At 61.3% G+C, this 115343-nt stretch carries 93 protein-coding genes, 1 tRNA gene and 11 pseudogenes (2 of these 105 only partly in view); 55 read left to right on the forward strand and 50 right to left on the reverse strand.

Going from position 1 to position 115343, the window contains the following annotated elements; genetic code table 11:
* Positions 1–1006, forward strand: the 3' end of a protein-coding gene (locus OKW29_RS39430; RefSeq protein ID WP_429294684.1) for a DNA translocase FtsK. The gene continues 1304 nt to the left of window position 1, outside the view; only the last 1006 of its 2310 coding nucleotides appear in the window; its start codon lies beyond the left edge, outside the window; it ends in the stop codon at positions 1004–1006.
* Between the two features lie 151 nt (positions 1007–1157).
* Positions 1158–1901, forward strand: a complete 744-nt coding sequence (lolA, locus tag OKW29_RS39435; protein ID WP_429294685.1) for an outer membrane lipoprotein chaperone LolA — start codon at positions 1158–1160, stop codon at positions 1899–1901.
* A 358-nt stretch (positions 1902–2259) separates the two neighbouring features.
* Here lolA and OKW29_RS39440 read toward each other — a convergent pair whose 3' ends face one another.
* Complete coding sequence (locus OKW29_RS39440; protein WP_429294686.1) at positions 2260–2529, reverse strand: hypothetical protein; 270 nt, start codon at positions 2527–2529, stop codon at positions 2260–2262.
* A gap of 141 nt (positions 2530–2670) precedes the next feature.
* Between OKW29_RS39440 and OKW29_RS39445 the strand changes: the two genes are divergently transcribed.
* Positions 2671–2859, forward strand: a complete 189-nt coding sequence (locus tag OKW29_RS39445; protein ID WP_429294687.1) for a hypothetical protein — start codon at positions 2671–2673, stop codon at positions 2857–2859.
* A 120-nt stretch (positions 2860–2979) separates the two neighbouring features.
* Here OKW29_RS39445 and cytX read toward each other — a convergent pair whose 3' ends face one another.
* Positions 2980–4296 (reverse strand): putative hydroxymethylpyrimidine transporter CytX, encoded by a 1317-nt coding sequence (gene cytX, locus OKW29_RS39450; protein WP_187616012.1) that lies wholly within the window; start codon positions 4294–4296, stop codon positions 2980–2982.
* Between the two features lie 212 nt (positions 4297–4508).
* On the opposite strand from cytX, the gene OKW29_RS39455 reads away from it, so the two are divergent.
* From OKW29_RS39455 to OKW29_RS39470, 4 genes are all read left to right on the forward strand, one after another.
* Positions 4509–5822 carry a replication-associated recombination protein A gene (locus OKW29_RS39455; protein ID WP_184021180.1) on the forward strand — a complete coding sequence of 438 codons (1314 nt, stop codon included), beginning with the start codon at positions 4509–4511 and terminating at the stop codon, positions 5820–5822.
* 64 nt (positions 5823–5886) lie between these two features.
* Positions 5887–7182 (forward strand): serine--tRNA ligase, encoded by a 1296-nt coding sequence (gene serS / locus OKW29_RS39460; RefSeq protein ID WP_429294688.1) that lies wholly within the window; start codon positions 5887–5889, stop codon positions 7180–7182.
* A gap of 202 nt (positions 7183–7384) precedes the next feature.
* A tRNA-Ser gene (locus tag OKW29_RS39465) sits at positions 7385–7475 on the forward strand.
* A gap of 74 nt (positions 7476–7549) precedes the next feature.
* On the forward strand, positions 7550–8785 hold the full coding sequence (locus OKW29_RS39470) for a hypothetical protein (RefSeq protein WP_429295011.1): 1236 nt from the start codon (positions 7550–7552) through the stop codon (positions 8783–8785).
* Between the two features lie 134 nt (positions 8786–8919).
* On the opposite strand, the pseudogene OKW29_RS39475 reads toward OKW29_RS39470, so the two are convergent.
* Positions 8920–9632: pseudogene (locus OKW29_RS39475) on the reverse strand (methyl-accepting chemotaxis protein); the annotation flags it as partial.
* A gap of 612 nt (positions 9633–10244) precedes the next feature.
* Between OKW29_RS39475 and map the strand changes: the two are divergent.
* The 5 genes from map to minE all read left to right on the forward strand — a co-directional run bounded on the left by map (position 10245) and on the right by minE (position 13905).
* The gene (gene map, locus OKW29_RS39480) at positions 10245–11030 is read left to right on the forward strand and encodes a type I methionyl aminopeptidase (protein ID WP_184045630.1); all 786 of its coding nucleotides are present in this window, start codon (positions 10245–10247) and stop codon (positions 11028–11030) included.
* A gap of 91 nt (positions 11031–11121) precedes the next feature.
* The gene (locus OKW29_RS39485; RefSeq protein WP_429294689.1) at positions 11122–11655 is read left to right on the forward strand and encodes a GNAT family N-acetyltransferase; all 534 of its coding nucleotides are present in this window, start codon (positions 11122–11124) and stop codon (positions 11653–11655) included.
* 210 nt (positions 11656–11865) lie between these two features.
* Positions 11866–12714 carry a septum site-determining protein MinC gene (minC, locus tag OKW29_RS39490; protein WP_184065407.1) on the forward strand — a complete coding sequence of 283 codons (849 nt, stop codon included), beginning with the start codon at positions 11866–11868 and terminating at the stop codon, positions 12712–12714.
* A 106-nt stretch (positions 12715–12820) separates the two neighbouring features.
* Entirely contained in the window at positions 12821–13636 is an 816-nt protein-coding gene (gene minD / locus OKW29_RS39495; protein WP_184065409.1) for a septum site-determining protein MinD, read from the forward strand.
* Between the two features lie 14 nt (positions 13637–13650).
* Positions 13651–13905, forward strand: a complete 255-nt coding sequence (gene minE, locus OKW29_RS39500; protein ID WP_008922443.1) for a cell division topological specificity factor MinE — start codon at positions 13651–13653, stop codon at positions 13903–13905.
* A 225-nt stretch (positions 13906–14130) separates the two neighbouring features.
* Here the strand turns inward: minE and OKW29_RS39505 are convergent, their stop codons facing one another.
* Positions 14131–15567, reverse strand: coding sequence for a chloride channel protein (locus OKW29_RS39505; RefSeq protein WP_429294690.1), 1437 nt, complete (start codon positions 15565–15567; stop codon positions 14131–14133).
* Positions 15568–15787: 220 nt separating this feature from the next.
* Between OKW29_RS39505 and waaC the strand changes: the two genes are divergently transcribed.
* Together waaC and OKW29_RS39515 are read left to right on the forward strand one after the other, a co-directional pair.
* A complete protein-coding gene (gene waaC, locus OKW29_RS39510; protein ID WP_429294691.1) occupies positions 15788–16792 on the forward strand; it encodes a lipopolysaccharide heptosyltransferase I in 1005 nt (334 codons plus the stop codon).
* Between the two features lie 519 nt (positions 16793–17311).
* A complete protein-coding gene (locus OKW29_RS39515; protein WP_260321106.1) occupies positions 17312–17446 on the forward strand; it encodes a hypothetical protein in 135 nt (44 codons plus the stop codon).
* A gap of 34 nt (positions 17447–17480) precedes the next feature.
* On the opposite strand, the gene OKW29_RS39520 is transcribed toward OKW29_RS39515, so the two are convergent.
* From OKW29_RS39520 to ppc, 6 genes are all read right to left on the reverse strand, one after another.
* Positions 17481–17660: a hypothetical protein gene (locus tag OKW29_RS39520; protein ID WP_429294692.1), complete on the reverse strand. Its 180-nt coding sequence runs from the start codon at positions 17658–17660 to the stop codon at positions 17481–17483.
* A 221-nt stretch (positions 17661–17881) separates the two neighbouring features.
* Positions 17882–19189 (reverse strand): MFS transporter, encoded by a 1308-nt coding sequence (locus OKW29_RS39525; RefSeq protein WP_187616021.1) that lies wholly within the window; start codon positions 19187–19189, stop codon positions 17882–17884.
* A gap of 369 nt (positions 19190–19558) precedes the next feature.
* A complete protein-coding gene (locus tag OKW29_RS39530) occupies positions 19559–20092 on the reverse strand; it encodes a TonB C-terminal domain-containing protein (RefSeq protein ID WP_429294693.1) in 534 nt (177 codons plus the stop codon).
* Positions 20093–20455: 363 nt separating this feature from the next.
* Positions 20456–21862, reverse strand: coding sequence for an argininosuccinate lyase (gene argH / locus OKW29_RS39535; protein ID WP_429294694.1), 1407 nt, complete (start codon positions 21860–21862; stop codon positions 20456–20458).
* 140 nt (positions 21863–22002) lie between these two features.
* The gene (locus tag OKW29_RS39540) at positions 22003–22815 is read right to left on the reverse strand and encodes a helix-turn-helix transcriptional regulator (protein WP_090803503.1); all 813 of its coding nucleotides are present in this window, start codon (positions 22813–22815) and stop codon (positions 22003–22005) included.
* A 164-nt stretch (positions 22816–22979) separates the two neighbouring features.
* Positions 22980–26225 (reverse strand): phosphoenolpyruvate carboxylase, encoded by a 3246-nt coding sequence (ppc, locus tag OKW29_RS39545; protein WP_429294695.1) that lies wholly within the window; start codon positions 26223–26225, stop codon positions 22980–22982.
* 544 nt (positions 26226–26769) lie between these two features.
* On the opposite strand from ppc, the gene hemC reads away from it, so the two are divergent.
* The 6 genes and pseudogenes from hemC to OKW29_RS39575 all read left to right on the forward strand — a co-directional run.
* Positions 26770–27768 carry a hydroxymethylbilane synthase gene (hemC, locus tag OKW29_RS39550; protein WP_429294696.1) on the forward strand — a complete coding sequence of 333 codons (999 nt, stop codon included), beginning with the start codon at positions 26770–26772 and terminating at the stop codon, positions 27766–27768.
* Entirely contained in the window at positions 27768–29759 is a 1992-nt protein-coding gene (hemDX, locus tag OKW29_RS39555; RefSeq protein WP_429294697.1) for a fused uroporphyrinogen-III synthase HemD/membrane protein HemX, read from the forward strand. Before hemC ends, hemDX begins: the two co-directional genes overlap by 1 nt.
* A gap of 2 nt (positions 29760–29761) precedes the next feature.
* Complete coding sequence (locus OKW29_RS39560; protein ID WP_429294698.1) at positions 29762–30952, forward strand: heme biosynthesis protein HemY; 1191 nt, start codon at positions 29762–29764, stop codon at positions 30950–30952.
* 257 nt (positions 30953–31209) lie between these two features.
* Positions 31210–32238, forward strand: a complete 1029-nt coding sequence (locus OKW29_RS39565) for an SDR family oxidoreductase (protein WP_429295012.1) — start codon at positions 31210–31212, stop codon at positions 32236–32238.
* Positions 32239–32352: 114 nt separating this feature from the next.
* Positions 32353–34092, forward strand: coding sequence for a SulP family inorganic anion transporter (locus tag OKW29_RS39570; protein WP_429294699.1), 1740 nt, complete (start codon positions 32353–32355; stop codon positions 34090–34092).
* A 379-nt stretch (positions 34093–34471) separates the two neighbouring features.
* Positions 34472–34666: pseudogene (locus OKW29_RS39575) on the forward strand (diguanylate cyclase domain-containing protein); the annotation flags it as partial.
* 174 nt (positions 34667–34840) lie between these two features.
* Here the strand turns inward: OKW29_RS39575 and OKW29_RS39580 are convergent.
* From OKW29_RS39580 to OKW29_RS39595, 4 genes are all read right to left on the reverse strand, one after another.
* The gene (locus tag OKW29_RS39580) at positions 34841–35443 is read right to left on the reverse strand and encodes a hypothetical protein (RefSeq protein WP_429294700.1); all 603 of its coding nucleotides are present in this window, start codon (positions 35441–35443) and stop codon (positions 34841–34843) included.
* Position 35444: 1 nt separating this feature from the next.
* Positions 35445–39293 (reverse strand): type VI secretion system Vgr family protein, encoded by a 3849-nt coding sequence (locus OKW29_RS39585; RefSeq protein ID WP_429294701.1) that lies wholly within the window; start codon positions 39291–39293, stop codon positions 35445–35447.
* Between the two features lie 41 nt (positions 39294–39334).
* Positions 39335–39586, reverse strand: a complete 252-nt coding sequence (locus tag OKW29_RS39590; protein WP_090803518.1) for a PAAR domain-containing protein — start codon at positions 39584–39586, stop codon at positions 39335–39337.
* Positions 39587–39958: 372 nt separating this feature from the next.
* A complete protein-coding gene (locus OKW29_RS39595) occupies positions 39959–41485 on the reverse strand; it encodes an aldehyde dehydrogenase family protein (RefSeq protein WP_429294702.1) in 1527 nt (508 codons plus the stop codon).
* A gap of 310 nt (positions 41486–41795) precedes the next feature.
* Here OKW29_RS39595 and OKW29_RS39600 point away from each other — a divergent pair, with 310 nt between their 5' ends.
* Positions 41796–43850, forward strand: coding sequence for a sigma-54-dependent Fis family transcriptional regulator (locus tag OKW29_RS39600; protein WP_429294703.1), 2055 nt, complete (start codon positions 41796–41798; stop codon positions 43848–43850).
* Between the two features lie 155 nt (positions 43851–44005).
* Here the strand turns inward: OKW29_RS39600 and OKW29_RS39605 are convergent, their stop codons facing one another.
* The 4 genes and pseudogenes from OKW29_RS39605 to OKW29_RS39620 all read right to left on the reverse strand — a co-directional run bounded on the left by OKW29_RS39605 (position 44006) and on the right by OKW29_RS39620 (position 47469).
* The gene (locus tag OKW29_RS39605; protein ID WP_429295013.1) at positions 44006–44299 is read right to left on the reverse strand and encodes an AMP-binding enzyme; all 294 of its coding nucleotides are present in this window, start codon (positions 44297–44299) and stop codon (positions 44006–44008) included.
* A gap of 343 nt (positions 44300–44642) precedes the next feature.
* Positions 44643–45236, reverse strand: a pseudogene (locus tag OKW29_RS39610) (AMP-binding protein); the annotation flags it as partial.
* Positions 45226–45825: an acetate uptake transporter gene (locus OKW29_RS39615; protein WP_429294704.1), complete on the reverse strand. Its 600-nt coding sequence runs from the start codon at positions 45823–45825 to the stop codon at positions 45226–45228. The pseudogene OKW29_RS39610 and the gene OKW29_RS39615, both read right to left, overlap by 11 nt.
* Positions 45826–46341: 516 nt before the next feature.
* On the reverse strand, positions 46342–47469 hold the full coding sequence (locus OKW29_RS39620) for a lactonase family protein (protein WP_429294705.1): 1128 nt from the start codon (positions 47467–47469) through the stop codon (positions 46342–46344).
* Positions 47470–48210: 741 nt separating this feature from the next.
* Here OKW29_RS39620 and OKW29_RS39625 point away from each other — a divergent pair.
* Positions 48211–49173, forward strand: a complete 963-nt coding sequence (locus tag OKW29_RS39625; RefSeq protein ID WP_090803531.1) for a LysR family transcriptional regulator — start codon at positions 48211–48213, stop codon at positions 49171–49173.
* On the opposite strand, the gene OKW29_RS39630 is transcribed toward OKW29_RS39625, so the two are convergent.
* Positions 49170–50114, reverse strand: a complete 945-nt coding sequence (locus OKW29_RS39630; protein WP_429295014.1) for a cupin domain-containing protein — start codon at positions 50112–50114, stop codon at positions 49170–49172. The genes OKW29_RS39625 and OKW29_RS39630 overlap by 4 nt on opposite strands.
* A gap of 1066 nt (positions 50115–51180) precedes the next feature.
* Here OKW29_RS39630 and OKW29_RS39635 point away from each other — a divergent pair.
* Positions 51181–51801 carry a phosphatase PAP2 family protein gene (locus OKW29_RS39635; RefSeq protein WP_221307659.1) on the forward strand — a complete coding sequence of 207 codons (621 nt, stop codon included), beginning with the start codon at positions 51181–51183 and terminating at the stop codon, positions 51799–51801.
* A 697-nt stretch (positions 51802–52498) separates the two neighbouring features.
* Here the strand turns inward: OKW29_RS39635 and OKW29_RS39640 are convergent.
* The 3 genes from OKW29_RS39640 to OKW29_RS39650 all read right to left on the reverse strand — a co-directional run bounded on the left by OKW29_RS39640 (position 52499) and on the right by OKW29_RS39650 (position 56248).
* Positions 52499–53818, reverse strand: coding sequence for an MFS transporter (locus OKW29_RS39640; RefSeq protein WP_184065461.1), 1320 nt, complete (start codon positions 53816–53818; stop codon positions 52499–52501).
* 140 nt (positions 53819–53958) lie between these two features.
* A complete protein-coding gene (locus OKW29_RS39645; RefSeq protein WP_090803537.1) occupies positions 53959–54717 on the reverse strand; it encodes an SDR family oxidoreductase in 759 nt (252 codons plus the stop codon).
* Between the two features lie 91 nt (positions 54718–54808).
* The gene (locus OKW29_RS39650; RefSeq protein ID WP_429294706.1) at positions 54809–56248 is read right to left on the reverse strand and encodes an aldehyde dehydrogenase family protein; all 1440 of its coding nucleotides are present in this window, start codon (positions 56246–56248) and stop codon (positions 54809–54811) included.
* Between the two features lie 297 nt (positions 56249–56545).
* Here OKW29_RS39650 and ppa point away from each other — a divergent pair, with 297 nt between their 5' ends.
* Together ppa and OKW29_RS39660 are read left to right on the forward strand one after the other, a co-directional pair.
* Positions 56546–57073 carry an inorganic diphosphatase gene (gene ppa / locus OKW29_RS39655; protein ID WP_429294707.1) on the forward strand — a complete coding sequence of 176 codons (528 nt, stop codon included), beginning with the start codon at positions 56546–56548 and terminating at the stop codon, positions 57071–57073.
* 287 nt (positions 57074–57360) lie between these two features.
* On the forward strand, positions 57361–59457 hold the full coding sequence (locus tag OKW29_RS39660) for an FUSC family protein (protein ID WP_429294708.1): 2097 nt from the start codon (positions 57361–57363) through the stop codon (positions 59455–59457).
* Positions 59458–59463: 6 nt separating this feature from the next.
* Here the strand turns inward: OKW29_RS39660 and OKW29_RS39665 are convergent, their stop codons facing one another.
* Both OKW29_RS39665 and OKW29_RS39670 read right to left on the reverse strand, forming a co-directional pair.
* Positions 59464–59781 (reverse strand): GIY-YIG nuclease family protein, encoded by a 318-nt coding sequence (locus tag OKW29_RS39665; RefSeq protein WP_090803545.1) that lies wholly within the window; start codon positions 59779–59781, stop codon positions 59464–59466.
* A gap of 10 nt (positions 59782–59791) precedes the next feature.
* Positions 59792–60697: pseudogene (locus tag OKW29_RS39670) on the reverse strand (GNAT family N-acetyltransferase); the annotation flags it as partial.
* A 449-nt stretch (positions 60698–61146) separates the two neighbouring features.
* Here OKW29_RS39670 and OKW29_RS39675 point away from each other — a divergent pair.
* Positions 61147–62952 carry a reverse transcriptase domain-containing protein gene (locus OKW29_RS39675; protein ID WP_429294709.1) on the forward strand — a complete coding sequence of 602 codons (1806 nt, stop codon included), beginning with the start codon at positions 61147–61149 and terminating at the stop codon, positions 62950–62952.
* 155 nt (positions 62953–63107) lie between these two features.
* On the opposite strand, the gene OKW29_RS39680 is transcribed toward OKW29_RS39675, so the two are convergent.
* The 4 genes from OKW29_RS39680 to OKW29_RS39695 form a co-directional block, all read right to left on the reverse strand.
* A complete protein-coding gene (locus tag OKW29_RS39680; protein WP_429294710.1) occupies positions 63108–65084 on the reverse strand; it encodes a DUF3732 domain-containing protein in 1977 nt (658 codons plus the stop codon).
* 2 nt (positions 65085–65086) lie between these two features.
* Positions 65087–65572 (reverse strand): three component ABC system middle component, encoded by a 486-nt coding sequence (locus OKW29_RS39685; protein ID WP_429294711.1) that lies wholly within the window; start codon positions 65570–65572, stop codon positions 65087–65089.
* The gene (locus OKW29_RS39690) at positions 65562–66692 is read right to left on the reverse strand and encodes an ABC-three component system protein (protein WP_429294712.1); all 1131 of its coding nucleotides are present in this window, start codon (positions 66690–66692) and stop codon (positions 65562–65564) included. Before OKW29_RS39690 ends, OKW29_RS39685 begins: the two co-directional genes overlap by 11 nt.
* Positions 66693–67229: 537 nt before the next feature.
* Entirely contained in the window at positions 67230–67703 is a 474-nt protein-coding gene (locus tag OKW29_RS39695) for a helix-turn-helix domain-containing protein (RefSeq protein WP_429294713.1), read from the reverse strand.
* A gap of 160 nt (positions 67704–67863) precedes the next feature.
* On the opposite strand from OKW29_RS39695, the gene OKW29_RS39700 reads away from it, so the two are divergent.
* The 11 genes from OKW29_RS39700 to OKW29_RS39750 all read left to right on the forward strand — a co-directional run bounded on the left by OKW29_RS39700 (position 67864) and on the right by OKW29_RS39750 (position 76319).
* A complete protein-coding gene (locus OKW29_RS39700) occupies positions 67864–69534 on the forward strand; it encodes a hypothetical protein (protein ID WP_429294714.1) in 1671 nt (556 codons plus the stop codon).
* A 42-nt stretch (positions 69535–69576) separates the two neighbouring features.
* A complete protein-coding gene (locus OKW29_RS39705; RefSeq protein ID WP_429294715.1) occupies positions 69577–69912 on the forward strand; it encodes a hypothetical protein in 336 nt (111 codons plus the stop codon).
* Between the two features lie 473 nt (positions 69913–70385).
* Positions 70386–70826 carry a DUF6088 family protein gene (locus OKW29_RS39710; protein WP_429294716.1) on the forward strand — a complete coding sequence of 147 codons (441 nt, stop codon included), beginning with the start codon at positions 70386–70388 and terminating at the stop codon, positions 70824–70826.
* Between the two features lie 18 nt (positions 70827–70844).
* Positions 70845–71252, forward strand: coding sequence for a hypothetical protein (locus OKW29_RS39715; RefSeq protein WP_429294717.1), 408 nt, complete (start codon positions 70845–70847; stop codon positions 71250–71252).
* Between the two features lie 105 nt (positions 71253–71357).
* Positions 71358–71840: a hypothetical protein gene (locus tag OKW29_RS39720; protein WP_429294718.1), complete on the forward strand. Its 483-nt coding sequence runs from the start codon at positions 71358–71360 to the stop codon at positions 71838–71840.
* 20 nt (positions 71841–71860) lie between these two features.
* Complete coding sequence (locus tag OKW29_RS39725) at positions 71861–72394, forward strand: HAD domain-containing protein (protein WP_429294719.1); 534 nt, start codon at positions 71861–71863, stop codon at positions 72392–72394.
* Complete coding sequence (locus tag OKW29_RS39730) at positions 72391–73392, forward strand: hypothetical protein (protein ID WP_429294720.1); 1002 nt, start codon at positions 72391–72393, stop codon at positions 73390–73392. Before OKW29_RS39725 ends, OKW29_RS39730 begins: the two co-directional genes overlap by 4 nt.
* Positions 73393–73440: 48 nt before the next feature.
* On the forward strand, positions 73441–73722 hold the full coding sequence (locus OKW29_RS39735; RefSeq protein ID WP_429294721.1) for a hypothetical protein: 282 nt from the start codon (positions 73441–73443) through the stop codon (positions 73720–73722).
* A gap of 170 nt (positions 73723–73892) precedes the next feature.
* Positions 73893–74441 (forward strand): DUF2442 domain-containing protein, encoded by a 549-nt coding sequence (locus tag OKW29_RS39740; protein ID WP_429295015.1) that lies wholly within the window; start codon positions 73893–73895, stop codon positions 74439–74441.
* A gap of 197 nt (positions 74442–74638) precedes the next feature.
* Positions 74639–75955 carry an IS701 family transposase gene (locus OKW29_RS39745; RefSeq protein WP_429291470.1) on the forward strand — a complete coding sequence of 439 codons (1317 nt, stop codon included), beginning with the start codon at positions 74639–74641 and terminating at the stop codon, positions 75953–75955.
* 151 nt (positions 75956–76106) lie between these two features.
* Positions 76107–76319 (forward strand): helix-turn-helix domain-containing protein, encoded by a 213-nt coding sequence (locus OKW29_RS39750; protein WP_429294722.1) that lies wholly within the window; start codon positions 76107–76109, stop codon positions 76317–76319.
* Positions 76320–76420: 101 nt separating this feature from the next.
* On the opposite strand, the pseudogene OKW29_RS39755 reads toward OKW29_RS39750, so the two are convergent.
* Positions 76421–76734: pseudogene (locus OKW29_RS39755) on the reverse strand (GlxA family transcriptional regulator); the annotation flags it as partial.
* 130 nt (positions 76735–76864) lie between these two features.
* Positions 76865–77611, reverse strand: a complete 747-nt coding sequence (locus OKW29_RS39760; protein WP_429294723.1) for an SDR family oxidoreductase — start codon at positions 77609–77611, stop codon at positions 76865–76867.
* 104 nt (positions 77612–77715) lie between these two features.
* On the opposite strand from OKW29_RS39760, the gene OKW29_RS39765 reads away from it, so the two are divergent.
* The 3 genes from OKW29_RS39765 (at position 77716) to OKW29_RS39775 (ending at position 80560) form a co-directional block, all read left to right on the forward strand.
* The gene (locus tag OKW29_RS39765) at positions 77716–78672 is read left to right on the forward strand and encodes a LysR family transcriptional regulator (RefSeq protein WP_429294724.1); all 957 of its coding nucleotides are present in this window, start codon (positions 77716–77718) and stop codon (positions 78670–78672) included.
* 367 nt (positions 78673–79039) lie between these two features.
* The gene (locus OKW29_RS39770) at positions 79040–79402 is read left to right on the forward strand and encodes a hypothetical protein (protein ID WP_429294725.1); all 363 of its coding nucleotides are present in this window, start codon (positions 79040–79042) and stop codon (positions 79400–79402) included.
* A 903-nt stretch (positions 79403–80305) separates the two neighbouring features.
* Complete coding sequence (locus tag OKW29_RS39775; RefSeq protein WP_429294726.1) at positions 80306–80560, forward strand: hypothetical protein; 255 nt, start codon at positions 80306–80308, stop codon at positions 80558–80560.
* Between the two features lie 203 nt (positions 80561–80763).
* Here OKW29_RS39775 and OKW29_RS39780 read toward each other — a convergent pair whose 3' ends face one another.
* Together OKW29_RS39780 and OKW29_RS39785 are read right to left on the reverse strand one after the other, a co-directional pair.
* The gene (locus OKW29_RS39780) at positions 80764–81048 is read right to left on the reverse strand and encodes a hypothetical protein (RefSeq protein ID WP_429294727.1); all 285 of its coding nucleotides are present in this window, start codon (positions 81046–81048) and stop codon (positions 80764–80766) included.
* 205 nt (positions 81049–81253) lie between these two features.
* Positions 81254–81493: pseudogene (locus tag OKW29_RS39785) on the reverse strand (fasciclin domain-containing protein); the annotation flags it as partial.
* Positions 81494–82524: 1031 nt separating this feature from the next.
* On the opposite strand from OKW29_RS39785, the gene OKW29_RS39790 reads away from it, so the two are divergent.
* Positions 82525–82893, forward strand: a complete 369-nt coding sequence (locus OKW29_RS39790; protein WP_429295031.1) for a hypothetical protein — start codon at positions 82525–82527, stop codon at positions 82891–82893.
* A 66-nt stretch (positions 82894–82959) separates the two neighbouring features.
* On the opposite strand, the pseudogene OKW29_RS39795 reads toward OKW29_RS39790, so the two are convergent.
* The 3 genes and pseudogenes from OKW29_RS39795 to OKW29_RS39805 form a co-directional block, all read right to left on the reverse strand.
* Positions 82960–83241: pseudogene (locus OKW29_RS39795) on the reverse strand (acylphosphatase); the annotation flags it as partial.
* A 105-nt stretch (positions 83242–83346) separates the two neighbouring features.
* Positions 83347–84045 carry an SDR family NAD(P)-dependent oxidoreductase gene (locus OKW29_RS39800; protein WP_429294728.1) on the reverse strand — a complete coding sequence of 233 codons (699 nt, stop codon included), beginning with the start codon at positions 84043–84045 and terminating at the stop codon, positions 83347–83349.
* 77 nt (positions 84046–84122) lie between these two features.
* The gene (locus tag OKW29_RS39805) at positions 84123–85007 is read right to left on the reverse strand and encodes an SDR family oxidoreductase (protein WP_429294729.1); all 885 of its coding nucleotides are present in this window, start codon (positions 85005–85007) and stop codon (positions 84123–84125) included.
* A 139-nt stretch (positions 85008–85146) separates the two neighbouring features.
* Between OKW29_RS39805 and OKW29_RS39810 the strand changes: the two genes are divergently transcribed.
* A complete protein-coding gene (locus tag OKW29_RS39810; protein ID WP_429294730.1) occupies positions 85147–85470 on the forward strand; it encodes a hypothetical protein in 324 nt (107 codons plus the stop codon).
* A gap of 1530 nt (positions 85471–87000) precedes the next feature.
* Here the strand turns inward: OKW29_RS39810 and OKW29_RS39815 are convergent.
* The gene (locus OKW29_RS39815) at positions 87001–87372 is read right to left on the reverse strand and encodes a hypothetical protein (RefSeq protein ID WP_429294731.1); all 372 of its coding nucleotides are present in this window, start codon (positions 87370–87372) and stop codon (positions 87001–87003) included.
* 350 nt (positions 87373–87722) lie between these two features.
* Positions 87723–88193 (reverse strand): annotated as a pseudogene (locus OKW29_RS39820) (PRC-barrel domain-containing protein).
* A 1129-nt stretch (positions 88194–89322) separates the two neighbouring features.
* Here OKW29_RS39820 and phaP (OKW29_RS39825) point away from each other — a divergent pair.
* Together phaP (OKW29_RS39825) and OKW29_RS39830 are read left to right on the forward strand one after the other, a co-directional pair.
* Positions 89323–89745, forward strand: coding sequence for a TIGR01841 family phasin (gene phaP / locus OKW29_RS39825; RefSeq protein WP_429294732.1), 423 nt, complete (start codon positions 89323–89325; stop codon positions 89743–89745).
* 462 nt (positions 89746–90207) lie between these two features.
* Complete coding sequence (locus OKW29_RS39830) at positions 90208–90474, forward strand: hypothetical protein (RefSeq protein ID WP_429294733.1); 267 nt, start codon at positions 90208–90210, stop codon at positions 90472–90474.
* 902 nt (positions 90475–91376) lie between these two features.
* On the opposite strand, the pseudogene OKW29_RS39835 reads toward OKW29_RS39830, so the two are convergent.
* A pseudogene (locus OKW29_RS39835) lies at positions 91377–91883 on the reverse strand (hypothetical protein).
* A 246-nt stretch (positions 91884–92129) separates the two neighbouring features.
* Entirely contained in the window at positions 92130–92489 is a 360-nt protein-coding gene (locus tag OKW29_RS39840) for a hypothetical protein (protein WP_429294734.1), read from the reverse strand.
* Positions 92490–92649: 160 nt separating this feature from the next.
* On the opposite strand from OKW29_RS39840, the gene OKW29_RS39845 reads away from it, so the two are divergent.
* The 3 genes from OKW29_RS39845 (at position 92650) to OKW29_RS39855 (ending at position 94720) form a co-directional block, all read left to right on the forward strand.
* Complete coding sequence (locus OKW29_RS39845) at positions 92650–92802, forward strand: hypothetical protein (RefSeq protein WP_429294735.1); 153 nt, start codon at positions 92650–92652, stop codon at positions 92800–92802.
* A 490-nt stretch (positions 92803–93292) separates the two neighbouring features.
* A complete protein-coding gene (locus OKW29_RS39850; RefSeq protein ID WP_429294736.1) occupies positions 93293–93502 on the forward strand; it encodes a hypothetical protein in 210 nt (69 codons plus the stop codon).
* A 1029-nt stretch (positions 93503–94531) separates the two neighbouring features.
* Positions 94532–94720, forward strand: coding sequence for an RNA chaperone Hfq (locus tag OKW29_RS39855; RefSeq protein WP_429295016.1), 189 nt, complete (start codon positions 94532–94534; stop codon positions 94718–94720).
* Positions 94721–94743: 23 nt separating this feature from the next.
* Here OKW29_RS39855 and OKW29_RS39860 read toward each other — a convergent pair whose 3' ends face one another.
* The gene (locus tag OKW29_RS39860) at positions 94744–95007 is read right to left on the reverse strand and encodes an XRE family transcriptional regulator (RefSeq protein ID WP_429294737.1); all 264 of its coding nucleotides are present in this window, start codon (positions 95005–95007) and stop codon (positions 94744–94746) included.
* 817 nt (positions 95008–95824) lie between these two features.
* Here OKW29_RS39860 and phaP (OKW29_RS39865) point away from each other — a divergent pair.
* Positions 95825–96397: a TIGR01841 family phasin gene (phaP, locus tag OKW29_RS39865; RefSeq protein ID WP_429294738.1), complete on the forward strand. Its 573-nt coding sequence runs from the start codon at positions 95825–95827 to the stop codon at positions 96395–96397.
* A 273-nt stretch (positions 96398–96670) separates the two neighbouring features.
* On the opposite strand, the pseudogene OKW29_RS39870 reads toward phaP (OKW29_RS39865), so the two are convergent.
* Together OKW29_RS39870 and OKW29_RS39875 are read right to left on the reverse strand one after the other, a co-directional pair.
* A pseudogene (locus OKW29_RS39870) lies at positions 96671–97818 on the reverse strand (IS3 family transposase); the annotation flags it as partial.
* Positions 97819–98037: 219 nt separating this feature from the next.
* Positions 98038–99744 carry a hybrid sensor histidine kinase/response regulator gene (locus tag OKW29_RS39875; RefSeq protein ID WP_429294739.1) on the reverse strand — a complete coding sequence of 569 codons (1707 nt, stop codon included), beginning with the start codon at positions 99742–99744 and terminating at the stop codon, positions 98038–98040.
* Positions 99745–100469: 725 nt separating this feature from the next.
* On the opposite strand from OKW29_RS39875, the gene OKW29_RS39880 reads away from it, so the two are divergent.
* On the forward strand, positions 100470–101423 hold the full coding sequence (locus tag OKW29_RS39880; RefSeq protein ID WP_429294740.1) for a Ku protein: 954 nt from the start codon (positions 100470–100472) through the stop codon (positions 101421–101423).
* Entirely contained in the window at positions 101420–102262 is an 843-nt protein-coding gene (locus OKW29_RS39885; protein WP_429294741.1) for a tetratricopeptide repeat protein, read from the forward strand. The genes OKW29_RS39880 and OKW29_RS39885 overlap by 4 nt, the downstream gene beginning before the upstream one ends.
* Positions 102263–103140: 878 nt before the next feature.
* Here the strand turns inward: OKW29_RS39885 and OKW29_RS39890 are convergent.
* Positions 103141–103278 carry a hypothetical protein gene (locus OKW29_RS39890; protein WP_429294742.1) on the reverse strand — a complete coding sequence of 46 codons (138 nt, stop codon included), beginning with the start codon at positions 103276–103278 and terminating at the stop codon, positions 103141–103143.
* Between the two features lie 55 nt (positions 103279–103333).
* A complete protein-coding gene (locus tag OKW29_RS39895; protein ID WP_429294743.1) occupies positions 103334–103657 on the reverse strand; it encodes an SDR family NAD(P)-dependent oxidoreductase in 324 nt (107 codons plus the stop codon).
* Positions 103658–103929: 272 nt separating this feature from the next.
* On the opposite strand from OKW29_RS39895, the gene OKW29_RS39900 reads away from it, so the two are divergent.
* The gene (locus OKW29_RS39900; RefSeq protein WP_429294744.1) at positions 103930–104205 is read left to right on the forward strand and encodes a hypothetical protein; all 276 of its coding nucleotides are present in this window, start codon (positions 103930–103932) and stop codon (positions 104203–104205) included.
* Between the two features lie 137 nt (positions 104206–104342).
* Here OKW29_RS39900 and OKW29_RS39905 read toward each other — a convergent pair whose 3' ends face one another.
* Positions 104343–105983, reverse strand: a complete 1641-nt coding sequence (locus OKW29_RS39905) for a phospholipase D-like domain-containing protein (protein ID WP_429294745.1) — start codon at positions 105981–105983, stop codon at positions 104343–104345.
* Positions 105984–107518: 1535 nt separating this feature from the next.
* On the opposite strand from OKW29_RS39905, the gene OKW29_RS39910 reads away from it, so the two are divergent.
* A protein-coding gene (locus OKW29_RS39910) for an IS3 family transposase (protein ID WP_429292102.1) occupies positions 107519–108741 on the forward strand; the annotation gives its coding sequence in 2 pieces (ribosomal slippage) (positions 107519–107852 and positions 107852–108741; 1224 coding nt in all).
* 56 nt (positions 108742–108797) lie between these two features.
* Here the strand turns inward: OKW29_RS39910 and OKW29_RS39915 are convergent.
* Positions 108798–109007 (reverse strand): hypothetical protein, encoded by a 210-nt coding sequence (locus tag OKW29_RS39915; protein WP_429294746.1) that lies wholly within the window; start codon positions 109005–109007, stop codon positions 108798–108800.
* Positions 109008–109548: 541 nt separating this feature from the next.
* Between OKW29_RS39915 and OKW29_RS39920 the strand changes: the two genes are divergently transcribed.
* Both OKW29_RS39920 and OKW29_RS39925 read left to right on the forward strand, forming a co-directional pair.
* Complete coding sequence (locus tag OKW29_RS39920) at positions 109549–110238, forward strand: Uma2 family endonuclease (protein ID WP_429294747.1); 690 nt, start codon at positions 109549–109551, stop codon at positions 110236–110238.
* Positions 110239–111023: 785 nt separating this feature from the next.
* Positions 111024–111248, forward strand: coding sequence for a dodecin family protein (locus OKW29_RS39925; protein WP_018419043.1), 225 nt, complete (start codon positions 111024–111026; stop codon positions 111246–111248).
* 535 nt (positions 111249–111783) lie between these two features.
* Here OKW29_RS39925 and phaP (OKW29_RS39930) read toward each other — a convergent pair.
* Positions 111784–112311: a TIGR01841 family phasin gene (phaP, locus tag OKW29_RS39930; protein ID WP_429294748.1), complete on the reverse strand. Its 528-nt coding sequence runs from the start codon at positions 112309–112311 to the stop codon at positions 111784–111786.
* A 753-nt stretch (positions 112312–113064) separates the two neighbouring features.
* The gene (locus tag OKW29_RS39935) at positions 113065–113268 is read right to left on the reverse strand and encodes a cold-shock protein (RefSeq protein WP_429294749.1); all 204 of its coding nucleotides are present in this window, start codon (positions 113266–113268) and stop codon (positions 113065–113067) included.
* Positions 113269–113521: 253 nt separating this feature from the next.
* On the opposite strand from OKW29_RS39935, the pseudogene OKW29_RS39940 reads away from it, so the two are divergent.
* A pseudogene (locus tag OKW29_RS39940) lies at positions 113522–113668 on the forward strand (tetratricopeptide repeat protein); the annotation flags it as partial.
* A gap of 190 nt (positions 113669–113858) precedes the next feature.
* On the opposite strand, the gene OKW29_RS39945 reads toward OKW29_RS39940, so the two are convergent.
* Together OKW29_RS39945 and OKW29_RS39950 are read right to left on the reverse strand one after the other, a co-directional pair.
* Entirely contained in the window at positions 113859–115010 is a 1152-nt protein-coding gene (locus OKW29_RS39945) for a branched-chain amino acid ABC transporter substrate-binding protein (RefSeq protein WP_429294750.1), read from the reverse strand.
* A 145-nt stretch (positions 115011–115155) separates the two neighbouring features.
* Positions 115156–115343 carry the end of a CoA-acylating methylmalonate-semialdehyde dehydrogenase gene (locus tag OKW29_RS39950; RefSeq protein WP_429294751.1) on the reverse strand. Its footprint extends 1336 nt past the window's final position, so only the last 188 of its 1524 coding nucleotides appear in the window; its start codon lies beyond the right edge, outside the window; the stop codon is at positions 115156–115158.

Here is a 115343-nt window from a genome sequence, read left to right on the forward strand (position 1 = left end):
CAAGTCCGTGGGTATCAACGCGATGATCCTGTCGCTGCTGTACAAGGCGAGCGCCGAGCAGGTGCGCATGATCCTGATCGATCCGAAGATGCTCGAAATGAGCGTCTACGAAGGCATTCCGCACCTGCTGTGTCCGGTCGTCACCGATATGCGCCAGGCGGGCCACGCGCTGAACTGGGCGGTCGCCGAAATGGAGCGCCGCTACAAGCTGATGAGCAAGGTCGGCGTGCGTAACCTCGCCGGTTACAACAACAAGATCGACGAAGCGGCCAAGCGCGAAGAGAAGCTGCCGAATCCGTTCAGCCTGACGCCGGACGATCCGGAACCGCTGACGCGTTTGCCGAACATCGTGATCGTCATCGACGAACTGGCCGACCTGATGATGGTCGTCGGCAAGAAGGTCGAAGAGCTGATCGCGCGGATCGCGCAGAAGGCGCGCGCGGCCGGCATCCATCTGATTCTCGCTACGCAGCGTCCGTCGGTCGACGTGATCACCGGCCTGATCAAGGCCAACGTGCCGACCCGTATGGCGTTCCAGGTGTCGTCGAAGATCGACTCGCGCACGATTCTCGACCAGCAGGGCGCCGAGTCGCTGCTCGGCATGGGCGACATGCTCTATCTGCCGCCAGGCAGCGGTTTGCCGGTGCGCGTGCACGGCGCGTTCGTGTCGGATGATGAAGTGCATCGCGTCGTCGACAAGCTCAAGGAGCAGGGCGAGCCGAACTATATCGAGGGCATTCTCGAAGGCGGCGTGAGCGGCGAGGGCGACGAAGGCTCGGCGGGAACCGCGTCCACCGAAGGCGAGTCGGACCCGTTATACGATCAGGCGGTCGACGTCGTGCTGAAGAATCGCCGCGCGTCGATTTCACTCGTGCAGCGGCATCTGCGCATCGGCTACAACCGGGCGGCGCGTCTACTCGAACAGATGGAGAATTCGGGCGTGGTGTCGGCGATGTCGTCGAACGGCAATCGCGAGATCCTGGCGCCGGCGCGCGAGGCGGAATAGCCGCAACGAGCCATTGCGGCCATCGCGAGCGACGCCGCGTGCACCGTCCGGTGCGCCATTGCGGCTCGACGCCGGGCCAGTCACTCTGTGTTCAGCGAGTGCATCGAGCCGGCGCAGCCCATCACCGAATTCATTCAAGGGAGAAAAACCTATGCAAGCAATCGCGCAGCAGGATGCCCGACAGCGTCGAGCGGGGCGCCTCGGCGAGCGCGTGTCCCGCGGCATGCGCAAGATCGCGCGCGCCGTGGGCCGTGTCGCGATCGGTACGTCGCTGTTCGTCGCCTCGCACGCGTTCGCGAGCGGCACCGAGCAACTGAAGGCATTCATCGCGCAGGTCCATTCGGCGCGCGGCGCCTTCGTGCAGCAGGAAGTGCGCGCGCCGAGCAAGGCGCAGGGCGCGAGCGGCGCGCTGTCCACCGCGAACCCGGCCAAGCCGACCACGTCGAGCGGCACGTTCATGTTCGCGCGGCCCGGCAAGTTCATCTGGCAATACGAGAAGCCCTACTCGCAATTGCTGCAGGCGGACGGCGACAAGCTCTACGTCTACGACAAGGATCTGAACCAGGTGACGGTGCGCCCGCTCGGCAACGCGCTCGGCGCAAGCCCGGCGGCGATCCTGTTCGGCAGCAACGATCTGGACAAGAACTTCTCGCTGCGCGACGCAGGCGTGAAGGCCGGCATCGACTGGCTCGAACTGACGCCGAAGGCGAAGGACACGCAGTTCGAGCGCGTCGGCATCGGCTTCAAGGACGGCAATCTCGAAGCGATGGAATTGCACGACGTGTTCGGTAACGTGACGCTGCTCACGTTCTCGAACATCCAGAAAAATCCGCAACTGCCGCCCGATGCATTCAAGTTCACGGTGCCGAAGGGCGCGGATGTGATCAACGGATAAACCGCGCGGTAGGCGCCGACACTGGCGCCTTTGCAAACGCCCGCGAAGCCGCGCTTATCGAGCGCGGCTTTTTATTTCGCGCGGTGCGTGGATTGCGTAGGGATGCGCGTCCGGCGCCGCGACGATCATTAAATCGTCGTACAGGCAGACGTAATGATTTAGTGCAAGACTGGAAAGAGCGGCATTGCTCATGGGCTGGAGTTGGCGCGTCCGATCATTTTCCGGGATTGGGTACGCAATCTCTAACAATTTTTTGCTGCAACGCAACAAAATAACGCCTAAACTGATCGAATCTGGGTTGTCGCTTCAGATGTCTGGAAAGGTGAGGCATGTCATGAGATTGTCTTCTTCACACGATTCACGCTTGTCCCCATCCCTCCATGTGTTCCAGCAGGAGGGCGGGTGGCATTGGGGAATAACGGTTCCGCGCGCGGCCGGAAGTGGTTTCAAGGTCGTTGCATATAGTGAAAAAACCTTTATCGATGAGGCCGAAGCCCATCGGGAAGGCAATCGCGCGCTTGAGCGTTTCGCCGATACACGGGCGGTTCCGCTTGAACGGCAGTGAGGCAGTCAGGTTATCTAACGTATCCGGCAGCCCGTTATTTGGGTTTTCGAGCGGGAAACGCAAGAATTACCGCTGGTGATAATTTAATATGCAACCAATTGCATATTTTTTTGACTTCCGAAAAATCGTAGCGATAATGTCTCGTTTCGAGATATCGCATTTATTTTGACTTTCGCGGAATATGAAACCACCCACGCGCTAAGCGTGGAACTGGACGGCGTAAACTACGCCGGAACTTATCGCATCATGACGGGCAGCGTCGTCGTCCATTTCGCGAACGAGAGCAAATTCGCCTCGTACGCGCCGAATCGGCCGGAGACCGTCGCCCGTTGGCTGCTCACGGATCTGTGTCGCAAGGCCGAATCGCGTCGGCGCAAAGCGGCGAAAAAATAGCCCGCGGCGCGCCCTGTGATTGGCCGTTCGACGGTCACAAAAAAAGACCTGCATTTGGATTGCAGGTCTTTTTTATTTTGTGACAGCTGCGTCTAATGCAACGCGCTGAGGGTGACGCGCTCACGCATACGCGGTCTTGCGCGCCGATACGAACGCGTAATAGCACACCGCGCCGATCGCAAGCGACGGCAGCGTCGCGCCGACATTCGGTAGCCATTGATTGATCACCTGGTACGAGGCGATGCCGATCGCCCAAGCGACGAACGCGCTCAGGTGCCAGCCGCCCGAGAAGCCGTAGCGGCCGCGCACATCGGCGAGCACCGCGGCGTCGACGCGACGCTTGCGCACGATGAAGTGATCCATCAGCACGACGCCGAACAGCGGCGCGAATACCGAGCCGATCAGCAGCAGGAAGTTCTGGTACTTCGCCATCGGCACGAGCAGCGCGATCAGCGTGCACAGCGCACCGAACGCGGCCGACAGCAACGGCACGCTCGCGCGTGTCCAGAACGTGCCGGTCGATACCGCGGCCGAGTGGATGTCGGCGAACGCATTGTCGATTTCGTCGATCAGAATCAGCAGCAGCGCAAACCCGCCGCCCGCTTGCGCGAGCGCGCCGGTCAGCAATGCATCGCCGCCGCCGGCCGCGAGCCCGTAGACCGCGCCGAGCGCATAGAACCAGATGTTCGCGATGCCATAGCCGTATAGCGTGCCGCGGAACGTCTCGCCGGCGCGGCGGCTGAAGCGCGTGTAGTCGGCGATCAGCGGCAGCCATGACAGCGGCATCGCGACCACGAGGTCGACCGCGCCGCCGAACGACATCTCGCCGGTGCCGGGACGACGCATCAGGTCCGCGAGATTGTGGCGCGCGAGCAGGTTCCACGTGAGCCACGCGGCGCCCGCGAGCAGCAGCCAGATCCCCCACTTGCGCAGAAAGCGCCGCACGAACGACAGCGGGCCGCTGATCGCGAGCAGCGTCGCGAGCACGCCGAAGATCACGGTCCACACGAGCGGCATCGACAGGCCGAACGCCTGTTTCGCGAGCGCATCGGCAGAATCGCGCATCACGATCACCTCGAACGAGCCCCAGCCGACCAGTTGCACCATGTTCAGCACGGCCGGCACCGACGCGCCGCGCACGCCGAGCGTCGGACGCAGCGACGACATCGCCGCGAGCCCGGTGTCGGTGCCGATCACGCCCACGAGCGCGAGCAGCACGACACCGATCACGCTGCCGAGCACGATCGCGACGAGCGCATGCGGCAGCGACAGCCCCGGCACCAGCAGCGCGCCCGCCTGGGCGACGAGCAGGCCGATGCCGAGCGAGAACCACAGCGCGAACGCGTCGCCGGTGCGAAACGCGCGGCGCGCGTCGGGCACCGGCGTGAGCGGCGCGTAGGTGGAGCCGGCGTCGCCGGCGACGGAATCTTGAGCCATCTGATGTTCGTTCCTGTTGGTGGTGCTGTGATTCTTTGCGTTGCCGGCGCTCCGGGTCGGCCATCGCTTGGCCGCCGTCACTGTCATAATGCAGGACGTTGCCCGCGTTCGTGCCTGTGTTTCCGGCCGGACGCGGGCTTTGCGCTGGTCCCGCGTGGCGCTGCTCCGAAGCGGTGCGTGCCCCGGAAAGCCGAGATTATCCCCAAAACGTCATGTTTGAAGAAACCCGTGCCAATGTTCCGCTTGCCGAACGCCTGCGGCCACGCAATATCGACGAAGTGATCGGCCAGTCGCATCTGCTCGGTCCGAACAAGCCGCTCAGGGTCGCGTTCGAATCGGGCGAGGCCCATTCGATGATCCTGTGGGGCCCGCCGGGCGTCGGCAAGACCACGCTTGCGCGGCTGATGGCCGATGCGTTTCACGCGCAGTTCATCGCGTTGTCGGCGGTGCTGTCGGGCGTGAAGGATATCCGCGAGGCGGTCGAAACCGCGCAGATCCATCGCGCGAACGGCCATCAGACGCTGGTGTTCGTCGACGAAGTGCATCGCTTCAACAAGAGCCAGCAAGACGCGTTCTTGCCGCACGTCGAGTCGGGCCTGTTCGTGTTCGTCGGCGCGACGACCGAGAATCCGTCGTTCGAGGTCAATAGCGCGTTGCTGTCGCGCGCCGCTGTCTACGTGCTGAAGAGCCTGACGGACGACGAACAGCGCGAACTGCTCGAGCGCGCGCGGAAGGAACTGGGCGGCCTCACGTTCACCGACGAAGCGCGCGCCGCGCTGATCGGATCCGCCGACGGCGACGGCCGCAAGCTGCTGAACAACCTCGAGATCGTCGCGCGCGCGGCCGCCCGGCAGAAGACCACCGAAATCGACGGCGCGTTATTGGGCAGCGCGCTCGCGGAGAATCTGCGACGCTTCGACAAGGGCGGCGACGCCTTCTACGACCAGATCAGCGCGCTGCATAAATCCGTGCGCGGCAGCAACCCGGACGGCGCGCTGTACTGGTTTTGCCGCATGCTCGACGGCGGCGCGGACCCGCGCTATCTTGCGCGTCGCATCGTGCGCATGGCGTGGGAAGACATCGGCCTCGCGGACCCGCGCGCCGCGCGCATCACGCTCGACGCCGCCGAAACCTACGAGCGTCTCGGTTCGCCCGAAGGTGAACTCGCGCTTGCGCAGGCGATCATCTATCTGGCGGTCGCGCCGAAATCGAATGCCGGGTACAACGCGTACAACGAGGCGCGGCGCTTCGTCGGCAAGGACCAGTCGCGCGCGGTGCCGGTGCATCTGCGCAACGCGCCGACGAAGCTGATGAAGGAACTCGGCTACGGCCACGACTACCGCTACGCGCACGACGAACCCGATGCGTACGCGGCGGGCGAAACCTATCTGCCCGACGGCATGCGCGAGCCGCATTGGTACGAGCCGACACCGCGTGGTCTCGAAGGCAAGATCGGCGAGAAGCTCGCGCGCCTTGGCGAGCTCGATGCGCGGTGGCGCGCCGAGAACAAGCCGAAGAAGGCTTGAGGCGTTTCACCTTTGCCGGTGCGTTAAAATCGCGTTTTCATACAACGAACATCCGTCCCATCCCATGCTCGACATCCAGCTTCTGCGCAAAGACCTCGACGGCGTCGCAAAGCGCCTCGCCGACCGCGGCTATACCCTCGACGTCGCGGCCTTCACCGCGCTCGAAGCGGAACGCCGCGATACCCAGACCCGTACCGAAGAACTGCAGGCGCGCCGCAACAGCCTGTCGAAGCAGATCGGCGCGATGAAAGGACGCGGCGAAGACACGTCGGCGGTGATGGCCGAAGTCGGCGGCATCGGCGACGAGATGAAGGCGTCGGCGGTCAAGCTCGAAGACATCCAGAAGCGTCTGTCCGATCTGCTGCTCGACGTGCCGAATCTCGCGCACGAAAGCGTGCCGGTCGGCAACGACGAAGCCGGCAACGTCGAAGTGCGCCGCTGGGGCACGCCGCGCCAGTTCGACTTCGAGGTCAAGGATCACGTTGACGTCGGCACGCCGCTCGGCCTCGACTTCGAGACCGGCGCGAAGCTGTCGGGCGCGCGCTTCACGATGCTGCGCGGCCAGATTGCGCGGCTGCATCGCGCGCTCGCGCAGTTCATGATCGACACGCACACACAGCAGCACGGCTATACCGAGATCTACACGCCGTACATCGTCAATCCCGACATCCTGTACGGCACGGGCCAGCTGCCGAAGTTCGCGGACGATATGTTCCGCGTCGAAAAGGGCGGCGGTGAACACACGGTCACGCAGTACCTGATCTCGACCTCGGAAATTTCGCTGACGAACACGGTGCGTGAGAGCATCGTCGAAGCGGACGCGCTGCCGATCAGGCTGACCGCGCACTCGCCGTGCTTCCGCTCGGAAGCGGGCTCGTATGGCCGCGACACGCGCGGCATGATCCGCCAGCATCAGTTCGACAAGGTCGAGATGGTGCAGGTCGTAGCGCCAGGCGCATCGTACGCCGCGCTCGAGCAAATGGTCGGCCATGCGGAGGCGATTCTGCAAAAGCTCGAACTGCCGTATCGCGTGATCACGCTGTGCACCGGCGACATGGGCTTTTCCGCAGCGAAGACCTACGACCTGGAAGTGTGGCTGCCCGCGCAGAACACCTATCGTGAGATTTCGAGTTGCTCGAATACCGAGTCGTTCCAGGCGCGACGCATGCAGGCACGCTTCCGCAACGCGCAGGGCAAGCCGGAGCTCGTGCATACGCTCAACGGCTCGGGTCTCGCGGTGGGCCGCACGCTCGTCGCGGTGCTCGAGAACTTCCAGAACGCCGATGGCTCGGTGACGGTGCCCACGGCACTGCGGCCCTACCTCGGCGGCGTCGAGCGGCTGCAAGTGCCGGCGGCGTGAGCGTCGCCGATGCGCGCGCAGGCGCGGTGTCGTCGCGTGTCTGACGATGGATGCCGCGAACGGCATCGAGGTCCCGCGAAAATTTTTTAGAAATTTTTTGGACGAGGGGGCTTGGAAAACTGATTCGAGCTGTTCTATAATCTTTTTCTCCCAAGCAACGGCCCGCTTGGATCCGACGACGCAGTAGCGAGTTGGAATACCCGGAAAGGTGGCAGAGTGGTCGAATGTACCTGACTCGAAATCAGGCGTACGGTTTCCCCGTACCGTGGGTTCGAATCCCACCCTTTCCGCCAAATTCTGAAACCCCTTGATTTCACCGAGATCAAGGGGTTTTTGCTTTGAGTTCTCGAATGGCTTTGCCAAGGCAATTACCTCCAGCACCGCGGACAATACGTCGCCGGTCGCGAAGGCGAGTGTCCCGAACATGTCGCCCGATGGCACCTCACTGCCTTCCGCGCCGTACATCATCGACCAGTTCGGCGCGACGTGGACGCTCTCCAACGGCGTCATCTACCGCAACGGCGCGACGGTCGGCGATACGTACAACGTGTCGCTCGTGTTGTTCTACGGCGGCAAGATCTGGCATTGCGGCACGGGGGGCGAGTTCTACGTCACTGCGGACGTCCCCAACCTATGGCTGCATTGCAACGATCCGCGCATCGCGATCACACCGCAGGCCGGCATGTTCTATGGCATGAACGGCCACTTCGACTACACGTACACGCCCCAGCAGATCGTCTCGATCCTGAAGGCCATGGGCTGCACGAGCTATCGCGTCGGCGTCACCAACAATGCGACCCAGCTGAACGCGGCGATCGGGCTCGCACAGGCTTTCCAGGCGGCGGGCATGACGTTGGTCGCGCTGATCGACCAGGGCGTCTACGACTCCAACGGCAACCTGCTGGCTGGCGAGAATGCCGCTTACAGCCAGGGTTACGCGGTAGCGCAGTCGGTCGCGAACGCACTGAAACCTTATGGCGTGACCATTTACGAATGCGGCAACGAGTTGACGCGCACGAACGCCACCGTGCTCGACTTCAACGCTGCGGGCACGAAGGCAGCGGACTTCAACAACGCGAACTGGCCGGTGATGCGCGGCGTGATGCGCGGGATGATCGACGGCGTGAAAGCGGTTCAGTCGAACGCGAAGTGCGGCATCAATTTCTGCGTGAACGATGTCGGCGCGGCGGACGCGCTGTGGGACGGTAATCAGCCGGATGGCAGCGGCGGTCACCCGACCGTGCGCTGGGACATCACCACGTGGCACAACTACGAGGTGTATGGCGATGTGTTCTCCCTCGGTGCGGACGGCGCCCAACCTGGCTTCGATCTGCCGATCTATTGCAAGGCCCGGTATGGCGTGCCGTTCATCATCACCGAGTGGAACACGGGACCGGAGCAAAACGAGTCCTATCGTGGGAACTACATCACGACGAAGCTCGGCGAGTTCTATCAGAACCGCAAGACGCACAATATCCAGGCCGTCATGTATTACGTGCTCGACAGCGGCGACCAGAGCTTCGGCATCGTGATGAACGGCTCGCCGTTGAATCCGTCGTACAGTGCGTTCCAAAGCTTCACGGCGGCCCATCCCGACAACTAAGCCGCGGATATCGACGTAAGCAGGCCCGCACGTCTGTGGTCGATGCTGCCCGGTGTCAAGGGCAGCACGTCGCCGGGCCTGACAGCGGCGCCCAACCCTTGCCTTCAGCGTATCGAGGCGAGGGGACGGGCGTCTCATCCCACCCGAAACCCTTCCATCATCTCCCTCAACGCCCGCGCCTGTTCCGCGAGCGACGCGGCGGCCGCCGCGCTTTCCGCGACGAGCGCCGAATTCTGCTGCGTGACCTCGTCCATCTGCGTGATCGCGATGCCCACCTGCTGAATCCCATCGCTCTGCTCACGCGACGCCTGCGCAATGTCACCGACGATGCTGGTCACGCGCGCGATCGCCGCTTCGATCTGCTGCATCGTGCCGCCCGCGTCTTCGACGAGTCCCGCGCCGCGTTCGACGCTTGACGTCGAATCGGCGATCAGCGCGCCAATCTCGCGCGCGGCCGCGGCCGCGGCCGCGCGTTGCGCGAGGCTGCGCACCTCGCCGGCGACGACCGCGAAGCCGCGACCTCGTCGCCGGCACGCGCGGCTTCGACCGCTGCGTTGAGCGCGAGGATGTTGGTCTGAAATGCGATGCTCTCGATCGTGCTGATGATGCCCGTCATCTGCGCCGAGTCCGTGTGGATCGCGCGCATCGTTCCGATCTTGCTGCCGACCGCGTCGCGGCCATGCGCGGCGAGGCTCGACGCGCCGCGCGCGAGTTCGCTCGCCTGTTCGGCATTGCTCGCATTGAGCTGCACGGTCGCGGTCAGCTGCTCCATCGCGGAGGCCGTCTCGCCGAGCGAGGCAGCCTGCTTCACGGTGCGTTGCGACAGATCCTGGTTGCCCGCGGCGATCGGATTCCGCGAGCAAACCGTTCGCGCGATCGAGCTGTATCGCGAGTTGCGGCGAGTGCGGATTGGCCATCGCCCAATCGAGCCCGAAGCGCGCCCGCGACATCGCGGTGCCCGACTTGCCGAGCGCGACGACCGACGCATAGTGCACCGATGCGTCGGAGAAGGCATTCATTCGCGCGTTCCGGCGCTGGTCGGGAATGGCGCCGAAGCAGTACGCCCGCAGTCAGCGTGATCCGTACGATATGGCGAAGGGCGGAACGCAGCGGGCGGCATGACGGGACGCCCGAATTTTAGTTCGGGAAACTGAACGATCACGATGTCCGGCTCGATGATCGTTCGAGTCCCTTTGCCGCCAGTCCATCTGAACGAGCAGGCCCGCAAGCTGGCCGAGCAAAAGCCCGTCATTATGATTCGGGCGCGCGCCACGGCATAGCTCCGCTAGCGCCACCGCCTCCTGCCGCGCACCGCTTCAGCCGATTTGCGCGGGGTCCATCCGCGATCCTCTGTACAATTGCCCGAAATCGCCCAATCGAGCGGCGGTTGCGGGCCGCCGGGCTTTCGGGCGCGGCGGGTCGTCTCACGCTTGACCCGCGACTCACATCGACTGAATTCATGGCCATTACCTACAAGACTCCCGACGATATCGCGAAGCTGCGCATTGCGGGCCGCCTCGCGGCCGATGTGCTGGCAATGATCGGCGAGCACGTCAAGGCAGGCGTCTCCACCGACGACCTCGACGCGCTGTGCAACGACTACATCGTCCACACGCAGAAAGCGATTCCGGCCAATGTCGGCTATCTGGGCTTTCCGAAGACCGTCTGCACGTCGGTCAATCATGTCGTGTGTCACGGCATCCCGAATCGCAACGAGATCCTGAAGGACGGCGACATCATCAACATCGACGTCGCGATCATCAAGGACGGCTATTTCGGCGACACGAGCCGCATGTACTGCGTCGGCCAGTCGAGCACGGTCGCGCGTGCGCTGATCGACACGACCTACGAGGCGATGGTGGCCGGCATCCGCGAGGTGAAGCCGGGCGCGACGCTCGGCGACGTCGGCCACGCGATCCAGAAGGTCGCGCAGCGCGAGGGCTTCTCGATCGTGCGCGACTACTGCGGGCACGGCATCGGCAAGGTCTATCACGAGGACCCGCAGGTGCTGCACTATGGGCAGCCGGGGCAGGGGGTGCGCCTGAAGCCGGGCATGGTCTTCACGATCGAGCCGATGATCAACGCGGGCCGCGCCGGCACGTCGGTACAGCGCGACGGCTGGACCGTGATCACGAAGGACCGCTCGCTATCGGCGCAATGGGAGCACATGGTCGCCGTGACCGACGACGGCTATGAACTGCTGACGCCGTGGCCGGACGGCACGGGCGACTACGACGCGCCGTGAGCGGGACCGCATATTCTGGTCAATAATAAATTTGACTCGCCGGCCGGTTCGGTTAAAGCTACGCGTTAGGGTTTCCAGGGGTTTCGTCTGCATGAGTCCGTCATTGACCGTTCGCCGCATCACTGCTGATCAGGGCGCCGTTTTTCGCGAACTCCGCACGGCCTCGCTGCGGGAGGCGCCGTACGCCTTCGGCGCGACGCTCGAGGACGCGTTGTCGGCCGACGCCGCCAGTTTCGACGCGACCGCGGCGAATCACGCGGTTTCGCAGTTCGTCGGTGCATTCCTGCTCTATACCGAGGGTCATCCGGCTGGGCTGATCGAGGCGCATTTCGACGACACCGCGGCGCGTCGCGCGTTCGTCTGCGAGTTGTGGGTGGCGCCGGCCGTGCGCCATCTGCGCGGCGGCGAGCTGCTCGTCGATACCGCGAGCAGCTGGCTCGCGAATGCGGGCGCCACGGAAATCTACGCGTGGGTGGCCGACGCGAACCGCAACGCGATGCGCTTTTACGAAGCGCTCGGCTTTGGCCCGACCGGCGAGCACCGGCGCGTCGAGCGCGCACCCGAGCAGGTCGAAAGTCTGCTGGTGCGGCACGTGCCGACTACTTCGCAGGTGTTACAGCAGTGATCGCCCAAGCGGCGCGTCGCGCGCGCCGCTCGTCTTCGCCGTCCCTTCATCACGGTCTTTTTCCCGCCAGCGTTTCTTTCGCACCGTCGCGCGTCGATCGCATCGACGACACGCGTTGCGCTCGCGCGCGCGAGCACCGATTCTCCCGGGAAAAATAGTGGCCGCGCGCTTGTACGCCTGTAAAATACGCAAAATTTTTCGCCGAACGCTATGTCGCCCAAGAAATCGCCCTTTTTCGAACTGCGCAGCGGCTCTGTCGACACGCTGATGTTCGTGGTCAAAACGACCGACCTCGATGCGATGCGTGCCGAGCTGACGCGACGCTTCGAGGCGACCCCCGAATTCTTCGCTAACGACGTCGTCGCGATCGACGTGCGGCGTCTCGCCGGCAACGAACGCGTGCCGCTCGCCGACATCGCGCAACTGCTCGACAGCGTGCGCATGCGTCCGGTCGGCGTGGTCGCGAATGCGGAGCAACAGTGGGCGACGGAGTCGGGATTGCCGTTGCTCGAAGCGCGCGATCGCCGCGGCGCGCCGGCGAAGCAGGCCGATGAGGACAGCACGGCGAGCGCGGCAAACGCGGCAGCAGGCACCGAGGCAAGCGCGGGCACGAGCGCGTCCGCCAGCTCTGCATCCGCAGCCGCCAGCGCGGCCACGGGCACGGCCGCTGCCGCCGCCGTCGAACCCACGCCCGCCGCCGAGCCGGTGCGTCTTGCCACGTCGCCGCAAACGATGGTGGTCGACAAGCCGTTGCGCTCGGGTCAGCGTATTTACGCAAAAGGCGATCTGGTCGTGCTCGGTCTGGTCAGCTATGGCGCCGAGGTGATCGCGGAAGGCAACATCCACATTTACGCGCCGCTGCGCGGCCGGGCGTTGGCCGGCGTGCAGGGCAATCACGACGCGCGCATCTTCTGCACGTGTCTCGAACCGGAACTGATCTCGATCGCGGGCATCTATCGAACGACCGAGAACCCGCTGCCGGCCGACGTGCTCGGCAAGCCGGTGCAGATCTGGCTCGAAGAAGAAAAACTGATGATCGAACCGCTGCGGCTCACGTAAAGCGCCGCGAAACGCGCGCTGCCCCGAGCGATTGCGGCACGCGGCGTTTCACGGCGAGGCGGGCCGCGCACCAATTGACGCATTTGACGAACACAAGGTAAGGGTAATGGCAAAAATCATTGTGGTGACTTCGGGCAAGGGTGGCGTGGGCAAGACGACCACGAGCGCGAGCTTTGCGTCGGCCCTCGCGTTGCGCGGCAGCAAGACCGCCGTGATCGACTTCGACGTCGGCCTGCGCAACCTCGACCTCATCATGGGCTGCGAGCGCCGCGTCGTGTACGACCTGATCAACGTGATCCAGGGCGAAGCGAATCTGAATCAGGCGCTGATCAAAGACAAGAAATGCGAGAACCTGTTCATCCTCCCGGCCTCGCAAACGCGCGATAAAGACGCGCTGACGATGGAAGGTGTCGAGAAGGTCATCAACGATCTGATCGCGATGGACTTCGAATACATCGTCTGCGATTCGCCGGCCGGTATCGAGTCGGGCGCGCTGCTTGCGATGCACTTCGCCGACGAAGCGCTGATCGTGACGAACCCGGAAGTGTCGTCGGTGCGCGACTCCGATCGCATTCTCGGCATCCTGTCGTCGAAGACCAAGCGCGCGATCGAAAGCAAGGAGCCGATCAAGGAGCACCTGCTGATCACCCGCTACAACCCGAAGCGCGTCAGCGAAGGCGAAATGCTGTCGCTGACCGACATCCAGGAAATTCTGCGCATCGATCTGATCGGCGTGATTCCGGAATCGGAAGCGGTGCTGCACGCGTCGAACCAGGGTCTGCCGGCCGTGCATCTGGACGGCACCGATGTGGCCGAAGCCTATAAGGACGTCGTGTCGCGTTTCCTCGGCGAGCAGAAATCGCTTCGCTTTGTCGATTACCAGAAGCCCGGGCTGCTGCAGCGCCTCTTCGGCACCAAGTAAGGGGAGCGCACGTAATGTCGATTCTTTCGTTTTTGCTGGGCGAGAAAAAGAAGTCCGCGTCGGTAGCGAAGGAACGCCTGCAGTTGATCATCGCGCACGAGCGCGCCGGCGGCCATGCGCCCGCCGATTATCTGCCTGCGTTGCAACGCGAACTGGTGGCCGTGATCTCGAAGTACGTGAAGATTTCCGACGACGACATACGCGTGAGTCTCGAGCGTCAGGACGATCTCGAAGTGCTCGAAGTCAAGATCGAAATACCCCAGGCCTGAGCTTCGGATGGACCGCGGTCCATCTCGCATCATGTGCAGGACGTCGCATGGCGTCGCGTCGCAGCGACGTGATGCGGTGCGGCGTTCGGCTCGTCCTCTGGCTTCTGTCTGAAGCCGTCTCTTCGCATCTCCACGGCGCTCGCCATTTCCCGGTCGAAACGGAACCGTTGCACTCCAGCGGTGCCGTTACCCGCGCAACGTCAGCCTCGCGTCGCCCTCGCGCATCTACTGACGCGGCGAGTCGGCGGTATCCGTCGTGATGTCGTCTGCGGCATCGTCGGCGCTCGGCTCGCCGTCCTCGCTTTCCGCTTCCGGCACCTCGACCTCGGGCACTTCCGGCACCGGCGCAGGCGTGGGCTGCGGCAGCGGCGCCACGTAGCGCTCGGCGAGCGACTCATAGAGCGGCGGCGCGAACAGGCGGGACACTCGGCTCGCGATCAACGCGGTGGCCATCAGCGAAATCACGAGAGCGTGGCCGTCGATCATCTCCATCACGATTACGAACGAAGTGATCGGCGACTGCGTGACCGCGGCCAGATAGCCGACCATCGCGAGCGCGATCAGCATCGGCAATTGCATCGAATCGAACACCATGTGCAGCAGATTGCCGAAGCCCGCGCCGATCGACAGCGACGGCGCGAAGATGCCGCCCGGAATGCCCGGCAGGTATGAGCCGACCATCGCGATCATCTTCAGGAACGGATAGAACACCGACAGCTGCTCGTGTCCCTCGAGCAGGCCGCGCGCTTCCGTATAGCCGCTGCCGAACGTCGTGCCGCCCGAGATCACGCCGACCACCGCGATCGCGAAGCCGCACAGCGCGGCGAACGCAACCGGCCGCTCGCCGTGCAACTGACGCAGCGGCTCCGGAATCCAGCGCGCGGTATTGAGCAGCAGCCAGCCGAAGATACCGCCTGCGATTCCCGTGACGATCGCGGTGAGCACCACCGCGACGGCGAGCAGATCAGGGAAATGCGCGCCGATCTGGATCGTGCCGAAATACGTGTAGTTGCCGTTCAGGCCCAGTGCGACGACACCCGCAATGATGATCGCCGTGATCAGCACGCCACTCGTGCGCGCCTCGAAGCTGCGCGTCAATTCCTCGATTGCGAATACGACGCCCGCGAGCGGTGTATTGAACGCCGCCGACAAACCCGCTGCCGCGCCCGCCAACGCGAGCTGCCGTTCGATCTGCGCATTCGAGCGCGGATAGAACCGGCGCAGATTGAACATCAGCGCGGCGCCGACCTGCACGGTCGGTCCTTCACGGCCGATCGTAAAGCCGCCGAGAATCGCGAGAAACGACACGCCGATTTTGCCGAGCAGAATTCGCAGCGACAGCAGCCGCGTGCCGTATCCGCGCTGTTTCGTGTGCAGCGTTGCGATGACCTGCGGGATGCCGCTGCCCTCGGAGCCGCGAAAGAACTTGCGCGTGAGCCAGACCGCGAGTGCGGCAACCGCGGGCGTGATCACGAGCGGCGCCCACACATGCCGCTGCCGGACATCGAGAAACGCGTCATACCCCCAGTCGATCAGGCGCGCGTACAGCACCGCGACCAGGCCGACGGCGATTGCACCGAGCCAGAAGATGCCGTATTGCCGCCACAGGCGTTTTGCGCGACGCATGACAGCGGGCGAACGGGAAGGGAAGGGCCGGGACATGAATGAGATTCGTGCAAAGGGCCAAGTATAAAGCGTGCGGGACCGACCAGAATACGTGAAAGATGTTTGAAATAATGAAGTGAAGTGAATCATCAGGCGGATATTTTTTGCTGTAACGTGCCGTATTGAGAATCGGACCGCGCGCGCAATGGCCATTTGGCGGGATCGGTAAAAACGTCAGCTAGAATAGTTTCAACTTGGAACAACGAACAGACCCTCAATGAAGCGAATACTTATTGTCAAGGTCACTTCACTAGGCGATATCGTGCAGGCGTTGCCAGTCGTCGCCGACATCAAACGCGCATTTCCTGGCGTTCAGGTGGATTGGGCGGCGGACGAAGCATTCGCGCAAGTCGTGCATTGGAGCCAGGGCGTCGATCGCGTGCTGTGCGCGCCGCTGCGCCGCTTCAAGAAGGCGCGTCGCTGGAGTGATCTGAAGGCGATCTGGGCATCCATCGCCGAGCTGCGCGCGTATCGCTACGACTACATCATCGACATTCATGGCGTCTACAAGAGCGCGATCATCGCCTTCCTCGCGCGCTCGTCGCGGCGCATCGGCTATCAATCCCTGGATCTGGGCGAGCGTGGCGCGGCGTTCGCCTACACCGGGCGTTTCGGCCCACGTCCGCAAGGAAACGCGTGGCACGGCATGCGCATCAGCGCCAGCGAGGCGCTCGGCTACGAAGTGGAAGGGCCGCCCATCTACGACCTGCAGCTACCCGAAACCGTCCCGCAGCCGTTCGCGACGCCAGACGCGCCTGTCGCGGCGCTCTTTCACGCCACCTCGAAAGCCGACAAGAAATGGCCGCTCACGCACTGGGCGGCGCTTGGACGCGAGTTGAGCGAGCGCGGTTTCCGTGTGGTGCTGCCGTGGGGTTCGGACGGTGAGCTTGCCGAAGCCCGGCAGATCGCCGCGCAGGTGCCAGGCGCGACCGTGCTGCCGCCATTGAGTGTGACCGAAGTTGCGCAGATGATCGACGCGTGCGCGCTCGTGGTCGGTACCGATACGGGTTTCGTGCACCTCGCGCATGCGCTGCAGAAGCGCACCGTGATGATCTTCGTCGCGACGTCGCCATCGCATTGCGGCGTCGAGGCGCCGTATCGCTCGACCTCGATCGGCGACGGCGACTCGGTGCCCCCCATCAGCGCGGCGCTCGAAGCGATCGACTACGTGTACGCGGCAGAGCCGGTGCTCGCGATGCAGCAAGCATCAGCCGCCGCCTGAGTTCGTTCGCGCGCTCGCGCAATCGTTTGCGCAAAAGAAAAGAGGCGCGATGCGTAGTCCACCCTTGCTGGCGGGGACTGCATCGTCGCGCCTCAAAGAACGCCCGTGTCGGGGAACAGCGGGCGGAGAGGAATCGATTACACGTCTGTTAAAACTGTCGCTTTTCGTTGGACGCCGAAGCGTCCGATGCGCGGACGCAGGGCGGCAAACTGATACGCCGCGGTGCGTCGAGGCTCGCACGGCGCGCGTCGAACCGCTCGATTGCGGCGACGCCGGCGCGGCCAGCAAGGCTGCTATCGCGACAGTGCGCTCAACGGAGTATAGGCGGTGTTTTCCGCCATGGTGGCGCGATCTGGCGGCAGCGGGGCGGTCGATCGAACGCGCCGATCCAGCGCGCCGGTCCTGTAACAGCTCGGTGATGTTCCCTTACAAATGGCAACGTTCGCTGCGGCGCGCATCGTGTCCAATCGGGTCATTCGGGGTTTGCGCTCGAATCAATCTGACTCGATGGAGAACAACATGAAACGCTTGATCCTGACTCTCGTGGCCGGCACGCTGCTCGCATCGGCACTCGGCGGCTGCGTGATCGCGCCGGCGCCGGGCTATTACTACGGCGGCGGTGGCTACTACCATCACGGCTACTACTACCGCTAAGCCGCGCGCCGTGCTCAGGCCCGGAGCACCAGCCTCAGGCGACCAGCATTTCGAACGCGACCACCGCGGCAATGGCCGCGGCGTTCGCGGCCATCGCCTCGACGACAATGGATTTCCATGTCGTCGGACGGAAGCGCAGCGCGAGCAGCAGCGAGCCGAGCAAGGCCAGCGCGATGATCGTCACGATATCGGCATTGTGAAGATGGACGTTCATGCGGATCTCCCCGTTTTTTATAGGGTTATGTCAGGGGAGTATAGGCAAGTCAAAAGGACGCGCAAGGCGGGGGTTTTACCCGTGCCGGGCCGCGGAAACAGCGAGGAAATAATGCTCTCTGCATGCTGCCGCAGACGCGTAAAAACTGCGCGGGTGCAGCATCGATCGAACCTCGGCAAACGCGCATCGACGAAAGCGTTGTTCCGTCGATGCGCCTTGCATCATTTCATCAAACTCTCATCACGCGTCTCGCGCATGCACAGCACGCCGACAAGGCTCACGGCCGCGGCGACCGACACGTACGCGCCGACCCACGCCAAGCCGCCGTGCGCGGCGAGCACCTGCGCGATATACGGTGCCACCGACGCGCCGAGAATCCCGCCGAGGTTGTACGCGACGCCGGCGCCCGTATAGCGCACGTTGGTCGGAAACAGTTCCGGCAGCAGCGCGCCCATCGGCGCGAAGGTCACGCCCATCAGGAACAGCTGGATCACGAGAAACAGCAGCACGAGCAACGGCTCGCCGCTGCCGAGCAGCGGCGCCATCGTGAAGCCCGACAGGATCGCCGCGATGATGCCGACGATCAGCACCGGCTTGCGCCCGAAGCGATCGCTCGCACGGGCCGACAGCGGCGTCGCGATTGCCATGAACACGACCGCGATGCATAGCAGGCCGAGGAACGTCTGCCGCGGAATATGCAGCGACCCCACGCCGTACGACAGCGAGAACGTCGTCGCGTTGTAGAACAGCGTGTAGCAGACCACCATCGCGAGCGCGCCGAGCACGGTCGGCCGCCAGTGCTGCGAGAACAGCGTCGCGATCGGCACGCGCACGCGCTCCTTGCGCTCGATCGCTACCTGGAACGCGGGCGTTTCGGCAATCTTCAGCCGCACGTACAGCCCGAGCGCGACGAGCACCGAGCTGACGATGAACGGCACGCGCCAGCCCCAGCTGCGGAACTGCTCGTCGGAGAGCGACATTGCGAGCGCGAAGAACAGGCCGTTGGCCGCGAGAAAGCCGATCGAGGGCCCGAGCTGCGGGAACATGCCGAACCAGCCGCGTTTGCCGGCCGGCGCGTTTTCGGTGGCGAGCAGCGCGGCGCCGCCCCATTCGCCGCCGAGGCCGATACCCTGGCCGAAACGCAGCACGCACAGCAGGATCGGCGCGAGGCTGCCGATCGCGTCGTAGCCCGGCACGAAGCCGATCAGCGTGGTCGACAGGCCCATCACGAGCAGCGACGCGACCAGAGTCGATTTGCGGCCGATGCGGTCGCCGAAGTGGCCGAACAGGAACGAGCCGATCGGTCGCGCGACGAACGCGATGCCAAACGTGACGAACGCCGACAGCGCCTGCGCGGTTGCCGAGCCATGCGGGAAGAATACCGGTCCGATCACGAGCGCCGCGGCGGTCGCGTAGACATAGAAATCGTAGAACTCGATCGCGGTGCCGATGAAGCTCGCGAAGATGATCCGCGCCCTACTGTTTTGCCCGCTTGCGGGCTGAGCGGCGGAAATCGGCGAAGTGGACATGCAGGGTCTCCAATTGTATGAGGCCGCGGCGCGCTGAGCCGTGCGTCGCAGACGGGCGGCGCGCAAGGGCGGCATCCTCGTTGAGGTATAGGTTTGGGCGCCGCACGCGGGGTGGCGGCGCGGCACTGCAGTCGGCTCATGCGCCGCGCCGGCGGGTGTGCGGACGGCGTGAGCCATGCCGGAAGGCTCCGGCGCGGGGAATCGGAAAATTATAGCGAGCGCGCTCGTCGCGCAGCAATGGCGGCGTAAGTTTGCGCGGCAACGAGGGCGGCTTTATGAGTTATGCGCGATGACTCGAGTAGCTCGCGCGTGGCCGACCCATGCGCGGATGCGCTGGGCGGTGCGTGTCAGCGCACGCGCCAACCGCGCTCAGTCGTACGTTTCCGCTTGCGGCGAGGCGAGTTCGCGCAACTGGAATTTGCCGTTGTCGTTGAACAGCCAGTCTTCGAACAGCTCGAGCTGGCCGCGGCCGTTCAGTAGCTTGCCGGGCGGTAGCGGCAGCGGCGCCGAGCGGCGCAGCGTCGCGAGCGCGGTGCTTTCGGCTTCGTCGTCGCCGTTCGTGCGATACACGGACGACTCGACGATGTGTCCATAACGATCGACCGTGAACGACACCACCACCAGCGAGCGCAGCATCGGCTGAGGCCTGCCCTGGAGCACATACGACGGATTGCGCTCGACGATCCGTCGTGCGACCGCGTCGCGATATTGATCGAGCGTCGCGCTGTTGATCGCGGCCACCGGTGTGCTGACGGTTTCGTGCGGCGTCAGCGGTGTGATCGTGCAACCGGCCACGGCGACAACACCGAGCGCGGCGAGCGATAGCCGATGCATGCGAGCGGCCGTGAAGGAGCGCAGAGTCACACGGCGAGAAACAGGAGGGGGAGAAGTGCGAGAGAGCATCGTCGACGAACCGCGAGGAGAACCTGATTGAATGGTAGTCAAAAACCGCCGGGATTCAATTGGCGTTCGCCCGCCGGATGTCATTGTGCGTGTCCCGCTGAGGCGCTTTGCTTTCCGCTGTAATGGCCGGAAATGTTGCGCGCATTGGTCGGCGAGCGAAACCCGCCTACACTCTGATGGCCTCTTGCTGAGGTATCGGTGGAAGTCTTTTCAGCCCGCTTCTGGCGGGCTTTCTTTTGCCTTCGATTCGCCATTCACACGCGGCAATAAAAAAGGCGAACCCGCCAAGCGGGTTCGCCTTTTCGATCCCGGTTCAACCAGCTACGCCGCAAGCTCAGGCTCACGGCGCTGCCCAGGCGTCGATTACTTCAACGTCGCACGCGCCGCTTTCACCGCGGCCAGCACCTGCTCGGGCGCGGTGCCGCCCGGATGATTGCGGCTCGCCACCGAGCCCTCGAGCGTCAGATACGAGAACACGTCGTCGCCGATCAGATGCGCGACGTTCGGCAGTTCGCCGCGCATTTCGTCGAGCGTCAGGTCCGCGAGATCGCAGCCGCGATCGGCGCACACGCGCACCGCGAGCGCAACTGCTTCGTGCGCGTCGCGGAACGGCAGGCCGCGCTTGACGAGATAGTCGGCGAGGTCCGTCGCGGTCGAGAAGCCTTGCAGCGCGGCGTCGCGCATCGCCTGCGGTTTGACCGTGATGCCGGCGACCATTTCAGCGAAGATGCGCAGCGTGTCGGCGACCGTATCGACGGTGTCGAACAGCGGCTCCTTGTCTTCCTGGTTGTCCTTGTTATACGCGAGCGGCTGGCCCTTCATCAGCGTGAGCAGCGCCATCAGATGGCCGTTCACGCGGCCGGTCTTGCCGCGCGCGAGTTCGGGCACGTCCGGGTTCTTCTTCTGCGGCATGATCGACGAGCCGGTGCAGAAACGGTCGGCCAGATCGATGAAGCCGACGCGCGGGCTCATCCACAGCACCAGCTCTTCGGAGAAGCGCGACACGTGCGTCATCACGAGCGCGGAGGCGGCCGTGAATTCGATCGCGAAGTCGCGGTCGGAGACTGCGTCGAGCGAGTTCGCGCAGATGCCGTCGAAGCCGAGCGTCTTCGCCACGGCGTGACGGTCGATCGGATAGCTGGTGCCGGCGAGCGCGGCCGCGCCGAGCGGCAGACGGTTCACGCGCTTGCGGCAGTCGATCATGCGCTCGGCGTCGCGCGAGAACATTTCGACGTACGCGAGAAGATGGTGGCCGAACGTGACGGGCTGCGCGACCTGCAGGTGCGTGAAGCCCGGCATGATGGTCGCGGCGTTCTTCTCCGCGATCTCGAGCAGCGCCACGCGCAGTTCGGCGAGCAGCTCGCCGATGCGGTCGATCTCGCCGCGCAGCCACAGGCGGATGTCGGTCGCGACCTGGTCGTTGCGTGAGCGGCCGGTGTGCAGGCGCTTGCCGGCGTCGCCGATCAGCGCGGTCAGGCGCGCTTCGATGTTCAGGTGCACGTCTTCGAGATCGAGCTGCCATTCGAACTCGCCGCGCTCGATTTCACCTTTGATCTGCGCCATGCCGCGCTGGATCGCGGCGAGGTCGTCGGCGGAAATGATCTTCTGCGCGGCGAGCATCGACGCGTGCGCGAGCGACCCTTCGATGTCGACGAACGCCAGACGCTTGTCGAAGAAAACCGACGACGTGTAGCGTTTGACGAGTTCCGACATCGGCTCCGAGAAGCGGGCCGACCAGGCTTCGCCTTTTTTGTGCAATTGGGACGTCATGGTGTTGGGCGGTAAAAACGAGCGGTGAAGAGGCTGGCAACGCGAGCGCGCGAATCGTGCAGAAGCGCCGCCGCAGCGAAGAAAGACGAAGATTTTAACACCGGGTGAGGGCGGCCAAAGCGCTGCCGCCCATCGCGGGCCTATTCGCGCACCAGCACCACGAGCTTCAGATCCTCGCGATGCGCGGGCTTGAACGTGATCTGGTCACACACGATGCGCCCGTCGCGCGGATGGTTGAACTCGCGCCTGCCACCTTCGCGCCCGCCGACGTCCTGGGAGGCCCAGTAGCGTGCGAACTCGTCGCTCGCCGCCGACAGCGAATCGATCAGCCCACGTGTGGGCGCATCGTTCAGATGGCGGATCGAGTCGGCGCGGAATTCGGCGGCGAGCCGCCGCGCGCGCGTTTCCCAATCGACGATCAACGCGCGCGCGGCCGGCTCGGTGAACGTGTAGCGCAGCAGGTTGCGGTCGTGCGCGCCGTCGAGCCAGCCGACGAACAGATCGGCCGCGCGCTCGTTCCACGCAAGCGCATTCCACTGCCGGTCGAGCACGTAGGCGGGCGTGTCGATGAGCTGCACGGTTTGCAGCAGCGTGGCGGGCGCATCGGCGGCGGCCGGGTCGGGCTCGGCCGGATCGCGTTGCGCGGCCAGTTCGAACAGATACGCGCGCTCGGCGCGCGACAGCTGCAACGCGACCGCGATGCGCGCGAGCGCATCGGCGGAAGCGGACACTGGCCGGCCCTGCTCGATCCACGTGTACCAGGTCGGGCTCACGCCGCACAGCTGCGCGACTTCCTCGCGCCGCAGACCGGGCGTGCGGCGACGCGGTCCCGGCGGCAGCCCGACCGCCTGCGGCGACAACCGCTCGCGATGGGCGCGGATGAAGTCGCCGAGCGCGCGGGCCGGGGTGGCGTCGAGCGGCGGCGGGTGATCGGCGGAAGACGGCGTCGTCATGCTATCGGCTGCGCGTGGAGGGGGTAATAGAGATACCAGAATAATTGCCGAACTTGTACTGGTACATGGCGGGCTCTATTGTAGCGGCAGGGTTCGCGCAATGAGAAAAGCCGGGTGTGACCTGCGTCGGCCACACCCGGCTTTTGTCCGCCAATGCGGCAACCTCAACCGGTATTGCGCAACCCCGCCGCGATCCCGTTGATGCTCAAATGAATGCCGCGCCGCACGCGCGCATTCGTGTCGCCCGCGCGATAGCGTTTGAGCAGTTCGACCTGCAGGTGATTGAGCGGATCGAGGTACGGGAAGCGATTCTTGATCGAGCGCGCGAGCAGCGGATTTTCGGCGAGCCGCTCGCTCTTGCCGGTGATCTCCGACAACGCCTTCGACGTGCGTTCCCACTCGGCGACGATGCGCTCGAACACATGCTTGCGCAGCTTCTTGTCGGTCACGAGCGCGGCATAACGCGACGCGACCGCGAGGTCGGTCTTCGCGATAACCATGTCCATGTTCGACATCAGGTTCGAAAAGAACGGCCAGCTCTTGTGCATCTTCTGCAGCAGCGCGAGACGGCGCGCGCGTTCGGCGTCGGACGGCGCGCTGTCGAGGTGCTCGGCGACCGCGCTGCCGAAGCCGTACCAGCCGGTCAGCAGCAGCCGGCATTGACCCCACGAGAAGCCCCACGGAATCGCGCGCAGATCCTCGATCTTGCGTTGCTTCGGATCCTGCAGCTTGCGCGACGCGGGGCGGCTGCCGATGTTCAGCTCGGCGATCTCCGCGATCGGTGTGGACTCGAAGAAATACTCCTTGAAGCCCGGCGTTTCGTAGACGAGCGCGCGATACGCGGCCATCGCCGTATCGGACAGCTGCTGCATCGTTTCCTCGTACACCGGCAGCTCGGCCAACGTGTGGTCGTGCGGCAGCAGCGACGCTTCGAGCGTCGCGGCCACGACGGTTTCCAGATTGCGCCGGCCGATTTCCGGATTTGCGAACTTGCTCGCGATCACTTCGCCCTGCTCGGTCAAACGGATCTGACCGTCGACGGTGCCCGGCGGCTGCGACAGGATCGCCTGGTAGGTCGGGCCGCCGCCGCGCCCGACGGTGCCGCCGCGCCCATGGAACAGACGCAGCGTCACGCCGCGTTCGTTGAACAGCGACACGAGCGCAAGCTCCGCGCGATACAGCTCCCAGTTCGACGTCAGGAAGCCGCCGTCCTTGTTGCTGTCCGAGTAGCCGAGCATCACTTCCTGCTCGTTGCCCTGATGTTCGATCAGCGCGCTAATGCCCGGCAGCGCGATCAGATCGCGCATGATGTGCGGCGCGTTGCGCAGGTCGGGGATCGTCTCGAACAGCGGGATCACCATCAGGCCGGCGCGCGCGGGGTCGTGCTCGTCGCCGAGGCGTCCGCGCAACAGGCCGGTTTCCTTCTGCAGCAGCATCACCTCGACCAGGTCGGTAACGGTCTCCGTGTGCGAAATGATGTAGTTGCGCACCGCGCGCGCGCCGAACTTCTCGCGCGTCATGCGCGCTTCCTCGAGCACCGCGAGTTCGCTTTTCACGAGCTCGGAGTAGTCGGCGGAGGGCACGCGCAGCGCGCGCGGCTGCGCGAGTTCGGCGAGCAGCACGTTCAGCTTGTCGGCTTCCGGCAACGCCGCGTAATCGTCCTCGACACCGGCGCGCTTGAGCAGCTCGGCGATCACCGCTTCGTGGATGTCGGAGCTTTGCCGCAGATCGATGCTCGCGAGATGGAAGCCGAACACTTCGGCCGCGCGCGCGAGCGGCGCGAGACGCGGCGCGGCGAGCGGCGCGCCGTGATGCTCGGCGAGCGAATCCATCAGCACGTGGAGGTCGCGCACGAAGTCGGCGGCGTCGTCGTAGGGAATCGCGCGGACCGGCGCGACGCCGCGGCCGGCGCTGCGCAGCGGCACGCTGCCTTCGCCGAGGCGCACGCGCGCGCTTGCCGCGAGCCGCGTGTAGATGCCGATCAGCGCGCGACGATACGGCTCGTCGGTGCGATGCGGCGAATGGTCGGGCGAGATGGCCGCGAGCTCATTCAGCGCATCGCTCGCGCCGACGAGCACATTCGACATCGATAGCTCCTCGCCGAGCTTGTGCACCTGCTCCAGGTAGTGCTCGAAGATCACCGCGGCCTGACGCGTGATCGCGTTTTCGAGCGTTTCGGCGGTGACGTTTGGATTGCCGTCGCGATCGCCGCCGATCCAGCTGCCCATCTGGAAGAACGGCGGCAGGCGCGCTTCGAGGCCATGTTCCTTCAGCGCCTCCTCGATGTCGGCGTACAGCGCCGGCAGTTCTTCGAGGAAGGTGCTGCGGTAGTACGACAGCGCGTTTTCGATTTCGTCGGCGACCGTCAGACGCGAGTCGCGCAGCATGCGCGTTTGCCACAGCGACGTGACGCGCGCGCGCAGCATCGCTTCGTTGTGCGCGCGCTCGCGGTTCGTCAGCGGCTGGTCGCGCTCGGCGAGCAGACGCGCGATGTCGTGCTGCGCGTCGAGAATGCTCTTGCGCTGCACTTCGGTCGGGTGCGCGGTCAGCACCGGCATGATCAGCGCGTCGTCGAAAAACCGCTGCAGCACCGGTGTCGCGGCGGCACCAGCCGCGGCGAGCCGCTCGAGCGCATGGGCGATCGTGCCCGGCTGCGAGGCCGAGCCCGCGAGCGCGTGAATTCGGTGACGGCGGTTGCGGTGACGGTCCTCGGCGATGTTCGCGAGATGCGAAAAGTAGCTGAACGCGCGCACGACGCTGACGGTCTGCTCGGGCGTCAGCGTGCGCAGCTTCTTGTCGAGCGTCTGCGCGGCGGCGCTGTCGTCCTCGCGACGGAAACGCACTGCCGTCTGCCGGATCGTCTCGACGATGTCGAACACCGCCTCGCCTTCCTGCTCGCGCAGCACGTCGCCGAGCAGACGCCCGAGATAGCGGATGTCCTGGAACAGCGGGTGGTCCTTGTCCTCGCGCGTGCGGCCGCCGCTCTTCGCGGTGGTCGCGGCGGCGGACTCAGCCGGCGGCACGTCCTTCGGTTTCGACGGTTTCGCGGCGCGCGGGGGTGTTGCGTCGCCATCGACCTTGGCCTTGGCCTTGGCCGGCTTGCGCGCGGTGGCCGACGTCGCGGCCTGTTCAGCCTTGCTGGCCTTGCCGGCTTCCGACGCCTTTTGCGCCTTGTCCTGCTTGACGGGCACCGAGGTCTGCGCGGCCTTCGGGGCTTTGGTGGCGCGAGCGGCGAGGGCGCGGCGCCTGGCGCGCTGGTCGGCGCGCGTGTCGCCATGTTGACCGACGCTCGACGATATGGCGTGCGCGGCAACGTCGGACAGGGCGTCAGGCGCCGCGGCGTCGGCCGGGCGAGCGGTGGGCGAGGCAGTGTTGCGGCGGGCGGGGCGCGCCGATCCGGAAGACGTCACGATGAGTTTCCTCGGGAAAGCCAGGGTCTGTTGATTGATGAACTGCGACTGCGGAACTGCCACCAGCAAGTGCAACGTGAACTGCGTGCAACAGGGACTACGCAACGGACTACAAGACGGACTGCTAGTGCAACTGCAACGGAGACTTGAAACGGCGACTGTACACGGCGATTGCTCGACCCACTAGAAGCGGGGCCCGCGCGTGCCGCACCGCGTACGTGGTACGACACGAGCGCTGCCGAATCGCGCGACGCCGACGAGGGAGAGAGGAGCCACGGGCTGCCAGCCCGCGCTGGGACCGAACACGCGTCAGGCATCGCCTCAGCATGTTCGCCGCATTGCATCATCCCGCATGCCGCCGCGCAGTGCGAACGACCGTACGTGACAACGCAGAATGGGGGCCTTCGCGCATGGCGCGAAGCCCGTCTCCTCCGTCGATGCCGCTTGCGCACGTCGCTTCGCCGTGCCTTGGAACCAAGGGGCGCGAACGAGGGCGCGTGCTAACATTGATTGTTATTCCATCCCGACATCCAGCAGCAAGCTAATGAACACCGAGACGTTTTCCACGCCACCCCACACGCTTGTGATTGCGTCGCGAGAGAGCCGCCTTGCCATGTGGCAAGCCGAGCATGTGCGATGTGCGCTGCACAAATTATATCCATCTTGTGACGTAAAAATCCTCGGAATGACGACACGCGGTGATCAGATTCTCGATCGCACGCTGTCGAAGGTGGGCGGCAAGGGGCTCTTCGTGAAGGAGCTCGAAGCCGCGCTCGCCGATGGCCGAGCCGACCTCGCGGTGCATTCGCTGAAAGACGTGCCGATGGAGTTGCCCGCCGGTTTCGCGCTGTCCACCATCATGGAGCGCGAGGACCCACGCGACGCGCTCGTGTCCAATCAGTACGACTCGCTCGCCGCGCTGCCGGCCGGTGCCGTGGTCGGCACCTCGAGTCTGCGGCGTGAGGCGATGCTGCGCATGCGCTATGCGCATCTCGACGTGCGGCCGTTGCGCGGCAATCTCGATACCCGACTCGCCAAGCTCGATCGCGGCGATTACGCGGCGATCATTCTGGCCGCGGCCGGGCTGAAGCGGCTGGGTCTCGCCGATCGCATCCGCGCGCTGCTCGATCCCGAGGACAGTCTGCCTGCGGCGGGCCAGGGCGCGCTCGGCATCGAGATTCGCGCCGATCGCGCGGACCTCGCCGCATGGCTCGCGCCGCTGCATCATCCGCACACGGCGGCGGCCGTCGAAGCGGAGCGCATGGTATCGCGCGCGCTCGGCGGCAGCTGCGAGGTGCCGCTCGCCGCCTACGCAACCTGGGGCGATGGCGCGCTGCATCTGCGCGGCATCGTCGCGACGCCGGACGGCCAGCGCGTGCTGAGCGCGCAGGCGTCAGCGCCGGCGCCCACCGTCGAGCGCGCGCTCGCGCTCGGCGAGGAAGTGGCGCACTCGCTCGTGCAGCAGGGCGCCCTCGACATCGTCCGCGCGCTCAGTACGGCGAGCGGTCCCGCGGCCGCGCCCGGCGCGGCGGCCAGCGAGTGATGGCCGCCGTCTCGCCCGAGAAGGCGCCCTTCACGGTCGTGATCACGCGGCCGGCCGGCCAGTCGAGCGAACTCGTCGAACGGCTCGAAGCAGCCGGACTCGCGTCGCTCGACTTCCCGCTGATCGACATCGCGCCCGTCATCGACGACGCGCCGTTGTGCGCCGCGCTCGCGTCGCTCGAACGCTACGCGCTCGTCGTGTTCGTGTCGCCGAACGCAGTCGATCACGCGTTCGCGCGCCAGCACGATATCTGGCCGCATGCGCTGCCGATCGGCGTGGTCGGCCCGGGCAGCGTGCAAGCGCTCGCGCGCCACGGCGTCAGCGCGCCCGAGCATCGCGTGATCAGCCCCGCGGCGGGCGCCGACGACGAATCGACGAGCTTCGACTCCGAGAGCCTGTTTGCCGCGCTCGAGGCGCAACTCGGTGCCGCGGGCCTCGAAGGCAAGCGCGTGCTGATCGTGCGCGGCGACGGCGGCCGCGAATGGCTGAGCGAGCGCCTGCGTGAAGCCGGCGCCGAAGTCGACGCGGTGGCCGCTTACCGGCGCATCGTGCCGGAGCCGTCGATCGGCGCATGGGCGCGCGTGCACGAACTGCTCGCGGGCACGCCGCACGCATGGCTTCTGACCAGCTCCGAAGGCGTACGCAATCTGCACGAACTCGCGCACGAGCATCTGACCGCCGGCGAGATCGAGCAGCTCAAACACGCGCCGCTCGTCACGCCGCATCCGCGCATCGCGCAGACCGCGCGGGCATTGGGTTTTGATAGGATTACGGTGTCCGGCGCGGGCGACGAGCGCATAGTCCGAGCCCTCGTTGCCGCAGCCGCCGTGCCTCCCGTCGTCCAACCGGTATCGTCCAACCCGGCTCAACCACGCATGACTGAAACGAACGCATCCACGAACGCCTCACCCCAGCCGCCCGCAAGCGCCGCCTTGCCGCCGAACCCACCCTTCACGCCGTACGAAGCGCAAAAGCGCCGCAGCGCGAGCGGACCGCTGCTGTGGTTGGTCATCGTGGTCATCGCGTGCGCGGCGGGCGTGGGCGGCTTCGCGATGAACCGCAAGCTGGTGCGCACCGAGCAGGAACTCGCGCAGCGTCAGCAGGCCAACGACACCCAGACCAACGAGCTGCGCATCAAGATCGACCAGGCGCTCGCCACCGTGCATCAATCGGACTCGCAGGTCGCGCAGCTCGAAGGCAAGCTCGCCGATGCGCAGGCCGCGCAGCAGGCACTGCAACAGCAATACGCGGATCTCGCGCGCAATCGCGACGACTGGACGCTCGCCGAAGTCGGGCAGATGCTGTCGGCGGCGAGCCAGCAGTTGCAGCTGACCGGCAATACGCAGCTCGCGCTGTTCGCGTTGCAAAGCGCCGATACGCGCCTCGCGGCGTCGGACAGTCCGCAGGCGGTCGCGGTGCGCAAGGCGATCGCGCTGGACATCGACAAGCTGAAGGCCGCGCCGTCCACCGATCTGACCGGCCTCGCGATCAAGCTCGACAACGCGATCGATCACGTGAACGGCCTGCCGCTGTCGGGTGAAGCACCGATTCCGCGTGCCACGCCGCATGCGGCCACGTGGGCCGACACCGCGAAGGTGGCCGCGGCCACCGGCAAGCCGCGCTGGGAAGTGTGGATCGACGAGGTCACGCACGGCATCGGCGAACAGCTGACGAGCCTCGTGCAGGTGCGCCGTATCGACAACGCCGACGCGATGCTGGTCACGCCGGATCAAGGCTACTTCGTGCGCGAGAACCTGAAGCTGCGTCTGCTGTCGGCGCGTCTCGCGCTGCTGTCGCGCAACCAGACCACGCTGAAGTCCGACCTGCAGGCGGCGCAGTCCGCGTTGACGCGCTACTTCGACGCGTCGTCGAAAGACACGCAGACGGTCCTCGATCTGGTCAAGCAGGTGGATGCCGGTTCGGCCGCGGTCGCGCTGCCGAACCTCGATACGAGCCTGCAGGCCGTCAATCAATACCGGAACCGGGGTTAATCATGGCGATCCGGGGACTCCTATGGCTCGCGGGGCTGTTCGCCGTCGCGGTCGTGCTCGCGGTGGGCGGGCGCTTCGACGCTGGGCAAGTGCTGCTGATCTATCCGCCGTACCGCGTCGACATGTCGCTGAACCTGTTCGTCGTCGGGCTGGTGGTGCTGTTCATCCTGCTCTATGCGCTGTTGCGCATCATCCGCAATATCTGGCGCATGCCGCAGCGCGTCGCCGCGTACCGCGCACGCGCGCGTGTCGCGAAGGCGCACGCGGCGTTGCGCGATGCGATCGGCAACCTGTACGCGGGGCGTTTCTCGCGCGCGGAAAAGGCCGCCAAGGACGCGCTCACGAATGGCGACAACAAGGGCGCGGCCGGTTTGATCGCGGCGACCGCAGCGCATCGCATGCATGAGTACGCGCGGCGCGACGAATGGCTCGCGCAGATCGACGAAGCCGACTGGCAGGACGCGCGCCTGATGGCCACCGCCGACATGCGCGCCGACGGCCGCGACGCCGACGGCGCGCTCAGTGCGCTGACCGAGATGCAATCGCAGGGCGCGCGGCGCATTCACGCGCAGCAAATCATGCTGCGCGCGCAGCAGCAGCTGAAGAACTGGGGCGAAGTGCTGAAGCTCGTGAAGACGCTGGAGAAGCGCGAGGCGATCCATCCGGCGGTCGCGGTGCGGCTGCGTCAACTGGCGGCGGAAAATCTGCTGCGCGATCGTCGCCACAATGCGGACGCGCTGCTCGAACTGTGGAACTCGCTGTCGGCGACCGAGCGTCATTCGCCGCGCCTCGCCGACACCGCCGCCGAACTGCTGGTCGCGCTAAACCGTCCGCAGGAGGCGCGCAAGATCGTCGAGGAGGCGCTCGCGCAGAACTGGGATGCGCGCCTGTTGCGACGCTATCCGGACACGGCTGGCGGCGATGCGTTGCCGCTGATCCAGAAGGCCGAGGCGTGGCAGAAGGATCGGCCGGAAGACGCGGACCTGATGTTCGCGCTGGGGCGCCTGTGCCTGCATCAGCAGTTGTGGGGCAAGGCGCAGTCGTTCCTCGAACGCGCGCTGAAGCTTGCCGACAACGAGACGCTGAAGATCCGCTCGCATCGCGCGCTCGCGCGTCTACACGAGCAACTGGGCGATACCGACAAGGCGAGCCAGCACTATCGCGAGAGTGCGTTGGCGATGAACGTGACGTGAGTTCGGCGTTTTCGGCCATGCGCTGAAGCGCGCAAGCCTCGGAAACCGCTACCTGATGGCCGCAGCCCCGCGCTGCGGCCATTTGTTTTTCCGGCGGCCGGCGTTCCGGCGGCCGGCGTCCCGGCGGCCGAGCGTGCGCTGGACTCGCGCGCAATTCGCAGATCCCCAGCTCGAATCGTCGGGACTGCGCTTTGCTTCACCACCTCACTGGATGTGCAACCTCGGAGGTGTTCAAAGTGGCCAGCGACGCTGTGACGGTGCAAACCGAGACCCGCAGCGGCGACGTCGAGCGCAAGGGCGTCGTCGTCATTACAGGGGCAAGTGCCGGCGTGGGGCGCGCCACCGCGTCCGAATTCGCGCGGCAGGGCTATGACGTTGGGCTCATCGCGCGCGAGCCGCGACGGCTCGCGCGTGCCGCCGAGGAGATCGCCGCGACCTATGGCGTGCGCGCACTCGCCATTCCGGCCGATGTCGCCGATGCCGACGCGATCGAGCGCGCGGCGCAGCGTGTGAAGCGCGAGTGGGGCGGCATCGACGTCTGGGTCAACGTCGCGATGGCGACCGCGTTTGCGCCGGTGTCGGCGCTCAGCGCGCGCGATGTCGAACGCGGCACGCAGGTGACCTACCTGGGGCAGGTCAACGGCATGCTGGCGGCGCTCCCCGTGATGCGCGCGCGCGGGCACGGGACGATCGTCAATGTCGGCTCGGCGCTCGGGTACCGGTCGGTGCCGTTGCAGGCGATCTATTGCGGCGCGAAGTTCGCCGTGCGCGGCTTCACCGATTCGTTGCGTTCCGAGTTGCTGCACGACGGAGTCGATATCCATCTGACGATGGTCGATCTGCCCGCGGTCAATACGCCGCAATTCGACTGGGCGCTCAATCGCACGGGGCGCAGGGCACGGCCGGTGGCGCCGGTGTTTCAGCCGGAAGTGGCGGCACGGGCGATCTACTTTGCGGCCACCCATCGGCGGCGGCAGGTGTGGGTCGGGTGGTCGACGGTCAAGGCGATCCTCGCGAACCGGATCGCGCCGGCGCTGCTCGACCGCTATCTCGCGCGGGCGGGTTACGACGGTCAATTGACCGATGAACCGTTGCCCGCCGATGCGCCCGCGAATCTCTACGAGCCGGTGCCGGGCCACTACACTTCGCATGGTCGCTTCGATGACGAAGCGCGTGCGTACTGCTGGCAGATGTTCACCGATCGGCATCGCAATGCGGTGTACGGCGCGGCAGTGATGGCGCTGGCGGGGGGCGTCGCGTGGCTGCTGAGGCGCCAGCGGCCCTGATGCGCGGCCGGTCGGCCTCATCCCTGTCGCCGACGGAATGTCTGGACTATCCTTCGAATGACGGTACCGCCCACAAACCGTGGTGCGGCGTCCTCGACTACGAACATTCCAAAAATGGACGCGGACAGGCCAGTTCCTCACAAAGAACAGACTGCTGTAAGCAGCGCGCGCCGCTGGATGCGCTGGCTGCCGGGACTGACGGTGCTCAAGGCGTACCGGCTGAGCTGGTTGCCGAACGATCTGACGGCGGGACTGGTACTGACCACGATGCTGGTGCCGGTTGGGATCGCTTATGCGGAGGCATCCGGCGTCCCTGGCGTGTACGGCCTCTACGCGACGATCGTTCCGCTGTTGGCGTATGCGCTGTTCGGTCCGAGCCGGATTCTCGTGCTCGGTCCCGACTCCGCGCTCGCCGCTCCGATTCTGGCGGTCGTGGTGCAAATCGCTGCGGGCGACCCGTCGCGCGCGATTGCGGCGGCCAGCATGATGGCGATCGTGTCCGGCCTGTTCTGTATCGTGATGGGCTTGCTGCGGCTGGGATTCATCACTGAATTGTTGTCGAAACCCATTCGATACGGCTATATGAACGGCATTGCGCTCGCCGTGCTGATCAGTCAGCTGCCCAAACTGTTTGCCATCTCAATCGAAGAGCGCGGGCCATTGCGGGACATCGTGAGCCTCGTGCAGGCTATCGCCGATGGCAAATCCAACTGGTATAGCTTCGCGGTGGGCGCTGGAAGCCTCGTGCTGATCCTGTTTCTCAAGCGCTTCGAAAAGCTGCCGGGCATCCTGATCGCCGTGATCGTCGCAACGTTGTGCGTAACCGCATTGCACCTCGATAGCATTGGTGTGAAAGTGCTCGGCAAGATTCCTCAAGGTTTGCCGACCTTTGCGCTGCCGTGGGTCACCGATGCCGATCTGGTCAAGATTCTGCTCGGCGGCTGCGCGGTCGCGCTGATCTCGTTCGCGGATACCAGCGTGCTGTCGCGAACTTTCGCGGCACGTTTTCGCAGCCGCGTCGACCCCAATCAGGAGATGGTCGGGCTCGGCGCGGCCAATCTTGCGGCCGGCCTGTTCCACGGCTTCCCGATCAGCAGCAGTTCGTCGCGCACGCCGGTCGCCGAGGCGGCGGGTGCGAAGACGCAACTGACGGGCGTCGTCGGCGCGCTGGCGGTCGCGGCGCTGCTGATGGCCGCGCCCAATCTGATGCGCTACCTGCCCAACAGTGCGCTCGCCGCGGTCGTCATCGCGGCGGCGATCGGTCTGTTCGAGATCACGGACCTGAAGCGGATTTTCCGCATCCAGCAATGGGAGTTCTGGCTGTCGATGGCCTGCTTTGCCGGCGTCGCGGTGTTCGGTGCGATTCCCGGCATCTGCCTCGCGGTGGTGATCGCGGTCATCGAATTTCTGTGGGACGGCTGGCGACCGCACTACGCGGTGCTCGGTCGCGTCGAAGGTTTGCGCGGCTATCACGACTTGCAGCGCTATCCGCATGCCCAGCAAATCCCCGGGCTCGTGCTGTTTCGCTGGGATGCACCGCTGTTCTTTGCGAATGCCGAGCAGTTTCAGGAGCGCCTGCTGGAAGCCGTCGCCGAATCGCCGGCACCGGTGCGGCGTGTGGTGGTGGCGGCCGAACCGGTGACGAGCGTGGACGTCACCTCCGCCGACATGCTGCGGGAACTGACGCGCACGCTCGACGAGCGCGGGATCGCGCTGCACTTTGCAGAGGTGAAGGATCCGGTTCGCGACAAGCTCAGACGCTTCGAGTTGACGGATCTGATTGGCGATGCGTGCTTTCATCCGACGGTGAACAGTGCGGTTGATAGCTATGTCGAGGGGGTTGGGAAGGAATAGTATTGGGACCTGGAGCTGGATCACCGGAGAGCCGGCATGCGCCTGCCGTCCGCTTCTAAAACGCCTGCGAAAACGGTTTGGGACCGCGCCAGTTCACGTCCGCGGCATACCGTGATCCTGTGTTTCGCCGTGGTATTCGTTGTCACGTTGATTCTTGCTGTACACCAATATTTTCTCGTACGTGCCCGGGAGCTCGATAACCGTTCGCATCGGCTCGAGATTCAGGCGAGGGTTCTCGATGTCGCGGTCCGCAATAACAGGCAGCACTTGCAGTTTCTTCGCGAGAGTGCCGAGCGGCTCCTTGCGGACCGGACAGCACAGCTCGATCTAACACCGGATGCCTCGCTCCAGGCAGTACTCCGGGCGCCCGGGGGATCTGATGGCACGTCTGGGTGGCGAGGAGTTCTGTGTGCTGCTGCCCGATACGACCGCGGACGACGCGGCCCGGATTGCGGAGCGCGTGCGCGAGGCCGTCGCCCGCAACGCCTGCGTCCTTGAGGAGACGCAATTAACCCGTACCGCGCCAGGCCGTGAGATATGGTTCACGATATCGATCGGGGTGGCGGAGAGTGTCTCGGATAACTGCCTTGACCTCGAGGGGTTGATTGCGGTCGCGGACCAGCGACTGTACCGCCGCGAAGGCGGGTGGGCGAAACAGGGTGGTGGCAAGCGAGTCCATGCAAAGCTGAAAATGCGGATGTCGTCTCTGTACATGCGGCGCTTTGCCACCTGCTGTTCAAGACGGGCTTCATTCACGGTGTTGCCGTTTCAACGCGGAATAGTCACGATTGAGGCGAACGTCCATCAGGACCGGCGTTTTGGGTTCGTCCGGAGCTGGATTCTTTGGGCCGGGGTCGCCGAAAGCAAATTCGACATCCACCGGAAATCGGCTCGTTGGCAGATTCGAAGCACGATAGCGATAGTGATGCAGACGAATCTGTGGAGGCACGGTTCCCATATCATTGCCGGGCCGCCGCTCGCCTTTGCCGTCGATCCAGTAGCCGATATCGACCTGGAGGAGATCTTCCAGCGTCGAGCGGTTGATGTCCGTCAATAGTGGATTGAAGCGGATCGTGAAGCGCCTCACGACCTGCTTGATTTTCGTGCGGTCGGCCGAGGGGTCGAGCGGATCGGGTACCACAACTACGATGATTTGCGTGTCCGGCAACACCGGGTTCACGAAGGAATACTCCGTAACGCCTACCACGCCGCGCTCTCGTCGCGCCGCAAGAATGCTGCCGAATATCGTATGCACGGGATTGAAGGGCTGGTCGTCGCGCAGGATCGCCATTGCCGTGATCAGTATCCTGAAGGCCATGTCGCGCTGAGCATCGGTCACAGTCGGTCTCATCTCAGCTCCTGGCCCCGACGGTCCTGAGGGCGTCGGCGTACTGAGCTGTGCATGTACCGGGATTGCGAACGAGAGGATCACCAGGATGCTGCCAGTACGCCTGAACCACCTCCGCGCAGGCGTAGGCATCTTCTTCATGAAGTTGGCTCCTGTAGCCGGTTTCGAATTGCGCCATTTTTCGTGCTGTTTCAGCAGAGACGTTCAGCAGGTCACACACTTTCCTTTCGGCAAGCGGGAGATCTCGCCTGACATACTCCCAGCCGGGCTTGTCGTGCAGGTAAGAAGTCAGCCAGTAGTAGTGGAATACAAGCATCCTGTGCAGACCGATGTGAACGCGATGATCGTCGGGTAGCGGTGTGTTTCCAGCCGCTATATAGGCTTCTTGCAGCATCGTCGACCAATACAACGTTTGGACATTTGGCAGGTCCCTGTAGTCGTCCGGAAAGTGCTGAAGCAAAGAAGCCATCCAGAAGTACTGTTGGCAGTGGCGAGACTCGTGATATAGCGTGTCGGCGAATGCCCTGAGACGGCTATCCAGCGAGGCCGGCTGGCCCCCGAGTTCGACGATGTACGCGATCTCGCTCTCGTTGACGGCGATAACCCAATCGCCACCGATGAACGCTGCGCTGACATCCTGTCGCAGAGCGTACTGCGTTGCCCGCAGCGGATTGACAATCACAAGCTCTGGCATGGCACCACCATTTTTCGGGTTGGCGGCATCGCTTCGTGGCAATCCGAAGGGCCCGGCAGCAAGCGCGTCTTCCAATTTCGACCTGACCGCATTCTGGATCATGTCTCTCAAACGGGAAGTCAACGGCCACGTCACCCCGGCCCAATCGATTCCCTGCAACGCGGTTTTAATCGCAGCCGTATAAGCCTTGGTCACCGGATATTCAACATCCTTGCGCATCGATATACCAGCCGGCGCATCAGCCTCGGTCGCAACGTTGATGAAGTGATGAAAGCGCAGACCGAAGTTCATCGGATCGCATGAAACGAATTCGGGCGGCTTGTCTTCCGTCGTCGCGCTTTGATTGGGAGAGGCCACGGCCTTTCCTGCGACCCTGGCGGTGCGTTTCTCGGCGTTGGGCACTGCGCCCGCAAACGGCTCGTTCGCCTCCCTGATCACCGCGCCTCTGCTCACCGCAATAACCTTGTCCGGTTCACTCGCGGCGAACAATTCAACCGTCGCGAATGCAAGCAGATTGCTCGTGACGAGACTCGTTTCTCCAAGCGCATTGGTCACGCCCTGAATCACCTGACCATCGTCGAGCGTGATCCGGTACGGCTGGTTCGGCAGTGCAAAGCCCGTATCGTGTTCGATCAGAACATGATGCGCGGCCAGCTTGCCCGGCTTTCCGGGCGTTACCGGCACACTGACAGGCCACGCCGCTGGCCTGTCGGTTTGATGACCACGCGCATGGACCCGATGCTCTCCATCCGTATAGACCCTGTACCCTTCCGAATTGATGACCACCTTCGTGCTTCCCGCATGGAGCACGATCTCTTTGCTGGCCATCAGATTGATCGAATCGGTTCTACTGATGATGCTGACGACCCGCTGCGCGATGATCTCGACATCGTCGCTCTGCGCGTCGATTCGCACCTTGCCTGACGCGGCCTTGAGCCTGATGCCGAGATTCTGCGTGAACACCCGCACGCCGTTGATTGCCGACGCCAGCAGCGATTTCGCCGCCGCCATGCTGACGTGTCCGCCCGCTGTGAGCGCGATGTGTTCGATACTCGCCACGTGCATGCTTTGCGCTGCGGTGAGACCGACCCCCGCGGCGCTGGCCAGCACCATGTCGGGTGCGCCCAGTTGCGGGAAGGGAAGGTCCGCACGCGCCGCGACGCCGCGTATCGCCTCGTTCTGCGCCTTGATGGCCCGCGATACGTCGCTTTGACTGGTCTGTTGCTCCTGTGTCTCATACTGCCGCGCGAGACCCGCGAGGTTCTCGTGGATATCGCGCGCCTGCGTGAGGCGCGCCACGGTCTCGCCGAGATCCTTTGCCGGCGCGGTCGCGCCGCGACGCGCCTCCGTGGTGATCAGCATGCCTCTGTTGGCGCGCGCGACACCCCATGCGTCGGTGGCCAGTTCCCAGCCTTCGCCGCGTGCCTGCTGTCGGCCGGCCTCGCGCACGACCCGCGTGTTGTAGCCCAGCACGAGGCGCGAGCGTGCGTGATCGCTGGCGAGCTGTGCCTGGAGTTGGCCCGGCGTGTCATCCAGTACGACGTGATTGGTCTGGCCGTCGCAGCCACCTTTGAGCTCACTGCTCAAGACGCCTGAAAGTGCCTGGTTATCCGGTAGTTTCCAGGGCGGCTGGTTCCAGCCATTGATCATCCGGCCCGATACGTACGGCTTGTCCGGGTCCTCTTCGTGGTAGCTGACCATGACCTCCTGACCGACACGCGGCGGATAGATCGCGCCGAAGCCATTGCCTTGCCACGGCGACGACACGCGCACCCAGCAACTGGCGCTCTCGTTTTTCGGGCCAAGCCGGTCCCACACGAAACGCACCTTGGCGCGCGCGTATCCATCGACCCAGATCGGCAGGTGCTCGGGCCCAACCACGATCGCCGTTTCCGCCGCGCAGCGCGGCTTTTTCTTCGGGCGGTTTCTGAAGAATGTATTGGCAGGCTGAAGCACGAAGCTGGTCACGCACCGGCGCAACGCGTCGTTCGTGTCGTTACCGGACGGCTGTGTGTTCTGCGGCGCGTTGCGAATGTCGAGTGTGGTCGATACCGCCAGGCACTCGGCGTTGATGTCGCATTGCGGATGGTTGTCGAGCCAGAATGTTTTCCCGGTTGTCAGGCCGCGCAGATTCCCTCGGCCCTTCAGACGTAGCCGGTGGCAGCGCATTGCGTCGACGCGCACGCTCGCGAGGTGTTCGGCTTCATTGCGGAAGTTGTTTCGCCTACCCGACAATCCCGTCGCGCCGGCGAGCGGTTGCGAGTAGTCGCCCCAGCCGTGTTGCTCGATGTTGTCGAAGGCCCGTTCGCTGAAGCTCTCGTACTCGCCCTCGAAGTGCATGCCGGGGCGCGTGTAGTCGTAGTCGATCAGACTGACCTTGCCCGTCGTGATCTGACGCGAGACCTCGAGCCTGTGAATGTGTTCTTCGTCGACGTGCCGGCTGTCAGGCGCGCGATAGCGGATAGTGTCGTAGCCGTTGTCGTGCTGTTTGTGCGAGCCGGGCGAATCGCACAGTACCAGCGTCATTCCGTCGAACAGATAGTAGATTCCCCATTCTCTCCAGATCCGCGTGAGGAATTCGAAATCGGATTCCCACATCTGCCGGACATGGTCCCGCTTTGGGTAGCCTTCGCACAGACCGGTCGCGCCCAACTCCATCACCACCGGAAAGTGATACCGCTCCTTGAGTATCCGGTCGGTGATGTCCACCACGCTCGCGTCCTGAAAGATCCTGCCTTCGCGGTTCTTCGTGGCCAGCCACAGCCAGGGGCGCACGACGAAGCGGTAATGGGCGCGCCGGTCGTCGGTGCCGGTCTGTTTCATGCCTGTGACGAGGCCCGAAATCGTGCGGCGGCCCGCGCCCGCGTGTGCCACGTCACCGGGTTCCAACTCCTGTTGACCGAACAATCCGTTCCCGTCGAACGCGATCGACATGTCGATGACTTTGCCAATCAGGTTATCGGGTACGACCAGTTCCTGTGCTTGCCACAATCCGAGCGTCGGACTTTCGATCGTCGCCACATCGAGCGTGTATCGATAGAGCTTGCCTAGGGATTCGGTGCCGCGCAGGCGGAGCGGAGCCAGCAAAGGCTCATTGCCCCACGTGGGTAGTGCGTCACTGGAAAGACCTAGCGTGCGGTCCTGTGCGGGTTCGACCATGCGTGCAAGGAGCTCGGTGTTTCGTGGCAATCGGGAAGCGATCATGAAGCGATCAGGATCGCGCCGCAGCCCGTCCTGTCGCCGGCATGGCTGACCCGCTTGCCGTTGTGGGTTCGCTGGCCGGTCGCGATGATCGGATAGACACCGCCACACCTCGGACACTCGACGCCGTGTCCATCGAGTGCAACCGGGATGCCCATGTGCATGAGGTCTGTCGCGGCCTCGATGACCGTGCCGTCGTGCGTCGTCTTGTCTGCGAGCCGGATCATCGGCTGGCCGTTGCCGTTCTTCATCGGTCATCCCTTGTTATCTGCGAACGACAGTATCGGGAGCGGGGCAACCAGGAGCATTCGGAATTGGATGAATTTTTAGCCTATGTAGGCAATTTGTTTGATTTGTCGGGCGAACGGGATCTCACAGCTTCCAGAAGAAGCATCCCCCATGCGCCGAGGCCCCGGATGAACCTGCCAACAGCGCGCTCGCGAGCCGATGCTTCCGGCTTTAGAAAGACTGATGACGGAATGCGGCTTTGGCGGAGAAGTCGAGGCGGACTGAGGTCTGTGGGGACTTCGTGATTTCGCATCGATTGATGCAGCCGGAGCGGCCACCACGCCGCACGGCTGCATTCTTCGGCACGCGCCGTCCATAGACGACGCGCCCTTCGCTTAGAAGAACCCCAGCGCCTCCGCCTGATAGCTGACCAGCAGACACTTCGTCTGCTGATAGTTCGACAACGCCATCTTGTGTGTTTCGCGCCCGATCCCCGACTGCTTGTAGCCACCGAAGGCCGCATGCGCCGGATACAGGTGATAGCAGTTGGTCCACACGCGTCCCGCCTCGATCTCGCGTCCCATCTTGTATGCGCGGGTACCGTCGCGAGTCCACACGCCCGCGCCCAGGCCATAGTACGTGTCGTTCGCGAGTTCGATCGCTTGCTGTTCGTCCTTGAACGTCATCACCGAGGCGACCGGCCCGAAGATCTCCTCCTGGAACACACGCATATCGTTGTTGCCGAACAGCATCGTCGGCTTCACGTAGAAACCCTCGCCGAGGCCGGCGCCAGGCGTTGCGCGCTCGCCGCCGACGAGGCACCGCGCCCCTTCGTCCCGGCCGATGTCGATATACGACAGGATCTTGTCGAGCTGCTGCTGAGATGCCTGCGCACCGATCATCGTTTCGAGGTTCAGCGGATGGCCAGCCTTGATGCGTTCCACACGCGCGATCGCCTTCTCGATGAAGCGCTCGTAAATCGACTCCTGAACCAGCACGCGCGACGGGCACGTGCACACCTCGCCCTGATTCAACGCGAACATCGCGAGACCTTCGAGCGCCTTGTCGAGGAACGCGTCGTCGCGATCGAGCACGTCGGCGAAGAAGATGTTCGGGCTCTTGCCGCCGAGTTCGACCGTCGACGGGATCAGGTTGTCCGCGGCTGCGTGCAGGATGCGCTTGCCGACCGGCGTCGAGCCGGTGAACGCGATCTTCGCGATGCGCTTGCTGGTGGCGAGCGCTTCGCCCGCTTCCTTGCCGAAGCCGTTGACGATGTTGATGACCCCGGCGGGGAACAGGTCGCCGATCAGTTCGATCAGCACGAGTATCGAAGCCGGCGTCTGCTCGGCCGGCTTCATCACGACGCAGCAGCCGGCCGCGAGCGCGGGCGCGAGCTTCCATGCGGCCATCAGCAGCGGAAAATTCCACGGGATGATCTGACCGACCACCCCAGCCGGCTCGTGAAAGTGATAAGCGACCGTGTTGTCGTCGATCTCCGAGATGCCGCCTTCCTGCGCGCGGATGCAGCCCGCGAAATAGCGGAAATGATCGACGGCGAGCGGCAGGTCCGCGGCCATCGTTTCGCGCAGCGGCTTGCCGTTGTCGATCGTCTCGGCGACCGCTAGCAGCTTCAGGTTCTTCTCCATGCGCTCGGCCACCGCCAGCAACAGGTTCGCGCGCTCTGTCACCGACGTCTTCGCCCATTTGCGGCGCGCTGCGTGCGCGGCGTCGATGGCGAGGTCGATATCGGCAGCGCTCGAACGAGGCACGCGACAAAACGGCTGCCCGTTGATCGGCGACACGTTGTCGAAATAGTCGCCGCCGACCGGCGGTACCCACTTGCCGCCGATGTAGTTTTCGTAACGCTGGCGATAGGGATACTCGATGTCGATGCCGAGGGCTTTCAGGTCAAATGGATTCATCACTTGTCTCCGTTTTGTGATGGTGATCGGGTGACTGCGCGGGACCACATCAGGCACGAACCGTACCAATGCATCGAAGTGGGATATTTCAGGGATTGCGGTGAGCTTCATGGCGGAAGTGTTCCGTTTCGGAACAGTTGCGCGGGCTGCGAGTGTTCAGAAACGCCGCAGATCCGGCCGACGCTGACGCAGATCAAGGATGCGGGCCCGCGCGGGGTCGCCGCACGCGTCGGGCGGACTGACAAAGGGAGTATTCTGTTGACACGCATCAAGGCGTCCGGCACGACCCGGGCGCATTCAGGAGGAGACAATGCGCGACGACGTTCATCCGCTCAGCGTGGCGGCGGCTAACCGCTCCAAAGGTTGGCCCGCACCGGCGATCCAGAAAGCCCACGAACGCTCCGAGACGTTCGGCCTGCGCGCATCGATCCGGCCGGATTACGACATTCTGTCCCACACGGGCCTCGTGCTGAAGCGCGAACAGAACCAGGTGCTGTGCGCGCATGCGATGCCGGTCATGGAGACGCTGCGCGAGCAGATCGTCAACACGCAAAGCATGATCGTGCTGACCAACGCGGACGGGTTGATCCTGCATTCGATCGGCGACGACGACTTTCTGCATCGCGCGGAAAAAGTGGCGCTGCGGCCTGGCGCGAACTGGGCCGAGGATCGTCAGGGGACCAACGCGATCGGTACCTCGCTGGCCGAGGGATGCGCGATGGTCGTTCATGGGGACCAGCACTATCTGGCTGCTAACCGCTTCCTGACCTGTTCGAGTGTGCCGATTCTCGATCCGTACGGCGATCTGATCGGCGTGCTCGACGTGACGGGCGACCACCGCAGCTATCACCAGCACACGACGGCACTCGCGAAAATGTCGGTGCAGATGATCGAGAACCATCTGTTTTCGACTGCGTTTCGCGACGTGCTGCAAGTGTCTTTCCACGGACGTCCTGAGTTTCTCGGCACGCTGATGGAAGGGATCATTGCGTTTACCGATGATGGTCGCTTTCTGTCCGCGAATCGAAGTGCGCAGTTTCAGTTGGGCTTGTCGCTCGCTGCGTTGCGCGCGCATACGCTGTCGTCGCTATTTCAGATCTCGTATGCGCAATTGATCGATCGTTTGACGCATGGCGTTGCGCCGCATCTGATGCTGAATTTGCACAACGGTGCGGTGGTTTGCGCGCGCGGGCAGTTCAGGCGGGCGTCGTTTGGGCTGGGGCATGGGGCGGTGGATGTGCAAGGTGTCGCCGCACCGCGACCGGTATGCGCAAACGCGCGTCAGCCGGCTGCGGGACTGTCGCGGCTCAGCGATCTCGATACCGGCGATGCTCGTGTGTCCGCACTGATCGCGAAGGTTCGCAAGGTGCTCGGCAAGGATATTCCGATTCTGATCGCCGGCGAGACCGGTACCGGCAAGGAGTTGCTCGCGCAGGCGATTCATAACGATTCGCCGCGAGGTGATGGGCGGTTTGTTGCGGTTAACTGTGCTTCGATTCCGGAGTCGCTGATCGAATCTGAGCTATTCGGGTATGAAGAGGGTGCGTTTACCGGAGCGCGGCGGAAAGGGGCGATCGGCAAGCTGATGCAGGCGAATGGAGGCACGCTGTTTCTCGATGAGATCGGGGATATGCCGTATTCGTTGCAGGTGCGGTTGCTGCGTGTTTTGCAGGAGCGGGTTGTGACGCCGCTTGGGGCGACGCGGGCGGTTCCTGTCGATGTCTCCATTATTTGCGCGACCCACCGCAACTTGCGCGAGATGATCGCGCAGAACCAGTTTCGTGAGGATCTTTACTATCGGATCAACGGGCTTGCGGTTCGTTTGCCGGCGTTGCGTGAGCGGAGCGATCTCGCGGTCGTCGTTCAAAAGATGTTGCAGTGGGAATCAGTCGAAAGCGGGGGGCGGCAGGCGCTCAGCGTTGCGGCTGATGTGATGGCGGTGTTCGGCCGACATGCGTGGCCGGGTAACTGTCGGCAACTGGCCAATCTGCTGCGGACTGCGGCGGCGATGGTGGATGAGGATGGGGTGATTCGGTGGGAGCATTTGCCGGATGATTTTTTGGATGATGTGGGGGGCGCGGGTTGCGGCGATGGCGAGGTTGGACAGGGGGACTCTGCTGCGTCGGCTGCTTCGAGCTCTTCAGCCATTTCGGCCGGTTCGGCTACGGATGCCCCTGCTGCTGGCGATGCGCCGCTGCCCGACGGTGCTCGGCTGCAGGATGTTGCCACCTCTGTGGTTGCGATGACGCTGGCGCGCTATGGCGGAAACGTGTCTGCCGCAGCGCGTGCGCTCGGGGTCTCGCGGAACACGATCTATCGCAGGATGCCGGCTGTGCAGCCGGGGCGGGTGGCGGAAAAGGATTGACGCGGGAGTTTTCGCAGGACCAATCGATAATGGCCGCGGTGACCGGCCAGTTTTCCCTATGAGTCGAGTCACATGGGTGACGAAGGCTGCGGCGCCGGATGGCCGCCCGCCCGCCGGCCGCGCGCGCTGCGTGATGATCATGGACGTAGCCCCCATTACTTCACGAGCTCCCGCAGACTGTCAACGACCTCCGGGTTAGCCAGCGTGGATACGTCTCCGGGGTCTTGATGGTTTGAAAGTGCTGCGAGCACGCGCCGCATGATCTTGCCCGACCGGGTCTTGGGCATGTCCGGAACAATGACCACCCGGTGCGGCTTCGCGATGGCTCCGATCCGATCGACCACCGAGTTTGTGACCCGCTTTGCAAGCTCCTCCGAGGCTTCCACCCCGGGCTTTAACGAAACATACAGTTCGGGCACTCTGCCCTTGATCTCGTCGGCGACCGGCACGACAGCCGCTTCGACGACTTCGGGGACAAGCAGGGCGGCTGACTCGATTTCTTTGGTACCGAGGCGATGGCCGGGTACCGAGGCGATGGCCGGCGACGTTGATCACGTCGTCGATGCGACCGAGAATCCGGAAGTAGCCGTCCGCAGCGTCGACAGCACCGTCTCCCGCCATGTAGGGCCAGTCGCGCCAGTCCTTGCTCCTGGGATCCCGGCAGTAGCGGGCATAGTACGTTTTCACGTAGCGCTCCGGGGCCCTCCAGATGGTCTGAAACGCGCCGGGCCACGGATTGAGAATACAGATGTTGCCCGCCTTGCCGGAACCGCTTGCAAGTTCATTACCGGCGTCGTCGTAAATCACCGGATGAATGCCAGGTATGCCCGGACCGGCACTGCCGGGCTTCATCTTGTGCAACGCCGGCACCGTGCTGCAATGGAACCCGCCCGTTTCAGTTTGCCACCACGTGTCGACAATGACGGCCTCCCCCTTCCCGACAGACCGGTGATACCACTTCCAGACTTCGGGCTCGATGGGTTCGCCCACGGTCGTCATGTGCTTGAAGTGATAGCCGTACTTCGCGGGTTCGTCCGGTCCGCTGCGCCGCAGTGCGCGGATCGCAGTCGGCGACGTGTGGAAGATATTGACGCCGAGGTTTTCGGCAATTCGCCAAGGTCGCCCGGCATCGGGGTAGACGGGCACGCCTTCGTACACGACCGACGAGGCCGCGAGCGCGAGCGGGCCGTAGACAATGTAGGAGTGACCGGTAATCCAGCCGATGTCGGCCATGCACCAATACACGTCCTCGGGGTGGATGTCCTGGATGTATTTCGATGTCCAGGCGACGTAGGCGAGATAGCCTCCAATGGAGTGCTGGCACCCCTTGGGGCGGCCCATGGTACCGCTCGAATACATGAGGAATAGCGGTGCCTCAGCGGGCATCTGCACGGGCTCGACACGTTTGCCGCGGAACGCCTTGAGGGCGTCGTTGACGATGACCGGTGTGTCCGAAGCTTTCGTTGATCACCATCGCCGCCGACGCATAGAACGCCAGTAGAGCGGTAATCAAGCCTACATAGCCGCCGGCCCGCCTGGCAACGCCCATACCTGTCCATGCGCCGATCGCCAACAGCAGAAAAGTGATCCACAGCGAGAGAAACACCAGTTGCACAGACGTACTCGTGTGCAGCGAGCCGATCCACATGTAGAACGTGAAGACCCCCCACACAAACAGATACCAGCCGATGAAGGCCTCAGGCACCCTGGTGCCCAGGAACGCGACAAACAGCGCAAAGGACCACCAGAAGGCGCCGTAACTGAGGAACGCCACTGTGCCTAGCGTATTGCCGCGTGGAAATTCGAGCACGCCCGCGATCATCTGCGCCGTGCCGCCGAAAGCGAACGCTAGCGCCAGCACGAGCCCCAAGGCATCCTTGTCGAACCAGCCGGTGTTCACCATGCTGAGCATCCATGTGGTGAATGCGAATCCAGCGAGCCCGAGCGGCGCCGGGTTGGCTAACTTACTGTTCATAAACCGCCTCCTTGGTGGTTAGCCTCTGAGACATATCCGGAGGCGATACGAATCCCTCGGTCGCCGCCGAACGCGACCGCGCCATGCTCGCTATCGATGGCCATCAGCGCAATATGCGTTCGGCCCAATTTGTGGCGCAGCCACGTGCAAGCCTGCGCGGTTCAACTTAAGTGTAGGATGCGTTGCGCCGCTCGCCGAATCGGATGGTACTGATCTGGCTGGAGGATGACCGCCAGATAGACGCGGCGTGTCGCTACCCGTATGAACGTGATCGAAAGCGGGTCAATGGCGTTCGAGCGTCGGTTGGGCAGAAGAAAGTGATGGGATTCGACTCGCTCACCGTCGCCCGTTTGGACTCACCTAACACCTGCTTGACCGGGAGCCTCGATTTCAATCGGATCAAGGTGGACGGCGGGTGCTCAGCGGTACCGGCAACGTTCTTGCGCGAAGGCTGCCGATACAGGGATACGAAAGCATGATCCCACGTGCACATCTCCGAGCGCGTGGGAGATGTTTCTAGCGCGCCGCGATCCCTTGTGCCCCCGACGGTACGCCGGTGACTGAGCCAAGTGGCTCGAGTGTTCCGTCTGGCATCACGCGAAAGCCACTTACAGCGCCGTTACCTTCACGAACGTAGAGGAATTTGCTGTGACCACTGAGCGCCATGTCAAGGGGAGCGCTGAGTGTGCCTGCAGTCGGATTGAGCAAGCGTACTGTACCGTCCGCCGCGATCCGCAGACTGCTGATCGAGCCGCTACCGGCATTGGCCGTGTAGGCAAAACGTCCATCGCCCGTGGTGACAAGCCAGCAAGGGGCGCTCTGGCCCAAGGGAATTGCTGCACTGATGGAAGTCAGATGTTTGCTGTCCTCGACCTCATATGAGGAAACCGAATCAGACCCGGCCTCGGAGACGATCGCATAACCCCGGGTCGTGATGGAAAAGCCAAACGGCGTGACGCCGTTTGACCTATGGCGGGTTGGAGTCGAGGCGTAACCGGTGAAGCCGACATAATACGTGTCAATGAATTGTGTGCCCTTTTCGGTCACGAGCAGTTCGTTGCCTTCCGGCGCAAACTTCACTTGCGCGGGCTGGGCGAGGTTTCCGCCGGCAAGTGGTCGCTGTGAACCCGGTAACGGAACGAGACGCTTGCCAAACGCGTCGACGATAAAGCCACTGATGTTCGGTGTGCCGCCGTTCGGTGTGCCGCCGGCATTGAGCACATACGCGATGGGCCCCTTGACTGTCACGCTGACGGGCATTTGACCGCCCGATGGTTTTTTGTCGAGCAGCGTCAGTTTGCTGCCGTCGACCGCGAACAGCGAAACTTCATTGCTGCCGGCATTCACGGCGAACAGAAAGCCCCCTTGCAACGTCAGCGAACCCTGCGAGCCTAGCGGATCGGTTCCTGTGCCTGCTCCTCGGCCGCCGGTTGAGTACGTGGCTTCATAGGTGAGTATTCCGTTGGCAGCCCGCGAATAGACAAGAACGGAGTTCCCGGACGGCTGGTTTGACAGAACGTAAACCGCTCCTGGCGGATCGACCTCCGAATCGGCTTGCGCAATGCTGATTGAAGCGAATCCTAACGCCGTCGCGAACGCGATGGTTCGCAATAGAAACGTTAAACGGCACGTGATAAATGACATGGCGTACTCCTTGCATGGGCGACGAGCGAACGGGTGACGTCGGATGGACGAGTGGGCAGAGCAGGTAGCTGTACGTTACGTCCTTGATAAATTGGGCTACAGGCAGACCTGCAAGAGCGTTACCCAGTTCGCGAGCTGTTTCATTACTTCACCCCTTGTCGCGTTTACTAACGGTGGTTAAGGAGGTCGAACAGGGAACATCGGGCAGCGGTGGATTGGCCGGGAGCGCGTCGCCCCCGGCAATGATGCTAACGCTGCAATCCACTGACCGGTTTATGTGGGAAAAGACAGGTCGCGACTATTCGGCGTCATACATCTCCGTTCGGCTTGACTGCCGCTCTCGCGGACCTGAGTCAAGGGCGGTTTTCGTTGGACCTACAGCCATTCGCCGCCCCTCGTTTGTATATAGTCCATCTGGGCCGCTTGACCATGAACATTTTTTGACGGTGCTCCCGATGCCGTTGAATCCCGGCAAGGTATGACTGATCCGCCAATCAGTGCTGCCAATGGACTACCTTCGGCCTTGACTTGAAAAGCCCTTCGGGGCGAACAGATTGACGATGGCCTCCTGTAGGGCAGCAAGGGGACATTCGTCAACGTGGATTGAGTGACTCGAAGGGGTCGCGTGCCGCCAATCGCTGCCGGGCTGCAGCCGGGGAACGAGCGACACTCGCCCGCGCCGGGGCAGTACACTACCGGTCTCGGCAAAAGCCAGGTAATCCCATCCACGTCAGACAGTCCATGGACTACTTCGCCGCAGTACGGGCCTTCGTTTGCGCAGCGGAACTGCAGAGCTTCAGCAAGACGGCCAATGCACTGTCAGTCAAGACCTCGACTGTCTCCCGCTACGTAAGCGAACTCGAAAGAGATCTGGGCATCGCCCTATTCAACCGGTCGACGCGCGGCCTCGTCCTGACAGAAGGCGGCCGGCTGTTTCGTGAACACGCATTGTTAGCGTTGCAAGCACTCGATGACGCGCGCGAAGTGACGTCGTCGCTAAATCGCACGCCACAAGGCGTGCTGCGCGTGACAATGCCACCGGCATTCGGCCGCCTGCACATCGTGCCGCATCTGCCGGCCTTCATGGCGCGCTATCCTGATATCGACCTCGACATCGTCTCTACGGACGAAACGCTCAACATGATCGATGCGGGCATTGATGTGGCGATCCGTACCGGCGTGCTGCCCGATTCGTCATTGATGGCGAGGCGCCTGGCACCGCATCGTCGTATCGTCTGTGGCAGCCCGGCGTATTTCGCGCGTAGCGGCACACCGCGTGTGCCTGGCGATCTGGCCGCGCGCGATGCGCTTCGCGTGTCCCTGGTCCCGGATGACAAATGGTATTTCACGCTGGTCACCGCGGACGCGCGGGCGTCGCAAGAACAGGAACAGGTGCTGGTGGAGTTGCAGGGGCGCTTGCGCGCTGACGACTCCGAAGCCGTGCTCGCGCTCGCCGTGGCCGGTTGTGGCGTGGCGCTCCTGCCGACATGGCTCGCCTCTACGGCCCTGCGCGGAGGACGCTTGCAGCACGTGCTACCGGAATGGGAAGCACGCACCGGACGAGCCGAACCCGCGGTCTGGGCGGTCTACCCACCGAAGAAGATCGTCTCGTCGAAGGTGCGCGCCTTCGTGGATTTCTATGCCGAGGCGTTTGGCGAGCCGCCGTACTGGGACGACGGACTCGCACTGGAGCGTCAGCCTTAACGGGCGAAGCGGATGTCTAGCGTGCGCAGGTAAGTCTGCAAGCCTGCATCCTGGATCGGAATCACATAGGCGTTTTCGTTCGTTTCGTTGAAATGCGCATGCCAGTGTCCCGGCGGCGTGACGAATGCCATCCCCGTTTTCCAATCGACGCGGGTCGGGTTCACGATATTGCCATCCATGTCCAGTTCCGTTCCGACCAGCGTATAGACACCCGGCTTGCCGCTGGCGATGAAGTCGAGTGCAATCGACTGGTGCCGGTGCGGCTTCTGCACCGAGTTGGGCGGCACGATGCCGAACATCGCCCACAACACATGCGTGACCGTGCGCGTGTGCGGAAAGTTGGTGTTGCCCATTAGTACGCTGATGCGGTTGCGACGACCCGCGTTCGCTTGTTCCGCGACCGCGCGCAGTGCTGCCTGCGCCTCGGCGGCCGGATAGCGTGTCGGCGCAAAGCGCGCATGTACCCCGGTGGTACCAAGATAGGTGAGCAGTGGCGCGTCATTAACGTAATAGAGCGTGGCCGTCGCAGCAGCGGACAGCACCGTGGCATGGCCGCCTGGGAGCGTGAAGAAATCGCCCATCGAAAAGGGGAAGCTCGTTTCGGACTGCTGCACGCTACCCGCTCCGCTAATGACGTAGCAGACCTGCGAGGTCGCATTGGGATCGAGTGTCAACGCGTCGCCCGCATTGATGCGCAGGAAGTTGGCGCTCAAGCCGGGACCGGTCGCGGGACCCGGGCAGCCCAACTCCGCAGACAGGTCAAGCGGCACGACTCGGGTTGCGCCGTCTGCATAAAGCGAAGGCGAGAAGCTGCAGAACGGCACACGCGAGATGAGCTTCGCACCGATCGGATTGGCGGACGAAGTGTATTCGAAGTATTGCGCGTCTTCCGTGGCGACATTCGGTTTGGTGAGAAGCGCGGGGGATGTCCTGGTCAGCATGGTTTTGCTCCTTTTGAGTTTTGAGGGGGCTTCGCGCGGTTCCATTTGTGAGGATCCGCATCCGAAGGCTGACCTGACTTTAGGCGCGGGGCGTTGGCGCCGGAAGTGCCGGACATCGAAATCACCTTTGCGCAAAAGGAACACCGTGCCACGACGGTTTCGAGGCGCGGCGGGGTTGTTCATGCCGGGCCGCTATGCGGTTCATCATTGGCCAAGGTTCGGCCTGGAGGCAATGTTCAACGAGGTTGTGTTGACGGGCCGAAATCGTACCGGCGGACGTTTGATTTCGGACTCTGATCGACGACCGCTTCAAGCCCTGAGTCAGTCCGTCAAGCATTTAGAAGGGGGAAGCATGAGGTTTGCAAGAAGGGGCGAGCCTCGCTTCCTCAATGCGTTTAGATAGACGCTTTCGTCGTATCGTGTCCCAGTCTGGCCAGCAGCGGTAGAGGATGCGTATCCATTTCAACACCAGCCATTTCTCTTGAGGCCGGTCTAGCGGCGTAAGCACTCATGCTGGCAGGCCGTCCTGTTCATGGATTTAGGGATTTCCCAGGCAGCCACAGGCCTGGGTAAACCAGAGATCCGGGGCCGACGACATTGGTTCGACATGTTGTTAAGTGCCGCGCTAACAGGACCCCCCAAGCCGCCTCTGGTTCCATCGCGAGAATATGCCCGGCACGATCAATTCGATGCTGACGTGACATGGCTTAGCTCCCTAAGCATTGGAAACGTTTCGGGTCTTAACGTTTCCTTCAGATCGGTCTAGTACGATCTTGTGCAACATGGGTTTCACCGTATTCGAGCACATGCTGCGCATTCCGTCGCGTTGGTACGCTGACGGCAGTTCCTCCTGCGGGCGGTTACGCATCGAGGCGCCAATTGAAGCATCGGAAGGTTTGAATAGATCCGGGGCGGACTGAAGTTGCCTTCAATCGTCGCCACCATGATCCATGGCGATCATGGTGCGGGCCGCGATCGTCGTTCACGTTGCGTCTTAAAGTAACTGCAGAAAGCTAGTTACGCGAACCTTTCGCCACACTGCTGCGCGAGGGCGAAAATGAGATCGATGACTTCTGGAATCAGGGTGACAGGGAGACGGTGCGGAGCCGCCGCAATCACGGCGTTCACTTTTTCGGGCGCATATGCCGGCGGGATCGATCATGAAGTCGCGCTGGATCAGAGCGGCATATGGAACCGCAATGTTCAGCTCGCACTTGAATACGCCGTGATAGCCACGACGGCGGGTGGGGCTCTGTGGCTTGGGAATGACAACGAACTGGGCCATACATTCTGGCAAACGGCCGACGCTACGGCGATATCGGCGGTCGCAGCCCAAGGCATGAAGTATGCGTTCGGTCGCCAGCGGCCCAGCGCTGGCCAGGGACCGAACCAATGGTTCAGCGGCGGAAAGAGTTTTCCCAGTGGTGAAGTCACCCTTCAGGCGAGTTTCGTAACGCCGTTCATCGTCAACTATGGTCGGCGTGATCCGTGGGTTTGGGCACTCGAGGTGTTGCCGCTCTATGATTCGATCGCACGCGTGAAAAGCCAGGCGCATTGGCAGACCGACGTCCTTGCCGGTTGGGCGCTGGGCACGGCGGTAGGATACTTGAGCACGACGTGGCAGACACCCCTGTTCGTGCAGATTCTCCCGCACGGTTTTACGGTCGGCTTCGCGAAGCGGTTCTAGATCTGATTGCGAAACGGACGTGACTGGTGTGCAGGTGGCGGCGCGGCGACGTCCTGACCTCGTTTGAACAACGCTCCGTAAGTTCGACGCGGAGAGTTGCTCGCAACCACCCGTATCCAGCATCGCGAACCGTCATCGCGATGGAATGGCCGTTTGAATCCGCCCTCCAAACCTGACGATTTCACAACGTTGCGTCGAAGGACCGAAAGGGGTCGACAGTACGCATTCGCTCGCAGCGAGTGCGACATTCGCCAACTCCGATATGCAAATGTCGGAAATGCGACTTGGAGCGGCCTCACAAACCCCGACAGCCGAACGTCGGGTATGGCCGATGAGAAGCGACCGCCATCCCTCAGATTTAATGGCTGCTTCCTGGGTGCAGTGGAAGCCTGAGTGTCCGAGCTGGTTACCAAAGATTGATTGTTGGCCGATCACCACAGGTGCCGCTGCTCGTGTACGGCTATAGCTTTCGGTCGGGAGCTCACACGCGAGGCACTAACCCGAGTCATCGCTCCAAATGCCAACGCGCCCAACACTGGGGGACGCTTTTGAAGTTAGTCGAGCGAAGCTCGCCCGCCAATTTGACACCGACTGATTTTGCGTCTGCTTCACTAAGGTCATATAAACCCGACCTCGTCGGTGGCATTCCGCGAAGGCGGGCAATCACTCTTTCTGCAACATTCAGCAGCGACTCCACTCACTTATTAACCATCCTCGCCGGCACACTAATAGCAAGCAAACCGCCCAGCACCATAAACGCCGCCAACATATACATCCCCGAATCGTTCGCCGCGGTAACCTCCTTCAACCACCCCACAGCATAAGGACTAAGGAAACCGGCAAGGTTGCCAATCGAATTAATCATCGCAATCCCGGCAGCGGCGCCGGTGCCTGCCAGAATCGCCGTAGGCAAACTCCAAAACAACGGCAGTGTAGTGAGGATGCCCATAGTAGCCAGCGTCAACCCAGTCATGGCAAGCAGGGTGTTATGCGCCCAAACGACGGAAAGCACGAGCCCCACAGCACCAAGAAACGCCGGCAAAGCAATATGCCATCTCCGTTCCCTCGACCGATCCGCACTCCGCGCCACAAACACCATCGCCACAACAGCCGCCGCAAACGGCACCGCCGATAGCAGCCCAATCAAAAACGCATCGGTAACGCCGGTCGATTTGATAATCGTCGGCAACCAGAAGCTCACCCCATAAAGCCCCATCACAAACGAGAAGTAGGTGAGGCTCAACATCAACACCCGCCCGCTAGTGAGTACCTGCCGAATCGGCATATCGTGCTTGGTCGCTTCCTCAGCTGACACCTGACTCTCAAGCAACTGCTGCTCTTCCCGGGTCAGCCACTTAGCCTTCGAAATCCGATCATCGAGCATCACGAACACGATGATCCCGACCAGCACCGACGGCACCCCTTCGAGCAGAAACAGCCACTGCCACCCGTGCCACCCGTTCACGCCGTTGAAGTTCTTCAGGATGTACCCAGACACCGGCCCACCAATCACCCCCGACAACGCAATCGCCGTCATAAACCAGGTCGTCATCCGTCCACGCCGATGCGCCGGATACCAGTAGGTGAGATACAAAATAATCCCAGGAAAGAACCCCGCCTCTGCAAGCCCGAGCAAAAAGCGCATCACATAAAACATCGTCGGTGTGGTGACTAACATCGTCAGCATGGATATCACGCCCCACGAAATCATGATCCGCGCGATCCAGACACGCGCGCCGACCTTATGCAGGATCACGTTGCTCGGCACTTCGAAGATGAAATAGCCGATGAAGAAAATCCCCGCGCCGAAGCCATACACCGCATCGCTCAAGCCAAGATCGGTGCTCATCCCCAGCTTCGCGAAGCCGACGTTCACGCGGTCCAGATAGGCAACGATGTAGCAGAGCATCAATAGCGGCGCGAGCCGCCAGGTAACCTTGCGATAAGTCGCCTCTTCGAACGTCGAAGGCGGCGCGCCAGCGCCGGGATGGTGAAGCGGATCTGCAGGACTGGCCATGACTATGTCTCCTCTTTTTTATGGAATTGAAGTGCCGCCGCCGAACGATTCTATCCGCGCCAGGTCTTTTGCAGGACGAATCGATATTGGGGGAAAACACTGACTGCGCACGCAGTGCGTGCGCAGCGCTTGACCTACCGCTACACGCAGCGCCCCCCATCCACTTCGAGGCACACGCCGGTAATAAACTCCGCCTCATCCGAAGCCAGATACAGCGCCGCATTCGCAATATCCTGCGGCGTCGAAAACCGCCCGAGAGGAATCCCTGCCAGGAACTTCTGCCGGTTCTGCGGCGTATCCTCGACCCCCATGAACTCGGACAGCAGCGCGGTCTCACCGATCACCGGATTCACGCAGTTCACGCGAATCCGCTCCGGCCCCAGCTCAACGGCGAGCGACTTGCTAGCGACGATCACCGCGCCCTTGCTGCCGTTGTACCAGACGAGCCCGGGCCGCGGCCGCACGCCCGCCGTCGACGCGATATTGATGAAGCTGCCGCCGCCTTGCTCGCGAAAATACGGCACGAACTCCTGCACGCTCCAGTAGATGCTCTTCACGTTCACCGCATAGACGCGGTCGAACTCGGCCTCGGTCACTTCGAGTACCGGCTTGTTGCGATGCGTGGTGCCCGCGTTGTTGACGACGATCTGCACGCTGCCGAAGTCTTCCAGCGCGGCCTCGCGCAGCGTGCGCCAGTCGTCGCGTTGCGCGACGTTGCCGGGTACCGCGATCGCCTTGCCGCCCGCAATCGCGATCTCACTCGCGACGCGTTCGGCGGCCGGCCCGTTGAGGTCGTTGACCACGACGTTCGCGCCTTCGCGCGCAAAGGTCTTTGCGATGCCTTCGCCGAAACCCGAACCGCCGCCCGTGACGATGGCCGTTTTACCTGTCAACCGCATGATGTCTCCGTTGTTTGTGATGGATAGAGCGATGCGTTGTTGCGTGTAACGTGCTGCTCGCGCCGATCGCGAGCGAGCCCTACGGCACCCCCTAGCCGTGCCGGATCGCGATCGTCTTCAGCACCGTAAAGCCATACAGCGCCTCGAAGCCTTTCTCGCGACCATGTCCCGAATGCTTGACGCCGCCGAACGGCAATTCGACGCCGCCGCCCGCGCCATAGTTGTTGATGAACACCTGGCCCGAGCGCACGCGTCGGGCGAGGCGCATCTGGCGCGCGCCATCGCGTGTCCAGATGCCGGCGACGAGCCCGAACTGCGTGCCGTTCGCGAGCGCGAGCGCTTCGGCTTCGTCGCGGAACGACATCGCGGCGAGCACCGGACCGAACACTTCGTCGCGCGCGAGGCGGTGGCTCGCGGGCACGTCGCGCAGCAAGGTCGGGGCCTGATAGAAGCCGCTTTCAGGCGCTTCGGGAATCACCTCGCCGTGCGCGGCCATCGCGATGCCGTCGTGCTGCGCGTCCGACAGAAAGTCCCACACGCGTTGCTGCTGTTTCGCGCTGATCAGCGGTCCGCAGTCGAGGTCGGCATTCGACGGCCCGACGCGCAACGCCTGAAAGGCGCTGCTGAGTCTGTCGAGCAGCGGCTCGTAAATCGCCTGCTCGATCAGCACGCGACTGCCCGCCGAGCAGGTTTGCCCGGCGTTCTGCACGATTGCGGAGATCAGCACCGGCAGCGCGGCGTCGAGATCGGCGTCGGCGAACACGATTTGCGGCGACTTGCCGCCGAGTTCGAGCGTGACCGGCACGTGGTTTTCGGCGGCCATCTGCGTGACGAGCTTGCCGGTTTCGGGCGAGCCCGTGAAGGAGATGTGATCGATGCCCGGATGACGCGCGAGCGCGGCGCCCGCTTCGTGCCCATAGCCGGTCACGATGTTCAGCGCACCGGCCGGCAAGCCGGCCTCGGCGGCGAGCTCTGCGACCCGCAGCACGGAAAGGCACGCGTCCTCGGCCGGTTTGACGACGCACGCATTGCCGGTCGCGAGCGCCGCGCCGACGCTGCGCCCGAAGATCTGCATCGGGTAATTCCACGGCACGATGTGGCCGGTCACGCCGTGCGCCTCGCGGATCGTCAGCACCGTGTAGCCGGATTGGTAGGGCAGGGTTTCGCCGTGCAGCTTGTCGGCCGCGCCGGCGTAGAACTCGAAGTAGCGGGTCAGGGCGGCGGCGTCGGCGCGCGCCTGCCTGAGCGGTTTGCCGGTGTCCCGCGCTTCGAGCCGTGCAAGGTCTTCCTGGCGCGCTGCCACCAGCAGCGACAGCCGGTACAGCACGCGGCCGCGCTCGGCGGCGCTCAGCGCGCCCCATGTGCCGTCGAACGCTGCGCGTGCGGCGTGCACGGCGGTGTCGATATCGGCCTCGGTGCCGCGCGCGATGCGCGTGAACGGCTGGCCGTCCGAGGGATCGAGTACGGCGATCGATTCGCCGCCGGAAGCGGCGCACCACTCGCCGCCGATGAAATGCCGTGCTTCTTCCATGCATGCTCCTTGATGACGTGCGGCCGGCGTGCGGCGGCGCGGGTTCGAAGGGGAGACACAAAACGGTAGAGACGCGAAGCGAGACTCGCCAGACGATTATCGCGCCGATCCGACCGCGGATGCCACCTGCCGATTGGCTATAATGACGCAGTCCGTACGGTCCGGTGCGCGGCCCCGTGGTTCGGGGCGAGAGGGTTTCAGTGCCCGACGTTCGCGGTTCGCACACAGTTCGCACCGCATCGGCAGCTCGCGCGCCGTTCGCCGCCTTCCGATTTCCATCCCCTTCAGAGAGCGCTCATGAGCTTCAATCACGTTCCCGCAGGCAAAGACCTTCCGCACGATTTCAACGTCATCATCGAAATCCCGGCGCAAAGCGACCCGGTGAAGTACGAAGCCGACAAGGACCTGGGCCTGCTCGTCGTCGACCGTTTCATCGGTACCGGCATGCGCTATCCGGCCAACTACGGCTTCATTCCGCAGACGCTGTCGGGCGACGGCGACCCGGTCGATGTGCTGGTGATCACGCCGTTCCCGCTGCTGGCAGGCTCGGTCGTGCGTGCCCGCGCGCTCGGCATGCTGCAGATGACTGATGAGTCCGGTGTCGACGCGAAGCTGATCGCCGTGCCGCACGACAAGATCTGCCCGATGACGGCGAACCTGAAGTCGGTCGACGACGTGCCGGCTTACCTGAAGGACCAGATCAAGCACTTCTTCGAGCAATACAAGGCGCTCGAAAAAGGCAAGTGGGTCAAGGTCGAAGGCTGGGTCGACGTCGATGCTGCCCACAAGGAAATCAGCGAAGGCGTGGCGAACTACAAGAAGTAAGCGCGCCGCGGTTCATCCGCTTGCTGCATGCGGTACGAAAACCGCGCGAGTCCGCAAGGACCGCGCGGTTTTTTCATCTGATTTGCGCGGCATTCGACTACCGTGCAAAAACGCCGCGATCTTCGTCTCGCACGCTTCGTCTCGCACGCATAACCTGAACGCATCGCTCCGATGAACGGAACGCATTTTTATATTTAGGTGTAAACCCTTATCATTCGCCGCACGACCTCGCGCGCGAACTCCAGGCATCTACGCGCGTTTCCATCACTTCAAGAACCACGGTCCGGATGATGAACCGCAGCAAGTCCCACTCGACATCGCCGCGCTGGTCGACCCGGCTGCATTCGGTCGTCACCGCGATCTATCGCAAGCGGCCGGTCTGGATGGTGTCGTTCGCGGCGAGCGAGGCGAATCTGTCGGAGGGCTTGAGGGCGGCGTGCGCATCGACGGCGATGCTCGCGCTCGGCAACGTGTTGCACGATCCGGTATTTGCGTGGGCGGCGATCGGCGCGTTCTGGACCTGCCTCGCCGATGCCGCCGGCTCGAACCGCGCGCGCTTCATGTCGATGATGAGCTTCGCGCTGCTGTCGACGCTGTGCGGCGGCATGACCGCGTTCGCGTCCGCCTCGGGTGCCGCGTGGGCCGCGCTCGCGGTGCTCGCGTTCACGACGCTCGGCGCGTTCGGCCGCATCTGGGGCGCGGCCACGTCGCAGGTGACGATCCTCGCGGCGACCGCCTGCGTCGTGATGGTCGATCGGCCGATGCACGACGCGCGCGCGGGTGTCGCGTTTCTCGGCGTCTATCTGGTCGGCTGTCTGTTCGCGATCGCGCTGAGCTTGACGGTGTGGCGCATTCATCCATTCGGCGCGAGCCGCGCGTCGTTGCGCGCGGTGTATCTGCGCCTCGCCGATGTCGCGTTCGATAGCGCGCGGCTTGTCGGCGGCCGTGCCGCGCCGCGCGAATGGGCCACGCATGCCGCGCGCTTTCGCGCCGATGCGCGCGCGTCGCTCGAACGTTCGCGCGATGCGCTCGCGAACGTGCCCGCCTCGAAAGCGGGCGGAGCGGCCGTCTACGACACGTTGCTCGGCTTGCTGACCGATGGCGAAGCGTTGTTCGCGTATCTGATCGCGGTGTCGGGCGCGGGCGCGAAAGTGCCCGACGATCCGCGCCGCACGCAACGCGCGGTGCGCTCGCTCAATGCGATCGGCGAAGTGCTCAGCGACATCGGCAGCGCGACCGGCGACGCGCGCTGGGAGCGTCTCGCGGACCCGCAGGCGCGTCTGCGGCGTCTCGCGCATCGGCTCGAAAGCGCGTTGCTCGAACCGGTGAAGCTGCAATCCGGTTTCGAGCTCGTCGATTTCGCGCCGCGTGAGGTGCACGTCGAACCGTGGAGCGCGTGCGTCGCGCGTTATACGGCGCGCGCGTGGTCGACGCTGAAGGCCAATCTGTCGTGGCAGTCGGTCGGCTTGCGCCATGCGGCGCGTGTCGGCGTGACGACGACGGCGGGCTTCGTCGTGATTCGCGCGCTCGGTCTGCCGTTCGGCTATTGGGCCACGATGGCCACGCTGCTGATCCTTCAGCCGTCGATCGCCGCGACCTGGCCGCGCAGCATCGAACGCGCGACGGGCAGTATCGTCGGCGGCGTGCTCGCGGCGGCGATCGGCTATGCGATTCATTCGCCGCTCGGCATCTCGCTCGCGGTGTTCCCGCTGGTGATGGCGACGATGGCGCTGCGCCCCGTCAGTTACAGCCTGTTCGTGCTGTTCCTGACGCCGACCTTCGTGCTGGTCGCCGACTTCGCGACGCCGGGCGCCAACGAGTTGGCGTTCGCGCTGACGCGGCTCGGCAACAACGTGCTCGGCTGCGTGCTCGCGCTGCTCGCGACGTTCCTTCTATGGCCGACGCGCGAGAAGCTCGATGTGCGCGTCTATCTCGGCGACGCGGTGCGCGCGAATCTCGCGTATCTGCGCGCGTCGCTCGACGCGCCTCGGCATGGCGGCAAGGAGATCGAGCAATTGCGCCGCGCCGCGGGCCTCACCAGCAACAACGCGGAAGAAGCGATCGGCCGCGTGCGGCTCGAAAAGCTCGAGGACTCGATGGCCGATACGGTCACGCTGACGGTGCTGAGCCTGCTGCGACGGATGGCCGGCACCGCGACGCAGTTGCGCCTCACCGCGAACCGTCGCGACATGCATAGCGAACTCGACGAATGGGTCGAGGCGATCAGCGCGGCGATCGAGGCCGCGCTGAATCGCACGTTACGGCCGGTGCGGCTCGAGTTACCCGCTCGCGAGCAGTTGACGTCGCTGGAAGCAGATGTGGTGGGCGAGCTGGCGCGGGTGCATCGGCTGCTGACGGAGAGGATGCGGGAGGCGAGGGGGTAGCACGACTCAGCCGTCGGAACGCTCGCCGTCTTCCGCGACGTCATTCACCGCTGCAACCGGCAACACCGACTGCAGCGTGAACACCCCGGCCGCCAGCGCCCGTTTATCGGCCGCCGTGAGCCGCTTGACCCAATACTCGGCGCTCGACGCGCTCGACCGGTCCGCCAGCTCGAACGACGCCAGCACCCGCACCGGCTTGCGCGAGCGCGTATAACGCGCGCCCGTGCCGCTCAGATGTTTGTCGAAGCGAGCAGCGACATCGGTCGCGATGCCGGTATAGACGCTGCCGTCCGAGCATTCGAGCAGATAGAGAAACCACGCCATAACCGCGCTTCTAGCCTTTGAACGGATTGTGTTCGCGCAGCTCGTCCACGTACGCGTGGATGCTGTTTTTTTCGTTATCGAGGAAATGGCCGACCGCATCGGCGAACGCCGGATGCGCGAGCCAATGCGTCGAGCGCGTGACCGTGGGCAGAAAGCCGCGCGCCATCTTGTGCTCGCCCTGCGCGCCGCCTTCGAATGCGCCGAGCTTTTCTTCGATGCAGAATTCGAGCGGCTGATAGTACGCGGTTTCGAAGTGCAGGCACGGCACGTGTTCGAGCGCGCCCCAGTAGCGGCCATACAAGGTGCCGCCGGTTTTCTCGTCGCGCTGATAGACGACGAGCGAGCTCGCGATCGGCTTGCCTTCATATTCGGCGATCACGAGCAGCAGATTCTCCGGCATCGACGCGCCGATCATCCGGAAGAAATCGAGGTTCAGATACGGACTCGAAAAATGCTCGCGATAGGTTTGCCGATAGCACTTGCTGAAGAAGCGCCAGTCGGCATCCTCGATGTCTGCGCCGCGGATCCTTCGCATCGTGATGCCGGCCTCGTGCACCTTGCGCCGTTCGGCGCGGATGTTCTTGCGCTTCTTCTGTTCGAGCGTCGACAGAAAGTCTTCGAAGTCGCGATAGCCGTCGTTGAGCCAGTGAAACTGCACGCCTTCGCGCTGCATCATGCCGATATCGGTGAGCGCGTCCGCTTCGCTCTGCGTCGGAAACAGCACGTGCAGCGACGACACCTCGGCCTGCTCGGCGAACGCCATCAACGTGGCCGCGAGATGGCGCAACGCATGCTCGTTCGCCGACAGCAGCCGGTTGCCCTGTACCGGCGTGAAGGGCACCGCGCACAGCAGCTTCGGGTAATAGGGCAGGCCGTTGCGCTTGTACGCGTCGGCCCAGGCCCAGTCGAACACATATGTCGCAACCCTAGGCGGAGCGTTATGTGTCCAGGTAGGGTTTACATGCATTGTATTCAAGTATTTCGAAGGCGACTGCAGGGCGCCGAGCTGTTTTTAGGTTGAGGGCAAGCATGCCCGAAACCGGGTGGGGGTCCGGGGGAGGGGCTCGAAAAAATATAACATAAATCATTGAAAAATATATTGTTTTTGCTGATTCTCGCTCTACAGTTAATACCGTTATTAACCGCTGTCGGAGATAGCCATCGACGCGTCCAGTGCCGTAAATGCGGATGTCATTCTGGCGAACGACCGCGACCGGCGCGTGTACGCCTACCGTATAATCGCAGCGCCCATCCGGTTGTTTTTCTGTGATGTATTCGTCACGGTTCTTGAACTTTCTCCCATTACTTCCGTGGCCGACTCCAAAAGTAGGCTGAGAAGCCGACCGACGAGGGATGTCGCTAGGGATGCAGGCAGCTATCGATAGGTTGAACCTGATGGGCACCAATACTCAAGTAGCGCTTTTCTGCGGCTTCGCTCAATTGACGTCAAAAGCACAACTGTGTCAGTTCCTTGGCATCAAAACGGCCAAACTCAACTTCCTGCTATACAAGCTGAAGCCGGCGCATCGCTATAAGACCGAAACAATAAAGAAGCGGAATGGCGACGACCGGTTACTTCGCATCCTAGTGCCCCTGCTTAAACAGATTCAACGGATTATCGCGTCTGAACTTGCGAAGGAGTACCGTCCGCGACAGCATGTGTACGGGTATGTGAAAGGCAAGAACATCGCACAAAAAGCGCGTATTCATGTCGCCCAGAAATGGGTGGCGCGCGTCGATTTGAAGGATTTCTTCCCATCCGTCAACTTTGGGCGGGTTCTCGGTATTTTTCGAGGACATCCATTCCATTTCAATGACGAGTTGGCGACTGTACTGACGCAGATTGTGATGGATGGCAATGAATTGCCCCAAGGGGCTCCGACTTCGCCAATCATTTCGAATCTCATCTGCCGTTCGCTCGATTTTGAACTGAAGCGGATGGCGAAAGAGCATCGGTGTTTCTACACTCGATACGCGGATGACTTGGTCTTCTCGACAAGTTTGAAGCGTCTGAGCCCTCAAATATGCTCGCCCGCGGCGCCTGATGGCGTGTCGATTCAGGCAAACGTCGGTGACGGTCTGCGCACGCTAATCGCGCGACAGGGTTTCACAATTAACGACGCGAAGACCAGGATATTCGACAGAAGTAGTCGGCAACAGGTCACCGGTATTACGGTCAACGAAAAAGTTAACGTCAGTCGCGAATATGTTCGCGGTCTGAGAGCTGTGCTCCACGCCTGGTTCAAATTCGGGGAGGAGTCGGCTGCTTCGTGGTTCTTCGCCAACCACTACAAGCGCAATCGACCAGACTGGAAAAGTACGCCAGCGGATTTTCGGGAGGTAATTCGGGGCCGACTCGGTTTCATTCGTTTCGTTAAGGGTGCTGACGACACAACCTATCTCGCCCTCGCGAAGAAACTGGCGAAATTGGACGACGGCTTCCAGTTGGGGGTAGAAGAGCAAATTCAGGTCAGTTCGCCACGGCTGATGCTGTACGCAGAAGGGGTGACGGACACGATTCATTTGCGCCATCCGCTCCAGCGATTCAAGGCAGATGGTCAGTACGCGGACCTCAACATTGATTGGTCCGACCATTCTGACCGGCCGCGCGGCGAAGGCAAGCTGTGGCAAAACTGCCTGAACGACGCGAAACGTGAAGAATTCCGACATCAAACGCAAGTGTATGTTTTCGACCGCGATAGTGAGTTTGCGAAGAAGGCCGAAGACAAGTATGGCAAGTTGAAACATCACGGAAATAGCACGTACTCCCTCGTTCTTCCGATTCCGGAACATAGGCAGGGGCGTGCTCAAATTTGCATAGAGCACTTATACGTAGATGATTTTCTATGGCAGCAGGACATTCAGGGCCGGAGGCTGTTTGCGCGAGAGGAGTTCGAGCAGGACGGTAATCACGTTGGTGACGTAGAGGTCATGTACCGCCATCCGAAGGCAACGACTCTTATCGTTGACTCGGACGTGGTGGGTTACGGTAGCTTGCGCAGCAAGCCCGTGGTGATGAGCAAAAAGCAGTTTGCTGATGCGGTGGAACTGGGCGTCAGACCATTTGACGCACCTTCCTTGGTAGGATTTCAGGGCGTGTTCGACATGCTTCGCGACTTGACGAAAAATCTAGCCGGAGAAGTGAAGGCCGATGCGTCTGATTTGGTTTGAGCATACGCTACATGCGTCTACGTCGGCGTTTGAAGGGCACACGCATGCGTAGATACAAACGCGAAAGACTCGGAGAGCGGATGCAGAGCCCTTGAGGTTGGAGCACGTCGTTCGGTGCCCAACGGAACGACAACGCCACGCGTGTGCCTTCCCTCTTAGTCTGCAATGCTCAGCCAGTCCTTTGGCACGAGGTATTCATCTCCGCGCCATTCCTCAGCCAACGTTACGTCATTGAGTTCACCCCACACATTCGGCCCTGCATGGTCGAGCACGATGATTTGCAGCTTCCCTTTGAAGTGGGCAGTTAGCTTGCCCATTGCCTCGTAGAAGCGGCGGATTGACGCGACATCCTCGTCGGCCAGTTCCTCATCAATTTCCCTAGCTGCGCGCTTCGGTTGTTGAGGAAAGTACACCTGGCTGGGCTGGTCGAAGATGATTAGCGCGGGTACAGGGGAGTGCGCCTGTCGAAGGAAGAACGAGTGGAGAGCCAGAATGGCAGCGACGTGGTATGAGAGCCAGTTCGCGCCGCTTCCCAGGTGCCAGAGGTAGTCTTCGCGGCCTGCGTCGTCCCGTACACCGACTGTCAGCTCTTTGATGTCAATCCGGGCCGGAGCGCTTTTGCGCTCGACATCAAGCGTCGCCGCAATCCTCGTTATGTATTCTGATACTTGCGTGGTCGCGGCGTCGAGCTGAACCTGATACTGCTGCTCGGCAAGCTCCCGCCGTAATTGTCCGATACTTTCGGTCAGTTTTTCGAGTTCTTCGTTCAAACCTCCGGGAGCGTATCGAGCCGAGAACAACTCCAACGCTTGCTCGACGCGGCCGAGAAACCGAGCCACGCGTGTCGACGCCTGTTCGGCTTCCCGGATGGTTTTCGACCGCGATTCAATGGCGCGTTTCCGCACCCGGACGGCTTTCAGCTGGTCTTCCAGCAGGGCCATTTGGGATGTGAGCTCGACGAGGTCCCTGTCGAGCACGGGCGGAGCCATGGAAACCGTATGCGTTTCGTCTTCTATGGTCGTGAGCGCATCACAGAGCTGTTCAAGTTCGCCGCTGGACGCGGTCATCGCGCCATCGCAGATTGGGCATCGCTCGCCGTCGTCTGAATGTGTCCTGAGCCACCGGGCAATGCCCAGGCGGTCCGTCTGGTCTTTCAGTGCACTTTTGTAGCTGCCAACAGTGCTGCGAACGACGGTTATCTGGTCCCTACGGTGACGGGCTACGCTCAGCTCAAGACTGATTTTGGACTCTTCAGCCTGAAGTGCCGTGTACTCGTCGGCTGATTCGGATACCCCTTGGGCAGAGAAGCCAGCCACCTGATTGTCGGCGGTCAGTACAGTCTCAAGTGCCGCGATAAGGGCCTCTTCCGTGGCTTGCGGGGCCTCACCTTGCAATAGACCGAGTTCGCGGGCTTCAGTGACCCACACCTGTAGATTTGCGAGCCATGTCGCTGAGACCTTGGCGTACGCGGAACGCTCCCGGTCCTTGCGACGAAATTCCCGAACGAGATTCTCGAGAATCCACTTCTTCTCGAGCCGCTCTGGTGTCGTTGCGCCAAGCACGTACGGGAATATGGTCCGGACCTTCTCGCGGTGCTCATTCGTGTCCGCTCGGAAGTACAAAACGTCGGGGTTGGCGACGATGTTCTGCGGCTGAAAGCAAAACGCCAATGTGTCCCGGAAGCTGGGGCGACCCTGGAAGCCACTTCCTGTCTCTTCAGCGTCGAAACTGAGATTCGACAGCCCGGCAAGCCTATCCAGAAGGCGCTTTACAGCCTGTCGTGTCGTGTTCTTGGCAGGCGTATCAATTGGGACGTCAAGTGTTACATCCTCCAGCAGCATCATGTCATCGGTGCTTTGCTGATTGCCTGGCTCTCGGCGTGCGAATATCTTTTCGCCTTCGCTAGTCTGTACCCGAATGCCGAACCATGCGCAGGCTTGCCGAATCTTCCCAGCGGGAATTGAGCAGAGCCGGGACCCGAGGCAATAGTCCACGATGGGGACGACCGAGGATTTACCTCGCTTGGACGTTCCACTGATGACGTTGACCTTTCCCGCTTCGAACGGCACCCGGCGAGGTGTCTGGCCTGCAGCCTTAGGCCACAGAATCACTTCAAGGATTTGGAGATGCACTTTTACAGTTCCAGTCGAAGCGCGGAGCAGAGTTCGCGCAGCGAGATTTGCTGAGCCCATATGCCAATCTTCTCCGCAGCCGATGTTAGTTCGGAGATTCCTAACGTCTGGGCGGCGGGAATGGTCTTGGTCCGTGGCGAGAGGGTGGCAGTGGCGGGGGTAAGCGTTACGAGGCCGGAAGAGATGCTTATCGCAAGCGAGCGCCGCGACAGGTCAAGCATTGAGTCTGCCCGGTCTTGAATCGAGAACAACAGGTCAACCTGTTTCCGGAATTTGCTCTCAAATTTCCGTATACCAGAAGATTTGAATGTCTTCCCAATGACCTCGCGCAAATCCTCGTTGAACACAAGCGGCAACACGATGAATGCTAACGTTGCCGGCGCGGCGTCCACATTTGAGCTCTCGGAATAGTACCCACACACCGCGCGCCAGATTAGGATTGCGCCAAGCGCAGGATTCTGGATTGCGTCGATTTCATCAAACAGCATCCAGAGCCTCCTTCGCTGGCGCGAGCAGCTCGGCGAAATCCGGATGCCATCCGATTTCTAGCGTGTTCGCAAGTCTGTGGAAGCTGCCCGCCGTGAAGTGTTCAGGAACCTGTTTTTCTTGCAGCTTGATGTCCGCCTCAAGACAGCTTGAGAGCAAAGTAATACCAAAGTCAGCCGGTTCTCGGCCTCTCATCGCCACCTTGACGCTGGCACGCTTGGAACGCCACGCGCGTAACAGCGTGTCCTGATATAGCGAGTAGCTGCTGCGATGCACGTATCCTCGCTTCGCCCATGCGGTACGCTCGCTTGCGGCCATCAGGTAGGTATTGACTGCGTCAAGCACCAACCCTTGGTCTGCCTCGATGAGATGCAACTGGCGTACGTAGGTCTGGCCAAGTAGCAATTCGGCTTGGGTCTCTTCGGCGGTCGGTTTCGTTGAAAAGGAGGGCAGGATTGTGTCTGTGCGGTCGAACTTACGAACGGCTGCAAGATACTCAACGAAGAATTCGTCGCGGCTGAGAGATACCGCGCGACTTTTCTCGACCTGTTTGAACGTGTTCGTTCGAATCCAGCCTGCGAGCTGTTTCAATATCTCGGGGACATTTTCGGCTCCCACGGGCGCATTTCCGATTTCCACCGCAATTTCATCGTACGGCGAGCCGATTCCGCGTTCTAACGTGAATGACCGGATAATTTCGGCGAGCGCAGTGTCCTTTGCCTGCAGGACAACATTCAGGTATTTCCCGAGTGACTCGGGGATAGCCGCTCTTTTTTCGTAAGCGGGCTTCGTGCCCCAGAACTTCGCCCGTAGGTCGGCAATTAGGGCCTTGGCTTCCTGTGGGCTCTGGCAATCGCTCAATCTTTGAGCAATCTTGCCCTTGTACGGCTGCGCAACGTACAAGACGAACTTCGTGCCGGCCGGAATATATCCGCCACGTCGTCCTTCAAGCCAGTTTGCAAACGTCTTCCACAAATCGATGGCGCTGTCGCTAATCGGGTTGTGGGCAAGTCCGCTCTTGTCCTGCTCTGCGAAAGGTACCCCGTCCTTTATCCCAGAGACGTCGTCGAAACACTCCAGTGCAATCGTATCGCCGCTGCGGGAGCGCAATAGATGGTGCAAGAAGCGAGCTTCCTGTAGGCCATACCCGTACCACTGGCCAAGTGCCGACTTCGGTGCGCCTTTTGGTTGTCGTGCCACACTATCCCCGAGGATAAGCGCCAGCTTCGCACGCAGATTCGGTGCTGTTGAGGCACCGGCGAGCAGCTGTCAGCGAATAATCATGCGCGAATTATCTCTGGCGCCAGTATTTTCCGCAAATCAAGGCCAGCTAATCACGGGTCGCAGGGGTTTTAATCTTCGTGGTCGCCCGATATTCAGGTTGGCGTGGATTTTAGGACCGCACGCCCAACGGAGATGTATCTATATGGTGGATGAAACCATCCTTATCCACCGCAACGACCGCACCGACGCGTTATCTCGACCCCTCCGAACTCGCCGCCTTACTCGGCATATCTGAGCGCGCTGTCGTCCTGCGAGCAAAATACCGCCCTTGGTTGCTGCCACCGCGTGCCGAACTTTATGACCGGGAGTTGCTTCGGTGGCGGCAAGATGTCGTCCAAACCTGGTTGAACAGCAGATAAACGGGAGTGCCCCGGGCTAAAGCAACTCGACTGGATGGATTCCGAACGCTTCCGCGAGCTTCTCGAGCGTCGCAAGCTCAAGGGGCGTGCCGCGCCCGTGTGGCGCTTCAACCCTTGAGATGAAATTGCGGTCAACACCCGCGAGCTCACCTAACTGTCTCTGCGTGAGGCCCATCTTTTCCCTCAATTTTAAGACCTTAGCGCCAACCGCGGCGCTCGACACATCCCCCGTCGGCGCCCGCCGCTCGATTTCGCCCTTGCCGGAGAAAGTCATCAAAACACGAACATCGATGTCCAGCGCGCTCGCGAGGGCCTCTGCGCGCTCTAACGTCGGGTTGCCGAATGTTCGTTCCAGACGGCTGATGACAGTACGGTCGGCGCCGATGTAACTGCCAAGCTCCTCTTGCGACATCCCCAGTCCGACGCGGTAGGTTCTCAGGTTTGTTGCGAAACGCTCTCGCAGGGTCGCAGGCTCACTAGATTTCTTCATGCCGCCATTTTGATGACGACAACGTAAATGTCTACGGCATATAAATGTTCGACATTTACGTTGTAGACATTTACATGTACACCGTAAACGCCTACACTCCGCTCTATCAGTTTTAGGCGGGCTGCAAGGGCTCGCACGTCGCGTCCAATTGAGGTGACTTTTGACTTTAGACAATCCCGCGAGCAGCACGTGGAAGCTGTTTCGCGACCGTCCTTTTCCACGAGTTCAGTTGCTCGGGGGAGGCAATCCCGAAGAGCGCATCCGCGCTTTAGATAGCGTCGGCAAATGCGATGTGCTTGTGGTGCCGGGCGGCCTGCCAGATATCGTTCAGGCGGTGAGCGCGCTTTCTACGCTCGGTATGCCAGTGCTCTACGTGGCCGGTTTGGATGAATATCGCAGCCGCGACGGGAAACAAGTGGTGGCTGCAGGCAAGCTGGCTGCCTCGGGCACAGCGGTCCACGTACTCGACCAGGATACAGTCGTTTTAGACGGCGTCCGATATCTTGGGTGCACGTTCTGGTCGTCGCCGGAGTGTGCCGGGCTCGGAGTGAGAGACTGGGCGCAGGACGTTGACGCAGTGCTCGCTGAAGTCGATACGGCGGTATGGCTGAGCGACGCTACCAATGCGGAGCAGGCGAGTGCGATTGCCTTTGTGCATCAATGGGCGTCTGTCACTGGCGAGTCAAAGGCGTCGGAAGTTTCGGCTCGTCGTGCGTTCGCTCTCATAGAGAACCGCCGCGCCATCGTCTGGCTTGCCAATGAGCTGCGACAACGGTTTGATGGACCGACGGTCGTCGTGACCCACTTCGCGCCTGAGTTACGACCGCAGGCGTCGGGCGCGGGCAGGTCCAAGCAAAGTCGCGTGCGCTCATTGCCGCGTCAGCATCCGGGTGCGGTCGACCTTTGGTTGCACGGGCAAACCGAAACCACGACAGATGTGGCTATCGAAGGGACGCGCGTCTTCGGCGGATTCGCAGACGAAGATGCCGGCCTGGACGTTAGCGACCTGCTCGACAGGGCGATGAGCGCGGCGGCAACGGGCAAAGGGCGTCGAAAGCAGGTGCCGAACGAACCCAAGCGTATCTTGAGCCCGGTAGTCAACTTTGAAGACGGGCTGCGTGCGCCGCTTTCTAGCGAAGCGGCGTCCATCGTCGCAGACATGAGGCAAGTGCATAAGAATGTGGACGCCATCGTTCCGCACACAATGACACGAAGCTCAACTTTGCGAATGTGCGTGCGCCGGACGATACACGATGAGATGCAGCTATTTACAAAAGCGGCCTGCGCAGCATACGAATTGGAGCGTCAAATCTACCAGCCGGCCAACCACCTTCAGTCGTTGATTCTTACGTCACGCGCAGACTATACGGTCCCACCTGGCTACCCCTCCAAAGATTCTCAAGATTCTGGATTCGACTACTACGAGCTTCTCAACAGGATGGCGGCGCACATCGACTCGGTGCGCGGACTAGCTGGCCACGCAGCCTGGCTGCTCAATCAATGGGCCAAGCGTGCAGGTGCAATTTTGCGGGAACTGGACGCGCGTGGAATCGGGGCGCGTGCGGTGGCGCCGCCGGTGCAGGCAATTCGAATGCCGAAACTATGCGAGTACATCGAAATCCATGCTCAATGCAATGCGGTGGAAATTGAACAGCTTCGGGAGCGTCTCAGGGAGATGTTCAATCGCGATGAGGAATGGCCGTTCATCACGCGCCTTACTCGCGTTGCACAGTTTTCCGAAGACGGCATGAGGCCTCTTGACTTGCCGACGGTGCTCGATTCGCTGGGCCACGCTGGACGGTTCGCAGTTACGTCGCAGGCCACGGGTTGAGACCAGTGACATAAGGACGCTGGTCAGAGGTACAGGGAAACGATGACAGTCTGGAACGTAGCTTCGATTGACGACCGGCCTGAGCTTGAACTCGTTCGCTGGCGAATCATGCGGACGAATCTTGGCGACATGCATTTCGTCGGCTGCGAAACGCTTGGCCACAACGGACGAGTCAGCTCGACCATCACGGACTTCGACCCGGCAGTTGCGCGCGGGTTCACCCGCTCCGGCCGTGTGTATCTGCTTTCAGGACCAAGCGGATTTTATCCGGCGGCGCAGTACGTCTGGACGCGATGGTGCGAGGTGAACAAGGTGTCAGCGTTCGTTGATATCAGCCTGGATGCGGTACCTAAGTCGAGAGACAGGATAAGCAGTTGAACGGGAGACGGCAGCCGTGCCTCAACCCAATGGTCGTCCACGCTAGCGACGGAACGCGAAGCTTGTTTAAGGGTGTCGCAAAAACATGAGCGAATTATTACAGAGCAATTTGAATCCGGACGCGCCAACACTGTACATCGGATTTTCTGGTGTCTTGCACATCGGGGAAGGGGTGTCACGAACGAAGGCAAGGTCGCTCTGAATTCTGGTCGAAGAATATTTGAGTTTGCTCCGCTTCTCGTTGAAGCACTTGGCTCGTTCCTACGTGCGGAAGAACGGCATCGGTTCCGCGTAGTGCCGGCAAGCGCTGGGCTTGCAGCACCCGGCGCACTAGAGCGATTGCGCGCGTGGCTTTTCGAGAATGGGAAGCTCGATGAATCTGTCGAATGGCCAATGTGAAGCTAGCAGGGCGAGGACGGGGCTTCCCGGCTTACCAACGCTGACCAGCAGCAGTCCTGGCGGAGTACAGCGCTATGCGAAAGTCGCGATTGCAGGACCGAGTGATTCGCTCAATCCGACGGCGGAGAAGCGTTGTCGTGCTCAGGTCGGAGCTGTTGAGTTTGGGAAGCTCGTCACAATTAAGCCGAGTGCTCCTACGACTGGCCGGAGCCGGAACGCTGGCGCGCGTTAGTCACGGTGCGTATGCAAAAACTCGAGTTAATCGTTTTACAGGACGACTGGCACCAGCCGCCCCTTTCGAAACAATCGCGGCGGAAACGCTTCGGAAGCTACGCGTCGAAGTGACGCACGGGACTCTGGCTGCAGACTACAACGCTGGTCGGACTACGCAAATTCCTATGCTTCCAATTGCCAATACGGGGAGGCGCCGGATTGGCAGGCGAATACAGGTTGGCAGAAAAACTTTGTTGTGCGGGCGACCGCATGCGAAAGCGCGTAAGGGAGCTATGCGATAACTTCACACGGAGTCGGAAATGATTGAAGGAGCTGACTCGCAACCAGAGACGCTCGTGCAGACAGAAGTAGCCGTGTACCTGGGCGACTGCACGGGCGACAGGTTTCAGCTCGTTTGCGATGGAATGACCATCGAGCCCGAAGGGAGCTTTGAGGAGCGCGCATTACTTGCGCTCGAGCGCCCGTCGCCGCGGGGCCCATATCCAGTTTCTGCTCGCTTTACGGCTTTCGTCCACGAGGCGCGGCTTGACGGCGATGCTCAGGAGGTCGTGCTTTTCACGACGCGCATCGACGTCGCATGCATGGGCACGCTGGCGAACGTGAGTGTGCAGCGTGGCCAATCGCTGGTTGACTTTGCGCCTGTCTCCTTCACGATAGGTGATGATGTCATTACGATAGCTCGAGCGGTCTTGAGGGCTCTTTCATGAATGACAACTTGCTGCTCGTGTGGCGAGAGAACTGGCCGCTACTTGCGATTCCTTTGGTCGCAGCTATGGTCGGCTATGCAATCGGTCGACTGCTTAGGGGGCGAAATGGCTGACACTAAGTCGAACATCGAACTGCGTCCCATCTATGCGGCGCAAAACATCCTCCAGCACATTCTAAAAATTCGTAGCAAGGCGCTCAAGCGAGTCTGTCGCTGCCGTAAGAAGCACACAGCAACAAGAACCGCAGATGAACGTCATCTTTACTTTGCCGCCTGTCGTGCCACTACCCGCGAGTACATGGATACGAGATTGTCTCCAGTGGTCAGCTTCGGCGGACGCGACTTGATGTCAATTTCTGATGTTGCGCAGTTGCTCAATGTGAGTCCAGGATATGTCCGCAAACAGCTAATGCGAAGACACGCTTTGCGTCCAGTGGTAGTGCGCCGCGGTCGCAAGCTCGTGCTGCGAGCAAAGGCCGAAGCGTACAGGCTCAAGCGGCGCCGTGCTGCCGGCAGAGCACTTCACGAGATAGCGCTTCTATCGCAAGAAGTCGGTCTATATGAAAAAACGAAGCTGGTCGAACGATAGCAACGTGAAGGAGGCCAGTGATGACTGAGCTCGACGGCGGTTTCCCGATTGACCCGAACACGCCGACTCTGTATATGGGATTTAGCGGTGTCTTGCATTGCGGTGAGGGCATGGTGGACGCCTGCGGAAGCGTGACGCTCGATTCCGGTCGCCAGCCATTTGAGTACGCGCACTACCTCTCCGAGGCACTCGCGCCGTATCCAGATTTGCGGCTAGTTCTGACGACGAATTGGGCCTGGTGGTTCGGTGACGCAGACACTATAGCGCTGTTGCCCAGCGCGCTTAGGCGAAGAGTTGTCGGCACTACACGCGAGTATCCCCCGCGCTTCGGCGAGCTACAAAATGGCTCCGGGCGTACGTGGTCCATCATCAGACATGCTGGCGCGCATAGGCTTGGAAATTGGCTTGCGATTGGGGATGATTTTCGCGGCGTGCCGCTCGATTTGATGTCTCGTTTCTTCGTCGTACCAAAAGATACCGGGCCCGAGACACCTTATATGCAGCAGTTGTTCCATGCATGGCTCGCGTCAATCGTGACGGAAGGTCGGGCATGAGTAACAGCGGCTGGGAAATCGCCATGAAACACGTCGACGATGCCTTTGACATACCTCAGTTTTTGGCATCATCCCTTGTGCGCAAAATCGCTGCGAATGACTTCCGGCTACCGCCGACGGAGCGCGTTAAATTTCAGCGGCTACCTGACGAGGTGATTGCTCGCATAGAAGAGATTGTTCGCGACGCTTACTTTGAAGCCGGCGAGGATGTTGGCGGCGACATCTTGCCAGAACATCTTTGGCAGCAAGCGCTTCGAGCGCGTCGCGCAATGATTGCGAACGGTGAGTTGGTGGCGCCCACCGATTTCAAGAAGCAAATCGGCGTAAGCGAGAAGCGACTGGCGGCCCTTCTAAATGACGGCAGCGTGTTCGCCGTCGAAGTCGACGAAGTACCATACATTCCTGCTCTGCTTGCAGAACCGGCACACAATCGTGAGCGGTTGCAGGCAATTTGCCGAATCATCGCACCCGCGCCACCGATGTGCCGCGTCGATTTTCTTACGTCACGGCGAGAAAGCCTCGGCGACCGCAGCCCACTCGACATGCTTGAGAGCGATGATGATTTCAAATCGCTGAGACGCCTAGCTGAGGCGTGGGCCGCAGAGTGGTCGCGAACCGCCGTCAAACTTTATGACGGCGAGCATGAGACCGAGCCGACAGACATCGACGCGCTGTACACCGCCATTGCGGAAATTGACCCGCGCAGACCGCTTTGGGAGCGTGCGTCAGAGGCGCTTCATGTACACGGGTACCAATGGCCGCTGGGTCCATATCCTGACGTCCGAAGATTTACCCTCTTTGTTGAGCGACAGACAGTTGGAGATGCTACGCCGATACCCGAAGCTTGCGTGCAAATCCTCGTCGTCGGCGAGCTCATTCGAATCCGAATCGTAGCTGCGCCTGGCACTCCGCTCAACTCGCAAAGAATAGCGGCAGGCAAGTACAAGACGGTTGTTGACGTAGCGAAGCAAGTCATCGCTTATCTTCGCAAGCACTAAGCGCAAGTCGTACGACCAGATATTTTCCCGATTAGAGGAGCATGCTTCATGCTGCAAGTCACCACTGAATTGTTGCCGTTTGGCGACCCTGACACCGCGACGCGCAAACACCTCGGGAAAGTCGAAATCGTCAACGTGGGCGGTGACCGAGCGCAAGCGTCGTATGAAGTCCGCGTTTTTGACGAGGCCGGGGAACAAATGGCGACGGGTCATCTCGAGAACTACCCTCGATTTGCGACCACGGTGGGGGACCTTGTCGCCCGGGGTGTCGCGACGGCTCTTGTAGGCAGAGAAGAACTTCCGCCGCGGCCCTTAACAAAAGAGACGTGATGTTGAGCAGTGCAATTCGTCCGCGCAAAAAAGTGCGGCGAACGTTCTCGTACTCGATAGCTAGTCCCGACTTTGCGTAAGCTAGATGGTACTGGCATGAGCGTCTACGACGTGAGCCACGTATCGAGGTCTGTCAGTTGATAGAACGCATTCGACCGATAGCAATCAAAGTGACCGTAAGTGAGAACGCGTTTTGCATCTCGCTTAAGGACGGACGCGTATTTCGAGTTCCGATGCGTTGGTTTCCCCGATTGCTAGCAGCGACACCCGAGCAGCGAAGCCAAGTTCGAATCTCTGCATTTGGCGCAGTGCTGCGCTGGGACCAATTGGACGAGGACATCAGCGTCGGCGGGCTGATGCGTGACTATGAGCATCTTCTTCTTGAAGAGACGTTGAGTTCACGCATACCCAACGATTTTCCGTGGGATACAAGCCCCGCATCACTCGCTGGCGCACAGCCGAAGCTCGCCGGCCGGAGGATTGCGGGCCGGTTCGTTGTCGGTCTAACCGCGCCCGAACGATTTGAACGCTGGGACGTATGCGAAGACCTCGCACGGCAGCTCGTCCCCAAAACACTTAAAGACGCAGCCAAATTTCCCCAGCATTCGCGCGAGATAACGCTAAGGCGCATGAGGCGCGCTATTGAAGGCAAAGGGTGGGTCAGCGTCGTGGAGGCGGACTGGCTTATTGAGCGGCTGCGAGTGTTGCTCGGCTGGTGACACCAAAGGCGTTGGTTGCCTAGACCTACTGACATAACGAAGCCCGCGGCAACGCTGCCCGCGGTCTGGTCGGCCACTGGTGCCCAAAGAAGCTCATAGCAATGCCGCCGGGCTTGTAGTCTTACTGTGTCACAAAATTCATTTGCAGCAAGGTGATACCTGGTAGTATTGAATAATACAGACTTCGGGCGATCGCGATGAGCGCAGATGTCGACGAATTTGACGCGTATCTGAATCATCTGGGGCAGGCGTTAGGACACGCCGATCGTCATGCCGGCCTCAAGGGCTATTGTTCGGGCCTGGTGTTGCCGCTGTCGCGCAAGAGCGTCGAGCCGATGGCCGCGCACATTGACCCACTTCACGCGAGTGCGAAGCACCAGTCACTCCATCACTTTGTGGCCAAGGCAGAATGGTCTGCCCGGGCGGTCCTGCAGCGGGTACGCGAATGGGTGATGCCAGCGTTAGACGCGCACGCTGCTGAAGAAAGCGGCTACTACTGGATCATTGACGACACCGGCTTTCCAAAGAAGGGACGTCATTCGGTCGGGGTGGCACGTCAGTACTGTGGGCAACTCGGAAAGCAGGACAACTGCCAGGTTGCAGTGAGCCTGTCGATCGCGACGCAACGCGGCAGCCTGCCGATTGCCTGGCAGCTGTATGTCCCCAAGGAATGGATTGACGACCGGGAACGTGCCCGTCGTGCGGGCATTCCCGACGATCTGGCCTTCGAGACCAAGCCTCAGATTGCGCTGGCCCAGCTTCGCGAGGCTATAGCATCCGGCATTGCACCGGGCATCGTGCTGGCCGATGCTGGGTATGGCGACGAAACCGCTTTCCGGGAGGGCGTAACGGAACTGGGTTTGTTGTACGCGGTAGGGATCCGGCCGGGCACCTCTGTGTGGGCACCAGGTACGGCGCCGCTTCCGCCCAAGCCCTGGAGCGGGCGCGGCAAGCCACCGACATTGTTGCGCCGTGCGCCCGGCCACGAGCCGATCGCCGTGAAGGAACTGGCCATGCAATTACCCGTAAGCGCCTGGCAATCCGTAACCTGGCGCGAAGGCAGCAACGCAGCACTTTCCTCGCGCTTTGCCGCCGTACGGGTTCGTCCCGCACATCGCGACTATTGGCGAAGCACCGTTCGCGACGAAGAGTGGCTGCTTATTGAATGGCCTGATGGCGATCCGGAGCCGCTCAAATACTTTCTCACTACCGCCCCCGAGGAGGCGACACTTGAGCAGCTTGTGTTCGTGACCAAAATGCGCTGGCGCATCGAGCGCGACTATCAGGACCTGAAACAGGAGTTCGGGCTCGGTCATTATGAAGGGCGAGGCTGGCGTGGCTTTCACCACCACGCCACACTGAGTATCGCTGCGTATGGGTTTCTGATGGCTCAGCGACTCCGGATGCAATCAGATGGACGCGATAAAAAAAACTTCCTTGAACGCGCGCTGCCTGCCCTTCCCCCGGATTACATCCCCCGGGGCAGTCCAGCGCGCTCAACGCCACGTTCCTGATTCCATTACTACGTTGCGCATTCTGCTTGGACTAAGGCTCATGCAACGATGGCTCTCTTCCTGTACGGCAATAGAGCGCGCAACTAATTATGTGACACAGTAAGAGTAGGAACGCGTTGCATTTCAGAAAGCGCCCAGCTGGAGCTGAGACATGACAGTGGACGAAGTGGCGCAGTACCTGTTCGTGAGTCGAGCACATGTGCTGCGACTACTTCGACGCGGCGATTTGCACGGGACTGTTGGCAGTGACGGTGAGGTCGTTATCGACGAAGAGACCGTCCGCCTCTATCGAGCGATGCAGGAGGCTGCAGCGAAAGAGTTCTTTCGCACGCAGAGGGAAGAGGACGAGCCGCCCGGGTTGTGAAAACAAACGTCAGCGCTTCCATGCGTGCCTCCCGACAGTACGACAACCGTGCGCGTCTGGTAAGGTTCGAGTCTCTTCCGCTGCATACCGAAGACCCATCGGGTCTCGCGGGCCAACGCGTTCAATGTATGGCGGCACCGTTCAATCATGAGCCTTGGCGCCCGCAGACGCAGCGCCTCGACTGAGCGCGGGAGACGTCTCGGTCTCGTGAGTGAACACGCGGCTGAACTGTCGCGGGGTAACGTTCGCCGCGTCAGCTAGCTCCTCAACCGCCGGCGGCGATACAGATTCTTCCGCGCGTGGTCGAGAGCAGTTTGAATGCGGTCCGACTTGGTGCGAGCTCTAGCAATTCCCAATGCTGCGTCTGCTCACCCGAGTGACGCTGGTACATAATCAGCCGATGCGTAGCGGACCGCACGATGGATACGCGGTTCGGTTCTTCCATGGCACGAAGCCGGATTGGTCGAAGATTGGTCGCCCTGCTGTTCTGGAGCAGTGTTGTGTGAGCTAGACTGTTCGGCACGAACGCTTGACCGCACTCATGTTTAAACAAGTCGGGCGCCGCCGTCCAGGTTCAGCGTGATGCCGTTCATGAAACCGTTGGTCATGAGAAAAACCACGCCCGCACCTGCCTCGGCAGCAGTGCCCAGCCGATGCAAAGGCAGCGTCTTCTTGAGCCCCTCGACGAACCCGTCTCGGGCATCGCCAAGCGTCTTCCGCAAAATCGGCGTATCAATCGGACCGGGCGACAATGTATTTACCCGAATGGGCGCTAACTCGAGGGCGAGACCACGTGAGAGCGCTTCCATCGCAGCGGAAGCGGCCGCAAGGACAGCCGTCCCGTATGCGTTCGGCCGGTCTGCCAGACTGCCCGAAATGAAAGTGACCGAGCCGTCCTTGCTCAAACGGTCGCCCAAAGCGCGGAGTACATGTACCGCTGCCCAGATACGTTCTTCGAATGCCTGGCGCAGATAGCTCTCGTCAGCTTCACGAAGCTTGCCGGCGACGAACGTTCCTGCTAGCAGCACTAGATGGTCAACGGACGGAATGTCCTTCACTGCCAGTCCCAACGCCTTCGCGTCCGTAACGTCCGCCGCGCGCCAACCCGCAAAGCCATGTTTCCTTGCAGCAGTTTCTGCGGAGGCCGCACTGCGGCCAACTACGATTACATGGGCTCCCACCTCCTGCGCCTGAATGGCGGCCTCCAGTCCAATGCCGGAAGTGCCACCGAAAACAAGGACTGTCTTTCCGGCAAGTTGCGTGGCTTGGCTGATGGTGGTTGCCTCGTTCATAACGTTCTCCGTAGATGAGCGCCGGGTCGGCGTCGTTGAAGAGAAGCTTAATTTGAGACGGCGTGCTTGATAATAGGCCTACTTATCGCTTTAATAGTGCCACTATGGAACAATTCTCTGTTGAGAGGCTTACGGGTCTCATCGCGTTCGCCCGAGCGGCCTCGCTCGGCAGCTATACGGCTGCGGCCCGTTCGCTGGCGGTCTCGCCGTCCGCTATCAGCAAAAGCGTGCAGCGGCTGGAGCAGCACTTCGGTTTGAAACTTTTCAGCAGGACGACGCGGTCCTTGACTCTCACTCCCGAAGGGCGCGACCTTCTCACGCGCACCCAACGACTGCTCCGGGAGGCTGAAGACATAGAACAGGCTGTGGCCGCGGCACGTTCGGAGCCGGCTGGGACCATCAAGATAACGGCACCGCTTCCGGTGGGCGTCCACATCCTAGCCGCGGCCTTGCCGGTATTCCGCAAGCGCTTTCCTAAGGTGAGCATCGACGTACGGCTCAGTGACCGAGTGGTCGATTTGATTGAGGAGGGTATTGATGTTGCCATTCGGGTCGGTGACCCAACTGACACGAGGCTGATTGCGCGCCGGCTTGCCCCGCATCGCATATGCGCTTTCGCATCCCCCGCCTATCTCGAAGAGCGGGGAATCCCCGCTCACCCTAGCGACCTTCAGAACCATGATTGCGTAAACTTCAGATACCAGTCGACCGGACAGGAGGCGGTCTGGCCGTTCCGCATGGGGGAGAGGTTGCTGGAGTTCTCTCCGCCGTCAGGGCTCACTATTGACCTGAGTGACGCTGTGGCCGCAGCGTTGGCAGCCGGTGCCGGCGTCGGCATTTCAGCAACCTACATTGCGGCACCCTTTGTGAGGCGAGGTGAACTTGTTCCCGTGCTGTTCGAGTATGCGCACGACCGATTTCAACTCCACGCCTTATGGCCCGAAAGCCGCAGGAGCAATCCGGCGGTGAAGGCGTTTATCGCTTTTCTACAGGAACTGTTTCCCTCACCAACGCCTTGGGACGCTCTCGTGGAACGGCACGCGCATGCTGGAGTAAGGTGAGGTGAAAGCGTGCTCGGACAACAATAGAGGACCTGAAATGCGCATCTACCGGCTTGGGGCCGGGAACAGCGCCATTATCCTGACAGCGGGTCTAGTTCCGCCCTGCGCTGGAGGCTTGCGCAGCACCGGTGCCGGCTTCGCGAAGTCAAGACACAATCTGCGCGCTATGGCAGAACCCAAGTCCGCCGGCCGGACATCGTTGCGGCAGGGCAGACCGCGAGCTGAAGACGTCACAAAGTTTTTCTGCAAGCAGCGTCCATTCGCCTGCGAACTACGAAGAGCTTGAGCCAGGCCAACGCATCCGACAGACGTTGGTCAGGTACATCTACAATGGCACGTCGATGTGTTCGACACAGGTGTCACGGCGATGAGCAACCCACTAAACTTGGACCTGCGCGCTCGCGCCGAACTGCTTGCCTATCTCGTTGCACCCCACCTCCTTGCGCGACAGATGACGGGCGAATGGCTGTCGGTCGGGCATGTCGTGGAGTCAACAGCTCTTTGGCTAAAGACGAACGGTGGGGGAGCTGATGTGATGGAGCGGGTGATGCTTTCGGCCCGCGCTCACGATATCGCTCGAGGCCTCGAGAAGACATCGGGCTCCGCAATCGCGCCGGGTTCCGTGACGGCTTTGTTCTGCGAAAATCTGTGCCTCGATTTCTGCTCGCCCGTTGCGAGAGATATTTACCAGCACTGCCTCACATATCTGGTCAATGTCGGCTGTTTCTGAGCCGGAACTTCCCGCAGTCCAGGAAAGACGCTTTTTGCGCCTTTTAACTGTTGACGTGGCGACCATGCCCGCAGCTGGCTCATAGGGGAGTTTCATGTGGCGCCGCGGCTCTATCGCAAAGTCTGCATCATCGACAATGCCCTTTAGCGGCACGACGTAGGCCGGCCGGCGGGATGCAAGCCACTGAGCGATGACGTCGTCGCGAATCCAGGTCCGCACCCAGCCTGCGGCTAATGTAAGAAAAAGCAGATTGCCATCATGTTTGGCCCGCAGGACATCCGCATCCTCTTGAGCCGCAGCTAGCCTGTGGACAATGCGTGCAAGTTCACCGCTGCAACCAGGGCTTCGTTGACCCTTCATCTCGAACATTAACTGGGACGGTTGCGATATGTGCGCGTTAATCAGCACCATCTGCGCCTCAATATTGTGGCTTGATTTGAGCGGTTCCCACTTTTCAGGAACCTTGGTTAAGCGAGGCCTCTTCCGTAGGTGAGCCATCGTCAGAGGCCTGGTTGGCCTTGCCAGGCTCTGTGTGGCCTGCCATCAGCGTGGTTGGGTAATTTCACGCGATTCCGCTCCTTTTTTGACGACAATCGCCCGGTTACCGCCGGCGCGCTGCGCAGCACAGAACGGGTGCCTCGTTGTTCACTTTCGTGCATCCGACAAGCGCAACTGCCCCTGACCAGAACCAATAGCCAATGCAAAATGGGCAAAAGCCCGGTTATCGGTCGTTTGCTCAATTTGGCATGCAACTTGCCTCTCAATACGCGGTGCTATCAGTAACCCTAGTTTTAGCCGCCGACTCGACGGGTTGATGCAAACGCCTGGGCCATGTTCGTTTTCTTCGGGAGAGCTACCACATAAGCATCCACTTTCAGCAGTCAGAAACCGCAGGAGGGCTTCATGTTTCGGTCCACGCCAGTAATTGCCAGCAAAACAGTCGGCGGCGAAAAAATTCACGCTGAATTTCTTAGCGATACGGGCCGACTGCGAATTATCGGCGGCGTAACAGTGCGGGCAGAATGGTTTCCGCCGCATTCCTGGTTTGCCATTGCATCTGTTGCGGGCTACAGCCGATGGGGTACGCGGCCGGACGAGACGGACTTGCTACGGCTCATCGAAAACTTCATGCGGTTACCAGGACGGCCGGCTCTATGAACAGAGCTGTGAGCGCAACCGGCGATTGCGCCTTCCGACTGGCCTTAGGTAAGGCTCTTCCTGCACCAGCGGTGCCGCGAATTTTCAGTCTAGGAAGCCGACAAGGGGGCAACGGCCTTCGGCACCTGACGTAGCGACTACTTGCGAACATGTTGCCGGGCGCGCAGACCATGAGCCTTCTGGCGCCGGCAAACTTTCAAGCATTACTGCCCAGTTTTTTTAGACATAGCGCTGTCGTCGGGAGTCATGCCGGGCATATCGATATGAGCCGTGTCCGCGCTCTTGCTCATGTCGCCAGGAACCCGGTTCCAGGGGCTCGAGACGGGCTCGCTGTGGTACGTCATCCCTGCGGTTGCAGCACCGTGAGCGCCGCCGCTGCCATTTCCACCGTTGCCATTCCCGCCAGCCTGCGCAAGCGTCGCGGCGCACGCGCAGAGTGACGCGACAGCGACACGCGCGAACAGAACTTTCGTCGCCAACTTTTCCATGGTATTTCTCCTTTGATGCAGGCGCGTTCGTCAGCCACGCCAAAGTCTCGTATGCCGCTAAAGGCTGACTGGTTGCGCAGCGGCAAATCGCAAGCAGCCACTCCAATGCAAACAGGGCGCGAGGCATGCGAGTGAGTCGTGGCGCGGCACCGAAAATGACAGCGTTACGCTGGATTCGAGCGCCTGACGCCGAGTGCTTGTCCTATTACTTCGGCATCGGAACTTTGTCTACGACCATGATGACGCCGTTGCTCTGGGTGACGTCATAGGTGGAAATGTCGGCAGTGTGGCCACTGGCATCCATTACTACGATGTTGTGCGGACCGTTCTCGCTGAATGTCAGTTCCTCTCCATTGACTGTCTTCAGTTCCGCCTTGCCGCCGCCAGCCTTGATGGCCTGGTCGAGCTTGCGGAAGTCGTAGCGCCCCGGAATGACGTGGTACGAACTCCGTCTGCCACGGGCCGGTACCGAGCGATTTCCGCTCGTCATCCTCCACCCACGTTTTACTTGTCCTCCGCCCACGCGCAACTTGTCCTCCACCCACGTTTTGCTTGGCCTTCACATACGGAAAATGGGTATCCACTTCCGAAAACTGCGCTGCAGGCAAAACGTTTTCTCGGTCGAGCACCCCGGTAATCTTATAATCTTTAATCTGTGTAATGCCCTACGCGTGAGCGGCGAGTCTCCCAAGATTGGCTCGTGATAGCGCTTCTGCTGAATTCCCTCGAATTTGCGTGTACCGCTGCTCATTTCCGGGCGTAGGGTTTATGGCAGCCAGGACGAGCAGTTGGCGCGAGAGCATCTCTGCTGTGAAGACGACGCCTGTTCTAAGGGCGCCGGTCATATAGTTCGAAGTCACCGCACCTCAGCGACTCCCTGGCTGCCCTATGCGCAGTCTCGAGAAAGCTATTACAGCAAATTCGCTGTGCCGCGATTCGCGCTCCTCCGTGCCATTAGTTCACGTTTTCTTGTGGTCATTGTCGTAGGCGCCTGCTTTCGGGCTCGGAGTCCTGTTGCGCGACGGGGGATATTCGTCGAGTATCCTTTCGTGTGCGCTGGGTTCTGGATTCGTCGAAGTTGGCACACTCGCGGCCAAGTACAACGACGAACCTTGAAGTGCTCATGAAAGAGCTATCAGCAACAGCGTCTATTTCGCTCTTTGCGTCTTAACAACGCGAACAGTGCCGACAACAACGCCGAGCGCTGCGGCGGTTGCACCCGCGGACTAAGCCTACGTGAGCGCCACCTTGCCCGGAGGCTCCAAAGAAGCGCCATGAGGAGCCGGAGACGAGGAGGCCTATACCATTCTTGAAGGCAGGGTGCTGAGCCTGTACCAGATTTCGCCGGTTCAGCGCTTTCACCCGGAGGGACGATTCGCAGAAGTTGGCGCTGAGGGAATTGTCACTGAGAAACAACAGGCTTTGCTGCGACAGGACCCGCGACCTTTCCAAGCCATAGAACGAGGGCAAACTAGAATGCTCGAAGCAACGTTGGACAATGTGCGAGCGGCGTTGATGGGCTTTGCAGTCCAGCACGACGCGCTCTTTTCGCTGTTGCTGGTCACTCCTGCGGCCATCGCCTATTTTTCTTCATATTTAATCGTCCGCTACCGTGCGCGATTCACCCCTGTCTTCATGCACGGACGCACGGCTGTGTCGACTGGACTCTTCGCGCTGTTCCTGACGGCCAGTGACCTTTACGCGTTGCCGCGTGTGCTGCACACCCTCTCGTTCGAGACGATGTGCGCGGCCATTCCGTTCATGATGCTCGTGCTGGGCGCGTGCTGGGGTGTATTCGTGGCAAGCGTCATGGCGTGGTGGCATAGACGGCCGGTTGTCCGCTGAATCCGCTTCTAGCAAAGACAAACTGACAACTTCAGCCCGCTCCCTGGAATGCTGGAAAAGGGTCTGGTCAAAGCGAGCAAGCGGCGGCTGAACCTCGGTCACGTCAAGCTCGTCGAAAAGCGCTACAGACATCCCGTCGCTCAATCAGGCGCACATTTCGGCAAGCTCACGGATGAGCCCTGCAGCATCGTTCCTACCGAACCGTCCATCCGGTTGCGCACCCAGCCGGAGACGCCGGGCGCTTGAGCCCGGCGTACGCACGCTATCCCGATAGCCGATGCCCTGTACCTGACCGCGTACTCGAACGAGCCGAGTCTCAAGCATCCCATCTTCGTCGTCAGCGCCCATGCGAAGTCCTTGAAAGAATGACGAGGTGTGTCTCACTGTCTCTTCAGGGAGACTACGGCTGGCACAGCGGCCAAATTCGCAGCGTCGTGAGGCGAGCGGTGTTTCCTAAAACCTCTCCACCCATGGTCGGAGTTCCACCTCCCACGTCCACGCGCTGCGGTGCTGACGATGAACGTGAAGGTATTCCCGCGCTATCGCGTCAGGGTTCAACCATTTGTCGTCCGTGCCGCCATCGTCTGATTGTGCCCAGCTACTGGCAATGCCGCCGTCGATAACAAAATGCGCAACGTGGATATTCCTTGGGGCAAGCTCTCGCGCCATACACTGGGCCATTCCCCGCAGGGCGAATTTTCCCATGGCAAACGGTGTCGAGCCGGCTAGCCCTTTCACACTTGCCGTAGCACCGGTCAGCAGGATGGTGCCGTGGCCGCGGGCCAGCATGCGCACGGCTGCGGCTTGCGCGACGAGAAAGCCGCCGAATGCGGTGACCCTAACGGCAGCTTCAAGTCTCTCTGCCTCGATGGCTTCAACTGCCGCGCGATAGCGGCCACTCGCGTTGTAGACAACGAGGTCGGGGACGCCAAAGGCGCGCTCTACCTGGTCAAAGAGTGCTGCAACCTCGTCCGGGCGACTGGCGTCGCAGCCCACGGCCACGCCATGCGTCTCGTCGACCAGGTCGGCGAGCTTGCTCGTGTCGCGGGCGGCGAGCGCGACCTGCATACCCTCCGCCGCAAACAGGCGAGCAAGGGAGGCGCTCAATCCCTTTCCTGCGCCCACAATCAGCGCTGTCTCGGTTCGATTCACGGTTCCTCCGAATTCAACAGGGACCAGAGTAGCTACGTATGCCGTGCCGTTAGTCCGTTTCCGCACATCCTAACTATTTAGCGGAGGGGATTGCGGGATGGACGCTTCGTCATATTGTCCGCCGGCAACATGCCCGGCAAGGCCTCCACAAAGAAATCTGCCTGCAATGCAGCCCCAGCCTGCACGTCGTACTGTGCAAAGTCGCGCACACCGGCTGCCAGCAGAACCTCGTCGTCGAGGAAGAAGTTTCCCGAACACTCCCTGGCCTGGCGCGTCAGGATATAGTGGGCCGCGTCGGCAACTATCTCAGGCTTGCGACACGCTGCAATCATGTCCTTACCACCAATCTCATTTCGCACAACCGCGGTCGCGATAGCTGTTCGAGGCCACAGCGAATTGACTGCGACACCTCGGTCCTTGAACTCCCCGGCAAGCGCTAATGTGAACAGGCTCATCGTGTATTTTGCAATGGTGTATGCCGGAAAGTCGCTAAACCATTTTGCGTCGTGGACCAACGGAGGTGACAGCGTGAGGATGTGCGGGTTCGGCGAATTGAGGAGATGCGGCAGGCACGCTTGCGCGCACACGAACGTGCCTCTGCCATTGACCCCATGCATCAGGTCGTACCGTTTGACGGGTGTGTCTAGCGTGCCAGTCAGTCGAATGGCGCTGGCATTGTTCACGAGGATATCGATGCCACCGAACATCTCAACGGTCTCGGCAACCGCGGCTTTCACGCGTTCTTCGTCGCGAATATCCACAACAAGCGGGAGCGCCCTGCCGCCCGCAGCTTCAACAGCTGCAGCCGCCGTGTGAATCGTACCCTCGAGACGTGGGTCTGGGTCGGCGGTCTTTGCGGCAATCACGACATTCGCGCCGTCGCGGGCGGCTCTGAGTGCAATGGCGAGTCCGATGCCGCGACTGCCACCAGACATGAATATGGTCTTGCCGGCAAGGCTCATAGTCGTCTCCTGAACACTCCCTGTAGCATACGCTGCTGCCGTCATCACGCCGTTGCCGATGTAGACGTCACTCGTGAAGGGGATGGCGTACGTTACTCATCTCGTCGTGAGTCGCAGACGCTGAACCCGTCGTTCGCGCGTGGCTTCCTTCGCTTGTGTTTTGTGTGGTGCAACTGCCGACCTTGCCAAGCGCAAGATGCTGCCAGCACGCTATGAGGCGCATCGCGCAGACTTGTTGGCCGCGGCGGGAATAAGTATTGGCGTGGTACGCAGACGACTTGACGCCAGTGCTAACCGTGACTGGCAGCGACCCTGCAGATTGGTGAGCGAGTCCACCAACCGTGACGGTATCGCTAGCCGCGAAAACCCGGACCCTGCGGCTGACAACACGGCAGCAACGGGAAAAGCTGTGTGTTTCATGAGAGGTTTCCTCATCACGCGACGCCGGCTTGCGCTGCGTTGACTGCATATATGGAGGCCCCGGGCAGCTGGATGCGGGGGGCGACAGGTGTGTCGCTGTTTCCGATGCCAGGCGAGCGACCAGGCGCGACTGTCGCCCCTGATTTGCCGATTGTCGATTCCGCTGTCAATCACGACCTTGGCGTTCTATAACATAAACGCAGCAGCGGTCTTATTGGTCAATGGGCGTACAACGTCCTGTCACCGGCGCACTCATTGCGCATCCTTCTGCCCCGCCCGGTACCAGCCTCGCGTCATTACCCAGGTAGTCATCGAATAAGTCCGGCTTTGGGCACAAACGGTGCCACAAGCCAGCTTCGCATTTGCTCGGCTAAACGGCGTCGGAGACGACGCTGTATGGCATTTGGTGGAGCGAAAGCAGGAATCAGCAAGGCGCGAGAAAAGGTCTAATGCAAGCATCGCGCGCTCGTGGGGATGCCAATCCCCTTGTTATTCCGGGGTCGTACTATTCGCAACCCGTTGACGAAAAAGAGGTGACGAGATGAAAGTGCAACTTTTAGCTGTAGTCAGTGCAGTATCCCTGCTCGCTGTGACCGGCGCCGCCCACTCGCAGCAAATGCAACCGTCGGGCACAACTGACCCGTCGTCTGCCCAGCAGCCCATGACAACTGCCCAGCCGGCCACGACTATGGACCGCACCCCCGACCTGGGATATGGACCCCAGCCCGGCGGAAGCAGCGGCAGCGGCAAAGCCAGAAACGGTGCCGCGTGCACGGTGGGCCTGTCCTGCGATATCTATCAGGGCAGCTAGCCACGCAGGCCCGAAGTGGGCTTCGCACGTCCGAAATTCCCGTGTGGATTTCGAGTTCGGAGCACGCGAATAGCGAATCTCATGCGTGGAAAACTCAACGTAGATTAAAGGAGCCAACGTGAAATCATCACTGATGGTCGCTTCTGCTGCCGGGTTGTTTGTCATGGCCGGGTATGCGCATTCGCAAGGCGCGCCCCAAGTCCCTCAACCCGCCCCACAGGAAAACGCCGCGACTCAAGCGACCGACCCCAGTGCGGGGATGGAGGCATATGGCGGTATGCCCGACACGAAGGTACAAAGCGGCGTAAAACATGCCAGGCCGTGCAGGGTAGACCCGCAATGCAACGTTTTTTTCGGAGGGAGCTAAAAAACGGACTGACGGTGGGCGGGCCAGGAACGGAAAGCACTGGGTGCCGCGTCTCGAGGGGGAACGACATCCTTGGTCGGGCTTACCGGTTTCCCTTTCACTCTTTAAGGGTCGGGCGCGTCCTGATAGGGGAGGCGCATCGACATGCGAAACGCGCGCCGGCTTCAAGAGCGAGCGGAATGGAGGTCACTACGAGAGTTTGAGCGCCGGGGCGCCTTGAGTTCGGAATAGACGCCACGAATTGCATGCGCCATGACGTAGACCTCGATTCGGCCCAGGGCCAACCGCTTTTCTTATGCGCACCCCCTGAACGGGCGGCGCAGCCGTGACCGATGCCTCGACCGGACCCGCTTCCTCCACTGCATCGTGCAACGATTCGGCCCCCGCCTCCTTCCTCACCCGGGAAGCCCAGTCACGAACCACTTCTCCTTCTTCTGGACGTGAGCGGCGTACGCCTTCCAGCCGTCAGGGTTGCCCTCAAAAAGGTCCTGCTGAACGGTTGACGCAAGCGCATTGCGGTTGGGCTCAGTATCAAACAGCTCCCTTGGCCACAGGAAGAACGCGCTGGCGACGCCCGCGCTGAACTCGGCCACCGTCATCGTCGGACCAAGCGCCTGGAGGAACCCGAAGTCCTGTGACAAGTTCTGCTCCTTTGCAAGCTGCAGCACCAGCGCCTCCGGCCGACCTGTCCTGGCTAAACAGCTCAAAACTTCGAGCATGTCCCCGAGGTGAAGCAGCAATTCGCGTCGGTCAAATCGGTCGTCCATTGCAGCTATCCCCGCTCGTTGCGGGCCTGGCGGGAAACGGTCTGTTCCGGCGCAACACCTCGCCCCGGCGACTCCTGTCCCGGCGCGTCTTCGTCAACCATTGCGTCATCGTCCTCTGACTGCACGAGTGGGGGAGCGCTGTCAGGCACTGGCGAGCCAGAGGCGTTCGGGGCGTCTCCTGGCCGTTCATCTTTATCATCGTCGCGGCGCACGTCGCGCGTCTGTCTCTTTCGTTGATTCGTCATGGTTTCCTCCGTGAGGGAGGCAACGACCGGATGTACTGGGTCTGCCTGTGCGACTATCTGGCGGGCGGCGGCAGCTTCGCATGCTGCCGGCCGCGGATAGAACTCTTAAATGTCGGTTACGTCTCTTTCGCTAACAGCGCGGGGCGCAGACCAGTACGGGTCCCGGTTGTAATACTGATGGACCGTGGCACCCTATTGCGCATCCGCCATGGATGGCCAGTGGTCCTTGTCGAATCCAGGCTCGTTTTTGATTTGTTCGGCCGTTATGTCGACGAAGAAGCACTTCTCGTCAACGTCCAGTGTCAGCGCGCTCCAGGGAATCGCGTGCAGGGTGCCGCCCATGCCGAGGAAGCCACCCTCCGAGAGAACCGCATAAGCAACACGCCCCCTGCGCACGTCCAGCATGACGTCGGATATTTTGCCGATATCTGCTCCGTCCGACGAGACCACCTTGTTGCCATCCAGAGTCGACGCCGCCATCACCTCCTGCCCCGGCCCCGCACCCACTCCACCGCCGACAATATTCGCACCGGCACCGCCCGTCCGCGACGGGATTTTGGGGTCGTGGATTGTCATCAGCAATTGTTCTGGCCGGAAATCGATGAGGATGTCAACATCCCCGCGTTGATTTCATTCCAGTCCGGGAGAGCGGCGCGCCAGTGTGGTTCGCCAGAGGGAGTGTTCTCGGCTTGGCGCCCGGGTGACTTTGCTGACAGTGAGTCCGGGTTCAACTGCATGCTCACATCGCGGGGAAATCGCGGACCAATGTCAGCGGTGCATCATCCGCCTCGCGGCCGACAACCTCTCACGAAGGCGCAAACCCCATTCAATTCCGCACGTTATTTCTACCGTTTCTCGTGTCCCTCCAGGATGCTGAGCAGCTTTTCTAGCTTGATACGTTGGGCAAGCCCGAGCCCCGGCGTTGCGTGGATTTCGTGAAGACGACGTCGCCAATAGGTCTGGGCAAATATCGAGTGCGTCCCCTCCGCCGCCAGTGCTTTTTCTAGATTGGAAATCTCTGCGTCTGCGTGCCGGAGAGCGTGCCGGTTTGAGGCGCTCAGGCCCCATCGACGAGTTCCCCTACTCATGTCGGCCTCCATCGCGAACTGTGCTCCATGCTCCGTAACGCAAAAGAAGTGCCAGGCCGACACTCTTTCCGTGCATCGCCTCCATGGCGACGAGGTATATCTTTTGCGCCTTAAGTTATTTTGAACCCATCACGCCACAAGGGTGACGGTTTATGAAGGTCATTCTATCGCGCGAACGAGTGCGAGCGTTTGCGTAGACTGCACAGCTTCGGCATCCCCGACACGCCAACGGAGTCGTCGTTTGATGCGATAACGCGCCTGGCGGCAATGTCGTTGCCTGCTCCGATGGGCGCTCATCATCGACGAAAAACCGGTAGTCGCGCATGTCGGCCTGGGCGATGCAGCCACTGTCCGAATTGGCACAGAATACTGCGAGCGAACCGTCACGTGCATCCTGCAAGAAGGGGGGCGCTCCTGTGCGCAGGCACGTCGACCTCCATCACTTACCGCGCTGAGTCTTTCGCCAGATTGGATGCTAGGTCGGTACGTGTCGTTCGTGGGTAAGGGAAGCTGTCTCGCCGTGCATCGTCGTGCATGACTGAGGCGCCTTGTATGGCGCGCCGCTCTATGCAACGCAAAGCACAAGCTGACGTTGCACGCGTTGCCGGGACCAAGCCTTGCTACACCTCGAGCTGAACCTGCGGGCGGCTAAATCGACGCTCTCCGAAAATCAGGCAATCATCAGCACGGCGTTGTCAACCAAAGACCCGCAGGAGCTGTTCGCATTGCAGGCAAAGCGGGCGCAAGCCGCCATGGAAGAAGCACAGTCGTACTGGCGGCATGTGTACAACATCATGTTCAGCGCCCAGGCCGAACTGGCCACGAGCGCTGAGGCCCAATTCAGGCGGCAACAGCGGAATACGCAAGCGCTTGTCGATACGGTCGCAAGCAATGCTCCGGCGGGAAGCGAACCCGCGATGAACGCGTTGCAATCAGCTGTTACGGCCGCCAGCGAGGCGACGGACGCACGGGAAATTGCCGAAGACAACATTGAGGCAGCAACTTCCGCCACAAACAAAGCGACCCAGCAGGCTTGTTGAACAGGTCAAAACTGCGCGGAAAAGATAAGTGTTATTCGACATGCCCTGTCCATGTTGGTAACTGCCTGCCGCGCATCCCTTCGGCTTCGGTGTTCTCATCGTAAGGGCCCCGCCTGAGCGGCGTGCGCGGCGCGTGGGTGGGCATCCGGACGGCATTCCAGCCGATGACTTATTCAGGGCCCGCGATGACTCGCGCTGGCGCGTACGGGCGGGCTGCTCATAGACGGCAGAGGTAAGCGGTGGCGCATACACAGGCGGGCGCCACATAAACGGCTGCCGGAAACCCGATAGTTTGTCCCACATCGACGTGAGCCACCGCTGCCCCTGAAAGTGCAAGCGCGGTGGCTCCAAGGCCTAATGAAAGCGTCAGGTGTGTCGCTTAAACCTTGCCGAGTGCTGCATTCGAGCTGCATTAGCGTGCGGTGAGTGTGCAGGAGAGGGGGCTGCCGCGCCAGAGTGCGCATGAACGACCTCAAGGTATTCCAGCGGAACCCGCTCAAGCCGTTCAGGCCGCCGCTCACCATCCACCGGGAATTCGACGCTTACGTGCTTTCCCGTGGGCTCATGCGCTATGACCTGCCCGACCCGACCTCGAAACCGGCTTGCCGAACGGTCGTCGAGTGCACTCAGGCGAGCAGCAGTGAATATCACGGAAATTTTTTTTCTTATCTGGGACACAAGAAGCTCCTTAATTCCATTGTTCAGAGGATAGGAAACAGGCGTAGGTAACGCAAGGCAAAAAAGAGGTCCCCACCCAAGCCGTTTTGGCATACGGCGGCTCTCGTGAGGGTGACTTCTGCCTCCGCCGCCAAGGTACCGGGAGCACCAAGCGTTGCTGTAGGCACGGCAAAGAAAAAAATCGACAGCCCGCTGCACGGCAGGCCGCCGCGGAGCGCCAGCTATGCGAAGGGGCGTTGCGAGGGCGGCATTTTCGGATACGGAATGAGCGTCCGTTGTCTGTTCTATCGCCTGCCTGCCGTTGCAAAGCGACGAATCAGCGGCCCTAGGCACGGGCCTTGCGGCACTTCGTTCGTCAGCAGCAGTCGCTTTCACGACATCCCCTCTTCGGAGGTGAACCATGAAACTTAACAATAGGACGTTTTGCGCTTCGGCTCTCGTGATGGCGCTGGCGGCAATCACATACGCGCACGCTGGCGGCACTGCGGGCGGGACGTTAAGACCGGGGGTCGGTTCGATGACAGCCCCGAACGACAGTGGATACGGTTCGCAGGATGTCACACGCGGTGGCGTCGGTGCGATGCAGAGCAGCCCTCCGACCGGACGTTCTAACCGGGGGAAGGCCAATGGTCTGAATATGGGTACCCGTAGCGGCGCGAACAGCGACGTGAACAGACCACGGTACGGCCCAAAAGAAAACAGCCAGTAGTGGTAACAGCGGACTGCACGCGGCGTTAACATCGCGACAGGCTCACTCGACAAGCAACTAGCGCATGCCTGCAGGCTCGGTGAACGCGTGGACCAGTCGACGGCTTCGTCCCGCGGAAGAGTCGTCAAATTTGTCGCCGGTTCGTTTCACGAGACAGACTTCGTCGTTGACGATGATGTCGCCAAGGCTGAGCCGGGGCGCGCTGGTGACCTTGAGTCCGGCAGAAACGTCGCGACGGCATCGGTCAGGTCGTCGGCTTTGGTTCGGGACAAGGCCCGCCCTTCCGCTCGCCGGGCGCATCCCGCTCCGCGGGCGACGCGACCCCGACTGGACTCTTTTCCTCCGCGGCATCGTGCAACGGCTCGGCCAACGCGTCCCTTTTCATCTGGGGAAGCCCAGTCCCGAACCACTTCACCTTCTTCCGGACGTGAGCGGCATACGCCTTCCAGCCGTCAGGGTTGACCTCAAAAAGGTCGTGTTGAACGGTTGACGCCAGAGCCCTGCGGTTGAGTTCTGTGTCGAGCAATTCCCTTGGCCACAGGAAGAACGCTGGCGACTCGTGCGCTGAAATCGGCCACCGTCATCTTCGGGGCGAGCGCCCGGAGGAATTCAAAGTCCCGAAACAAATCCTGTTCGTTTGCAAGCTGCACCACCGGCGTGTCGGGCGCACCGGTCCGGGCTAAACAGTCAAAGCTTCGAGCATATCCTCGAGGTGAAGCAGCAGTTCGCGTCGGTCATATCGGTCGTCCATTGCAGCTATCTCCGCTCGTTACGTGCCTGGCTGGAAACGGTCTGTTTCGGTGCAACACCTCGACCCGGTGACTCTCGTCCCGGCGCGTCTTCGTCAACCAGTGCATCATCATCCTCTGACTGCACGAGGGGGCAGCGCTGTCAAGGACCGGCGAGCCGGAAGCGTTCGGAGCGTCGCCTGACCGCTCATCTTTATCATCATCGCGGCCCACGTCGCGCGTCTGTCTCTTTCGATGATTCGTCATGGTTACTGCTCATACGACACAAAGAGCTGTCCCTGCATCTTCTCGAAGCCGACCATTGGCTGCGGTTTGCGGCCGAGCGCGGAGATGCGAACGCTATCGCGGCGGTCCGCGAAGTTGACAAGCAGGTTGACAAGACGCTGCGAGACTTCGATGCCGGAAAGCTTCCGGTCAACAGGGTCAGGGAGGTGCAGCAGAGGATGCTCGATATGGCAATGAGCCGGCCGAGTCCACGTATCTTTACGGGGCAGTAACCGCCCTTGGTGTCGCGCGTGCGCTTTTGATAAGCGCACTGCGCGCGCCGCCTGTCGTCGTGTCGGTTTCCAGCTAAAGCGGCGCGCAAACTGGGTACCCGGCGATTTCACGAGATATACGTTGGTATAAGTTCTCGAGGTCAACGCACTATAAACGACATACGTTGTAAGAATGGATTTGCCAGCCCGGCGCGCGTACCTTTATTTCATGTCCGACGCGTTCCCGCTGCGCGCGACTATACACCGGCACGCGGGGGCACAGGAGCTTGCCATGTTCATCTATTCGATACGTTATCGCGATGTCTGCGGCCGTTGGTCGGTTGCCTTCGCGCAGGCCGCTTCACGGACCGACGCTGAAGCGATTGCAACCCGCCGTTATGGCGCTTTCCATTCCGTCAGCCGTGCCGGCTCACAGCCCGCATGACTAAGGCAGCGCAGATGCTGGACTGTCAGGCGCAGACCGTGCGCGCAGCAGTAACTCTTTCGTCTTTCGTGCACCCTTGTTAGCGCCATATGAACGCCGCTAATGCGTACGTCTACATGGCTCCGCGTCGCGAGCATCAATTCGCGGCTGCGTGGCGGAAATCTTTTGGGCCCTTGCTCCGGGCTCCAGGTCATCCGGCTCTCCGGTTCTGTGGCTGCTCCTGCGCAGAGCTTTTACGGCCTTGCAGATTCCCCCTGCAGCGCCTTTTTTCCTGTCAGTTTTGAACGCTTGCATGATACGTAGTCTTGCGAACTAGCGGTGCCTGCCCATGCCGGTCCTGCACCGTGTGTCCCCATTCTGGGGGAGACGTCATCAAACTCGTTGCAGCTACGAACGGCGTATTCAACGAGCCGGGCAACCGAGGGGGAAGCATGCGGTGGTACTAAACCGCTCAGAGTGCTCTCCACCGTCTCACTACAGGATGTCTCAAATGAAATTAGACGCCGTCACGTTTGACCGACTCCGCCGTCTCGCTCCGGTTCTCGATGACGTACTCAATGCGGGCGAAATCGAGCACGCAGAACAGGCGCTAGGCCTTGATTCGCTCGCCCAGCTATGCTCACAGCTCTTCGTTGCATACCACAGTCATTATCCGGGCGAGATTGCGCAAGTGCGACTCGACGCCCCCGAGTCGCAGTAGTGAACGCGCGAGCGGAAACAATCAGCGAAAAGTGCAGTTCTTCGAGCGCATGGAAACGCCTTCAGCCGTGTCTCATCCCTTGCGAAGCGTTCTCTGAGTCGAGTTGCGAGACGGAGAAAGCGGTGAGACGGGCGCATTCACCGGGCTGACGAGCAGTCACTGCAATCGCTGCGCTATGGCGCGAGTGGAAGAAGCTAAATTGCGCCGACGCCTTGCAGTACAACGTATTGGGACTAGACGTAAAGTGACGCCGTAGTCCCCTAGCACGGCGCCGAATTGCCAAGGTGCGCCATGTCCGAAAACATTCGCTCTTCTCTGCGCCGCGAGGTGGGGAAGTGGTTTTGCCCGACGAGCAACACACACGTTGCAAGATTCGGACGCATCTATCCAGGCGGCAACCGTTACGTCTGCATTCGCGCATCAAGGACCTCCGGGTTTTTTGTGCTCTACTTATTCATTATGGCGCGGGAGACTGGCGGATTTACCCGCCTTCTGGCGTTGGGCCGAGTATTGGCTATTCATCGGTTGAGTCCGTATTCCGAGCGTAAATCGTGGCTTGCTGCCGGACCAGGTGAACATGTTCGTTCAGTCGGTGACACAGGAAGAGGTCGACCTGCACTTCGGTGTGTACGAACGGATGCTTGCTGAGAAGCTGGGAGTCGTGCCACCCATCCAATAACCGAAGATGACCGTGCTCAGAGGCATCAACCGGGTCTTCGGTCGGCTGGCAGTCCCGGTTCAGCGCAACTGGTCTGCAGACGGACTAGGTTCCTCCGCGAAGGCACTCTGCGGAGCGGTTATTTGTGTCGCTATGCAACGTATTGCACGGGTAAGAGGCGACCGTGTCGTACCGCTGTACGCTGCTGGCACCGTGGGGCTGGCGTTTCAGGCGGCGAAGCGCGGCGGTAACCGTGCGGAACTAGCGGAGCCCTCGTGCATGAATGAGGTGGTGGGGACAAAGCTGGTCGATGTTGCTACCTCCTCAGTGCACCTGCAAGGGACCAGAGCCGAGACTGGCCGCCTGGCAGACTGAGCGGTCAACTGGCCGCCTTTGACCAGTTTGCAGTTCTGCTGGAATCTGGCCCGGCTGCGCAACTTGTCTACAAACATGCCATTTCGACCGTGCTGCCGGTCAATGGCAGGAGCCAGACACGTGAGCCGACCGAGGTGCCGGTGAATGGCGACAAGCCGAACCGCGTGCGAGGCCCTGTCCGATGAGAACTGCCATGACATGCTGTCGCTTACGCTTGACCTGCGCATAGCCAGACGACGTCTACGTCGAGAAGTTCAGACAGGCGCGCACAATCCGTACTCTTCGGAACAGTAACTCCGGCGCGCCAAAGGGTCACCTCGTGTTCCGATACGCCGAGTGACCTGGCCACCCGACCGGAGGTCACCTTGGCGCGCTTGATGGTCATGTCCAGTCGTGCAGCGAAGGCCCGCCTGGAGCCGTTGTGTTTGAGTGTGTCTTGCAGATGTACATCAAGATTCAGACGACGATTCATGACGTGCAATGCTCCGTGTAACTCATTGTGACCAAACCTAGGTACTTCAGGCTACGAAGGTGTGACACGACTTCGAGGTTGATGCTTGTAGTCGAACGCCATCACCCGGGCTGGCATGTCTTTCGCGTGAACTTCACTGCACCTGAACGCCCGTTGCGGCGCGTCTTCCCCGGTTTGAGTTAACGCTTTAAATGCCCGTTGTAATCGACACGGAGGCCGTTTTCCCTATCCCGTACAAGGCCAGAAGTTACTCCGCCGCTTTCTTCGAATGAAGTAGCAGCGCAATGACAACGCTCGCAGACGTAGGTCTGTCGGAAAACTTACCCAAAGGTCGGCACTGTTCGTGCGTCACCGACTTTGGTCACCCGCGGGTCCGGGAAGTTCCACTGGCGAATATCTGCTTGCGTGGAAAGGAGCGGCGTGCTGTTCCACGACCTCGTCACACATCGCGATGATGGTCTCCGGCGAAAGCGCCATCGCAATAAGGACGCAGACGCATACAGCGGGTGGCGGCGAGAGAAAAACACCCTTCTTCAAGGGTGTCCCAGATAGGCAGATTCAATTGGCGCCCCGACCGCCACCGTCCTGTAATGACATCTTCGTCGTTTGCAGTTCCTGCATCTGTCAACGTCCGCAGAGCACCCTTACGCAGCCCAGCGCGGAGGATGTTGTACGGGCTCGCGGCCGAGACCAATACGCCTGCGGAGCCGGTGTCGAAAATGCAGCCGACCCGGGAGCTTCCAGACGACGCGCTTCATCAGTTGGTCACCGTTGCCGAACATGCTGGGCGTTGGGCATTCATCTTCTGGAGGCGAACATGACTGATTTTCAGGGACAGGCTGTTACAGCCCAGCGAGCAAATCTTGACTTCATTTTCGGCCTGGCCAGCAGAGTGCTGGAGGGCGAGGAAAAGCTCATCAGACTGAATCTGGATACGGCGAGAACGACGCTTGCCGATTGGCACCAACGCGAGCAGGACGGGCTGGCGAAAAAGGGCCGACAGGAAGTTGCCAGTCTGCAGGACGCGCTGGCGCTGCACTCGGCGGAGAAGGTCCTGACGTACGAACGTCAGGTTGCGGAGATTGCGTCGGCCACGCAAACGCAGCTGGCAGAGGTCGTCAATGCGCGGTACCAGGAGGTCAGCCGCCAGCTTCAATCGTTCGTCGAGAATCTCGCGCAAAACGCCCCGGTTGGCTCCGAAGCCGCAATCGCATTTCTGAAACAAGCTTTTACGCTGGCCGACACCACTCAGGAAAGCGTGCAAAAGGCCACGAAGCAGGCAGTCGAAGTCGCGCAAAGTAACCTGGACGCCGCAACAAAAGCCGCATCGGAGGTGACCGAAGTGGCTGACCAGGCAGTCGGGAAAGCGGCAAAAGCGACGAAGCAATAATTTGAAGGAACGTTGAACCCGGGGTCGCACGGCGCGGCGAGCTAATGCGCCCGGCTACACGCTGCGACCTGGCCGCTGACTGAGGTTGACCCGGTTCGACGGATAGATTTGCAGTTGAGTTGGATAGATTTGCAGTTGAGTTTAGTGCGGTGTGGCACCTCCCGATAAGATCAAATCGCGGGTTGTCGACGGCCGGGCGGCGGGTCGCCTGTCACGACCACGACGCTGCCTGGCGGTGGACAACCCGCGCGGCGATAAGCTTTGACCTTGCGCATGCAGGTTTTCGAACTCGAGCGGCGAACAGTAGCCGATGCTGCTGTGCAGGCGGCGTATGTTGTACCAGCTCTCCAGAAACGAGAACAGACGCCGCCGTGCCTGTTCGTGGGTCGCGAAGTGTTCGCGACAGAGCAGTTCGGCTTCGAGCGTGCCGAAGAACGACTCGCACATCGCGTTGTCGTAAGCGTCGCCGGCGGTCCCCATCGACGGTTGTACGCCGGCTTCTCGGCAGCGCCGCCCGAAGGCAATGGAGGTGTATTGACAGCCTTGATCGGAATGTAGAATCACACCGTCATGGCGTCGTTGCTGCAACGCCATGTCCAGCGCGCGTAACATCAGTTCGGTGTACAGATGGTTGGACATCGCCCAGCCGATGATGCGACGGCTGAACACATCCAGCACGACTGCCAGATAGAGGAATCCTTCACCGGTGGGTACATAGGTCGCATCTGCGACCCACAGCACGTTTGTCGCGTCGGCACTGAAGTGCCGGCGCACCAGATCAGGCGCACGCCGGGCGCCTGCGCGTGGCCGTGTGGTGCGCGGCCAGCGCCGCCGGCTTGCCCCGCGCAGACCCGCCATACGCATGAGGCGCGCCACCCGCTTGCGCCCCACGTGTACGCCTTCGCGCGCGAGTTGCGCATGGATACGCGGTGCCCCATACGTGCCGCGCGAGCTTGCATGGAGCGTGCGGATATGCGCGAGCAGTTGCGCATCGCTACGCGTGCGCATCGCGGGCTCACGCACCAGCCACGTGTAATAGCCGCTCGTCGAGACGCCGAGCAGCCGTGCCATCATCGCGATGGGCCAGCGGGCCCGGTTCGCTTTCATGAATCCGTACCGCCCTTCGGTGGAATGGATCCCGTCTCCCTCGCGAACCAGGCTGCCGCGTGAGAGAGGATGTCGCGCTCCATCTTCAGTTGCCGGACTTCGCGACGCAACCGTGTGAGCTCCTGCCGTTCGGCTGTGGTCAGACCGTCATGCCGCACACCTGTGTCGCGATCAGCCTGCGCCACCCAGTTGTAGATGGTCTGTGCAGTCGGCTCGAACTCCTTTTCCAGTTCCTCCGGCCTGCGTCCGGCCTTCACCAGCCCGACCATTTGTGCCCGAAATTCCGCCGGGTACGGGGTACGATGCTTGCCCATAATCGGCACCTCCTTCTCCAAAGGATAGATGTCCGTTTTTCTGGGTCAACTTCAGACATATAAAGCCATAAGTTGCATGGGCTCTTTTAACAGATGACCTCCGCAGGAGCGGAGTTCTTTCGAAAGCACGTAATAGAAAAAAGGGCCTAAGCGATAAAGATGCCCCCACACTGTTTGCGGTTGGTTAGAGCTGGCCCTGTGCCCGTCAGCTCGCTCGAATCAGACAATGCCGCCGAGTTTCTCGCCGGCGCGGTTAGCCAGTATGGACTGCAACTTCTCGAGAGACAGAGGTTTGGTGAGGTGACAGTCAAAGCCGGCAGCAAGTGCCCGCGATTTATCGGGCTCCGCCGCATACCCAGTGAGGGCTATCAGCATAACGTTATCAAGTCGTTCGTCAGCCCTTATCACGCGGGCAACCTCAAAACCATCCATCTCAGGCATGCCGATGTCGATGATGGCGACCTCCGGGTGCGTCTCGTTGACGAGTCGCACCGCGTCATGGCCGTTGTCGCACGTTGTAATTTGATGTCCGTCTAGCTCCAGCAGAATACCTAATGACTGAAGCGCATCCGGATTGTCGTCAACGAGCAGGAGGCGGACGGGTCCCAGACCCAACGACTCTGCCGAATCCTTCGCTGCAAGCCGCTCTGCTTGAGACCGAAGTATCGGCAGACGCAGCGTGACGACTGTTCCTCTGTTAGCTCCCTCGCTGTGTATCGAGATGGTGCCGTCGTGAAGCTCCACCATCCGCTTGGCCACCGCAAGGCCGATTCCCAGACCGCCTTCTGCCCGGGCGCTGCCGCGAGCAGACTGAGCAAACAGTTCGAAGACATGTGGCTGGAGCGAACTGTCGATGCCAATGCCGTTGTCGACAATTTCGATAACGACGACATCTCCCCCGGACTTTTCCAGGTCACTCGGGATTTTCACCGCTAGTTCAATTGTCCCGCCGACCGGCGTGTATTTGGCAGCGTTTGACAGCAGGTTCCCAAGAACCTGACTCAGCCTCACATGGTCGGCGCGAACCGGCACTGGTACTTCAAGGCCAGTCAACTTGAGCGAATGTCGTCTTGACTCGATGTGATGCTTCACCGCGGTCACTGCGTCGAACGCAATCTCATTGAGCGAGGTGTCGCTGTGCTTGATGGCGAGCTTCCCGTGCTTTAGCCGCGCGGCATCCAGGAGGTCGTCGATAAGCGTTCGCAGATGCCGCATTTGCCGCTGTGCAATGGTCAGGACCTCGACCGCCTTTTCATTGTCCGCGCACAATCGCTTCGCCGCGCCGATGGCACTATCGATAGGCGCCATCGGGTTTCTCAGCTCATGTCCGAGCATTGCTACGAACTCGCCATGCCGGCGGTCGTTTTCGGCACCAATGTCGCGGGCGTCGACGATGGTTAGCGCAGCGCCGGCGGAGACTGCGAGATTCGAGAGCAGCCGGACATCCTCGAGGTCAAACCGGCGCGTAGGGGTGTGCGACATCACCCATATCGCTCCTGCAAATCCAGAACCGGTCGGAATCGGAACCACCAGTCCTTCGGTGATTTCCACGCCCGGAAACCGGAGGCTGGGGAAGTGCTCCTGTGGCTGGACAAACAGTTGCGGTTCGCCGGACTCCAGCGTCAGTCCGCACGGACATTCACGCCACGCCGTCGCCTTACCTTCCAATCCAACGCACAATCCGGCGACTGCCAGCCAGCGAAACTGCGAATGTAGGCCCGTTTCTTCAACAAGACTGATTCCGGAGCTGCCTGCGTTACACAGCAGTAGCGCAGCGTCGGCGACTTCCTGCAGTAGCTGTCCCCGGGACCCGGTCTGCGCGCGAGCGAGCCGCAGCAGCACGGCGTTTTCTGAAGCATGGTCGGCCGCTCTTGAGGGACGCGTGCTGAGTGCATCCGTCTGCGTGCGTTTGCGATTGCTTTCCATGACATCCGTTCGCGTTTGAAAGGGATGAAGCTCGATGGGCCGCTATCGTGCTGGCATTCTGCGGACCCGGCTAACGAACCGGGAAATGCATTGTCGCGTTGCTCGTCTGCGAGACCAGCACACGACTTACAATTATCACCTTTCTCCTGTCCTATCGCGGACATTTACTCAGGTCCGACCAGAAGCGGAGCCCCTTCCCAAATTGGACTGGTCATCCGCCGTTGCTGGCACGTACGAACGGCGCGCGGACGGCCGACGCGGAGGGCCCATAGACGCGAAACTTGCGCCTGCGAATGGCTCGGGGCGCGTTGGCATGCGCCATTCGCCCTCGCCAGTCGACCTCTCAAGCATGCCCCGGCATGGATGTTGTAGAACCCTCCTAACTCTCTGGAGCTGGCCATGAAATCCACGCCTACAGCTGCGCTGGTGGGCATTTTGTGACTCGCGGTGCCGCGCTTGGCGTGAATCAGCCCGCGCTTGTGCGAGGGCACTCGACCGCGCAGCACGCAACAGCGCTGTCATGGAACGACTCTTAAGTACTGGGTATCCGCACCGTGGCAAGCGACCGGCCCCCGTTAATGGGCATACCACCTGCTCGATTGCTTCACGGACGGGACTACCGGTGCTACGCTGGCCTTGGGCCCGCAGCATGTCGACGCTGGCGGTCGGTCCAGCTGTAATCAGAAGCTGCGCGGCCTCCAGCCGCCGGCTATGAGGAGGAATCCATGACGGCTCGTTCCATCGCGTCTCTGACGCTTTCCTTCGGCCTGGTTTCCATCCCGGTCAAACTGTACTCGGCCACCGAGAGCGCCTCAGGGGTTGGCTTCAATCTCCTGACGCCAGAAGGCGGGCGGGTGAAGCAGCAGTACATCTCTGAGGCGACAGGCGAGGTGGTGGCTCGCGCCGACATGAAGAAGGGTTACGAGTTCGAAAAGGGGCAGTTCGTCGTCTTCGCTGCGGACGAGCTGAAGGCGCTTGAAGAGGGTGCTACGCACGTTGTAGAAATTGTCTCCTTCGTGCCGGAAAAATCGGTCGACCCGCTCTACTACGACAAGGCGTATTTCATTGCGCCGGACAAACGGGGTGGCAAACCCTACAGTCTGCTGCAGCAGGCGATGCGCCAAAGCGAACGGTGCGCACTCGCCAAATGGTCCTATAAAGGCAAAACCCGCATCGTCCAGATACGGCCCGCTGAAGACGGTATGGTTTTCCAGCAGCTGCTGTTCGCAGATGAGGTGCGCGCATTGAGCGATTTGCATATCGAGCAGGAGCCCGTAACCGCCACGGAACTCAAGCTTGCGCTGCAAATCATCGACCAGGTCTCCGAAGACGCTTACGACCCGTCGGCTTATGAGGACGAGGAGAAAAAGCGGATTCTCGAGGCCATCGACCAGAAAATCGCGGGCAAGCAGATTGTGTCTCCAGAGCAGTCCATGAGTGAGTCGGGCGGCCAGGTAATTGACCTGATGGAAGCTCTTCGGGCGAGTCTCAGCGCCAACAAGGCGAAACGGGAAGTACCGGCGAAGACGGCGCCGGCCAGGACAACGGCAACGAAGAAGACCACCGCCGCTGACGTCGAAGTGTTGGCTGCCAAACCTCGCCGGCCTGTCAAACGAGCCACACCGAAAGCCGACGTCAAAAAAGAAGCACCGCCGGCAAAGGTCCGAGCACGCAAGTGACCAGACGGAGCCAGTCAAACGATTACTCGTTGCGCAGCCTTCAATCGCTGCTGGGCGTGTCGCGTCGGGTGCTTTCCGGGCTGATTGAAGCCGGATTTGTTCACCCTGCACGCGGCCGAAGAAACGAACTTCGATTCTCCTTCCAGGATGTAGTGGTCCTGCGCACAGCATTTCAGTTGCAATCAGCCAAAATCTCATCACGGAAGATTCTGAGGGCGCTTGCCAAGCTGAAAGCCGAACTTCCTGACGAGCTTCCGCTTTCTGGAATTCGAATCACATCGGTAGGCGAGACGGTGGCTGTCAGGTCAGGACAGGCCCAATGGGACGCCGCTTCCGGCCAGCACCTGCTCGACTTCGAGGTCGCACCTATTAGAGGCGAGGTCGCGTTCCTCGACTCGGCACCGCGAAACCAGACGAGTCGCGAACAGCAAGCGGAGGAATGGTTCGCACTCGCCGAACAACTCACCGGAACCGATGCTATTGGCGCGGAGCAGGCGTACCGGAAAGTGCTCGAGCTCGCGCCATCACCGCATTACCACGCTTATACGAATCTGGGCGTATTGCTGTGCGAGGCAGAAACGCGTTGCGACGAGGCATTGTCCGTTTTTGATGGGGCGTTAGAGCACTTCCCAGATGACGCGTTACTCCACTTCAACCGCGCGGTCGTTCTCGAAGAGCTGAAACGCTATGACGCTGCGGCGACAGCCTATCAGCGATGCATAGAACTTGACCCGACGCATGCAGACGCACACTTTAACCTCGCCCGGCTGAGCGAGATTCGCGGCGACAAACAGGGTCTAGTTCGACACCTTAGTGCTTATCGCCGGTTGATTGGCTGAACTGGACCTCGCCGACGATTCATGTGTTTCAGAGCACGGCGTTCGACCTATCAACCCGTTCATGAGGATGCTGAAACTCCGCGGCATGTCCAGGCGACGGCCTGATGCAAGCACGTACAAAGCTGCAGCTGCGTTGCGCATCGTTCTCGTAACGCAACTGTTCTGTCGAAGTTCATCGACGTGACTTGTCCTCCACCCACGTTTTACTTGTCCTCCACCCACGCGCAACTTGTCCTCCACCCACGTTTTGCTTGGCCTTCACACACGGAAAATGGGTATCCACTTCCGAAAACTGCGCTGCAGGCAAGATGTTTTCTCGGTCGAGCACTCCGGTAATCTTATAATCTTTAATCTGTGTAATTCGCTATCCTTGAGCGACGCGTCTCTCGTTATTCGCACTTGATAGCCTTCCTGCCAAGCTCCCGTGTGTTTGCTTCAATTGCTGTTCACTTTAGAGCGCGGAGAGTTTGGGCAACCAAGACGAAGGATTAGCGCACGCGAGTTACCTCTGCCACCGAACGCGGCCGCCTGCACACTCCCACGAGTCGCGGCCACACGACTAGAAGTCGCCGGTGCTTCAATGCGCTCCTTTGGCTGCCTGTGCACAGCTTCGAGAAAAGAACCGTAGCAATGCCGCTTGCGCCATGGTTCGCGTTCCTCTTTCCGACAACCCCCTTGTCGGCCAGTTCCACGAAAGTGTCGACAACATGCCGCACCTTGGGTCGTAGATGAGCCACCTTCGGCCAGACGGCGTGCACGTCTATCTGGCTCAGTAACGGTCTAAAGTCGCGAAGCGATGTGGGGCTAGAAAACAAGGGGCCACCCGAAGGTGGCCTGAAAACTTAGGCTATTGACTACCGTTTTCATACTGCCGACTGCTACTTCGTCGGCGTCGCGTTCGTTTGCCTACCGTCGACGCCTTCCCCGAGCGTGTGATTTTTAGCGTTCTCCTTCTCAGGCGCGCCGCCGCTTTCCGCGGTCTGGACGCCGGTCACGAAGCCGCGACCAAGCGTCATGCCACTTCCTGAAAATGCGCTCTTTGCGGCCTGGCAACTGGCTCGCTTTAGTGCGTCACTTGAACCAGTTATCGGCAAACGCCGACGCAGCTTTAGCCGTTCGAGCGTCTGCTCGGACCGACAGCTTCAGCTCGGGTGCGGGTAGGCCCTTCACGCTCGCCGTAGCTCCGGTGAACAGGATAGTGCCGCTGCCGCGAGTCACCATCCGAACTGCGGCGGCCTGAGGAATCAGAAATCCACCGAGGGCCATCACTCTGATGGCATCCTCAAGCTTTTGTGGGTCGATGGCTTCAACCGCTGCGCGATAGCTGCCGCTCGCGTTGTAGACAACAAGGTCGGGAGCGCCGAATGCGTTCTCTACGCGGTCCTCCAGATTCAATTAGGGATAGTGATGCGGAGCACGTTGTCTTGCGCTCTTGCGTAACGCTTCCTACTAGCCAATAGTAGATGTGACAAATTGCATTCACGTACCGGGGGCGGCCTTTACCAGCAGGGTTCGGGGACGGGCGTGCTTACGGCACAGCGGACGTTGTGCCCGATGGCCCGAGATTCCGACTTAGCCGAATCGTAGCCGCAGACGAGCTTTCCGCATTTCACATATCGTCACATAGCGCTGGTATAAGCAAAGGGAGCCAACCGTGCAGGAGAAGGATGTTGACCATCTCGCGCTCCCCAAGTCGTACGAGACATCCCTTTGAAAAATTATTTATCGACCTTGGCAGTCACTCGCCCGATAAGGCGCTGGCAGCACTGACCTCTGCAATGCAGGAAGAACGACGCGACATGAACGCGTTTGAGTGGTTGTCGCAGGCGCTCCCCGGCGCAACGCTCAAACCAGCGCTGGCGTTTGGCTCCGTCAGCGAGCTCTACCGGTCATATACACGGCCCGCGGAATTCGAGCGGCTGAAGGGCCTCCGGCGCGTGTGAGGGGACGTGGCCGTAATGCTGGAGCGGGCTGAATGGGGATGCTCGACGGCGCCGTCGGCACGATGGTGATGGACATCGGCCGCGCGGAAACCAAATGCGCTTGACCGCGCTTGGGACTCGGAGCGCGGTCGCTGCCGTCATGCAGATGCAGAAAGCCAGAACGTCAGCTCGGCGTCGGGCTTCTCTCCTGCAGCCACAGGGAAATACCGGTTTTGCCAATGGTCGTCAGGCTGAAGCCCCTGCCAGCTGTCCTTGGTTCCATATTGCGCCAGAAGGTAGCGCCAGCGATAGTGGTCATACACGTCGAGCACATGGACCGTGTACGCGCGGGCAAGGCTTTCGTTGCCCCTGATGACAAGCAGATTCTCATCGTTGGTGAAGGACGCCTTGTAGCCGAGGTTGTGACTGCCCACCACCACCGTGCAGTTGACGGGGTCAAACGGGTCGATGACGACAATCTTGTCGTGAATGACCGCGTGGCCTGCGTTGAGCAGTTCCTTTTCCCACATCCCGAACGTGTCATCAATGGCTGTTGCAGGGATAACCTGTGCGGGGTCATCCGGCTCTCGCCCGTTATCGTGGAGGTCGATAACGAAATTCCCGGCGCGCTCGACGTTGGTCAGCGCGCCACGAATGAACAGCTTGGGGTTCGCTTCCAGGGCGGCGGCCGCTGCGTCCACAACGCTGGGACTGCCAGGGTCAAAGCACAGGAAGAGAACGGCGTGCTTCGCGGCCTTGATAAGTCCTTCGACGTCGGCGATGTCAACCGGCGCTTCCGGGTTCTTGGGCTTGTTCTTTTGCGGAGTGTTTGGCGAGAACCAGACGGTAGCGTTGGACGCCCCCGGCACCTGAACATTGACTGGTGTCTGGTTGTCGGTACGGAACGTTTTCCCTTGCAAGGCGTGAGCGTCGCCATTGGCAGCGTCCGTGTCCTGCTTCAGTCTGTCCCAGTAGTCTGAATAGGCTTGCGCGACGGTGGGCGAACGAACAATCACGCTGTTGTTTGTCTGGGCGCATAGTCCGGTGGACGTCCAGTTGGCCGAACCCGTCAGTACAGCAGCCGGCTTGCCCTTGCTATCTACGTAGAGCACGAACTTGTTGTGTCCGATGTGGCTGCCGTCGGGAAGGATGCGGTCGAGGACATCCACGCCGGATTTGTGGAGGTCATCCCGTGCCGGCTTGTTCTCCTTATCCGGGTTGCCGCTGTCGCTGTCGAAGGTGTTCGACAGAATCAGATGCAGGCGCCTGTTCCCGATGAGGTGGGACTCCAGCTCCTTGTCGTGCAACTCGTAGAGCGCCGCGTAGCAGTTCCCACCCTCTGCGTTTGCTTCAACAAGCAGGGCCGGCAATGCGGTGATGAGGTCGCTCGCCAAAGACTTGCGTAATGCGTCTTTCGGGTCAGCTATCCGCTTTAACAACGCACCCGCATCTGGCGCGCCGGTACGTTTGCTGATGGGCACCTCGTGCGTGAGCGACTGGGTAGCTAGAATCCCCCGATTGAAGTAAGCCTTCAATGATGAAGCGTCGTCGGCAGGGCCATGGTCTGCTATCAGCGTCACGGGATTTGAGAAGAGCGGGTGCACATCCGGGTAAGGAATGAGCGTGGGAAAGCCCTTGTTATCGAAGGTCCCTTTGAGCGGAATGACCTGGTAGATGTACGGGCCAGGCGATGCCAGGTCTGTCACGGACAGGTCTTTCCAGAAGAGCTTCTGGATAGGCGCCTGCGCGGTAGTCCGCCCGCTCTTGCCGGCGTTCGGGTCGCCGGGAAATCCCGCCATGGCGGGGAGCGACTCGCCCTGTGGTTCGCCGCTAGCCGTGTTTGCCGGATTCGGCCGGAATACGCCGAACGTCGCAGCCTACGCAATCCTTGCGCTTACCCTCGAACGTCCAGGCCACCATAATCACATCATTGTTCGAAAACGCGATGCATTTCGTCGACATGTCTATCTCTCCATGTGAAGGCGCGCGATGCGGGTTGACCGTTGCCGGGAGCAACCCCGAGAGCGTATGCGGCGAAAGCGTCAAATTTGAGGCAAAGGGTGACGCATCTTTCATGGAAGCGCTGACAACTATGACCCGGTTACGCCCTGCCGAGCATACGTCGAGAGGCTGAAAACTAAAGGCATCGATGTTCCGCTCACGGAATATCCAGGTGCAGGTCACATTTTCGACGGTCGGGCGTTCAAGCAGCCAGTAACCTTACCGCAGGCGCAGACTGTCCGGAATTGCAGTTGGGAAGAAGTGGACAACGGTCAATTACTGAATGCGAAAACAAAGTCACCTTTCTCGTACAGCGACCCGTGCGTTGAGCGAGGAGCGAGGAGCGACGCTAGCCTATGACGGAGAGGCAGCCAAAAAAGCAAAGGCCGCCGTGCGTGATTTTGTGCATGTCACGCTTAGACCGACGGGGCCCCAATGAGGCTTGTTCATGCAGACCTATATGAGCGCCGCGCCAGGATTGGGGCTCCCAATCCTCTCTCGGGCTGATGAGCCGGACATGCCCGTTGGACTGTCGATGGGCACGCAAACCGCGCAAGCGACATCGGTCACAAGATGGCCTTATAGGCGAGCGTGTCGACAGCCCTTGCTACGTGCCTGTCCCTTGGCGGATTTAACGTGAACGTTCGTCGCTCGTGAGTTCGGGTTGAATTTGTGCCCTAAGCGAAGCGGGTCGGTAGCAGCATGGACTGCTCTAGATAGCGGGCCGCGTCGAGGGCGCCGCCCGTCAACAGCCGGGGCTTGAGCCGTTCTCAGACGCTGACTCCGCCAGACACGCAGTCTGACGGCGCGCGGAGAGGTGCTGCTTCCCGACCACACACCGGCCGCCGTCATTGCTTCCTGGCTCCCCACTTCTCAAGACTTCTCGCGATGTTTGAGAATTCTCAGGTTCGGTGAGAATTCGTGCAGCGCGTCCTAGCGGCGGGCCTTCAGTTTGGCGTGAATACCGCGACGAGCTGTTACGTTGCAACGGTCGAGTTGCCTGAGGTCGACGAGTTGTTGACAGTATTGAGAGTCGGGTACACCAATGCGGGACACGGCGGTCGAGCTCACCAGGACGTCCTCATAAACGACAATTACGCCTTTGTTGTCGAGCTCAAACGATAGGCCCCACGCAATTGACTGTACAACGTTTTGCTCCGAATTAGCCGTGGTTATCGACCCACGCACGACACCATGAAAGGCCTGCCGATTCTGCCTCTTCACCAGTACCGGCGATACCTGAAGCCGCGAGCCAGTTGGGCCGGCCCCCGCGAAAACCGGACATGTGGCAACGCTTAAATTATGAGGTAGTCTTCCGCCCATGTTTAAGCCTATGTCTAATGTGGAACCCGTCGAGGTTCTGACCCAGCCTGAGCAGCGCCGCCGGCGCTCTGTTGAAGAGAAGCTCGTGATAGTGCGCGAGACCTTCGAGCCCGGAGCAACCGTTTCCGGAGTTGCGCGTCGTCATCAGGTGAATGCAAACCAGGTGTTCGGCTGGCGCAAGCTCTATCAGGACGGAAGCCTGTCAGCAGTCAGTGCCGGCGAGCAGGTGGTGCCGGCATCCGACCTGGCCGAAGCGATGAAGCAGATTCGTGAACTCCAGCGACTGCTGGGCAAGAAGACGATGGAAGTGGAAATCCTCCGCGAAGCAGTGGAGTACGGCCGGGCAAAAAAATTGATTGCGCGCTCACCATTGCTGCCGGGGGACGACCGATGAAGACGGTCTGTGAAGTCCTGGGTGTGTCGCGCTCTAATCTCGCGGTGAAATCAAAGCGCGACGCTGAATGGGTCGACAAGCGCAAGACGCCCGCCCGTGACGACATGCCGCTCGTTGCGGAGCTCCAGGGGCTGATTGCTGATTTGCCCACTTACGGCTACCGGCGCGCCTGGGCCCTCCTACGGCGAAACCGGGACGCACAGGGGCAGCCTCGCGTTAATGCAAAACGGGTTTATCGGGTCATGCATACCCACGGCCTGCTGCTCGAGCGCCGCGCTCGACATCCCGAATCCACGCGCCGGCACGATGGCAGGGTCGCGGTGGACCGGAGCAATGCGCGCTGGTGCTCGGACGGCTTCGAATTCCGTTGTGATGACGGCTCGCCGCTGCGCGTCATCTTTGCGCTGGACTGTTGCGACCGGGAGGCTATGAGCTGGGCTGCGACCACTGGAGGCTATACCGGAGACATGGTGCGTGATGTCATGCTTCAGGCTGTAGAAAGCCGTTTCGATGGTGCGCTGAAAACCGACAGCGAAATCGAGTGGCTCAGCGACAACGGTTCCTGCTACATTGCCGTGGAGACGCTGGCGTTCTCAAAACACGTGGGCCTGAAAGCCATCACGACGCCGGTCAGAAGTCCGCAGAGCAACGGCATGGCCGAAAGCTTCGTCAAAACGATGAAGAGAGACTACGTCTCGTGGATGCCGAAGCCGGACGCGAGAACGGCGTTGCAGAATCTGGCCATCGCGTTTGACCATTACAACGAGTTGCATCCGCACAGCGCCCTGAAATACCGCTCACCACGCGAGTTTCGCCAGCGAGCAAATTCACCAACCTAAGCGTGACCGCATGTCCGGTCATGCAGGGGCAAGTCCACCAGTCCAGAGGAAGGGTGTTACCGCGACTCGAGGGCGTCGAGGCATGCCTGCTCCGTATCGTCCGGGTGCAGGTGGCGGTATGCGTCGAACAATTGTGAGCACAGGGCTGCCAATGCAGTGAGATTCACAGCCTGGTCTGCATACTCGACCTCGCCTGCGTTAAGGATGTCGTCGAGGAAGGGAGCCAGGCGACGCAGTTTCCGGAAAGTGGCGGCGTCAAGTTTCATATCGGAACTCCTCAGCGGGCAGAGCGCACCCTAGGCTGACTGCCCCAAGGCGTTGTCCGGCCCCGCCAACTTGCGGGCGTCCCCACCAGTTCAGTTAAGCACCCGCTTCGGCCTCCGACGGACACGAATCTCCGTTGACGGCTCATGTGACTCGCGGTGCTGGACGTCGTGTGGCAAGGCGGCCTCGGGGGTGCCTTCCGTTGCTGCCAATCGCATTGTTTCCGGGTCGAGACCGCCCTCAGCACTGCGCAGGTGCGGGCGCGGTTGACGCCACCCAATGTCCTATCAGCACGTCGTGTCCTGGCTCTCATCGGTTTCCTCCTGCCGCACTGCACACCGAACCTGGGAAACCACTTGAATACTAGACTGCAGGACCTCCAGTAGCAAGGAAACTGACAGCCCGCAGTGTGCGGCTGCGGACACCCGATAACGCTGCTGGCCGAGCTTTAATTGTGCACTGCACAGCACGAAAGAAGTGTTACACGTTGTTAAACCACAGGGAGAGGGTATACGCTTAAGCAACCTGCCCTGCGAGACATCCATGGACACTCCCATCCTGCTGGACCGCAACGGATTGCTTGCCGCATGGCATCGCCTTGTCGCGACCGCGCAACATGCCATGCGCGACCGGTACGAGTTGAACGGGTTCGGCGAGGTGGTGGCGAATGGTTGCCCGTCGGGGAGGCGCCAACTGGCCTTCACAGACATTTACTGTCAGCTGGCCGAACAGATGGGGCACCTTGCCGCCATGTCAGTGCCCGTGATGACACTATCGTTTGGTATCCGGGTACCGGACGTGATATGGATGGCGCCCGAAAAATGGGAAGGTCTTGATGGTGACACCCCCGTGCCGTTTGTACCCGACCTTTGCGTAGAAGTGCTGCTCGATAGCGACCGGCAGCGTGAGATGAACCGTAGGGTCGCGGCGTACCTGGAAGGCGGCGCGAAGGAGGTGATTGTGGTCAGACAGGATGGGGGACTTGAATTTTGGGGAGCCGAGGGCCGACGCCAGGCTTCCGCGTTCGCGATAGCACTCTCGCTCGAGCCCCTGTATTGCCAGGTCAGTGCGTCCGTCAGCATCATCGGCAGTCAGGTCTACGACGATATACACCATCGAGTTGCGGAAATGACTTCCGCCCGGGCTGTCGGACATGACTCGGTGCAGTGGGAGGCGAAGCAGACCAACGCTAATGCGCCGCTGCTGAATCACGCGACATCGGCGCAGTCATAATCCGTGTGCGTCGACTCATCCTGATGTCGGCCCGGGTACTTGTGGCAACCACGCGGGCGCAGAGCTGTCGTTCCTCGATGCGGACTTGCGCTTTGTTTGTAGCCATCGCCAACTCCAACCGCTGCGGCGTCCGCATTTCTTGCTTGTGACGGGCCGCTATGGGACGTATTGTTGCTGAAGCCCGCCCCTATGGGCCGGTTGATAAAGGCGATTCATAATCTGCTCGACAACAGCTCGGCGTGGTGCCCCAATCTACTCCGCTTCTGCAAAAGCTAATGTGGAATCGATGAACGTCTGCTCGCGCCCCTCGGCATAGCGCAGCGCTTCACTGGCAGACATAAATTTCACCGGCTCCGGGAAGATTGCGATGCTGCCTGGCCGGCGACCCCTTCCTTTCTATGGACCACGACATTGAGAAACGGCGTTCTGTTCCGTTAAACGATGGACTTTGGACTTCCGCTATCTGCACCAGAATGCCGTATCCGCGATACAGGCAACGCGACTGGGTCCGCATGGCTGCCTCCTCTGTGCGCCGCTGTAGGAATAAGACACGACGACGCAACGACCGTTCCAGGAAGTCCGTGCACGTTAGCGCCTGGCCGCCAGCGTGTCGGCGTTTCGCTGTGCAATCGAACATGGCTTCCCCATTGGAAAATTGGCCGCATCCTGGCGGGACTCTGGCAGCGCGCGTTGCCACTTCAAGCGACGCGTGGCACGCAGGACGGCCTATGATGAAATCATTGAGGTGCGGAAAACGTGCCTCCTAACCCAGAGGAGCGAGAATCATGGCCAAGCAAGATACCGAATCCAGCGTCTACAGCGTCACGGAAATTATCGGCACCAGCCCAACCTCCTGGGAGGATGCGGCGAAAAATGCTGTGGAAATTGCAGCGAACTCGCTGCGTGATTTGCGAGTCGCCGAAGTCTGCAAGCTCGACATGAGGGTCGATAGCGGCAAGGTCGTTGAATACCGGGCGCGAGTATCTTTGTCTTTCAAGTACGAAGCATGAAACGGCGACCCCGCACCACGGCAGAGAAGAGGCTTGCGATACTGCAAGTTTGCGGCATCGAGCTTGTACGCCAGTTGCGGACGGCGCAACTCCCAGAATGCTTACGCTCCGGTGGTCGAGATGCACGACGCCCTCGGCATGTAGCGCTAGCGCGCCTGCGGGGCCGTGCAGTTCAGTCTGGCGGTGTGCCTGCGTGGCAGCGGGCTTCAGTCCGTCCGGCGCCTCTTGCCGCTGCGAGCTGGCGGGACGCGCTCGCCTTCAACGCACGTAAATTCGACCACGTTCGTTGCATCCCAGATAGCGCAGTCCATCCGGGCCCGGCTACTGTCGCGCCACGGTCAAACCGCCGCTGGCCGATGCGGCAGCAGGAGTATTTACCTTGGCGCCTGCAGCACTATAGCCACTCGCACGTGGCGCTGCAGGGGCTCATGTCCAGCTCACCGAGGTCCATCGATTGCCGTGTCGGGACGAACCGCGAGACGAGCGTCCGCGACTGCTTATGCGGCGCCAATCGAGCAACTCGAGGACCCGGTTGTTACGCCTTCGCGCTGACGGTCTTGCCCGCTTTGTCGATGACTTCGACAGCCTGCTTGGCTGCCGACTTTGCATTCTCGTAGGTCGCATTTCCGGCGTCACGCGCAGCGCCGAAGCCCGTCTTCCACAGCGATACAAATGCTTCACTGCCCGCCGGCGCGTTCCTGAAGAGGTTCTCGAAGAGCGCCTGGGATTGCCGAACGTACTCATCAATCTGCTTCTCGCTGGTCGCGAGGATTTCGCTGCGCGCCTCGGACATGATTTCGTTCACATGCCGCCAGTAGGCCTGAAGCTTCTCGTTCGATGCCTGTGCCTGACGCGATTGCAAGGTGAAGAAAGCCTCGGGTGACTTAACCGAAACGGCTTCCGTCGCAACCGCCTGGTTCTCGGCCAAACTGGCCCTGGTGGCTTCGACATTCAGTTGGACCAGCTTTTCAAAGCCTTTGAAACCACTTTCGAAAAGACTGTAAAGCGCTGCTGCGCGTGCTTTCTGTGCTGCAACAAACTGTTCCGGGGCCACGGTACTCATGCTAGTCACTCCATTCAGGAAAAGGGCAAAAGGGTGTCGACCATTGTTAGTAGTCCGAACAAGAGCGTGGCAGGGGCATCTGCGCTGACCTTGCAGGGGCCCCGACACTCCACCGTGCCAGGTGAAAGCGGCTACCCGGACTCTCCGCTGACTTGTACTGCAACGCACTATTCATTCATGCAATGCCACAAATTAGCCCTGGCGGTGGACGTCTGTCAACCCGGAAGCCCCTTTGCACTGGCAGCCCAGTGTGGTTCTAAACGCCTGTCGTCAGTACAGGCCACGCTTTGCGCTAAGTAGGTACTTTCCCGGAAGACAGCCGCCAATGACGGCGCCAATGGGCCGGCCAGCGGTGCGGGTTGACGAAAATGAAGCCGCCCATCCGGCAACAGCAGGCTACAACAGAAAAGCCCGGTGTTCCATGTACCGCAATGCGCAAAAAAAGCCGCAGACATCGCTGCGGCCGGAACACACACGCAACGCATTGGGGGCGCTGGCGTGTCGATAATCGTATAGGCCCGGGCCAAAGAAGCAATCGGGTATATCGTCTGGATATTGGCCGCCAGCGCTTTGAGCACTTGTCGTCAGGACTTCGCGCATGCTACTCGTAAACCACTGTTGCAAAGGCGCCAGGGAGTCATGGCGGTGACATCTTGCGGTATCTGTTATCGATGCCGGAAGCGGCGATGCTGGTGAAAAGCAGATGGCCCGCATGAACGGGCCATCCGGTTCAAACCATTCGACGACCCGCGCCTACAGCGGCTGAATGTTCGATGCCTGCTTGCCCTTCGGGCCCTGTTTCACTTCGAAGCTCACCTTCTGGCTCTCTTGCAACGATTTGAAGCCGCTTCCCTGGACTTCAGAGAAATGTGCGAACAGGTCTTCTCCGCCATCATCTGGCGTAATGAATCCGAAGCCCTTCGCGTCGTTGAACCACTTGACTGTACCTGTTGCCATTTTGCTGAATCTTCCAAAGAGACGGGTTGTGTTGGACGACGGTCAGCTGGACGGCTGACTCGAGCCATTTCGGTTTTACCACAGCGGATTGACGGCCGACAACCAGGGGCATCGGCACATGGAGACTGCTGTCGCATTTCGTTGGTCCGCAACATGTCATGCTGACGGCGAACTGAAGGAGCGAAGGTGGCCGCGAGGAGGCCGCTGACTGGCCTGTTGCCGGCCTCGAAGGGAACTCGGCGAAATCTGTTCGGCGGCTAACCCAGCCTATCAGCGATGCATAGAACTTGACCCGACGCATGCCGATGCTCACTTCAACCTCGCCCGGCTGAGCGAGATTGGTGGTGACAAACAAGGTCTCGTTCGGCACCTTAGTGCTTATCGCCGGCTGGTTGGCTGAACTCGGCCTACCGAAGGGTACATGGTCTTCGCTGTGTGACCATAGCCTGATGACGCCGCAGCAGCCGTCTGCGGTGCGACAAGTCGAGCATCAGGATAGCCGCCGGGCTTGCGAGACACCGTCGCTGGAGTGGAGTTGCCACCGGGACACGTCATCTAACGTGAGTAAGTCGACTTTCGGGAAAAAGCTCCTACTTTGGGGAGGTCTGTTCGACTCCCAGCACCACCCACTTCCCATTTTGTTGTTGGTAGAGCGTTGCCGATGCTGTTTTCAGGTCCCCTTGCTCATTGAAGGCAATGGTCCCTGTTACGCCATCGAATGAAATCGCGTGCAGTGAGCTCAGGTACTTCCTCGGGTCCGTCGAGTCAGCCTTCTTCATGGCGTTCATCATCGCCCAAGCCGCGTCATAAGCGAGCGGGGCGAACTGCACAATACCAATTCCAAATCGCGCCTTCATCGTCGCATCTAGCTCTGCGGCATGCGGCATCCGGCCAAGTGGCGCCCCGTACTCCCAGCTATACATGCCTTGTCCACTCTGACCGACCAGCCGGAGGAAAGTGTCATTCGTGAAGCCGCCTTCCCCCATGTATTTGGCTTTAATTCCAAGCTGGTGAATCTGCTTGGCCACACCGGCGGCTTGGATGTCCTGGCCCACATAGAAAATCAGGTCAGGATTCAGCCCTTTGATTGTGGTCAAGACGGCTCGGAAGTCTATGGATTTCGTCGTCGTGTATTGCCATGAGGCTAGCCTCGCTCCTGCATTCTGGACGGCCTTCACGTACTCGGTGGCGAGATTGGTTCCATAGTCGGTGCTGTCGTCAATCACCGCCACGCGCTTTGCTCCGAGTTGCCTCACCGAATAATTAGCCGCAAGAACAGCCATCTGGTCGTCGTTGCTGATAGTTCGGAAAGTAGTTTCGAAGCCTTGCGCCGTATACGAAGGAGAGCTTGAGGCCGGAGAAATCTGCGGAATGCCAGCCCTACGATACACAGCCGAAGCGGCGATAGAGCATCCTGAATTGTGGTGACCGATGACCCCGCTAACCCCTTCGTCCACGAAACGTTGCGCGACGAGCACAGCCGTTTTGGGGTCGCCAGCGTCATCCTGGCCGTCAACCTCAAATCGAATCTTCTGACCTCCAATGACGAGACCGCGGGCATTCGCTTCTTCGAAGGCAAGTCGTGCCGCATTCTCCTCGTCCTTACCGTATGAAGCCGAAAACCCGGACAAAGGCGCGGCAACGCCAATCTTGACGACCTTGACTTCCTCGGCGCGCGCTCGATTCGCGAGGGCGAAGCACACGGATAGAAGAGCGAGCGTCATCACGATTCGACGGAGCATCAATCCTCCAGGTGAACAAAGCTTTCTGAAGCAAACCGACTAGGCAACGAGCAGCCGCTCGAAATTTATTTCATCTGCACCGCCTGGCCAGTGTGGTTTATCGTTGGGCAGGCAGCGCAGATGGCGAAGCGCCTAAGCGATTTTCTTACTTCGCAACCGGCATTGTAAACTCGGCACCTTTACCGATGCTGTCTGGCCACCGCTGCATGACGCTCTTATATCGCGTGTAGAAGCGAATCCCTTCTTCGCCATAAGCGTGATGGTCGCCGAAGAGCGAACGCTTCCAGCCGCCGAAGGAGTGCCATGCCATCGGAACAGGAATCGGAACGTTCA

Origin of the sequence: Paraburkholderia sp. CI3 (assembly GCF_050436505.1) — a bacterium.
GTDB lineage: Bacteria > Pseudomonadota > Gammaproteobacteria > Burkholderiales > Burkholderiaceae > Paraburkholderia > Paraburkholderia tuberum.

What these genes read in the sequence shown, in the direction of transcription:
- OKW29_RS39720 (WP_429294718.1), top strand. Translation starts at nt 71,358, where the DNA reads ATGGCTGACACTAAGTCGAACATCGAACTGCGTCCCATCTATGCGGCG.
- hemC (WP_429294696.1), top strand. Translation starts at nt 26,770, where the DNA reads ATGAACACCGAGACGTTTTCCACGCCACCCCACACGCTTGTGATTGCG.
- phaP (WP_429294748.1), bottom strand. Translation starts at nt 112,311, where the DNA reads ATGAGTACCGTGGCCCCGGAACAGTTTGTTGCAGCACAGAAAGCACGC.
- lolA (WP_429294685.1), top strand. Translation starts at nt 1,158, where the DNA reads ATGCAAGCAATCGCGCAGCAGGATGCCCGACAGCGTCGAGCGGGGCGC.
- OKW29_RS39660 (WP_429294708.1), top strand. Translation starts at nt 57,361, where the DNA reads ATGATGAACCGCAGCAAGTCCCACTCGACATCGCCGCGCTGGTCGACC.
- OKW29_RS39665 (WP_090803545.1), bottom strand. Translation starts at nt 59,781, where the DNA reads ATGGCGTGGTTTCTCTATCTGCTCGAATGCTCGGACGGCAGCGTCTAT.
- ppa (WP_429294707.1), top strand. Translation starts at nt 56,546, where the DNA reads ATGAGCTTCAATCACGTTCCCGCAGGCAAAGACCTTCCGCACGATTTC.
- OKW29_RS39675 (WP_429294709.1), top strand. Translation starts at nt 61,147, where the DNA reads ATGCAGGCAGCTATCGATAGGTTGAACCTGATGGGCACCAATACTCAA.
- OKW29_RS39620 (WP_429294705.1), bottom strand. Translation starts at nt 47,469, where the DNA reads ATGTCATTTATCACGTGCCGTTTAACGTTTCTATTGCGAACCATCGCG.
- OKW29_RS39485 (WP_429294689.1), top strand. Translation starts at nt 11,122, where the DNA reads ATGAGTCCGTCATTGACCGTTCGCCGCATCACTGCTGATCAGGGCGCC.
- OKW29_RS39900 (WP_429294744.1), top strand. Translation starts at nt 103,930, where the DNA reads ATGTTGACCATCTCGCGCTCCCCAAGTCGTACGAGACATCCCTTTGAA.
- OKW29_RS39935 (WP_429294749.1), bottom strand. Translation starts at nt 113,268, where the DNA reads ATGGCAACAGGTACAGTCAAGTGGTTCAACGACGCGAAGGGCTTCGGA.
- OKW29_RS39600 (WP_429294703.1), top strand. Translation starts at nt 41,796, where the DNA reads ATGCGCGACGACGTTCATCCGCTCAGCGTGGCGGCGGCTAACCGCTCC.
- OKW29_RS39595 (WP_429294702.1), bottom strand. Translation starts at nt 41,485, where the DNA reads ATGAATCCATTTGACCTGAAAGCCCTCGGCATCGACATCGAGTATCCC.
- OKW29_RS39710 (WP_429294716.1), top strand. Translation starts at nt 70,386, where the DNA reads ATGCGAAAGTCGCGATTGCAGGACCGAGTGATTCGCTCAATCCGACGG.
- OKW29_RS39860 (WP_429294737.1), bottom strand. Translation starts at nt 95,007, where the DNA reads ATGAATCGTCGTCTGAATCTTGATGTACATCTGCAAGACACACTCAAA.
- OKW29_RS39580 (WP_429294700.1), bottom strand. Translation starts at nt 35,443, where the DNA reads ATGAGACCGACTGTGACCGATGCTCAGCGCGACATGGCCTTCAGGATA.
- OKW29_RS39730 (WP_429294720.1), top strand. Translation starts at nt 72,391, where the DNA reads ATGAGTAACAGCGGCTGGGAAATCGCCATGAAACACGTCGACGATGCC.
- OKW29_RS39830 (WP_429294733.1), top strand. Translation starts at nt 90,208, where the DNA reads ATGAACGACCTCAAGGTATTCCAGCGGAACCCGCTCAAGCCGTTCAGG.
- minC (WP_184065407.1), top strand. Translation starts at nt 11,866, where the DNA reads ATGTCGCCCAAGAAATCGCCCTTTTTCGAACTGCGCAGCGGCTCTGTC.
- serS (WP_429294688.1), top strand. Translation starts at nt 5,887, where the DNA reads ATGCTCGACATCCAGCTTCTGCGCAAAGACCTCGACGGCGTCGCAAAG.
- OKW29_RS39765 (WP_429294724.1), top strand. Translation starts at nt 77,716, where the DNA reads ATGGAACAATTCTCTGTTGAGAGGCTTACGGGTCTCATCGCGTTCGCC.
- OKW29_RS39695 (WP_429294713.1), bottom strand. Translation starts at nt 67,703, where the DNA reads ATGAAGAAATCTAGTGAGCCTGCGACCCTGCGAGAGCGTTTCGCAACA.
- OKW29_RS39590 (WP_090803518.1), bottom strand. Translation starts at nt 39,586, where the DNA reads ATGAAGAACGGCAACGGCCAGCCGATGATCCGGCTCGCAGACAAGACG.
- OKW29_RS39525 (WP_187616021.1), bottom strand. Translation starts at nt 19,189, where the DNA reads ATGTCCACTTCGCCGATTTCCGCCGCTCAGCCCGCAAGCGGGCAAAAC.
- OKW29_RS39640 (WP_184065461.1), bottom strand. Translation starts at nt 53,818, where the DNA reads ATGGCCAGTCCTGCAGATCCGCTTCACCATCCCGGCGCTGGCGCGCCG.
- OKW29_RS39540 (WP_090803503.1), bottom strand. Translation starts at nt 22,815, where the DNA reads ATGACGACGCCGTCTTCCGCCGATCACCCGCCGCCGCTCGACGCCACC.
- phaP (WP_429294738.1), top strand. Translation starts at nt 95,825, where the DNA reads ATGACTGATTTTCAGGGACAGGCTGTTACAGCCCAGCGAGCAAATCTT.
- OKW29_RS39760 (WP_429294723.1), bottom strand. Translation starts at nt 77,611, where the DNA reads ATGAACGAGGCAACCACCATCAGCCAAGCCACGCAACTTGCCGGAAAG.
- OKW29_RS39505 (WP_429294690.1), bottom strand. Translation starts at nt 15,567, where the DNA reads ATGTCCCGGCCCTTCCCTTCCCGTTCGCCCGCTGTCATGCGTCGCGCA.
- OKW29_RS39770 (WP_429294725.1), top strand. Translation starts at nt 79,040, where the DNA reads ATGAGCAACCCACTAAACTTGGACCTGCGCGCTCGCGCCGAACTGCTT.
- OKW29_RS39880 (WP_429294740.1), top strand. Translation starts at nt 100,470, where the DNA reads ATGACGGCTCGTTCCATCGCGTCTCTGACGCTTTCCTTCGGCCTGGTT.
- OKW29_RS39585 (WP_429294701.1), bottom strand. Translation starts at nt 39,293, where the DNA reads ATGGTCGAACCCGCACAGGACCGCACGCTAGGTCTTTCCAGTGACGCA.
- OKW29_RS39650 (WP_429294706.1), bottom strand. Translation starts at nt 56,248, where the DNA reads ATGGAAGAAGCACGGCATTTCATCGGCGGCGAGTGGTGCGCCGCTTCC.
- OKW29_RS39805 (WP_429294729.1), bottom strand. Translation starts at nt 85,007, where the DNA reads ATGAGCCTTGCCGGCAAGACCATATTCATGTCTGGTGGCAGTCGCGGC.
- map (WP_184045630.1), top strand. Translation starts at nt 10,245, where the DNA reads ATGGCCATTACCTACAAGACTCCCGACGATATCGCGAAGCTGCGCATT.
- OKW29_RS39715 (WP_429294717.1), top strand. Translation starts at nt 70,845, where the DNA reads ATGATTGAAGGAGCTGACTCGCAACCAGAGACGCTCGTGCAGACAGAA.
- OKW29_RS39915 (WP_429294746.1), bottom strand. Translation starts at nt 109,007, where the DNA reads ATGAAACTTGACGCCGCCACTTTCCGGAAACTGCGTCGCCTGGCTCCC.
- minD (WP_184065409.1), top strand. Translation starts at nt 12,821, where the DNA reads ATGGCAAAAATCATTGTGGTGACTTCGGGCAAGGGTGGCGTGGGCAAG.
- OKW29_RS39905 (WP_429294745.1), bottom strand. Translation starts at nt 105,983, where the DNA reads ATGGCGGGATTTCCCGGCGACCCGAACGCCGGCAAGAGCGGGCGGACT.
- OKW29_RS39685 (WP_429294711.1), bottom strand. Translation starts at nt 65,572, where the DNA reads ATGCTGTTTGATGAAATCGACGCAATCCAGAATCCTGCGCTTGGCGCA.
- OKW29_RS39625 (WP_090803531.1), top strand. Translation starts at nt 48,211, where the DNA reads ATGGACTACTTCGCCGCAGTACGGGCCTTCGTTTGCGCAGCGGAACTG.
- OKW29_RS39530 (WP_429294693.1), bottom strand. Translation starts at nt 20,092, where the DNA reads ATGCTCTCTCGCACTTCTCCCCCTCCTGTTTCTCGCCGTGTGACTCTG.
- OKW29_RS39745 (WP_429291470.1), top strand. Translation starts at nt 74,639, where the DNA reads ATGAGCGCAGATGTCGACGAATTTGACGCGTATCTGAATCATCTGGGG.
- OKW29_RS39705 (WP_429294715.1), top strand. Translation starts at nt 69,577, where the DNA reads ATGACAGTCTGGAACGTAGCTTCGATTGACGACCGGCCTGAGCTTGAA.
- OKW29_RS39920 (WP_429294747.1), top strand. Translation starts at nt 109,549, where the DNA reads ATGGACACTCCCATCCTGCTGGACCGCAACGGATTGCTTGCCGCATGG.
- OKW29_RS39455 (WP_184021180.1), top strand. Translation starts at nt 4,509, where the DNA reads ATGTTTGAAGAAACCCGTGCCAATGTTCCGCTTGCCGAACGCCTGCGG.
- OKW29_RS39875 (WP_429294739.1), bottom strand. Translation starts at nt 99,744, where the DNA reads ATGGAAAGCAATCGCAAACGCACGCAGACGGATGCACTCAGCACGCGT.
- hemDX (WP_429294697.1), top strand. Translation starts at nt 27,768, where the DNA reads ATGGCCGCCGTCTCGCCCGAGAAGGCGCCCTTCACGGTCGTGATCACG.
- OKW29_RS39560 (WP_429294698.1), top strand. Translation starts at nt 29,762, where the DNA reads ATGGCGATCCGGGGACTCCTATGGCTCGCGGGGCTGTTCGCCGTCGCG.
- minE (WP_008922443.1), top strand. Translation starts at nt 13,651, where the DNA reads ATGTCGATTCTTTCGTTTTTGCTGGGCGAGAAAAAGAAGTCCGCGTCG.
- OKW29_RS39750 (WP_429294722.1), top strand. Translation starts at nt 76,107, where the DNA reads ATGACAGTGGACGAAGTGGCGCAGTACCTGTTCGTGAGTCGAGCACAT.
- OKW29_RS39515 (WP_260321106.1), top strand. Translation starts at nt 17,312, where the DNA reads ATGAAACGCTTGATCCTGACTCTCGTGGCCGGCACGCTGCTCGCATCG.
- OKW29_RS39615 (WP_429294704.1), bottom strand. Translation starts at nt 45,825, where the DNA reads ATGAACAGTAAGTTAGCCAACCCGGCGCCGCTCGGGCTCGCTGGATTC.
- OKW29_RS39735 (WP_429294721.1), top strand. Translation starts at nt 73,441, where the DNA reads ATGCTGCAAGTCACCACTGAATTGTTGCCGTTTGGCGACCCTGACACC.
- OKW29_RS39925 (WP_018419043.1), top strand. Translation starts at nt 111,024, where the DNA reads ATGGCCAAGCAAGATACCGAATCCAGCGTCTACAGCGTCACGGAAATT.
- OKW29_RS39520 (WP_429294692.1), bottom strand. Translation starts at nt 17,660, where the DNA reads ATGAACGTCCATCTTCACAATGCCGATATCGTGACGATCATCGCGCTG.
- OKW29_RS39845 (WP_429294735.1), top strand. Translation starts at nt 92,650, where the DNA reads ATGTTCATCTATTCGATACGTTATCGCGATGTCTGCGGCCGTTGGTCG.
- OKW29_RS39790 (WP_429295031.1), top strand. Translation starts at nt 82,525, where the DNA reads ATGCTCGAAGCAACGTTGGACAATGTGCGAGCGGCGTTGATGGGCTTT.
- OKW29_RS39645 (WP_090803537.1), bottom strand. Translation starts at nt 54,717, where the DNA reads ATGCGGTTGACAGGTAAAACGGCCATCGTCACGGGCGGCGGTTCGGGT.
- OKW29_RS39850 (WP_429294736.1), top strand. Translation starts at nt 93,293, where the DNA reads ATGAAATTAGACGCCGTCACGTTTGACCGACTCCGCCGTCTCGCTCCG.
- cytX (WP_187616012.1), bottom strand. Translation starts at nt 4,296, where the DNA reads ATGGCTCAAGATTCCGTCGCCGGCGACGCCGGCTCCACCTACGCGCCG.
- OKW29_RS39890 (WP_429294742.1), bottom strand. Translation starts at nt 103,278, where the DNA reads ATGACGCTTGGTCGCGGCTTCGTGACCGGCGTCCAGACCGCGGAAAGC.
- OKW29_RS39725 (WP_429294719.1), top strand. Translation starts at nt 71,861, where the DNA reads ATGACTGAGCTCGACGGCGGTTTCCCGATTGACCCGAACACGCCGACT.
- OKW29_RS39635 (WP_221307659.1), top strand. Translation starts at nt 51,181, where the DNA reads ATGACTTCTGGAATCAGGGTGACAGGGAGACGGTGCGGAGCCGCCGCA.
- OKW29_RS39815 (WP_429294731.1), bottom strand. Translation starts at nt 87,372, where the DNA reads ATGGACGACCGATTTGACCGACGCGAATTGCTGCTTCACCTCGGGGAC.
- argH (WP_429294694.1), bottom strand. Translation starts at nt 21,862, where the DNA reads ATGACGTCCCAATTGCACAAAAAAGGCGAAGCCTGGTCGGCCCGCTTC.
- OKW29_RS39570 (WP_429294699.1), top strand. Translation starts at nt 32,353, where the DNA reads ATGGACGCGGACAGGCCAGTTCCTCACAAAGAACAGACTGCTGTAAGC.
- OKW29_RS39945 (WP_429294750.1), bottom strand. Translation starts at nt 115,010, where the DNA reads ATGCTCCGTCGAATCGTGATGACGCTCGCTCTTCTATCCGTGTGCTTC.
- OKW29_RS39630 (WP_429295014.1), bottom strand. Translation starts at nt 50,114, where the DNA reads ATGCTGACCAGGACATCCCCCGCGCTTCTCACCAAACCGAATGTCGCC.
- OKW29_RS39780 (WP_429294727.1), bottom strand. Translation starts at nt 81,048, where the DNA reads ATGGAAAAGTTGGCGACGAAAGTTCTGTTCGCGCGTGTCGCTGTCGCG.
- OKW29_RS39775 (WP_429294726.1), top strand. Translation starts at nt 80,306, where the DNA reads ATGTTTCGGTCCACGCCAGTAATTGCCAGCAAAACAGTCGGCGGCGAA.
- waaC (WP_429294691.1), top strand. Translation starts at nt 15,788, where the DNA reads ATGAAGCGAATACTTATTGTCAAGGTCACTTCACTAGGCGATATCGTG.